The following is a 112059-nucleotide window of genomic DNA, read 5'->3' on the forward strand; positions in this document are numbered from 1 at the left end:
TGCTTACAGCGGGCTCCCGGGAAGTCCGCGACATGCCGACCGTACCCGGTTGTTGAACCGAGCCGCGGTACGGCTATTGTTGTGTCCGCTGCCGCGGGAAACCGCGGCGGTAGCCCAGGCGGGTTGCCCGAGCGGCCAATGGGAGCGGACTGTAAATCCGTCGCGAAAGCTACAGAGGTTCGAATCCTCTACCCGCCACAGGCTAGGAAAACGGCCCCGGTACCAGCGGAAACGCTGAACCGGGGCCGTTCTCGTCGGTCCCACTGAGTCCAACTCAAAGCCGTTCGATCTCAGTCGTCACGGCAAATGCGCGGCAAAGTTTGGTCAAGATCCTTCGGGGTCGTCGGCCACCTGCTCCTCGTCCTTCAAAGCGTTCTCGATCCGCCTCTTTGCTGCCTCCTGCTGGCCGTCGATGCACTTCGCGTAGACCTTCATCAGGACGTGCACGCTGTGCCCGGCCCACTCGGCGACCTGGGGTGCCGAGACTCCGGCGTTCAACCAGAGGGATACGGCCGCGTGTCGGAGGTCGTACGGTCGGCGGGCCAGCGGGGATCGCTGCTGTGCGGGCGTGAGCGTCTTCTCTCGGGCCTTCCGCCATGCCGTCCCGTAGGCGTTGTTCGTCAGTGGCTTGCCGGCCGTGGGTCGGTACTTCCCGCCGGGGCCGCGCCGGGTGACGAACATCCGGCCGTTCACTCCGGCGGGGTACTCGGCGAGGTGCCGATCGAGCAGAGCGCAGAGCGCCGGGGCCGCGGGGACATCGCGTGTCGCGTTGCGTCCCCGGTGCTTGAGCGCCCGGTGTTCGATCGTGCCGTCCATATCCCCCCATCCGTTGCCTACTGCCACCGTTGCCCCGGTGAGGTGCAGCCATCCCCATCCGCCCTTGCGCTTCGGCCTCTCGTACTCGTCCTCCCGCAGGTGCAAGACCTCTTCGGGGCGCAGGGCGGCGTAGTACATGCAGCCGAAGAACGCGGTCAGCTCTGGCATGGTCGCGTCGACTGCGGCGAGCAGGGCGCGAGCCTGCTTCGGGTTGGCGACCACTTGCCGGTCGATCTCGTCCGTGTTCTTCGGCGCGGTCCAGCTCACCTTTTCCATCGGGTGCGAGTCGAGGTGGCCCAGCTCGACGGCGTACCGCAGAGCACCGCTGAACACGGCCCGCTTGCGGGCGACCGTGCTCGCCGAGGCGGCACCGCCCTTCAACAGGACGGCGAGGCCGTCGAGAACCTTGCGGATCAGCGCCGCGTCGGCCAGGGCCGACAACTTGACCGTGTTGCGCTCCGCCCACGCGACGGCGGCGGCCAGGTCTTCCGGCGGCGGCCCCTCGTCCCGCCGGGACTTGTTGAACACATAGGTGTGCAGCGCCCGCCTGATCACGTTGTCCGGGGGCGCGCCTCGGTCGGTGGCGAATAGGGTCATCGTTGCTCCGGTCAAGCTCTCGGCGATGCCCTTGCGGTGCTTCGCCGAAGCTCGCGGCCACTTGACATCGACGTAGGCCACAGCGTGCTCGTACCACGAGCGGCTGTTCAGCTCCCGGGCCATCGGCTCGGGCAGGCCGCTCGCCACGTCGAACGCGATGCCTTCACGTTGCGCCGTGACCAGCTTCGACCGGAAGCTCTCGGCGAGTGCCCTGGTCTGGAAGGTCTGGCCGAAGTCCTGGCCGGCGACCACCCACCGCACCCGGTAAGTACTGCGCGGCTTGCCGGTCTTGCGGTCCTTGCCCACGTGTTCGCGGATGGCCCAGAGACGCACGTCGTAGGTGGTGTTCATGCGGGTTGCGGCTCCTCACGGCTCGACAGCCAGGCGTCGAAGTCGGTGCGGCGGATGCGGAGCTGCCCGTTCGGCAGCTTGTAGGTACGGGGTGCCTGGCCGAGGGCCTTCCAGCGGAAGAAGGTCGACTTGGGCACGTCCAGCTCGGTCAGAAAGTCAGCCAGGGTTAGGAAGTTGCGCGCCATCGGGGTCCGGCCTCCCTTGGCAGGGCAGGGTCTTGCGGGCTGAGCGGGGTGACGACCGCCGTTCGACGGCCGAGGGTCTGACGTGGAGGGGTCGCTAGCCGTCAGTCGGAGAACGGCGGAGAGCGGCCCGCTGTAGGCCACGCTGAGCCATGATTTGAGTTGCACCGGTATGAATGGATACATCCGGAAGCCTCGGAGGCTCTCAGCGGGGCGGTTGTCCGGCGCCCTCGCCGAGGCGCCGGTGCGAGTCGGGCCGATGTGGCCCTGCCAGAACTGCCACAACTGCCAGAACCTCTGGCGGTAGGGGGTTGTGGCGGTTGTGGCAGTTCTGGCAGGGGCATCACGCGGCCCTCCGGGTGTCGAGCGGGTGCACGGTGGCGGCCGGTCGGTGCACGTCCGGATGGACAAGGTAGGTCGGTGACGGCGGTCGGCCGCCGGTGCGCTTCGGCGCCGGGATGTCGAGCTGGCGGAGGTAGCCGTGGGCTTCGAGCACGCCGAGCGGCGGGTCGAAGTCGCCGGCGGTCGGGAGCTGGGAGGACTTGAGTGCCCGGAACACCTCGCGCTTGGTGAAGGTGGTGACGGCGCCGCGTTCGACCCACGTCAGGATGGTGCGGGCGTTGCGGGTGTGCTGGTCGGCGCCCATGTCGTCGAACGCCGCGAGGGCGTGAGCGGCGTAGTACTCGCCGATCGCGTCAGCCCGCTGCACGGTCTCGACCTCGACGGGCTTGCCCCATCCGTCGCGGAGATGCTCGGCGAGGTGGAGCAGGCCAGCGATGCGGACGACGGCGCCGGTGTATTTGCTGCCCCAGTCCACGATGTGCGCCCACGCGCCGCCCGGGCCGAGCTGCGGCTCGACAGTTCGCTCGATCTCCAGCACGTACTCGTTGGCCTCGGGGGTGAGCGGCAGGACGGCGGGGTCGGTCCACTCGGCGAGGGTGAGCACCAGGGCGTGCAGGTTGGCCGCGTAGCAGGTGGCGACCTTCTCGGGCACGGGGTCAGCGCCGACCTTGCGGCGGCCGACGGTGTTCTCCGGGACGGCGAACAGGATCCGGGCGAGCAGGCCCTTGCCCCGGAACCCCGGCATCTGGGCGATGTCGCGCAAGATCTCCGGCTGTACGGCCAGACCCATGGTTAGGGCGGGATTCTCGACGTGTTCGGCGTCGCGGGAGCGCCGGTCGACGCGGAGCATGTCCCCGGCGTGACCTTTCAAGAACACTTCCAGGTTGGGGGTGCCGGAGTAGCGGCCGGCGATGGTCGCGAAGATCCCGCCCTCCGGCGACAGCACGGCGAGCCGGCCGCCCTGGTCGGCGAGGATCGACTGAGCCTTTTCGCTGGTCACGTCGTCCGCGACGAGTTGCGGCTTGGCCGGCACGGCGACCGCTTCGGCGTTCATCGCGGCGGCGGTGGCCTCGGCGATCAGGGTGTCGCGCTGGGCGCCCTCGGCAGAGGCTGCGGCCAGGGCGGCGCGTTCGGCGGCCTTGCCGGTGACCTTGGCGGTCAGTTCGGCCTCGATGATGACCGGCATGACCTTCTCGATCAGGGTCTTTTCGGCGGCCATGATCGGCGGGATCATCGCGGCGAACACCGCGCTCTTGCGAGAGCCAGGCGGGAGCACGACGACGATGTAGAGGTTGGTCGGTTCCCGCCACGACCCACGCACCTCGACCTCAGCCCGGCCACCGGCAGCGGTGGACAGGCACGCGAGGGCGAGACTTCCGGCGAGGTCGATCGGGGTTTGGGTGAACTCGGCGACGGCGCGCACGTGGTCGCCGAGCCACGCCGGGAGCAGGTCGGCGGGAAACACCGGGAGGTGGCGGCCCTTGCCGAGCGGGATCAGGGGCGACCAGCCGGTGCCGGTGTCGGCGTCGTCGAGCAGGGCGCGGCCGGTCGCCACGATCTCGGCGGGGTCGGCGCCGGAGGTGGCGAGCTGGGCGAGCTGGTTACCGAGGTCGGCGACCTTGCGGCGTTTCGCGTGTCCGGCCACGATGCCCGCGTAGTGACCGGCGTTCGCCGCAGTCGGGACCTGGGAGACGAGGGTGTGCAGATAGGGGGCGCCGCCCACCTTGCCGAGGTCTCCGGTCTCGGCAAGGTGGGCGGTCACGGTGATCGGGTCGGTCGGGATCTGGGCGGCGTGCATGGCGCACATCGCTTCCCACAGCACCGCATGTGCCGGGCGGCCGAAGTCCGACGGGGCCAGGGTGACGGCGAGGTCGGTCATCAAGTTTGGTGCGAGCAGGGCGGCGCCGATGAGGGCCTGCTCGGCGGCCAGGTCGTACGCGGCGTGCTGGGTCACGGTCGGCTCCTTCCAGGTCAGAACGGGTAGGTCAGGCGGCCAGGGGTGCGGCGAGGTCGGGTTGCACGTGTGCCGGGGCGACCGGTTCGGTCAGCAGCAGCCGCACCGCGAGGTCGGCGGCCTGCGGGACCACGCCGTTGCCGAGCACCCGCAACGCGTCGGTGCGCTTGTCGAGTACGTCGGTGACCCACCCGGCGGGCAGGCCCATCAGCCACTCGACGAACCGGGGCGAGAGCTGCCGGCGGTTGCGCCCGGCGATGGTCGGTTCCGGTGCCGGTCGGCCGATCACCTGCTCCCACCGGGCGATGGCCGGCGCGTAGGCGCCCCAACGGTCGGGCTGCACGGCGGCCGGCAGCGCGAGGTCCCCGGCGCTGCCGCGCTGGTTCGGCCCGCCTTTGACGCCGTCGGTGGCGCGCGGGGTGGGTAGGAGCCGGTTGACCTGGTCGAACACGACCTGTGACAGCGGCGGCCGGAAGCCCTCGCCGGCCCGCCGACCTTCGGTGCCGGTGTCGGTCGCTTTCGGTGTGGGCAGCAGCGCTATCGCGTCGTCCAGGCCGAACGTCCGATCGGGATCGTGCAGCCGGGCGGCAGCCGTCGCTGGCGACGGGAACCCGGAGCCCCGGCCGAGGGTGGAGACCGGCGTGGGGAGCAGGTGCTCGACGGCTGACAGGCCGGGCGACTTGCGGGCCTGCTCGCCCGGCGATCCGTTGCGCCGGGCGTCGCTGGCCTTCGGGGTGGGCAGCAGCGGCAGGCCGGTCACAGGTCCAGCAGGGTCGGTTCCTCGCAGCCGCGGAGCGGCTTCCTCTTGCGGCCACGCGACGGCGAAGAGCCTTTCGCGCTGGTGGGCCGCTCCGGTGTCGGAAGCGCGTACGCAGCGCCAGCGTCCCACGTACCCGATGGCGGCCAGCGAAGCGGTGACGACGTCGAAGCCGAGGCCCAGATGCCCGCGGACGTTCTCCAGGACGACGAGACGGGGTCGAAGTGCGCGAATGGCTGCCCAGACGTCGGGCCAGCGGTTGCGTGGGTCATCGAGTCCTCCCCGGGGGCCGGCGTAGCTGAACGGCTGACACGGGTAACCGGCCAGCAGCACATCGATCGGGCCGAGCCCGGCCCACCCGCCGGCGGCGGTGACGGCGGCGATGTCGCCGAGGTTCGGCACGCCCGGCCAGCGGGCGGCGAGCACGGCCGAGGGCGCGGAGTCGAACTCGCCGTGCCAGACCGGCTCGATCGGGCCGAGGGCCACCGCGGCGCCCAGCTCCAGCCCGCCGTAACCGGAGCAGAGCGAACCCGCACGCAGCGCCGTCATCAGGCCACCCCGGCGAGCGGGGCCGGACGGGTCATGTCGTGTTCGTCGGTCGGGCAGCCGTGCAGGCAGGCACAGCAGGACACGTCCATGCAGTGCTCGCCCTGCTCATCGGCCCGGCAGATGTCGGGGTCGCAGACGCAGTCCGGGCAGCCGCCGGGCCGGCGGGGGTCAATGGTGAACTCGGCGTCGAGGTAGATGCGCATCTGCTCGGGCTCACGCCGGTTGGCATACGGCCGGGACACCTTGGTGATACGCAGCTCGGGGGCGTTCTCCAGCGCGGCGACCATGGCGGCGACCTGATCGCCGTCGCCCATCAGGCGGATCTTCACGCCGTCACCTCCGGCCGGTCGACGCGGACGCTGCCGGTGTAGCTGGTCAGCGCGTAGTGCTCAGCCATCACGGCTTCGGTGATGTAGGTGGCCTCGTAGACGGCCGAACCGAACCGACGGCGGGCGTAGAAGTGACCACGGCCGTTGTCGGTGACCTCCACACCGAGGGCGCGGGCGATCTCGGCCAGTCGGGCGAGGGCGGCCTGCTCGGTCGCGGCGAAGACGCTGTAGTGGACCGCGGCGCCGCCGTTGGTGGGTGCCTCGGGGTGCTCGGCGAGGAAGTCGGCCAGGGCGTGCAGGTCGGCGGCAAGGGCCTGCCGGCCGGCGTCGACCGCGGTGTGGGTGGTGGTCATGCTGCGTCCTCCTGTTCGGCGATGAGGTCGGCGGCGCGGCCGGGCTCGGTAAGGTGCAGTTCAGAGGCGTCGCGGAACACGAGCGGGTACAGCGGTTCGCCGTCCACGTCGTGGTCGACAGGGTCGGCACCGTCGACGCAGACGTCCCACTCGTCGGGGCCGCACTGGCCGACGATGTAGCCGGTGACCCACGGCCAGACCGTGCGGCCTGCGTCTACCTGGCGGTCGGTGAGCGGGTACCGCACCTTGACGTCGGCGTCGTCGGGGAACCGGCCGTCGTTGTCGTCGTAAAGGTTCACGGCGTGTCCTCCCGCTCGTCATCGGCCTGGCGGGGAGTCCATCGGGCGGCGTCGCCGGAGATCCATTCGTCCGGTTCCATGTCGCGCGCCGACAGGGAGGCGTCCGCGCGGCGAGGTGCGTCGGATCCCCGGGCCTCGGCGTGGGCGGTGTGCCAGCACTCTTCGTTGAGGTATTCGGCGGCGCGCTGGTGGGCGTCCTCGGAGGTGGAGCCGGTGATCAGGCGGGTGATCGGGGAGCGGTCGAGGGTGTCGGCGATCCGGCCGTAGTGGGTGCCGAGCAAGTCGGCGCAGGCGGCGAGGTCGCGCGGGTCGGTGTAGCCGCTCATCCGTTCCTCGATCAGGCGGATCGCGTTCTGATGCCCCTCGATGGCGCGACAGTTCGGATCGAGCCGGGCGGCGAGGTCGCGGAGGTTCATGCGACCCTCCCCGAACCGATCCCCCGGCGTGCCGGGCGGCCGGCGAGGGTGCCGGGCCGCAGCGCGACGACGGCGGCGAAAAGGCTGCGCAGGTGGTGCAGGATCGTGGTGACCTGCTCGCCAGCGACGCGTTCGCTGCGGTGAAGCGGCACCCGCAGAGTGATCTCGGCGTAGTCGCGGTCACCGGCACGAACGCGGGTGACGACGGCCCGGCCGCCGATGTCCGGGGCGATGGTGATCGGGCGGCCGCGGTGGGTGTCGAGACCGCAGGTGTGGTCGCGAACGCACCAGTCGGTGTGGTCGGTGGCTGCCCGGTGGATGCGGGCCATGGTCCGGATGCTCATCGGTTGCCTGCCTCTCGCTCGCCGCGCAGGTACTCGTAGACGCGGCGGCCGATGCGGACGCGTTTGCCGGTGCCTTCGCAGCGGCGGCATTCGCGGAAGACCTTGCGGTTGACGCGGGAGTAGACGCGTCCGCCGTCGCAGCGCCGTCGCCGGCAGCGGCCGAACGGGAAGATCGCGCAGTTGATGCTGTAGAACGCTGTGTAACCGAGGGCGGTGAGGATAGCTAGCAGCACGATGGTGGTCACGGAAGTGCCTCCAGAGCCGTTTTCAGGGTGTGCGGGGTCGGCGCCGCTAGGGGCTAGGGCGCTGATCAGGGGTTCTTTGTGGCGCTAGCGGTGCCGCTAGGTCTAGCGGGGGTAGCCGCTAGACCTAGCGGCGAATCTCGGGCTACTTGGTCTTGCCGTTGCCGTTGCCGCGGTCACGCTTGGTGATGGCAGCGATGATGTCGGCGCGGTGGAAGCCCTTGCGGTTACCGGTCTCGCCGGTGTCGGTGTCCTCGCCCCAACACTGTTTCGTGGTCAGGCCGTGGACCTTGAGGGCTTCCCGGAGTTGGTCGGCGGTGAAGCCGGTGTAGACGTCGGGCCGCAGCGCGGTGAGCCGCTTGACGATCACGGTGGACCACAGCTTCGGCTCGGCCTCGGCCATGACCGCGGCGACGTCTTCCAGGATCGTGTCCCGGCGTACCGCCGTGGTGTCGAGCACGACCCCGGCGGCGTGGCCGGTGATGTTGCCGTACCGCTCCCGCGCGGCGCGGGCACGGGCCACGATGACCTCGGCCGCCGGGCCATCGATCTCGAACGTCTTGACGATGACCGGCTCGTCACCCTCACCGGCGAGGAAGCCGATCCCCTTGTCGCGGCGGGAGAACATGGTGGCGCGGATACCGTTCTTGTACATCGACGTACCGAGCACCATGTCGTTCTCGGTCTGGCCCATGACCTTGAGACACAACCGCAGCACGGCGTTCGCGCTGATCCCGGTGGGCAGGCTCTTGGCGTCCGGACGCTGGGTGGCGAGCTTGAGCATGATCCCGAGCGCCGGGCCGCGGCGGGTCAGGTCCTCGCAGATGCTCTCAATCTCGGCGCCGTACTTCGGGTGCTCGAAACCGCGCTGGCACTCGTCGATGGCGATCGCGATCGGGTGCAGGCCGAGCTTGCGGTTGCTGGCCAGTTCGTCGGTGACCTTGTTCTCCGGGCACAGGTCGCGCGGCAGTTCGCGGATCACCTTGGTCCGGCGCCGCATCTCGGCGTGGACCTCCCGTAGCGAGGTGACCAGGTACTCGATGTCCTCGTCATCGTCGCCGGCCCGGTAGGCGTGACAAACCGGCTCCAACGGGCTGAGGTCGCCGGTGCCCTTGAGGTCGAACGCCAGGATCCACGACCGCACATCTAGACAGGCGATCAGCAGCGCCAGACGCAGCGCGAACGTCTTGCCGAACCGCGGCAGCGCACCGATGATCATCGAGGCGAACATGAGCGTGATGGTGACCAGCGCGCCGCGCGGGTCGGTGCCGAACGGCTGCGGCTTGAACAGGTTCACCGTGCCGGACTTGAGCAGCGGGAACGGCCGCCGCTTGGCGCTGGACATGTCCTTGTCTGCGACGAACAGTTCCAGCCGGCCGGGGTGTACGTCGGCGTTGACCGAGGGCCACACACACCCGAGCGGCCGGGTCAGGGCGGCGGCCAGTTCCTCGCGCTTCTCGACCACGGCCGAGGCGACCACGCCGCGCGGCAGCTCGACCGAGCAGTGCCAGCCCACGCCGTTCTCCCGCCCGATGGGCGCGGGGAACCACGACTTGCCGTTGTCCCCGCGGCGGATCGCGGCGTTGATGCCCGCGATGCCCAGCGATGCCAGGGCGGTGAACACCTCGATCGAGGTCAGCGGCGCGGCATCGTGGCGCACCACAGCCGTGCCGATCAGCGGCTTGTCCGCCGGGCTGCCGAGGTAGCCGAACACCGCCAGCAGCGCGGCGAGGGCCGAGTACTGAGCCGTGGCCGGTGCGAGCAGCAGCGCGCCCACGGCCGACGCGAGCACGACCGCCAGAAAGAGGGTGATCATGCCGCGCCAGCGGACCCGCCGGTCGCGCTTGTTGGACAGCCGGTCGTACATCTTGGCCTCTTCCGGCTTGGCGATCGCAGCCCGGACGACGGACTGACGCACCGGCTCACCTTCGAGGTCCCATAGCCACCGGCTGTAGCCCTTGCAAACCCGGCCGAACCCACGCGGCGCCCGCACGGTCAGCTTCACCGCGTACACCGGCAGCCGGAACGCGTGGAACCCGAGCGCGTGCACGCCGAACCCGGCAGCCCACGCGGCGTTGCGGCCGAACTCGGCGCCGGAGCGCAACCACGACGGGATGATGGCCACCCGCTCGGCGTCGCGGAACGCCGTCAGCGAGAACCGCGGCCGACGCTGTGCCGCGAGGCTGTCGACGGGAACCGGGCCGTCCTCGGCGTCGTCGAGGTCGTCCGGCTCGACGAGGCCGCCGGTGTCGGGGGTGTTTCCGGCCCGGCGGGTACGGGCCTGCTCCAGGTCGACGACCTCGGCACCGGTCGTGTCGGCGTCGGCGGTGGTCGGGTCGAATTCGTCGGGGTCGAGGTGCGGCGTGGTGCTCACGGGCGGGCCTCCGATCCGCTGATCAGCCCCGGGGCTACGGGCCGGGTGGGCAGCTCGAATACGTGCACCTCGGGGTAGTGGAGGGCCTCGGCGACCGCATCGGCGGTCGCGCCGGGGTCGGCCAGCAGCGCACGACCCTGGTCGGTGCTGGGAATGGGTGGTGTGGACATGTGGTGCGTTCTCCTTGCGTCGTGGTGTGGGGCGGGGAGGGCCGGCGGCGCGGTACGGGTTTGCGAGGCCATGGGCCGCGCCGCCGGGCGGATCTAGAACTCGTCGGTGTCGCTGTCGGTGCGCTCGGGGTGCGGGGTGCTGACCTGCTCGGCGGTGGTGCCGCCGAGCTGCCAGAGCGGCACCTGATCGATACCCTCGATCGTCTCGGCGACGTAGGTGAACCGGCCGGTCGCCTCGATCTCGGCGGCCTTGACCTGCGCCGGGTGCGTCCCGGCCTCCCACGCCACGCGTTCGGTCTCGGTGCCGTACATGCCGGACTGGGCGGTGCGCTCGGCCAGCGGTCGGCCGTCTACCAGGTAGCCGCCCATCTCGGCGGCCTTCGCGACCCGCTCGGCCTGCGTCCGCCGGGCCGGGTCCATCCGGACCGTCGGGTCGTCGCCGGCCTCGGCGCGCAGCTCGGCGGCGTACTCACGGGCGGCCTGCGCAGCGGCGTGCTGCTTGGCTGCCCACTGCTGCGGGTCGATCTGGTCGCCGCCGCAGCGGCCGGCCAGCACCTCGGCGGCGTTGTCGGCCTCGTGCTCCAGTTCGCGGGCGCCGGCCTCGCAGCGCCGGGCCAGGGCCTCGAAGGTGTCGGTGTGCTCTCGCATGGGCCAGGCTCCTCAGAACTCGTCGGTGTCGTGGTCTCTGCGCGGCCGGTCGGGGCAGTGCTGTGCGGCGGGCGCGTCGTTGTGCTCGGCCTGTGCGGCGGCCTGGATCTCGTTGTGTTCGAGCTGGGCGGTGACGGCGGCGAGCTGGGCGTACAGGCCGGTGGTGAGGGTGAGCGTCTCGATGCGCTGCAGGTCGACCTTGGCCTGGGCTTGGTGGCTGGGCGTATCGGGCCGGTTGTAGTACCGGGTGACGTCGGCGCCGAACATCTGGTCCCGGCAGGGGTCGCGGAGCATTTCCAGTTCGGCGAGCTGGTCGAGGGCGATCTGGGTGAGGGTCCGGGCGGCCATGCGCTCGGGCTGCGGGTTGGGCTGGTTCACCGGAGGGGTTCCTTTCGGATCGGTCAGGTCAGGCGGTGGTTCGGGCGGCCCGCCGAAGCCGGGCGAGGCCGGGCCGGCGGACGGTGCGGGGGTGCGATGTCTCGCGGTTGGCGCGGCGCACGTCGCGGCGTTTCCAGGCGATCGGGGTGTGCACGAGCACGACCCGCATCCCGTGCCGGATCAACAGGGCCTGGAAGTTCGGCAGGCCGGCGAGCATCGCCGGGGGCATGACCGGCACCCGGCGGGTGGTGGTCGAGGTGACCCGGCCGGACGCGTCGCGGGTGGCGGTGACCTCTTCCCGCTCGCCAGCGAGGTCGCCGAACGCCCGCAGGTCGTCGGCGTCCTTGCAGCCGCCGAACACCAGCACCGCGGCCGCACTGTTCAGGATCATCGACGCGCCGTCGTCGGCCCACCGGGCGCGAAGCTGCCCGAGTCCCTGGCACGCGGCGTGGATGGTGATCGAGCGTTTGCGCAGCTCGGCCATCCACTTGTCGAGCGGGGTCGGGCAGACGAGCGCGACCTCGTCGAGGACCAGCGTCAGGCCGGGATCGAGCCGGCCGCCGGGCCGGGCCGCGGCGGTGTGCCGGGCCTGGTAGGTGACCTCGGCGACCAGGGCGGCGACCAGCGGGCCGACGGTGCCGTCGTCGTCGCCGAGCAGGTACAGCGCCCCGCGCCGGTCGGTGAGTTCGTCGACCGTGAACCAGGTCGCGGCCGGGTCGGGATCCCCCACCGCCGCGGCGTCCGGCAGCGTCGTCCACGCCAGAGCCGGGGCCATGGCCAGCATCACGCCGTCGCGGGTACGGACGCTCATGTCGATGCTCTGGGCGGCGGCCTGCATCATCGCCGCGGCCCGCGGCGAGGTCTTGAGCGCGGTCAGGATCGTCTCGCGGGCGGTGTCCGGGTCAGCTACCCACGCGGCGAGGTCGGTCATCCGGTGGTAGCCGAGCGCGGCGGCGTGCAGCCACACCGCCAGCACGCGCCGGGCCTGGATCGCCCACCGCTCGCCCTCGCTGCCGGGCTGCGAGGGTCCCATCAGGTCCGCGGCCCGCCGGTGAGCGGTCGCCGGGTCCTCGCAGCCGAACAGCGGCGACCAGCGCAGCGACGAGGCGATCCCGCCGAGGCCTCCGGGGTTGAACACCCGCACCGGGCCACGGTCGGCCCGCAGCGGCGCGGTCAGTTCGTACAGGTCGGCGGCGGTCGAGGTGACCACCACCCCGCCCGGGGCGTCGATCACCCGGCAGGCCATCTCCGCGGACTTGCCGGTGCCCGGCCGGCCGATCCGCAGGGTTGACTCCTCACCGGTGGTCCAGACCGTCTGGCCGCCGGTGCGGGCCAGCGGGACGGCGTACGAGCGCAGCGGCACCCGCCACCGCTCCCACCAGCGCATCCCGGCCAGCGACGGACGGATCACGGCAGCCTTACGGCGCATCGCCCACCCGGACGACGTGCGGAACACGTCCCACCGCGAGGCGGTACCGGCGTTACGGCGGGCGTGCCGGTCCCACCGGCCGATCGCCCCGGCCGAACCCTTGCCGCCCGACCGCAGCCGCCACCACAGCGGGCCGAAGGTCAGGCCGAGTCCGGCGAGGATCAGGCCGGCACCGGTGAGCAGGTGCGATGTGTGCCGGGCCAGCAGCCATCCCAGCGAGGTCAGCAGCAGTCCGGCGCCCGCGGCGCGGACCAGCATCTTCGTGGTGAGGTTCATCGGTCGCCCCCTCTCTCAGAACTCGTCGATGTCGTCGTAGGGTCGCCTCGGCATCGGGCCGCCGAACGCGAGAACCCCGCAGGCGGTCGACAGGTGCTCGGCGATGTACTGCCGGTCGGTGTTCTCGTTGTCGAGCACCCGATCCGCCCAGTTGTGCAGCGCGGCCAGCTCGGCCCGCAGGTTTTGCAGCTCGGCGTAGGCCGCGTTGATCTCGATCTCTTCCTCGCTCATCAGGGCGTTACCTCCGGTCACATCTCGTCGGGGTCAGTGGCCTGCCGGGTGGCGGTCGGCGCGGCTGCGGATTCAGGCGTGCGGGCGGCCTGGTAAGCGACCGCCGCGGGGTAGCCAGCCCGAGGATCGGTGTAGGGCAGCGACTCGGAAGCGACCGCGGCGAGCATCGCCGTAACCTCCGAGTGCTGGTCGTTGTGTCGGCGCCGCATGACCGGGGGCCGTCACATCTCGTCGGCGGCGTCGCGGGCGGCCTGCCGGGCGGTGGTGCGCTCGCGGCGCTGGTCGGCCTGGCGCTGGGCCTCGGCCATCGTGGCGAGCCGCTGCTCACGGTTGCGGCCGACGACCTCGGCGTGCTGCGTGCGCAGTTGGCGATCGGACATACTGGTGACCTCCGGAAGGTCTGGTGACTGGATGGGGAGGCCGGCGGCGCGGCACGGGTTTGCGAGGCCATGGGCCGTGTCGCCGGGCGGAGCTACTTGGTCTTGTGCATCAGGTGCGCGAGAGCGGCGCCCATGCCGAGCACGGCGACCGGGATGCAGGCAACGGCGGCGGTGATCGGCCACGGGGCCGTGGTCCACTCGGCGGCGGCCATCAGGTGATAGGCGATCTGGCCTAGCGCACCCAGCAGCAGCGAGCCGAGCGCCGACCACTTCGAGAACGTGAGCGCCGGACCGGTGACCGTGCCGGACAGCCAGACATAGAGCGCGTACGCCGCGTAGGTCTCGACGCCGATGGGCAGCGTGATCGCCGAGTTGATCTGAAAGTCCGAGATCCCGGGCAGCAGCGTGACCATGCCGAAGCCGGTCAGCTCACCCATCTCCACCCAGCCGCCCCAGATCGCGACGAACGCGGGCAGGCACAGGATCAGGACCGGCCAGGTCACCGGCCGGCGGCGCGGCTTCTCGTCCGGCACGGCGGCCTCGTTCACCACCGGTGCCTCGGCGGGCCGGTGGGAGTCGAGCAGCCGGAACGCCTCGTCCTCGATCGCGACGGCAGGCAGCATCGCCGGTCCGGCGCCGACCTCGGCCGTGTCTTCGGGGCCGATGGCGTGAGGTAGCGCCACCTGCTCCTCGGCCGCGGGCACGGCGTCGTCTGCGAACGGGGGGAGCGGCGTCGTGGTCAGGTGCGCCAGCAGCGCGTTCGCCTTGTCACGACCGACGCGGAAGGTCTTCATCAGCATGTTCCGGCTCGGCGTCTCGCCGAGCTTCTCGGCCAGGTCGCGGGCATGCGGGAGGAGATCCTCCACCGCACGCGGGTAAGCGCTGCGGGTCGTGGTCGCGGCGGTCATCACGCCACCGCCTTACGGCCAGCGGGCGCAACCGGAGTTGTCACGGTGCGCGCCAGCTCGGCGGCGACACGGACCACCTGGGATTCGGCCCGACGCAGGCGCTTCCAGTCCATCGGCGACGGTCCGCCGCGCTCGGCAGCGATGGCCCAGGCGATCTCCGCGGCCACCAGGAGCATCTCCGCCTCGATCAACGGCCATTCGGCCTCGATCGCGGCCAGATCCTCCGACGACGGTTCGGCTTGCAGACGACTCGCTTTCACGGGGACTGACTCCTTTGAGACGTAGGTACGACGGTCGAAGACATCGACCGTCCACCCCCCTTGACTGTGTCGTTGAGGGGCCTACATCGAGGTAACACCACCGCCCACCCCGCCGTCAAGCCCCCTAAACAACGATGGTTCAGCCCGGTACGCAGAATCGACGTTGATAGCCCCTCTGAACTGGGCTGCGCTAGGATTAGCCCCCTTGACAGGGATGGGAGAGCCCAGCGTTGAAGGACCTAGCGGACGTCGAAGCCCTTGCCGATGCGCGCGAGCGTGCGCTCACCGCCCACAAGCTGATCGATGAACACCAAGCAGCGATCGCAGAGCTGTCCCGCGTACGCCGCGGAGCGCTCGAAGAGCTGCTCGCCGGCAACATGACTCAGTCCCAGCTCGCCGACATGCTCGACATGTCCCGCTCTCGGGTGTCGCAGCTACTTTCGGCCGGCACCCGCCCGGAGCGGGCCTTCCTGGGTACAGGCAAGGTCACGCTGGCGATCGGCGGCAAGTTCGAGATCGGCCGAAGCGACCCCGGCGCCGTCCTGTCCGCTGAGGCGTTTGGCGCGTACGAGATCCTTGCCGAACTTGCACGCACCGTCGGACTAGATGCCGCCTATGAGGTCGTCCCGCCACCCGGCCACGTTCACCTCAACCGCCCGAACCTCATCGTGTTGACGAACCCCCGCCTGCTCCCGTTCTTGAGTCAGGTTATGGAGGCCGACCCACATCTTCGCTACGTCGAAGACGACAGGGGATGGTTCATTAGGGAGCCGGACACCGGGAAGGAGTATCGGTCACCTCGCGACGAAGGCGAGCGCGCCGATTACGGCTACCTTGGCCGCCTACCGCGGCCTGACGGTAAAGGATCGTTCCTGTACATCGCGGGAACGCACGCGCAAGGAACTCTCGGGACAGCTCGGTATGTAGCCGAGAATCTTCCGGAGCTGTACAGGGAACTCAAGTCTCGCAGGTTCTCGACAGTTATTCTGTGTCGATTCGACGCGAAGGATCACCGGAAAATCACGTCTACCGAGCGAGTGACACCACTCTTCAAACACGAGGGCTGACGGCTCATGCGCACTGCGGTTGCCTCGCTTGCATCAGGTTCGGACGGCGACAACGAGGACTGGTACTCCGCGTCACCGCACCTTTTTGTCGTGCTGGACGGTGCAACCGCCCGAACCGGCACAGGCTGTAGCCATGGCATCGCATGGTACGCAGCTCACCTCGGCGCGGCGTTGTCGGAAGGTGCAAGCGATTCGACCCTGCCTCTTCAACAAGTCTTATCGGCAGGGATCGAGCGGGTTGCAGGTCTACATTCTTGGTGCGACCTCTCGCACTCCGGCACCCCCTCAGCAGCTGTCGCTATGGTGCGCATTCAGGATGACGGGTGGACCGAATATCTTGTCTTAGGTGATGTCTCAGTCGTTCTAGATTCGACTTACGGAATCAAGACGGTTTCTGATGATCGGGTTAGCCAAACAGCAACAGCCGAGCGCAGAGCTGCCGATGAATATCCCATTGGTACAGCATTAAAGAACGAAGCCATGATCCGGATGAAGCACGCAGAGTTGGCCATGAGAAATCGGCCGGGCGGGTACTGGATTGCTGCCGCTGATCCAGCGGCAGCGGACCAGGCGACCGTAGGCCGAGTCGCAACCGGCGATGTTCGGCGTTTTGCCGTGCTGACCGACGGCGCAGCTCGCATCGTGGTTCCGTTCGGCGAGATGACGTGGGACGAGCTTCTCGACCTTGCTGAAAAGCACGGCCCGGAAGCGGTCCTCCGCAAGGTGCGAGCTGCGGAAGCTAGCGACCCGCTCGGCCAGCGCTGGCCGCGAAACAAGCGCAGCGATGACGCAACCCTCGCCCTCGCCGTCAACGAAAGCGGCGAGTAGAAGCCGCGAGAGCCACTCGCGCCATCGGCATGCCATCTGGGATGCCCAGGCAGAGCCGTAGTCCTTCACGCCCTGGTGGTCAAGGTCGTTCATACATCGTGTGTTCCACCTTGACGACCAGGGCGTGAAGGACTAACACGGTGTGTGATCGATGGCCGACGGGATAGCGAGCTGGCTCAGCAGCCGGCGGCGGAACGCTGCCCACGGCCACAGGTTCGTTTCTCGTGGAAGTGAGACTTCACCAGTGCTCCAGAGCCAGCAGATCCTCACCTACGCACGCCGCTTGGCCGACGACCTCGGCAAAGACATGGAGCTAGCAGAGGCCTACGGGGGCGGCGTCAACTACTGGACCGCCGTTGACCATGAAGCCGGGAGTCGGATTCAAGCGCGATCAATCGCCGCGTTGGATTTCCTGAAGACGTACGCAGTCCATGACAGCGCCTGGACAGAGCGTGCCACTGAGGCATATCAGGCCCAAGGTCAAACTGATGCGCAAAAGGCGCGGGATCTCGGTGACATCCTGCGTATGTGGGCTGACCAGGTCGAAGCGGGGATAGCCGAAATCGCGGGTGCACGCGCCCGAGCCGAGGTGGGCATCGTTAGTACAGACGTCATGGGACAAGTGCGGGCGCTCTTGGAGGACCGCAGCGTTCATCCAGCAGCACCAATCGTTCTGTGTGGAGCTGCCCTGGAAATCGCCTTGCGCGCGGTTGCGGATGGACGCAACGTCTCGATTCCGGCCCAGCCAACGATGAACCGGCTTATCGGAGCGGTCCGCGGGGCAGGAATTCTCTCCGTCCAGGACGTGAAGGACTTGGAAGCAGCCGCCGGTCTCCGCAACCAGGCCGCCCACGGTCATTTTGATGCCCTCAGCCACGAGCGAGCTGGGCTGATGGAGCAGCAGACGAACATCCTTCTTCGGCGACTTGCCGAGCTGATGCCTGAGTAAGCAACTCTGCATGCCCGTGCCGATCGAACAGTCAGCACGGGCATAGAGTGCGGGCGGACGCGCAGCACCTAATCAGGCGCAGAGCCCGTAGCAGCCCGGTCGTCCCTGTTCCTGCCGCCATCCAGTTCGCCCTAACGCCTACGGGGCAAGCTGATGTCATACTCAGCGTCTATCTTGCCGCCATGGCGCTAAGCGACGTTGAAACACCCGCAGCCTTGAAGGCGATCGACGAATATCGTGATCCCCTGGTCCTCATCGCTCCCAGCTACGGCAACCCGGCAACCCGGCGCCGCTTCCACGACACCCTTGCCCAGCCGATCGACTTCACCGTGCCACGCCTGTTCGGTTTGCTCTCCACCACGGATACCGAGGCTCTACTCGCCCGGCACCCCGACGGTTCGGCACGATTTTGGGGAGCCTTGGAGCACCACAACTCGGTCATCGACCGTCTTCGGGACGGCGACGTCGTCGTCTTCACCGGAGACAACCGCGTCCAAGCTGTTGGAATTATGGGCTACCGGTTCCGCAACCCACAGCTGGCGGACACCCTGTGGCCGCCGAAAACTGGTGACACTGGATGGCTCAACGTCTATACGCTGACCGCCTTCCAGCGCATAGGTGACGTCCGGTATCCCGAGCTGCGTGCGTGGGTCGCCTCGGCAGAGAAGGACATCTTCCAGTCGGCTCGCCTGCTCGATTCGGCCAAATCAGCCGCCGTAATCGCCGGACTTGGGGTAACCACCGAGGCCGACCTCGCGGCTGAGGACCGTCTAGCCGAGATCGACCTCCTCGCCGCGTTGGGTGCCGATGAGGTGGTCGATGCCGAACAGGTCCACGTCGACTCCACCAGTTACGAACGAACTGCGGGCACGGTCCTTGTCCGCCGGGCCGAAGCCCGACTCGTCGCCCGCTACCGAGAAAGCCTCGGTAGCACTGGCAACCATCGACTCAAGTCAGCGGTTGGCTTCACCGACCTCTACCTAAACGATGACAGCGACATCATCGAGGCAAAGCGCAGCGCCGAGCACCGATACATCCGCGAAGCCCTCGGCCAGTTGCTCGACTACGCCGTCAACACGACAGTCGCTGTGCATCGACTCACCGCATTGTTCCCCTCGCGGCCGGCTTCCCCTGACATTCGATTGCTACACACCTACGGCATCGACTGCCTGTACTGGAACGGCGGGAACGACTTCGTCCGCCTCGAAGCATCGGACGCCGCCCGCATGCTGATGCGCCCGCTATGGGGTACCAATGTCCGGTCGTAGAGATGTGAAGATCCGATCAGGTCTCGGCAAGGTGTCTGGCGACCGCCACGGCAAATACCCGGCAACGGCCGCTTGCGAGTGGGTGTTTCAGCACGTCAGAGGCAGTGACCGGTTCGGTCTGTAAATCCGTCGCGAAAGCTACAGAGGTTCGAATCCTCTACCCGCCACAGGCTAGGGAAACGGCCCCGGTACCAGCGGAAACGCTGACCGGGGCCGTTCTCGTTGTGATCTAGCGAGTCCGGCAAGATCCGGCCGTCTACGACCCTCCACGGGAACATGACGGGAACACGCGGAGATCCTTAGAGGCCATTCCTGCCCCTCTCCTGACCGCCCGCCGAGACGATCCGCGCACCGGCGGCCGACCGTCATCGAACACCTCACAGACATAGGACGGGTACGGCGGCAGGCTGGCCCAGCCTCATGGACGCAAGCCCGATCGCCAACGCCGGGACCGGCCCCGCGGGGAGTCACTCGAACGGGACCACCCTGACCTACCCGAGACCCCTGTGTACCTCGATCTTGACCAGGCACAACTCCCTCCCGAAGCCTGCGGCCGGTTGAACCGAAACCGAGTGAGGCCGGTACAGGAGAACAACGCCGGTCGCATCGATGGCGGTTACGGGTCTCAACTTGCCTAACCAAGTTGGTAGCCCTCGGATCCAGGTAGTCACCGGAGAGGACGGCTGTGGACAATCCGAGACTTGATATGCAGCGCAGCGCCGGCAAGCTGGCGATCTTCCTTGCCGGGATCTATCTGCTGGTGCTGTTCGGCGTCGTGGTCTCCACCGCCTCGGGCAGCCCCATTCCGCTCATCGGCTGGCCGATCCTGCTCCTACCTGCGGCCGCGTTCACCTACTCGATCATCGACGCGGTCAACCTGCACCGGGTCAGCGACATCGCCGAGACCACGCGGCTCTGGCGGCGAAGCCTGCTCCTCGCGGTCGCCGGAACGGGCCTGATGGTCCTGGCGGTCGTCATCACGAACAGGATCACGCCGCTATGACCTTCCGAGTTGATCCCTTCCAGGTGCGGAGTACGCGCGCAAGCTCGGCGACGTGGAACGCGTCGCCGAAGAGGCCGACCGGTACGTCTCGGCCCACGGCAGCTTCACGATCCTCGACCAAGGGCTGATCGGCTTCGTCGCTCCCGGCCATCGGCAGCTGATGGGCCAGCTACATGACCTCTTCGCCCGGCTCGGGGATCTCGGCGCCGGTTCGCAGTCAGCCCTGCGGGCTGCCGCCGACACCTACGTGAACACCGACGAGCGCTCGGCGGCCGAGCTGGACGCGTCTTGTCCACCGGTACACCGTTACCCGCTGTTCCGCGGCTGATCGCCGATGAGAGGACAGGAAGATGAGTGATCCGGGCGCCAACCTCGTCCCGCCTGGTTTGCCGGACGAGAGCTTGAGCAATGGGTTCCTGAACCCGATCGACCTCTTGAACTACGCCAGCCCGACGGCATGGATCAACAAGGGCATCGAAGCAGCAACCGGCTTCGACGTCATCGGCTCATTCATGGAAGCCGTCAGCGGGGACTGGGAAGCGGTCTGGAAGTTCGGTGAGGCGATGGGCCACCTCGCAGACTGCATGGCCGAGCTAGGCATCAATGTTCAGCAGGGGATGCTCCAGGTCGACGACAGCTGGGACGGCAACGCCGCCGATGCCGCATATCTCTACTTCTCCAACCTCGCCGCCGGTATCAGTGGGTCCCAGCACGACTTCCGCCAGATCGAGGATGACTACCAGAAGGCGGCACTCGGTGCGTGGCAGTTGGCCAGCCAGCTCGGCAACATCCTCCAGGCGATCGTCGATGCCTGGCTGATCGGCCTTGCCGCTGCGGGCGCCGGGGCCGCTCTATCAGCTACCGGGGCCGGAGCAGTCGCGGGCTACGCCGTCGCCGGCGTACAGGCGGTTCGGATAGCCAAGCTCATCAACGATGCCTCGCTCAAAATCAACGCTGGCGGAACCGCCATCATGGCCATCTTCGCTGTCCCCATGACCATCGCCTACCGCGGCGGCGACCTGTCCGACATCAAGCTTCCCGCCGCTGCGTACACCACTCCGGGGGCATGAGTTGAGTGACGATCCCGTCGACCAGGAACTTGAACGGATGGCCGGAAGCCGCGAGGCCGCGGAGGAGGTGAAGCGGACTCTGGTCACGCTGCGGGACGGCGGCGCAGGCCCCGAACTGGCTGAGATGGCCCGGGATGTACTCGAAGGGCGGATCAGCTTCCGGGACGTCGCCCGCAGCTCCGCCTACGCGGAACCACTGATGAAGGCCCAGGAAGCTCTTCTGCGATGGCGGGCGCAGGCCGACGAGGAGGAGCAAGCCCGGCTCGTGGCGGAGACACAGAAACGCCTCTACGGCGACCAGGACCTCTGAGCCGACACCCTTCCGGGCGGAGCTGCTCGCCCCTACCCGTTCGGCGAGTCCGACCACGGTGACCACCTGATGCGAGGGCAAGCCGCGAAGCGGTGCGGCAGCGATCGCCGGAAGCAACGACAGCGGCTGACCGCGACAGCGATCGTCACGGCCTGGAGCAGAGTCCAGAATCGGCCGGTGCGCCGGCCGATGCCGGGCGGAGCCCGCCAGCAGGCCGAGCGCGTCCGGCCAGCGCCGCGCTTGCGCGGCGCCTTGATCCAGAAAGGATCAATTCGGCGGTACACCCCAACGACGGCTTGTCCGGTTGCATCGGTGGCCCCGTATCAAGCGTGAAAGGGCCCTGGAAGCAACCGTGTTGGGCCGCCTGCGCCTGAAACGCTCGCGGGCATCGCGAAGCTATTCGGAACGACCGTCGAAAATGTTGAGGCGATGATCGCGGCGGACTGGTACCACGTGTATCCGGATAGCAAGATCTCAGCTCGCGCGCTACAACTCAGCTCGGCGCTTGATCAGCTCGACGAAGAAGATGTGGAGATCATCGAGATGTTGGCCCGGCGACTCGCTAAGGAATAGCCGTCTGAAACCTACGCGCTAAGACCTGACGAATACCGAACTTCCCAACCAGCCTACGTTCTAGACCCGTGCCGCTTGGGCGACTGCCATCCACGCATCTAAGCGTGCTGGGCTGACTTGAGCCAACTTGGCGATGTACGGCCGGATCTCGGCATAGGAATACACCGCGCTGATACGGATGGCGATTACTGCGGTGTCATAGGTGTGCTCGCCCTGCGGCATTCGGGTGGCATGGTCACCGCCCCGGATCTCCTCCTACCTCACGCCAGCGTGCAGCTTTCCGGGGACGCCGTGCTGCTTGAGTTGCCGTACCGTGGACGGAAGCATCTTTTATGAGCCGCTGCTGGAGGTGACGTCGTCGATGAGCGTGGGAGTGGTTGACCACGTCGGTCCATGGACTGAGGACGAGTATTTTGCGCTCGGCGAGACGACGGACCGGATCGAGCTCATCGATGGGAGCCTGGTGGTGAGCCCCGCGCCGAGCATGAGCCATCAGCGCCTCTCCCGCCGCCTGGCGAACGCGCTGGAGGAAGGCGCCGAGCCGGCCGGGCTCTTCGTATACGAGGCGATCAACATCCGGTTGCACACCGGCCGCATCGTCATTCCGGACCTGGTTGTGGTGGACCAGGACGAGGAGGGCGTCACGGCGGATGCTTCCCGAGTACTTCTGATCGGTGAGATCGTGTCGCCGAGCAACGCCGCCATGGACCGCGTGCTCAAGATGCAGCTCTATGCTGCTGCCGGCATCGGGTGGTACCTCCTGGTCGAGCACGAGGCGCCGGATTCGCTGACGCTGCGATTCAACCGTCTCGATGGCCAGCACTACGTCGAGGAGACCGTCGTGAAGACCGGCGCGAGCCTGACCGCCGAGCAGCCGTTCCGGTTTGAACTCGACACCCGGTCTCTCGTCCGTCGCTGACAGGGAAAGCTCCCCGACACCACCTACTGCGAAGCGGCGAGGCAGCAACGTCTCCAGCCGCTTACACGGCCTGTTGTCGCATCCGTGTCGGTGCGTCGACTATCAGGACTGTTCCGGCTGGTCAGAGGCAGATGATCGGCACACTGTAAATCCGTCGCGAAAGCTACAGAGGTTCGAATCCTCTACCCGCCACAGGCTTGAGAAACGGCCCCGGTAACAGCGAAAACGCTGACCGGGGCCGTTCTCGTTGTGATCTAGCAAGCTTCCCGCCGCCGCGTACACCGCTCGGGGGGCATGAGTTGAGTGACGATCCCGTCGACCAGGAACTTGAACGGATGGCCGGAAGCCGCGAGGCCGCGGAGGAGGTGAAGCGGACTCTGGCCACGCCGCGGGACGGCGGCGCAGGCCCCGAACTGGCTGAGATGGCCCGGGATGTACTCGAAGGGCGGATCAGCTTCCGGGACGTCGCCCGCAGCTCCGCCTACGCGGAACCGCTGATGAAAGCCCAAGAGACCTCTCTGCGATGGCGGGCGCAGGCCGACGAGGAGGAGCAAGCCCGGCTCGTGGCGGAGACGCAGAAACGCCTTTACGGCGACCGGAACCTCTAAGCGAACGGCCGGGCGCCGCGAATGCGCGGCGCCCGGCCGTTCCGACTTCTTGGGTTCGTCAGGAGGGTGCGGGGGTCAGGCGCTTTTCGATCTCGGCTCGGAGATCGGGGGGTAGGGCTTCGGCTACCAGGAGGCGGGACAGGTTTTCCGGGGTGTGCATGTAGATGTCGAAGGCCTCGGCGAGGGTCAGGCCGTGGGTGGGGCGGTGGATCACCTCGATGGGGGCGCCCGGATGGATGTCGCCCTCCTGGAGGATGCGGAGGTAGGCGCCGGTGCGGTTGGAGTCGGCGAAGCGCTTGATCCAGCGGGGCTCGGCCATGCGGTGCTGGAAAGTGGAGCACGGGATGCGGCCGAAGGTGGTCTCCAGGATCACCGTGTCGCCTACCCGCCACTGTTCGCCCAGTACGGCGTTGTAGAGGTCCAGGCCCTGGGTGGTCAGGTTCTCGCCGAACAGGCCGGGGGGCAGGTCGCGGGACAGCTCTGCGGACCACCAGGCGTAGTCCTCGACGGCGTACGCGTACACCGCCTGGTCGTCGCCGCCGTGATGTTGGGTGTCGCCGATGAAGTCGCCTACCACGCCGCTGTGCAGGCCGCTGGTCTTCGGGCCGGGGCGGCGGACCGCTACCGGGTGGTCCACCGGGCGCTTGCCTATGCCGGTCCGGCCGGAGTCCTTCTTCGCCGGGTTGGGTTCGGAGCCGCCGACGTTCAGGGAGAGGACGATGCCACTGGTCATGAGGAGAATTCCACCACCGCTCGGTCTTCTGTCGGCCGGTAGCCCAGCCTGGGGTAGAGGGCGTTGCTCACAGGGTTCGCCGTGGCGGCGAAGGTCTCCACGTCGGAGGTCAGGTGCCAGGTCATCCGGCGACCGGGCCCCATGCCTTGGCGATCCGGGCCAGGCTGTCGACGCGGGTGGCCGGGTCGTGGACCGCTCCGGCCAGGATGAGTTCGTCGGCGCCGGTCCGGGCGACCAGCGTGTCGAGGCTGGAGACGACCTCCTCGACGGTGCCCGCGTACTGGGTGCCGGGCAGCGATTCGAGCACGGCGCGGTCCAGGTCGGACAGTTCGCGTTCGGCCGCCGCTTCGGGGGAGATCATCGGGCCGAGCCGGCCGGTGCGCAGGCTGAGGGCCATCACCCGGCTGGGACCGGCCAGGAAGCGGGCCTCCTCGGCTGTCTCGGCCGCCAGCACGGAGGCGCTGACCATCGCCCAGGGCCGGGGACAGCGCGGGGACGGCTGGAACCCGTTGCGGTAGAGGCGGAGGGCGCCGTCGACGTCCGAGCTCGCGGCGAAGTGGTACGCGTAGCAGAACGGCAGCCCGAGCGCGGCCGCCACCTGGGCCCCGTAGGTCGACGAGCCGAGCATCCACACCTCGGGGAAGCTTTCCGCGGCGGGTGTGGCGGTGAGCCGCTCGGTCGGCATCCGCTCGTCGCCGAGCAGGCCCAGCAGGGTGCGCAGATGCTCCGGGAACTGCTCCACGGTCAGGTAGGGCGAGACCCCGCGCAGGGCCGCCGCGGTCGCCTGGTCGGTGCCGGGGGCGCGTCCGATGCCCAGGTCGACCCGGCCCGGGTAGAGCGCCTCCAGCAGGGCGAACTGCTCGGCCACCACGAACGGCATGTGGTTGGGCAGCATCACGCCGCCGGAGCCGACCCGGATCTGCCGGGTGTGCGCGGCCACGGCGCCGATCAGCACCGGCGGCGAGGTGGAGGCGACGGCCGGCATGTTGTGGTGCTCGGCGACCCAGAACCGGCGGTAGCCGAGTTCGTCGGCGGCCTTGGCGATCTCGATGGTGCCGCGCAGCGCGTCGGCGCTGCCGTGCCCTTCGCGGACCGTGGCCAGGTCGAGCACGGAGAGCGGAACGCGGGTCGGTGCGGTCATGCGGGACTCAGTCTCCCCGTTTCTGATTGCGGATCACTTGCACTCCGGCGGTCACCGCACCGAGCGCTACGCCCGGAACCAGCAGCCAGATCGGCCACGGGTAGACGAACTCGGTGATGGAGACCGCGACCAGGGCGTAGATCACCACGTTGACCGCGGCGAGCGCACCCCAGATGGTCCAGAGAACGAGCAGAGCGGTCGGCAGGCGACGGGCGGCCTTCCGCGCCTGGGCGCGCACCTCGGCGGCGCTGACGCCGGGGCGGGGCAGATCCTTGACGATCACGAGCAATTCCGCGTACGTGCGGGCGGCGTAGGCGGCGCCGATGCGCTCGTCGTACTCGTGCAGGGAGAGGCGGCCCTCGTCGAGCGCGGCCTTCAGCTGGTCGGCGATCTGCTGGCGGTCCGAATCCGCCGCGCGCATGCTCTCGACCTCTTTGGACACAGCCGCCCCCCTCGTCACACCAAGCCTGTCGCCAGGCTATCGCGCGACGCTCACACCGGTTCGGCGGCGAGTCGCTCGGTGGCGTGCCGGTCGGCGCGGGCCATCGACCCCTCGGGGATCGCGGCGACGCCGGCGGCGAGCAGCAGAACCACCGCGGCGAACACGAACGACCAGGGCAGACCGCCCGGCTGGTCGACGATCGCACCGGCCACGGCGCCGCCGGCCGCGCTGCCGCTGACCGAGACGGTGATCATCCAGGTGTACGCCTCGTTCATCATCCCGGCCGGGGCGATCCGGCCGACCAGGCTGTTCTCCACGGTCAGGGCGGGCGCGACGGTGGCGCCGCCGAACACCAGTGCCGTGCCCAGCCAGAGCGGGCTCGGCATGAACGCCAGCAGCAGGAAACTCATCGACACCGCGGCCAGCAGCCAGGCGAACTGGCGGGACAGGGTCATCGCCGGGCGGCGGGTGCCGAACCAGATGCCGCCGATCGCGCTGCCGATGCCCCAGACGCCGAGCAGCACCCCGCCGAGGGACGCGCCGCCGCCGTGCTGTGCGGCGTACGCCGGGACGATCACGCCGGCCGCGCCGAACGCGACGCCGAGCGCGCCGACACACAGCAGCAGCGCCGGGAAACCGCCGGACCGCAGCGGGCCAAGGCCCTTCGCGGCGGCCGCCGGGTCGTGGCCGCCGCGGTGCCGCATCACCGGGAGGCGGGCTATCCACGCCGTACCGGCGAGGGTGGCGACGGCCGCGCTGATCAGCGCCGACTCGGGCTGCCCGGAGATCACCATGAGGACCGCCACCAGCATCGGGCCGAGCACGAAGACCAGCTCGAACAGCGAGGTCTCGGCGGCGATGGCGGCCGAGCGCAGTTGGTGCCGGCCGGTGCCGGGGGACGTCATGTCGGTCCAGGCGCGACGGATCGCCGCGGTCAACGGCGGGTAGGTGGCGCCAGCTGCCGCCGACGCCACGAAGATCCACTCCAGGGCGTCGGCGCCGCCCCGGCTCGCCAGCAGCAGGGCGGCCAGCGCCAGCGGGTGCAGGATCGCGGTGGCCAGCAGGATCGGGGCCGGGCCGATCCGGTCGGCGAGGCGGCCGGCGAACGGGCTGACCGCGGCGCCGGCCAGCGCGTAGACGCCACCGGCGAGACCGGCTGCCGCGTACCGTCCGGTGGCCTGCTCGACGAGCAGGAGCAGGGCCAGCGGGGTCATCCCGATACCGAGGCGGGCCAGGATGCCGACCACCAGAAGGACCTTCGCGCCCGGTAGGTGCCATACGCCAAGATACTGACGCAATGCGGTCACGAGCTGGCCTCCGACTGCCGACGGTAACGAGCGAAACGAGTTTCGAGGCTAACGTCGGCGGTCGGTTCACAAACTTGAAAGATCGGCCGTTGTCGCGCGCGTCACCAACGACGGGTCAGCGCGGCCTGCTCCCGCATTCTCCGGAGATCAGTGCTCGCAGCCGGCCCGTGCGGTCGTCGCGCTGTCCACGCAGGTGTCGCCGCGCCCGCCGTTGGCGCCACCGTCGAGACGGTCGGCGCCGGAGTTGCCGTACAGGACGTCGTTGCCGGTGTAGCCGCCGAGCGAGTCGTCTCCGGCTCCGCCCTTGAGCACGTCGCTGCCGGTGCCGCCACCGACCCCGTCGTTGCCCGCGCCGCCGTAGAGGGTGTCGGCCCCGCTCCCGCCGACCACCTGGTCGTTGCCCCCGCGACCGCTGATCACGTCCTTGCCGCTGTTGCCGGCGAGGTAGTCACCGTTCGAGCCACCGGTGATCCGGTCGTTGCCGGTGCCGCCCTCGACGAACAGCCGGGCGGCGCTCTTGTTGACGAACCGGTCGCTCCGGTCACCGAGGTCGGCGACGAAGAGGTCCCAGTCCGCGCGCACGGTGCAGCGCACCTTCGTGGCGTCGCCACGGACTTTGGAACAGCCCTTGCCGGCCTTCAATGCCACCCGGTCGTCGACCGTCACGGTCCGGCCCGAGTGGGTCACGACGACGTCATTGGCCGCGCCCCGGGCCGCGGTGAAGATGACATCGATGCCGGCGGTCGTGCTGACGGTCCCGCCCGCGGCGGCATAGGCGGGCGCCGACGCGAGCGCCACGACCGCGGCGGCCACACCGGCGACGGTGATCGATTTCCTGAACAGCGACATTGTTCTCCCCGCGATCTACAGAGGTTAGACCGTATTCGATCATCCGCTGTCAAGGAGATCAGAGAACGCCGAAGAGAATCTGCGGGGAGAAGCCGAGGATGACGGCCACGATCGTGGTGGCGACCAGGACGGCGGCCACCGGGCGGCTCACCGTGCGGTGTTCGGTGTCCTCGGCGGGGGCGGTGTAGAGCAGGGCGCCGACCCGGACGTAGTAGGCCAGGGCGATCACCGCGTTGATCACGACCACCGCGGCCAGCCAGATCCAGTCCTCGGCCACCAGGGCCTCGACCACGGACACCTTGGCGAACAGGCCGGCCAGACCCGGCGGGAGACCGGCCAGACCGGCCAGCGCCAGCACGAGAGCCGCGCCCGGCCACGGGTGCCGGCGGGCCGCGCCACGGAAGTCGTCGAGGGTGCCGCCGTCCGCTGCGGCCGGGCGCAGGGCCACCACCACACCGAAGGCGATCAGCTCCAGGACCATGAAGAACACGGCGTACGCCAGGGCCGCCGGAACACCGGGGGCGCCGAGAGCCAGGGCGGCCAGGATGTAGCCGGCCTGGGCCATCGACGACCAGGCGAGCAGCCGCACCATGCGGGTCTGGCGGAGCGCCACCAGGTTGCCGACGGTCATGGTCAGCACGGCCAGGACCGCGACCACGGCGCTGGTGTCCAGCCGGGCGGCCACCGCGGCCAGGGCCAGCACACCACCCAGCTTCGAGGCGGTCGACAGGTACGCGGCGATCGGCACCGGGGCGCCGTCGTAGGTGGCCGGCGCCCAGGCGTGCAGCGGCACGGCGGCCACCTTGAAGGCCAGGCCGATCACCAGCAGCGCGGCGCCGACCCCGGCCAGGGCGGCGAACGGGGCCGGGGCGGGACCCAGCATGCCCAGGTGCACGGCTCCGGTGGCGGCGTAGTTGAGGGCGATCCCGAGCAGGGCGATCGCCGTCGAGATGACGCTGATCAGGAAGAACGTGACCGAGGCGGACGCCGCGTCGGTGGTGGTCCGCTCGCCGGGGGCGAACCTGCGGAGGCCGACCAGCACGTACAGCGGGAGGGTGAGGGTCTCCAGACCGACGATCAGGGTGAGCAGGTCACCCGCGTAGGCGACGGTGACGCCGCCGGTCATCGAGCAGGCCAGCAGGAAGCAGAACTCACCGGCCGGGGCGGCGCCGAGGCGCAGCGCGGGAACCGAGAGGGCGAGGACCCCGGCGGTCAGGCCGGCGAACAGCGCGGCGGTCACCGCGGCCGGCCAGGACGGCACCCAGGAGCAGCCGCCCGGGACACAGAAGGTGGCGGCCCACGGGCCCACGGCCAGGGCGGTCACCCCGGTGGCGAGGGTGCCGAGCAGGGTGGCCGTGATCGTCACCGCGCGCTTCCCGGCGAACAGGTCGGCGAGCAGGGCCAGGATCGCGGTGCCGGCCGCGGCGTACAGCGGCAGCAGCGCGACGTGGTCGACGGCCTGGCTGGTCACAGCTTCACTCCCAGCAGGTTGGCGAGCGGCACGACGGTGTCGTTGAGGACCAGGGCCGGGACCACCCCGACGGCCAGCGTCAGCAGGATCAGCGGGGTCCAGGCCAGCCACTCGATCCGGGTGACGGCCGGGCTCGCCGCGGCCACCGCCGGGGTGGCCGGGCCGTGCGTCACCCGGCGCAGCAGGCGCAGGAAGTAGGCGGCGGTCAGGGCGCCGCCGACCGCGGCGACGGCCGCCAGGGTGAGCCAGAACGGGCCGCCGCGCTTGACCGCGGCGATCACCGCGAACGCCTCGCCCCAGAACCCGGCCAGGCCGGGCAGGCCGAGCGAGGCGATGGCGGCGAAGCCGAGCAGCCCGGCCAGGCGCGGGGCGGTCTCCCGGAGGCCACCGATCAGGTCGAGGGAGCCCGTCCCGGTACGGTCCTTGATCGTCCCGGCGAGGAAGAACAGCAGGCCGGTGATCAGGCCGTGGGCGACGTTGCCGACCAGGGCGGCCTGGACGCCGGTGATCGACATGGTGGCGATGCCGAGCAGCACGAACCCCATGTGGCCGACGCTGGAGTAGGCGATCAGGCGTTTCAGCTCGGTCTGGCGCAGGCAGATCAGCGCGCCGGCGACGATCGCGACCACGGCCAGGGCGCCGAGGGCCGGCGAGGCCCAGGCCGCGCCCTCCGGGGCCGCGCCGACGCCGACCCGGATCATGCCGTACGTGCCCATCTTGAGCAGCACGCCGGCCAGGATCACCGACCCGACCGTGGGGGCCTCGGTGTGCGCGTCGGGCAGCCAGGTGTGCAGCGGCCAGAGCGGGGCCTTCACCGCGAACGCGAGAGCCAGCAGGACGAAGGCCACGCGCTGGGTGTCCTTGCTGAGCTCGGCGGCGCCGGTCAGGGTGACCAGGTCGCCGGTGCCGGCCGACGTCACCACGAGCAGCACGCCGAGCAGCAGCAGGACCGAGCCGGCCAGCGTGTAGAGGACGAACTTGCGGGCCGCCGCCCGGCGGTTCGGTCCGCCCCAGCCGGCGATCACCGCGTACATCGGCAGGAGGACGACCTCGAAGAACAGGAAGAACAGGATCAGGTCCAGGGCCAGGAAGGTGCCGAGGACGCCGACCTCCAGAACCAGCAGGAGCGCGGCCAGGGCGCGGCCCTTCCGGTTGTACGCGCAGCAGAGCAGGGTCAGCAGCCCGGTCAGGACGATCAGGGGGTACGAGATCCCGTCCACGCCGAGGTGGAACTCCAGCCCGAGGGCGGGCACCCAGGGCAGGTGGACCTCGGCCCACGGCACCATCGGCGGGCCGTCGCCGGGCTGGTAGGCGAACCAGGTGTACTCGTTCGGGCGGGCCAGGATCGGCAGCACCGAGAGCACGAACGTGACGGCGGCGAAGCCGGTGGAGACGAGCCGGGCCCGCCGGTCGGGCAGCAACGCGACGACGACGGCCCCCAGCGCGGGCACCACGAGCAGCGCGATCAGCAGGTTGTTCATGCCACGGCCCCCCACCAGGCGACGGCCCCCAGCACCAGGGCGGCGGCGCAGACCGCGACCGCGGCGGCCGGCAGCGGTCGCCGGTGCGCCTGTTTCAGCAGTTCACCGGCGCTCCGGGTGCCGGTTCCGGTGGCCATGACGACGGCGTCCACGTCGTTCGTGTCGAACGCGGTCACCACGCGGGCGAGCGCCTTGACCGGGCGGACCACGAAGCGGTTCTGGACCTCGTCGAGGCGGAACCCGGCGGCCAGGAACGGCTCGGCACGGCCGAGGACGAGAGCCGGGTCGGCACCGGGCGCCGCCCGCCAGAGCCACCACGCGGTCCCGGCGCCGGCCGCGAGCAGCAGCATCGGCAGGGCCACGGTCACGCCGAGGTGCGGATCCTCCAGCTCCAATGCGGTCCGGAAGCCGGGGGCGAAGGCGGCCAGCCCGAGCAGCGCGGCCGGGATCGCGAGCAGGATCAGCGGCCAGCGCATCAGTGCGGGCGGATCGTGCGGGACGGCCGGGGCCCGGTAGCCGCCGTCGCCGAAGCCGATCTCCCAGTCCGGGCCGTCCGGACCGTACGCCCGGGAGACACCGAAGAACGTGCGCAGCAGGAGGCGGGTCGCGTACCACGCGGTGATCCCGACCGAGAGCAGCGCGGCCAGCCAGACCACCCACGCGGCCCAGGCGGGCGCCGTCTCGCCGCCCTCGGTGGCGTGGGCGGCGGCGGTCAGCACGTTCTCCTTCGACCAGAAGCCGGAGAGCGGCGGCACGCTGGCGAGCGCGCCCAGGCCGATCACGAACGACCAGAAGGTGACCGGCATGTGGGTGCGCAGGCCGCCCATCCGGGACATCAGGTTGGTGCCGACCGCGTGGATCACCGCGCCCGCCGCGAGGAACAGCAGTGCCTTGAACGCGGCGTGGGTGAGCAGGTGGAACAGGGCGGCGGCGGGCGAGCCGACGGCCAGGGCGCCGGTCATGTACCCGATCTGCGACACGGTCGACCAGGCCAGCACCCGTTTCAGGTCGTCCTGGGCCATCGCCGAGAGCGCCCCGATGAGGATGGTGATCGCGGCCATCACGGCGAGGGTGGCCAGTGCGGCCGGGGACTGCCGGTAGAGCGGGTAGAGCCGGAACACCACGTAGACGCCGGCCGCGACCATGGTGGCGGCGTGGATCAGCGCGGAGATCGGGGTCGGGCCGGCCATCGCGTCCGGGAGCCAGGTGTGCAGCGGGAACTGGGCGCTCTTGCCGGCCACCCCGGCGAGGATCAGCAGCAGGGCGGCGGTCAGCGTGACGGCCGAATAGTCGTGGGTGAGCACGTCGCCGAGGTAGGTGCTGTCGGCGTCGGCGATCAGGACGGCGATGCCGAGCAGGAAGCCGACGTCACCGACCCGGGTGACCAGGAAGGCCTTCACCGCGGCGGCCGGCGCCTCCGGCAACCGCCGGTCGTGGCCGATCAGCAGGTAGGAGCAGGCGCCCATCACCTCCCAGCCGAACAGCATGAGGATCAGGTCGCTGCTCGTGACGACCAGCAGCATCGCGCCGGTGAAGAGGCTGATCTGTGCGGCGTAGGGCGCGTACCGGCGGTCGTCGTGCAGGTAGGCGATCGAGTAGATCTGGACGAACAGGGCGACCACCGTGACGGCCACCGCGACATAGGCGGCCGCGGCGTCCACCAGAGTGCTGAACCGCACCTCCAGGTAACCGAAATCGGCCAGGGGGAAGCCGGTGTCCCACGGATCGGAGAACGGGTCCGTCGACGGCTGCGCCGGATCCAGGACCAGGCGGAACGCGAGCAGGCAGGCCACCGCGGCGCCGGCCACACCGAGTCCGGCGGCGAGACGCCGGCGGGCCCGGCCACCGTCGCCCGGCGGCAGGACGAGACCGATCAAACCCACGATCAGGGGTACGAGGGGAAGCAGCGGCCCGGCAACGTCGATGCTCACCCGGCCACCCGCTCCTCGTCGCCGTCCAGCCGCACGTCGTCGACCACGACCGCCTTACGCATCCGGTAGAACTGGAGGACGATCGCCAGCCCGACGCCCACCTCGGCGGCGGCCAGCACGATCACGAACAGGGCCAGGACGCCGCCGGTGCCGGGCACGGCCGCGCCCGGGCGGGCCCAGGACTCGACCGCCACACCGGTGAGCGCGGAACGCAGCGAGACGTCCGCGGTGACCAGGATCAGGTTGACCGCGTTGAGCATCAGCTCGACGGCCATCAGCACCAGGATCGCGTTGCGTCTGCGGAGCACGCCGTAGACGCCCAGGCCGAACAGCAGGGCGGCCACCACGTACGGGATGACGACGTGCATCAGGCCTCCGGGGTGGGTCGGGCGCCGACGTCCGGCCGGGACAGGACGATCGCGCCGACCAGGGCGGACAGCAGCAGGATCGAGATCACCTCGAAGGGCAGCACCCAGGCGCCGAAGATCTGCTCGCCGACCCGCTCGGCGGTGCCCGGATCCGCCTCCGGGTAGCGGACCCAGCGGAACGCGTCGGCGAACAGCACCGCCAGGCCGGCGCCGAGGCCACCGCCGATCAGGACGGCCGGGAGGGCGGGCCGGTCCAGGTCGGGTGACGGGCCGATCGGGGCGCGGGTCAGCATCACCGCGAACAGCAGCAGCACCACGACCGCGCCGACGTAGACCAGGACCTGCACCCAGGCCACCAGCTCGGCGCCGAGGACCAGGTAGAGGCCGGCGATCGCGCCCAGGCTCACCACCAGGTAGAGGCCGGAGCGGACCAGGTGGGCGCTGGTGACGACGAGTGCGCCGGAGCCGACGGCGACCGTGCCGAGGGCCAGCAGCAGCACGTCGGCGACGGTCACTTCCCGGCCTCCGGAGTTTCGGCGCGCGGTGGGCGTACCGTCGCTGGTCTTGCGGTCTTGGCGGCAGTGGCCGCGCCCGGGCCCGCGGCCTTGCGCGCCGCCGTGGCCTCCTCCTTGGACGGCTCGCCGAGCACGTCGTGGGCCGGCGGCGGAGGCACCGTGCGCATCCACTCCCCCAGCCGGGTCTTGTCGTGCAGCAGGGAGAGGACGTCGGTCTCCGCGTACTCGAACTCGGGGGTCCAGTGCAGCGCGTCGAACGGGCAGACCTCGATGCAGATGCCGCAGTACATGCAGAGGGAGAAGTCGATGTCGAACCGGTCCAGCACGTTGCGCTGGCGGGCGCGCGCGGCGCCCGGGACGACGACCTCCTCCTTGTGCGAGTCGATGTAGATGCACCAGTCGGGGCACTCACGGGCGCAGAGCATGCAAACCGTGCAGTTCTCCTCGGACAGCGCGATCACGCCGCGGGAGCGCGGTGGCAGATCGGGTTGCACGTCCGGGTACTGCTGGGTGCCGGATCGCCGTGTCAGGGTCTTCAGCGTTACGGCGAGCCCGTCGAGCAGGCCCTTGCCGGGCACGTTGCGGTCGCCGTTCTCACTCACAAGGGAACATCCTGCCCGCTCGGCCTTTCCGGCGCGACCTTGCCCCGGCGTTTCAGATCCTTTTAAAGCAGGGACTTCACCGCGACGGTCAGGACGAGCTGGGCGAGCGAGACCGGGACCAGGATCAGCCAGCAGAGGCGCTGCAACTGGTCCTCGCGCAGGCGGGGGTAGGTGACCCGGAACCAGATGATCACGAAGGAGAGGGCGGCGACCTTCAGCAGCGTCCACAGCCAGCCCAGCTGCTCCGCGAACGGCCCGTGCCAGCCGCCCAGGAACAGGACCGTGGTCAGACCGGCGATCACGACGATGCCGACGTACTCGGCCAGCAGGAAGAACGCGAAACGCAGCCCGGTGTACTCGGTCATGTAGCCGAAGACCAGCTCGGAGTCGGCGATCGGCATGTCGAAGGGAGGGCGCCGGATCTCGGCCAGCCCGGCGATGAAGAACACCAGCGCGGCCGGCGCCTGCCAGATCAGCCACCAGGGCCGCCACGCCTCGACGATGCCGGGCAGGCTCAGCGTGCCGGCCGCCATCGCGACGCTCGCCGCGGCCAGGACCAGCGGCAGCTCGTAGCCGAGCAGCTGGGCGGCGCCGCGGACGCCGCCGAGCAGGCTGTACTTGTTCGCCGAGGCCCACGCGGACATCAGCACGGCCACCACGCCGATCCCGAGCACGGCCAGGACCAGGAACAACCCGATGTCCAAGCTCTGCGCGACCAGGTTCGGGCCGAGCGGCAAAGTCAAGATCACGATGAGGTACGGGAAGAGCGCCACGATCGGGGCCAGCCGGAACACGGTCCGATCCGCCTCGCGTGGAGTGATGTCCTCCTTCTGGACGAACTTCACCCCGTCGGCGACCAGCTGTGCCCAGCCGTGGAAGGCGCCGGCGTACATCGGGCCGACCCGTCCCTGCATGTGGGCCATCACCTTGTGCTCGGCCTGGCCGATGACCAGCGGCAGAACCAGGAAGGCGGCCATCACGGCGCCGACCCGGAGGAGGAGCTCCATCACGGCTTCTCCTCCTTCTCGCTCTTCTGCGGACCCCACTCGTTCGGTGCGGGGACGCCGGGTGGGCGCATCGGGGCGCGCTTGGCCGTGCCGCCCTCCGACTCACCCGGCTCCTTGGCGCCCGGCCACGGCTTGGCCACCCGGGCGGCCAGCACGAAGTCCTTGCGCAGCGGGTGCCCCTCGAACTCCGGGGGCAGCAGCAGCGGGCGCAGGCCGGGATGCCGGGCGAAGGAGATGCCGAACATCTCGTACGTCTCCCGCTCGTGCCACTCGGCGCCCGGGTAGAGGTCCACCAGAGACTCCACCTCCGGATGCTCCCGTGGCACCCGGGTGCGCAGCAGCAGCCCGTGCCGGCGGCGGGTGGACCACAGGTGGGCCAGCACCGAGAAGCCGCCGTCCACCTCGTCCACGGCCGACAGCCAGTCGAAGAAGTCGCAGCCCAGAGCCCCGGGATCACGGGCCACCTCGGCCGCGAACCACCAGCGGCCGGCCGGCACGTCCACCACCGCACGGGCGTGGCCCGGTCCGCCGCCGGAGATCTCGGCCGTCACCGGGCCCGTCTCCGGATCGTCCGTCGCCAGCAGGGCGACCAGGCGCTCACCGACCTCTTCGGGCGTCATGCCGCTCATCCTATGATCCGGGCGGCTTCCGCAACCTTCCGCCGGGCACGCGCGTGTAGTCGCCGTGACAGCCATCGCCGACCAACGATCGGAGACGCCGGCCGCCGTGCACCACGATCCACCGACGTTCGATGAGGTCTACGCCGCGCACTACACACGGCTGACCGTGCAGCTGTACGCGTACTTCGGTGACCGCCAGGAGGCCCAGGACGTCGTACAGGAGGCGTTCTGCCGGGCCCTGCCCCGGTGGTCCACGATCTCCCGGTACGACGATCCGGCCGCCTGGGTCCGCCGTACCGCCTGGAACCTGGCGGTGAGCCGGTGGCGCCGGGCCGGTACCGCCCTGAACTTCCTGCGTAAGCAGCGCACCGACGAGCCGCAGCTGCCCGGGCCGACCGGTGAGTGGGTGGCGCTGGTCGCCGCCCTGGCCGAACTGCCGGCCGCCCAGCGGCGCGCCATGGTGCTGCACTACCTGGGCGACCTGACGATCGCGGAGATCGCCGAGCGGGAAGGTGTGGCCCAGGGGACGGTCAAGTCCTGGCTGCACCGGGCGCGCGGCACGCTCGCCGGGTTGCTCGGCGCCGATGCGGAGGGGGTGACCCATGTCTGACCAGCTCGAGGAGATCTTCGCGCGGACCCGCCCGACGGCGATCCAGGCGATCCGCCCGCCGGGCGCCGAGGCGGCCCGCCGCACGGTACGGATCCGCCGCCGCCGACGGGCCGTCGGTCTCGCCGCCGTCGTGGTGCTCGCGGTCGTCGGTGGGGTGTTCGTCCGGAAACCGGCGCCCCCGCCGTTGCCTCCCGCCGACCCGGTGCAGCTGACGCAGACCGCCAAGGTCGCGCTCGGCACGTCCACGATGCCGACGGCCGTCGAGAAGGCCGCCGAGGTGACGCCGAACTGGTCGGCGTCGAGCGCCGTCTACTTCGGCGTGCTGACCCTGCACGCCGCCTGCGCCGGGACCGGGAAGATCACACTCGCCGTCATGGGCAATCCGGGCAGCGAGAGCCAACTGACCGAGCCCATCGAGCTGGCCCGGCTCAAGGTGCCCTGCTCGGAACGGCCGGAGCCGGTGCGGACCGACTTCGAGATGGGGGGCGTCATCGGCATCGACTACAAGATCGTGGAAAACGCGACCGCTCCCCGTTCCGCCGGGTTCGCCTTCCGGCTCACCAGCGACACCGGTGAGCCGCTGACCGTGACGGACAGCCGGGCGAACGCGAGGAACGCATTGAACCTTACGTCCGACAAGGGCTTCGGGGTTGGTGGCGGCAAAACCGCGGGCCCGCGTGGCTGGAAGGACGACCTGCCCAGCCACGTCGGCACCGACTTCCGGATCCTCGCCGCCTGCACCGGGCACGGCACGCTCGTGGTCGAGATCTTGAAGAAGTCCGGGAAGGCGGTCGACACCGTGCGGGTGCCGTGCCACTGGCCGCCGAAGCGGTACGACTTCGAATCGACCCGGGGCAGCGGCGATCTCTACTACCGGATCTCCTACGACCACACCGCGGGGTCCTCGACCGACTTGGCCGTCCAGTTCGTCCCCAAGTAGCGGGTCACCGGCGTTTCGTTGCTCACAGGCCGGGGAGGCGGCCGTTGCGGAACACGTCGACGAAGTCCTGGTGGTCCTCGCGGGCCTGGTCACCGTACCGGTGCGCGAATTCCACCAGGTGCCGGACGAACCCGGCCTCATCCTTGTCGACGACCGCGACGATCGCCTCCTCGGTGGAGAAGTCGACCAGGTCGTGGCTGGACTCGTCGTCGGCGACCGAGTGCATCCGGGCCACCGCGCGGCCCAGGTCGGCGATCACCCCGGTCAGTTCCTCCGGCTCGCTCACCTCGGACCAGTCGAGATCCGCGGCGTACGGGGAGACCTCGGCGACCAGCTGCCCCACCCCGTCCAGCTCGGTGAAGCCCAGCCACGGGTCGGCGTGCGCCTGGAGGGCCCGCTGCGACTCACTCGTCCGGTGGCCCTGGTGCTTGAAGTAGCCGCGCACCCGCTCGTCGTCGATCCACCGGGCGACGGCCGGGACCTGCGCCTGCTTCATGTAGATGATCACGTCGTTCTCGAGGGCCTCGGTGTGCCCTTCGAGCAGCAGGTTGTACGACGGCAGCCCGGCCGAGCCGATCCCGACGCCCTTGCGGAGCTTGATGTCCTTGATGTGCATCGCCACCGGCCGGGTGCCCTGCGGCAGGGTGCCCAGATAGCGGTCGAACGCCTCCCGGACCTTGGCGTGGGTGACCGTGTCCACCTCGTAGACGCCGTCGCCCATCGAGAACCGGCGGTCGAAGTCGTCGATCGTGGTCTGCTCGCCGAGCAGGTCGACCCGGGTGTTGAGCCGTGCCTGCTGGAGCACCCGCCGCAGCACACCGGTCGCGTTCTCCAGGGTGATCGAGCCGATCGCGTCGTCACCCCCTTGGGCGATGGCCCGCAACTCGATCAGGTACGCCCGCGCGAACGTTGTCACCAGCGCCGTGATGTCGTCGTCGGACAGCGCCTTCGAATACCCGATCAGCGCGACACTCGCCGCGAAGCGCTTCAGATCCCAGCTGTACGGGCCGACGTACGCCTCGTCGAAGTCGTTGACGTTGAAGACCAGGCGCCCGGACGAGTTCATGTAGGTGCCGAAGTTCTCGGCGTGCAGGTCACCGTGGATCCAGACCCGGCTGGTCCGCTCGTCGAGGAAGCTGTCGTCCCGGTGGTCACCGGTCAGGTCGGCGTAGAACAGCGAGGCACTGCCGCGGTAGAACGCGAACGGCGAGGCCGCCATCTTCCGGAACTTGCGGCGGAACGCGGGCGGATCGAGCGCCATCGGCTCACCGAACTCGCGGATGAGGACATCGATGATGAAGTCTGCTCGCGACTGAGAACCCATGCGGGTCACGCTACTCACCGATCCACCGTCAGCCGCTACCCTTTCCGCTATGCCCGCATCACGCCTGCTGCGTATCGGCACCCGATCCTCACCGATGGCCCTCGCTCAGGTCGAGCGCGTCCGCCGGATGCTCGCCGAGCGGCGACCAGAGGTGACCGTCGAGGTGGTGCCCCTCACCACCAGCGGCGACCGATGGCAGGGGGCGCTCTCCGAACTCGGCGGCAAGGGCGCCTTCACCAAGGAGGTCGACCAGGCGCTGCTGGACGGGCGGGCCGACCTGGCCGTGCACTGCGTCAAGGACGTCCCGGGCGACCGGCCGGCGCCCGCGGGCACCGTGTTCGCCGCCTACCTGAGCCGGGACGACGTACGGGACTGCCTGGTCCACCCCGGAGGGCTGAGCATCGACGAACTGCCGGCCGGGGCGCGCATCGGCACGTCGGCCGTCCGCCGCATCGCCCAGCTCGCCCTGCACTGGCCGCACCTGACCCCGGTGCCGATCCGCGGGAACGCCAACTCCCGCCTGGCCCGGCTCGACGCGGGAGAGTACGACGCGCTGCTCCTCGCGGTCTCCGGCCTGCACCGGATCGACATGCCTTCACGTGTCGGGCACACGATCGACGTCGACACGTTCGTGCCCGCCGTCGGCAGCGGGACTCTCGTGCTGCAGTGCCGGCAGGACGACGAGGCGGCGCTGGAGATCGCGGAGCTTCTCGCCGACCTGCGGACCGGGCGGGAGACCGAGGCCGAGCGGACCATGCTGCACATCCTCCAGGGCAGCTGCCATTCGCCGATCGGTGGCTACGCGCGCACCGAGCCGGACGGGCGGATCAGCCTGCGGGCCCGGGTGATCAGCCTGGACGGCAAGACCGTGCTGGACGCGCACGAGTGGGCCACCGACCCGGTGGTGCTCGGGACCTCGGTGGCCGCCTCGCTGCTGCGCCAGGGCGCGCGGGAGATCCTCGGCTAGTTCTTCATCGGGGCGAAGTTCCGGATCACCTCGCGGGTGGCGGCCGTGCCCAGTTGGTCGCCGAGGACGGTGGCGCCGCGGTAGTGCACACCCGCCCAGATCCGGGCCAGCTGCACCTCAGCCTGTGCCTTCGCGAAACTGTCGAAGTGGCGGGTGGTGCCGGAGGCCGGGCTGTAGGCGTGGAACGGCAGCCGGTCCCGGCCGAAGAAGGCCCGGAAACTGACCATCGTGGCCGAGGTGTAGCAGGTGTGCCCGGACGGCCACTCCGGCGACGGCGCGGTCACCCGCAGCGGCTGCCACGCCGGGTCGGCGGTCGTGGCCGGGTTGCCGTCGGTGTCGGCCAGCGGGATCGCGGTCACCGGGCGCCACAGGTTCCAGTGGCGTTTCTGCTGGTAGCAGGAGATCAGGGCATCGACGGTGGCGATATCGGTCTGGGCGAACAGACGGGCCGTCGCCAGGTTGCCGAGCCGCTGATCGGTGGCCAGCACCCGCCGCATCTCCCACTCGACCATGTGGAAGTCGTCCCACCAGATCGCCGCCTCGGTCTGGTCCGGCGTGCGGGACGTGCTGGTGGCCGAACCGAGGGACTTCACCTCGTTCAACTGGCGGGCGTAGCCGGCGCTCGCCAACGGGGGCGGACCGGAGACCCGGTAGCGGGTAGGGTCGCGGACCACGAACGGCTTGAGGAAGGCGTACCAGGCGCCGGACTGCACGAAGCCCGGCGGCGTGAGCCGGTATTCGCCCGGGACCTCGCTGACCGGCCAGGTCACGCTGGTGTCGAAGGCGCCGTCGCCGGTGCGGTCGGCGATCATCGCAGCCGCCGTGGCCTCGCCGACGGCTGTTCCACTGCGCTTCGCGCGACCGTCCGGGATCTTGGCCAGCTCTTCGTCGTACCGCGCGCGCAACGCGTCGGCCTGGGCCGGGAAGAGCGAGACCAGCACCCGGTACGCCGAGGCGGCGACCGCCGCGGGAACCGAATCGCCGCGCCGGCTCCGGGGTGACATCAGATACGGCTGGTAGGGGGCGCCGGCGATCGCGTTGACCGCGTCGAAGACGGCACCCTGCACCATCGCGAAACTTCGGGCCGCCGCGTTCGGCGTCTGCCGGCCGACGTCGTAGATGGCGGTCTGGGCGTGGATGTGCCAGGTGACGACGGCATTGGGTGTCGCGGCACCCCGCGCCGCGGCCGGTGTGGCCCAGTTGGGTGAGGTCAGCGCCAGCGCGGTCGCGATTATCGCGCCCAGCGTGCTGCGGAGAACGCGTGCCATGGAACCCCCGATCGGTGCTTCCACACGAACGGGGTTCAGCCTGCCAGCCCGAGCCCGACCAACCGCAAGGCATTGACGGACATCTTGCTAAGGGATTTACAGCCGCGGCCTCACCGCGCGTCTTGCGGCGGGCGGACGACCGGGGCGGTCAGCGCCAGCGGATCGGGCCGGTGGACGCCGCCCGGGCCGGACCGCTCGGCGGCGATCTTCTCCTGGAGGCGCAGGATGCCGTGCAACAGCGCCTCCGGCCGGGGCGGGCAGCCGGGCACGTAGACGTCGACCGGGATGATCTGGTCGACGCCCTTGGTGACCGAATACGAATCCCAATACGGCCCACCGCAGTTCGAGCAGGAGCCGAAGGAGATCACATACTTCGGCTCGGGCATCTGGTCGTAGAGCCGCTTGATGGCCGGCGCCATCTTGTCGGTGACCGTGCCGGAGACCACCATGAGGTCGGCCTGGCGCGGCCCGTGCGCGAACGGGATCACCCCGAGCCGCATAAAGTCGTGCCGCGCCATGCTCGACGCGATGAACTCGATCGCACAGCAGGCCAGCCCGAAGTTGAACACCCAGAGCGAATAGCGGCGCCCCCAGTTCAGCACGAACCGGATGGGTTCTCCGAGCACTCCAGGAAGGGCCACGGCGTCAACCTACTGCATCCGGGTACGGCTCGCTGAGCGTCATCGGCGTGCGCGCCACCTCGAGCACCCGCTCCGGGGGGTCCGGTCCTTCGGTGTAGTAGCGCGCCCGGGTCCGGCCGACCGGCACCAGCAGACCAGCGGCGGCCAGGTCCCGAAGATCGCGTTGCGCCTGCTGGAGGGTCAGTCCTTCGGCGTGCTCGTAGCGCGCCCGGCGGATGCGGCCGACCACCGCGACGTCGTGCAGTGCGGAGACCATCCGCTCGTCCAGGCCTCCCGACTCGACGAACGACGCATCCCCTCGATACCGGCCAGGACCTCCTGGTCGGCAGCGCTCAGGGCGGGCGTAGGAAACAGCATCACTTCAGCCTACTTGACGCAATGTATGCGTCATTGCGTCATTGGCCGCTGGAGGAAGCTCAAAAAGCCGGTAAGCAGAGCTTCCCGGAGTGCGGGAGACGCGGCGTTGAGGATGGAATTCACCATGGCCATCTGGGTGAAGTCGCCGCCGGCCAGGCCCAGGCCCTCGGCCAGGGAGGCGATCAGCTCCGGGGTGATCATCTCGGGGGTGAGCGAGGGCAGCTCGGGCAGCTCGATCGGACCCCGGGCCCTGGCCGCCTCGACCGCCGCGGTCAGGTCGGGGGCGAAGTCGGCGGCGGTCGCGCGGACGGCCGCGGTCACCGTGAGGTGGATGGTCGGCGGGAGGTCGGCATAGGCCATCTGGGGCTGGGTGTGCCAACCTCGGACCGCCAACTCGTCGGCCAGCACGAACAGATCGACGCCGTCGGCGGCCAGGCAGACCACGCTGGTCTCGGGTGGGGCGTAGAGGCGGACGCCGTCGGTCGCCTCGACCGCGGCGGCCAGCATCGCGACCGCCTCGCGGGTGCGGGTGGCCAGCTCCAGGTAGCCGGTGTCGCCGATGGAACGCAGCGTGGCGAAGGCCGCGGCGATCGGGCCGCCCGAGCGGGTGGACGAGATCACCGGGTTGATCATGGTGTAGCCGGGCCAGTCGGCGTAGGCGAAATACTGCGGGCGGCGCAGCGCCTCGTCCCGGTGCAGCAGGATCGAGACGCCCTTCGGAGCATACGCGTATTTGTGCAGGTCGACCGAGATGCTCGTGACGCCGGGCACGGAGAGGTCGAAATCGGGCAGGTCGGCGCCGAGCCGCCGCAGATAGGGCAGGATCCAGCCGCCGAAGCACGCGTCCACGTGGAATCGCACCCCACGCTCGGCGGCGATGGCCGCCAGCTCGGGGATCGGATCGACCACGCCGTGCGCGTAGCTCGGAGCGGAGGCCGCGACCAGCACGGTCTCCGGGGTGATCGCGGCGGCCATCGCCACCGGGTCGGCCCGCAGGTCCTTCACCGGCACGGTGTCGAGCTCCACCCGCAGGTAGTGCGCGGCCTTCGCGAAAGCCGCGTGTGCCGTGGCCGGGACGACCAGGCGTGGTCCGGCGATCTCGGGATGGGCGTCGCGGGCCGCCTTGACCGCCAGGATCAGCGACTCCGTCCCGCCGCTGGTCACGCTGCCGACCGTCGCCGGGCCGCCGTGGAGCACCGTGGCGGCCGCGGCGACCAGGGCGTTCTCCGTCGCCAGCAGGGAGGGGAAGGCGGTCGGGTCGAGGCCGTTGACGTGCGCGGACGTGGCGTGGGCGACCCGGGCCAGGTCGTCCACGCCGTCCAGAGCGGGGTCGTAGACATAGGCGAAGAGGCGGCCGCCGTGTGTCGGCAGGTCACCACCGCGCAGCTCACGCAACTCGGCGAGGATCTGCTCGCTCGGCACGCCCTTCTCCGGCAGCGCATTGATCATGCCCGCGACGCTACCCCTCCCGGGGCGCCTACTTCTCGGTTGTCCACACCGGCGAGTTGTCCACAGGCCCACCGGCCGCGCCGGTCCGGTCGTCGTAGCGTCGCAGCAACAGCACGGCCGCGCCGACCAGCAGGGCCGGGACGACCGTGAAACCCAGCAGCACGCCGAGCCGCGCCGTGTCGCTCTGCACGGCCGACTCGCCGGTGGCCGACGAGACGTAGCCGAAGATCTGGAGGATCAATGCGTAGATACCGGGGCCGAGCGCCAGCCCGAGGGTCTCCCCCGCGGTCCACAGACCGGTGAAGACGCCGGCCTGGCGGCGGCCGGTGCGCTCGGTGTCGTAGGCGATGCAGTCCGGCAGCATCGCCATCGCGAACACCTGCTGACCCGCGTAGCCGGCGCCGACCAGCGCGACGATGAGATAGACCGCGACGCCGGGCAGAGCCGGGGCGGCGAGCAGGACCAGGGCGCCGGCGGCGAAGAGCAGCGACGCGGCGACGAGCGAGCGGAGTTTGCCGTGCCGCTTCCCGATCGCCGTCCAGAGCGGCATGACCAGCAGGGCCGGGCCGACGAAGGCGGCGAAGAGGAAGGTCGCTCCGGCCTCCTGGACGATCACGTGGTCGGCGAAGTACTTGACGCCGGCCAGCATGGTGCCGATACCGGCCGCCTGCACGACCCAGCAGACCAGCAGAGCGAGGAAGGGGGCGTTGCCGGCCGCCACGCGCAGTTGGGCGCGGAGACTCGGCTCGGCGGCGGTGGCCGTGTGGGTGAGTGCTCCACGCGTACCGAAGAAGGTGGCGAGCGTGCCCGCGACGATGAGTGAGCCGATGAACGCGCCGGACCACCGGTGGCCCTCACGGCCGCCGCCGGTCAGGTCGACCACCAGTGGCGCGAGTGCGCCGGAGACCAGGATGGTCAGCGCCAGGACGGCGACCCGCCAGGTCATCAGCCGGGTGCGCTCGGCGTAGCCGTCGGTCAGCTCGGCCGGCATCGCCACGTAGGGCACCTGGAAGAAGGCGAAGGCGGTGGCGGCCGCGAGGAAGGCGAAGGCGACGTAGACGCCGGAGACGCCCCCGCCGGGGAACGGCGCCGCGAAGATCGCCGCGAAGAGGAGGCCCAGCAGCAGGCCGGCCACGAGCATGAACGGCCGGCGGGCGCCGGTGCGGTCGGAGATCCGGCCGGCCACCGGGTTCACGATGACGTCCCAAGCCTTCGGAAGGAGGACCAGCAATCCGGCGACACCCGCGGCAACACCGAGCGTGTCGGTCAGATAAGGCAGAAGAAGCAAACCGGGCACCGTGCCGAAGGCGCCCGTCACCACCGATCCGAGTGCATACCCAGCCAAAACGCCGCGGGGAAGAACACTCGTCCGGGTTACCTCGGGAGGGGGACCACTGGCCGTCATCGACGCGCATCGTAACCAAGATCGGGCGGTTTCTCCTACGCTCGCCGCATGAAAAGCGTTGCGGCCGGCGTCGCCGCCAGTCACCCGGCGACCGCACGCACGGGAGTCCGGATTCTGCAGGCCGGAGGGTCGGCCGCCGACGCGGCGGTGGGTGCCGTCCTGGCCTGTTGTGTCGCCGAAACGGTCTACACGGGGCTCGGCGGCGGTGGTTTCGCCACCTATTTCGAGGCGAGCACCGGCGCGGTCACCTGCCTCGATTTCTTCGTGGCGGTGCCCGGCCTGGACGGCGACCGGAAGCCGGAGGCGATGGTGGCGGTCGACGTGTTCTTCGGTGGGCTGCCACAGACCTACTCGATCGGCGGGGCGAGCGTGGCGGTCCCCGGGATTCCGGCCGGGCTGGGCGAGGTGCACCGGCGCTGGGGCCGGTTGCCGTGGCCGGAGGTGGTGGCGCCGGCCGCGGGGCTGGCGCGGACCGGGGTGCTGCTGCCCGCCGCGCACGCACGCACGCTGGAGTCGTGTGCGCCGGCGCTGGCGTACGGCGAGGGGGCGGAGCTCTACCAGCCGGGTGGACGGCTGCTCCAGGGCGACGAACTGCTCTTCCACCCGGGGCTGGCAACCGCGATGGACGCCCTCGCCGGTGACGGGCCGGAGGTGTTCTACACCGGGACGTACGCCGACGTGCTGGTGGAGACGGTCCGGGCGGCCGGCGGCACGATCGGGCCGGCCGACCTGGCCGAGTACCGGGTGTACGAGACGCCGGTGGACCACGCCACGATGGCCGGGTACCGGGTGCACGCCCGGCACGACCTGAACCGGACGGTCGACACGATCGGGGCGTTGCCGGACGACCTGTCCCGCCCCGGACGGGCTCCGGGGGTGGCGTCCGCGCTGCTCAACCGGGGTAAGCAGCGGCTCGGTGACACCACCAACGTGTCGGTGGTGGACCCCGAGGGGAACGCCTGCGTCATCACCACGACGCTGGGCCTCGGCGCCGGGGTGTGGCTGCCCGGCCTCGGCATCAACCTGAATTCGATGCTCGGGGAGGGTGAACTGCTCACCGACGATCTGGTGCCGGGGCGGCGGATGTCGTCGTACATGTGCCCGCTCGCGGTGATCGCCCCGGACGGTGGGCTGGCCGTGGCGGCGGGGTCGGCGGGGGCGTCGCGGATCCGTACCGCACTGGTCGACACGCTGCTCGGGGTGCTGGTCGACGGGCTGAGTGTGCCGGAGGCGATCGCGCGGCCGCGATTCCACGTCGTCGAGGACACCGTGCACGCCGAAGCCGGCTGCCCGCCCGCGGAACTCGCGGCGCTGGCGGACGCCGGCTGGCAGATCGTCGAGTGGCCGGAGATCAACCACTACTTCGGCGGAGTGACGGCGGTGGGCCGGGCCGGGGCGGCCGGCGATCCACGCCGCGGTGGAGTGGGCCTGCTGCTCTGACCGGGCACCGCGGTGGAGTGGGCCTACTGCTCTGACCGGGCACCGCGGCGACCGGGGCTGCGGCAACCCGCCCCGGTCGCGGGCGGCGGTAGCGCGGCCGCGCGGGACCGGCGGTGGGGTGGCGTTGAGCTGCCGTGGTCACATGCGGCGGGCGGCGATGGCTTCGGCGTCGGCGGCGGTTTCGCGGAGGGCCACCTCGATCGGGGTGGCGGTCAGGCCGAAGGTGCGCTCGGTGAGGGACGAGTCGAGGATGAACGGCGCATAGAACTGGTAGTCCATCTCGGCCAGCTCGCGGGCGATCGGGACGGCCAGGCCGGCGGTCCGCATCACGAAGCGCGGCAGCTTGCGGATTTTGATCTTGGGCTGGCCGGTCATCACGGCGTAGCGGTCGGCCAGTTCGCGGATGGTGATCGCGGCCGGGGACGGCACGTGCCACGCCCTGCCCCACGCCCGCTCGTCGGCGGCCAGCTCGACCAGGGCGCGGGCCATGTCGCCGGTGTAGGTGAAGGTGTGCGGCACGTCGACGTCGGCCGGCGCCCAGGCGGTGCGGCCCGCGTTCATGGCCGGGAGCAGGACGGCGGAGAAGATGCCCGCCGCGCCCGCGCCCAGGTAGTCGGAGCCGCGGGCCTCGACGGTGCGGACCCCGGAAGCCAGCGCGTCCTGCCACATCCGGCTGCGGATCCGGCCCTTGCGACCGGTCGCGGCCGGCGGGGTGCTCTCGGTCATCAGGCCGCCGGGCTGCGGGCCGTAGCCATACAGATTCCCGGTGATGGCGTAGACCGCGCCGGCCGACTCGGCCGCGGCGATCATCGCGTTGTTCATCGGGAACCACTTGGTGGCCCACTCGGTGTACTTCGGGTTCGCGCAGTTGTAGACGACCGCGGCGCCGGCGGCCAGCTCAGTGAGGCGGTGCGCGTCCGACGCGTCGGCGGCGACCCGCTCGATCAGCGGATGCTCCGGGCCGCCGCCGCTGCGGGTGACGATCCGGACGGTCTCGCCACGCTCGGCCAGCAGGCGGGCGACCGAGGAGCCGATGGGGCCGGAACCGACGACGAGGTGCATGGCGTTCTCCTTTGCGAGCAGTGCTCTCTGTCGAGAACAACAGTCGCATGAGATTCGATGAAAGGCAAGAGCACTGCTCTCGTTGTGGCACACTGGTCCGCATGAGCGCCGCCAACCTGCGGGCCCGGGTCCGGGCCGAGATGACCGAAGAGATCAAGTCGGTGGCCCGCCGCCACCTGGCCACCGACGGGGCCAACCTGTCGTTGCGTGCGGTCGCCCGCGACCTCGGCATGGCCTCGTCGGCCGTCTATCGGTACTTCGCGAGCCGGGACGACCTGCTCACGGCACTGATCATCGACGCGTACGACGCGGTCGGCGAGGCGGCCGAGCAGGCGGCGGCCGGCGCGGACAGTCCGCTGGAGCGGTGGCTGGCCGCCGGGCACGCGGCACGGGAGTGGGCGGTCGCCAACCCGCACGAATGGGCGCTGATCTACGGCAGTCCGGTCCCGGGATACGCCGCCCCCACGGACACCGTCGTGCCGGCGACCCGGGTGCTGCTACTTCTCGGCCGGACGATCGCGGAGGCGTACGAGAGCGGGGTGATTGTCGAGCGACCACCGCTGACCGGGCGTTTCACCGAAGAGCTCGAGCCGATCGCAGCCGCCTACCATCCCGGGGTGCCGCCGCGCGTCATCGCCGACACCATCGCCGCGTTCTTCCAGATCTGCGGCGCCATCAGCTTCGAGCTGTTCGGCCAGCTCAAGAACTCGGTCGAGGAGGACCGGCGGGGCTTCTTCGACTACCAGCTGCGCGCCGCGGCGACCCTGGCCGGGTTCACGCTGTGAGACGCGCGGATCGGGCCGGCCGGGCATCCGCGGCGACGCTATGAGGCGTGCAAGCCATGCCCGCCGGGCGTCCCCGGCGACGCTATGGGGCGCGCAAGCCGTGGCCACCGGGCGTCCCCGGCGACGCTATGGGGCGCGCAAGCCGTGGCCACCGGGCGTCCCCGGCCACGCTATGAGGCGTGCAGGACGTGGCCACCGGGCGTCTCCGGCGGCACGTCCGGGCGGCCGAAATAGCGCGCCGCCAGCGCTGCCGGGCCCAGGTCCTCGATCCGCGTGAAACCGCGCCCGCGCAGGTCGGCGGCGATCTCCTCGGGCTCGAAGTAGTTGAGCCACGGCTCGCCCAGCCGCGCGACCCGTTCGGCGCGTGCCTCCAGATGGGCGCGCCGTTCACCGACCATCCGATCGGGTGACTGCGCGTAGTCGAAGACCACCTCGTGCCCGGCCGTGACGTCCAGCGTCGCGGCGAACCCCTCGGCGGTCAGGTAGGGCACCACGCCCAGCCAGAGGAAGAAGGCCGGACCGTCCAGCGGCAGCCGGCCGGCCAGTGACTCCTTCTCGAAGTCGACACCGATGTGACGCACCGTGTCCGGCACGGCGATGCCCGCCGCGGCCAGCCGTTCCCGCTTCCACTCCCGCGTATCCGGATGATCCACTTCGATCACCGCCAGACCCGGGTGCGGGTTGCGGTAGGCGAACGTGTCCAGGCCCGCGCCCAGCACCACCACCTGCCGCACGCCACGATCCACGGCAGCGGCCAGCGCGTCCTCCGCGAACCGGTGCCGGGCCGCGATGAACAACCGCATGCCGCGGCGTGGGGCGTCGGCCAGGAGATCCGCCTCCGCTTCACCCAGCATCGGTACGGCCAGAGCGTCCGCGAAGATCGAACCGCCTTCGAGCAGCTGATGGGCGGCGCGATAGCGGGCCGCGCTCCACGCTGTACGGCTCGGCGAACCCGCTTTCACCGCACACCTCGCCGCACCCGCGCACCCGGCGCGGACCGGCCCGTCACCAGGGCATCCAGCCGGCGTCGGCCATCAGCACCCGGTCGCCGCGCATCGGCACGCCCTCGGCCGTCAGCAGCGCCCTGGCCCGCGCCTCATGACCGGGTGGGAGCCGGCCGCCACCGCCGCACACCCGGTGCCACGGGACACCGCCGCCGTGCAGCGCCATGATCCGGCCGACCTGGCGGGGAGAGTTGCGGCCGGACCGGTCGGCCAGGGCCTCGGCGATCGCGCCGTACGACATGACCCGTCCCTCGGGGATGCTCTCCACCAGGGTCAGGACCTCTTCGACGTACTCCTGCGGTGTCATCACCCGCCACGATATGGGATCTGACAACGATCGACACCGGCCTGCCGAGCACAATGGGCCGGGTGCGGGAAGTGGTGACCGGTGCGCGCCGGATAGTGGTGAAGGTGGGGTCGTCCTCGCTGACCACCGCGACGGGCGGCATCGACGAGCAACGGGTCGACGCCCTGGTCGACGTGCTGGGCGCGCTGGCGACCGGCGGGCGTGAGGTGGTGCTGGTGTCCAGCGGCGCGATCGCCGCCGGGCTGGCCCCGCTGCAACTGCGCCGCCGACCGCGTGACCTGGCCACCCAGCAGGCCGCCGCATCGGTCGGCCAGGGTCTGCTGATCGGGCGGTATGCGGCGGGGTTCGCCCGGCACGGGCTGACCGTCGGGCAGGTGCTGCTCACCGTCGACGACGTGACCCGGCGGGCGCACTATCGCAACGCGTACCGGACGTTGCGCAAGCTGCTCGACCTGGGTGCTCTGCCGATCGTCAACGAGAACGACACGGTCGCCACCGAGGAGATCCGGTTCGGCGACAACGACCGGCTCGCCGCCCTGGTCGCCGCGCTCGCCCACGCCGACCTGCTGGTGCTGCTCTCCGACGTGGACGCGCTCTACACCGGCAACCCGTCGGACCCCGCGTCCCGGAAGATCTCGCTGGTCCGCGACGACAACGATCTCGAGGGCATCGCGATCGGCTCGGCCGGGAGATCCGGGGTCGGCACCGGCGGCATGGTGACCAAGGTGGAGGCCGCCCGGATCGCCACCGGGTTCGGCATCCCGGTGGTGCTGACCGCCGCCCCGCTGGCCGGGGCGGCGCTGGCGGGCGAGGACGTCGGCACCCTCTTCCAGGCTTCCGCCTCCCGTCCGGCGGCCCGGCTGTTCTGGCTGGCCCACGCCACCGCGCCGCGCGGCCGCCTGCACCTCGACGAGGGCGCGGTCGCGGCCGTGGTGGCCCGCCGCAAGTCGCTGCTCCCGGCCGGGATCACCGCGGTCGACGGGTCCTTCGCGGCCGGCGACCCGGTGGATCTGGTGGACGCCGGGTCCGGGACACCGGTGGCGCGCGGCCTGGTCAACTACGACGCCATCGAGCTTCCGGCGCTGCTCGGACGGTCCACACCCGAGTTGGCCGCGGAGCTCGGACCGGGATATGAACGAGAAGTCGTGCACCGGGACGATCTGGTGCTGCTTTAGCCGTACCCCTCATCGGGTCTGATCTTTGAAAGGTTTGCCATGAGCGTGCTGGAGCAGGCCTCCGCGGCCCGGATCGCCTCATTCGACCTGGCCGCGGCCACCCGTGCGGAGAAGGACCGGGCTCTGCTGCTGATGGCCGACCGGCTGGTCGAGCGGACCGGCGACATCGTGCACGCCAACGGTGTCGACGTGGCGACCGCGCGGGAGAACGGCACCTCCGAGGCGATGATCGACAGGCTGGTGCTGACGCCGGAGCGGATCGCCGCGATGGCCGACGGCCTGCGCCAGCTCGCTGCCCTGCCGGACCCGATCGGTGACGTGGTGCGCGGCTCGACCCTGGCGAACGGTCTGGAGTTGCGGCAGGTCCGGGTGCCGTTCGGCGTGGTCGGCATGATCTACGAGGGCCGGCCGAACGTGACGGCCGATGCCGCCGGCATCTGCCTCAAGTCCGGCAACGCGGCCCTGCTGCGCGGCTCCGGCTCGGCCTTCTCGTCGAACGCGGCGATCGTCTCGGTGCTGCGCAAGGCGGTCGCCGACGCGGGCCTGCCGGCCGACACCATTCAGCTGCTCGACGCCACCACCCGCGACTCGGTGAAGGAGCTGATGCGGGCCCGCGGCCTGGTCGACGTGCTGATCCCGCGCGGCGGCGCCTCGCTGATCAAGACCGTGGTGGAGCAGTCGACGGTGCCGGTGATCGAGACCGGGGTGGGCAACTGCCATGTGTACGTGGACGCCGCCGCCGACCTGGAGAAGGCCCTCGCCATCGTGCTCAACTCGAAGGTGCACCGCTGCTCGGTGTGCAACTCGGCGGAGTCGCTGCTGGTGAACGCGGAGATCGCCGACTCGTTCCTGCCCCTGGTCCTGGACGAGCTGGCCGCCGCCGGCGTCACCGTGCACGGCGACCCGCGGGTGGCCGGCTACAGCGACGCGGTGGTCCCGGCCACCGAGGAGGACTGGGGTACGGAGTTCCTGTCCCTGGACATGTCGGTCGCCGTGGTCGACACGCTGGAGGACGCGCTCGACCACATCCGCCGGTACGGCACCGGACACACCGAGGCCATCGTCAGCGAGTCGGTCGCCGCGACCAGGCGGTTCGTGGCCGGTGTCGACGCGGCCGCGGTGATGGTGAACGCGTCGACCCGGTTCACCGACGGCGGCGAGTTCGGCTTCGGCGCGGAGATCGGCATCAGCACGCAGAAGCTGCACGCCCGTGGCCCGATGGGTCTGCCAGAGCTGACCTCGACGAAGTACATCGTGACCGGCAACGGCCACATCCGGAGCTGAGCCCGGTAAAGCTAACGCTCTGCTATCAGGGCGAAACTACTCTCCGCTGTCATGGTCTGCTCAGCTCGACGTCGGCAGTGATCATGCCGACGGGGTTCAGCGGCAGGCGCGCAGGGCGGTCAGGGTGACGTTGACGTCGAAGATCGGGCCCTCGTTGCTGTCCCAGCCGCCGTCCGACCGCTGGGTCTCCCCCAGGCGCTTGCGCGCGTTCCGCAGCAGCCAGTCGTCGCCGAGGTTGACCCGGCGCAGAGCGGCCGCCATCGCGGCGACGTCGGCCGGGGCCATGTCGGGCAGCCGCTCGCCGAGGACGATCTGCACCCGGGACGACTCGTAGAAATACTGCTGCTGGTGGAGCAGCGCGGCGGCGTGCCAGCCGGCCGCCAGGAACGACGGCCAGGAGCCGTCCGGCCGCAACTGGGAGGCGACGAAGCCGGCCGCGCGGGCGAGCACATCGTTGTAGCGCCCGCGCGTCTGGTAGGGGTCGGTCTCGACAGCCGCCGCGGTCAGCCAGAAGCCGACCACCGAGGTCAGGTAGAGGGTGGCCTCCGGATCGCCGGGCATCGCCCAGGCCGGGGCCTCGCCGGCCAGCGACTCGTGCTCCTGCCAGGTGCCGTCGGGGCGCTGGGCACCGGCGAGCCAGTGCAACGCGCGCTCCGCGACCGGGCCGGCCCGCAGGCCACCGAGGTCGTCGAGCTCGCTGAGACGGAAGCAACTGGCGTCGACCGAGGGGACCTGGCCGTCGGCCGACGCGGGCCAGCCACCCTCCACCATCTGCCCGCCGGACAGCCGGTCGATGATCTCCGGAGTAGCCGGCTGACCGGTCCGCAGATATGACAGGCGCGCGCGCTCGACCGGGTCACCATGGGCCATGACGTAACCGATCGCGGCATCGATATCGACCACGGTCACGAAACTACCCGCCGAATCTGTGATTCGCTGACACGTTCGACCATCTGTCGCAATGGTCCGGTTCTGTCACCCCAGCCTCACACTGAGGAGCCAAGATCATGACTCCTCAGTGTGAAGGATGTCCGCTCAGTACGACGGCAGCGACGGGTCGATCGTGTTGACCCAGGAGACGATGCCGCCCTGGACGTGCACGGCGTCCTTGAAGCCGGCCGCCTTGAGCGCGGCGAGGGCCTCGGCCGAGCGCACGCCCGACTTGCAGTGCAGGACGATCTGCTTGTCCTGCGGAAACTTCGCCAGCGACTCGCCGGAGAGGATCTCGCCCTTCGGGATCAGCACCGCGCCGGGGATGCGGTTGATCTCCCACTCGGCCGGCTCGCGGACGTCGACCAGGAAGATGTCCTTGCCGCTGTCCTGCCAGTCCTTGAGCTCGCGGACGCTGATCGTGGAGCCGGTGATCGCCTCCACCGCCTCCTCGGAGACCGCGCCGCAGAAGTCCTCGTAGTCCTCGAGCAGGTCGGTGACCGTCGGGTTCTCACCGCAGAGCGCGCAGTTCGGGTCCTTCCGAACCTTGATCTTGCGGTAGGACATCTCGAGGGCGTCGTAGACCATCAGCCGGCCGACGAGCGGCTCACCGATGCCCGTGATCAGCTTGATCGCCTCGTTGACCTGGATCGAGCCGATCGACGCGCACAGCACGCCGAGGACGCCGCCCTCGGCGCAGCTCGGCACCATGCCGGGCGGCGGGGGCTCCGGGTAGAGGCAGCGGTAGCAGGGACCGTGCTCCTCCCAGAACACCGACGCCTGACCGTCGAAGCGGTAGATCGAACCCCAGACGTACGGCTTACCGAGCAGCACCGCGGCGTCGTTGACCATGTAACGGGTCGCGAAGTTGTCGGTGCCGTCGACGATCAGGTCGTACTGGGAGAAGATCTCCTTGACGTTGTCGCGGTCCAGCGCGGTGTTGTGAATGATCACGTTCACCAGCGGGTTGACCTCGGCGATGCTGCGGGCCGCGGACTCGGCCTTGGGCGTGCCGACGTCGGAGACGCCGTGGATGATCTGGCGCTGGAGGTTGGACTCGTCGACGGTGTCGAAGTCGATGATGCCGAGAGTGCCCACACCGGCCGCGGCCAGGTAGAGCAACGTCGGCGAGCCGAGGCCGCCCGCGCCCACGGCGAGGACCTTGGCGTTCTTGAGCCGCTTCTGCCCGTCCATCCCGACATCGGGGATGATCAGGTGACGCGAATAGCGGCGGATCTCGTCGACGCTCAGCTCGGCGGCCGGCTCGACGAGCGGGGGCAGAGCCACAATTCACTCCCCGGGTTCGGTGGTAAGGATCGCCGCCCATTGTTGCTCGATTCGCGGGCGCTGATCCATGACGTTGGACACGGGCCCGACATGCGGGATCGCGGAATATCTCAGGCTACCGGCTCACCGGCGTACCGCTCGCCGTCCAGGTAGGGCCAGGAGTTCGGGGTGCAGCCCTTCAAACCGAAGGTCTGCTGCATCATCACCGGGGCCTTCTCGCCCTCACCGGGGCACTTCTCGTGCCCGTGCCCGAGCTCGTGGCCGACCTCATGGTTGATCGTGTACTCCCGGTACTGCTCCAGCCGGCCCTCGAAGTCGGGTGTCGCGTCGGCCCACCGGTCCGCGTTAATGATCACCTGACCGGGGATCCGGCACGAGGTGTACCCCTCGGTGGCCAGGCCGCCTGCCGCGCACATCTCCTCCGAGGTGGCCCCCGACGCCAGGAAGATCGTGAAGTCCACGTCGTCACCGCCGTTCGCCACCCGCCGCAGCCGCAGCCGGCCGTCGTTGACCCAGCTCCGGTCATCGCCCAGCGTCCCGTCGACGGCCTCGGCGAACTCCCTGGCCGACGTGTCATCGACGATCTTCTCGACCGCCACCCGGAAGCGGTACAACTCGCCGTCGGTGCCCAGCATCGGGCCGCGGCCACGCGCGTACCGGAAATCGCCCGCCTTCGCCTTCGGCTCGTCGTCCTCCCCGATGGCCTGCTCGGCCTCCCCCGTGGCCGGCGCGGCCGGTTCGACCGGCTCGGCCCTGGTCTCCGGCGGCACCGGACCGAGCGCCGGGCCGACACCCGCGGGTTCGGCCGCGCGCTGCGCGGCCTCCTGCCCGGGAACGAGTGGTTCGTCCCGGTCGCGAAGCTGATGGCCGGCGATCAACACCACGACGACGATCAAGAGGTACGCGACGAGCACGGCCCTCCGGCGGCGCAGGATCCGGCGCAGGGGTGTCGCATGCCGGGCCGGAGCGTCGTCGTCCCGGGAGTGCACGGGCACGTGTCCGGTGTCGTCGCCGCCCCGCGCCAGCACGGACGGCAGGAAGCCGGGTTCGCGTTCCTCGTCCCGGAGCGTCTCGGCCGTGGGCCGGCGCCGCTCGTCCGGGGACGGCTCCTCCGCCCGCGGGGGCACCAGCACCGGCACGTGGAGATTCCCGGCGAGGCTCGGGTCCATCAAGGCGGACGGGGGCCACAGGTTGTCCGGCAGCTCAGCGGGCAGGCGGACACTGGGCGGCAGCCCGGGGCGGTTCCGCGTCCGCGGATACCGGAGGTTCGACTCGGCGTTGGGCTCCACACCGGCGAGGCCGGCATGCGGTTCCAGGCCGGTGCCGGGCAGGTCGGGGAGAGTCTCGGCCCGGTGGGCGCCGGGACGCTCGACGGTCGCGGGTTCGTCCTGAGGCTCGGGTCGTGCCGGGGCGCCGGGCGTCTCGAGCCGACCGTCCTCGCCGGACAGGCCCGGCTGCGGGCGGACGGCTTCCGGCGGGCCGGTCGGTGGGCGGGACGCCGGCGGTGGCCGGTTGCCCGTGCCGGGCCGGGTGCCGCCGGGGACGGCACGGATGCCGGAACCGGTCGACCGGCTCGATCGGCGGGTTCCGGCCGTCCGCGAATTCGCGTGGACACCGGGCGCCGCCATCGGGTCGTCGGTGGCGGGGGTGACCGGCTCCGGCTCCGGCTCCGGGTCGCGGGCCGCCTGCGAGGCGGCGAGGCGTTCGGCCGCGAGCTCGACGATGCCGCGGGTCATGGCCGGAGGTTCCGCCGGATCCGGCGCTCCCGCTTCCGCCGGATCCGGCATGGCGGGCAGCGGCGGGGTGCGGCGGGGCCTGGCGGGCCGGTCCGCGGTGGGCTTGGCCGTGGCGGCCACGGAGCGTGTCCGGCGGGCCGGGGTGGCGGCGGGCATGGCCGGGGGCGCCGTGGGATCCGCCTCGGCGCGGGAACGCTCGGCCCGGCCACGCCGACCGGTGCCAGCGTCCGGATCATTGGGGCCATTTGTCGCGTTTGCCATAGCAAGCGCCAGCCTGCCACGACTCACCGTCTGTCACAGGACTTTCGGATTTCCGTACCGGAACAGCGTCAGAGCGACGGGCCGGTCAGGTCCTCGTCGTTGCGGCGTGGCCACGAGTACGGCTTGCAGCCACGAAGCGTGAGGGTCTGCTGGACCATCACCGGGGCCGGGCCGCCCGCCTTGGGACAGCCCTCGTGCCGGTGGCCCAGCTCGTGCCCGACCTCATGGTTGATCACGTACTGCCGGTACGCGGCCAGGTCGGCGCCGGACTCCAGGTAGGGGCGGGCCGACTCACGCCAGCGGTCCAGGTTGAGGATGACCTTCCCGGTGGCCCGGCACGACGTGAACGGCACCCCGCCGATCCGGATGTTGGTGCCACCCCGTTCGCACATCAGCTCCGCGGTCTCCCGGGTGGCGAGGTAGACCGTGAAATCCGCCTTCTCGGCGCCGTCGACCATCTGCATCCGCAGCCTGCCGGAACCGGTCCAGCCGCGCTCGTCGGAGAGGGTGGCGACCACCTGCGCGGCGAAGGCGGGCACGTCCTCGCCACTGCCCTTCTCCACGGCCACCTTGAAGCGGCGCACCGGGCCCCGCGTTCCGTAGACGGGGCTGTGACCGCCCGCGTACTGGAAGTCGCCGGACCCCTCGGCCGGGACCGGGCCGTCGATCCGCATCACGCCGCCGGCCGGGAACACCGGCGTCTCGGCAGCGGTGGAATCGGCCGGGACGGCCGGGGGCGGGCTGCCCGGCGCGATCGACGGAACCTCGGACGGTACGGGAACGACCAACTCGGCGGGAGAGGCCGCCGCCACCGGGTGGCCGGCCGGGGTGGTGCCGGCGAAGAGCTGCCGGCCGATCGCGACGGCCCCGAACAGCACCGCGGTGGCGAGCAGGACGATCAACCAGGACTGCCGCCAACGGTCCGCGCCGGAAGGGGTCCGCGACTCACGGGGCGGGGCGGCAGGCGAAATCATCGGAGGGGGGCTCAGCGGGCCGGGAGGGTCATCGGGTGTCGTCGAGCAGGCCGACGATCCCTCGGGCGACCAGACGCGGGACCTCCATCTGGGCGACGTGACCGACGCCGGGCAGGATCAGCAGGCGACCGTCCGGAACGACCTTGGCGACCTGGGCGGGCACGCGGGGATCGACCAGGCGGTCGTTGAGGCCGCCGATGACCAGGGTGGGCGCCTGGATGCGGGCGGCGAGGCGCCACTGCGAGTCGGCTCCCGGGAGGTACGCCCGGAGGAAGCTGCTCACCAGGCCACGCAGCGTGCCCAGATAGGCCTTCGGGTAGTGGGCGACCGTGTAGCGGAGCTGGATCTCCTCCAGCGCCTCGGCGCGGCGCTGCGGATGCACCTTCGTGGTGTCGCCGAAGCAGGCGGCCAGGACCTGCTCGGCCATCTGCTCGGCGGTGACCCGGGTGAGCGCCCAGGCCATCAGGCGCTCGGCGGCGGGCATCGCGAGCAGCGGCAGCACCGGGCCCTGCGCGGTCCGTCGTGGGTCCAGGAACGGCATGGCCGGGGAGATCAACGTGAGCGTGCGCACCAGGTCCGGCCGCAGGGCCGCGACCCGCACCGAGATGGAGCCGCCGAGCGAATTGCCGATCAGGTGGACCGGGCCGCGACCGGCGTGCTCCAGGTAGTCGATCACGGTGGCCGCGAAGGCCGCGATGGAGTAGCGCGGGCTCGGGTCGCTGTAACCGAAACCGGGCAGGTCGAGCGCCTGGCCGTCGAGCCGGTCGGCGAGCAGCCCGGCGAGATCGGTGAAGTTCTGTGCGGAGCCGCCGAGCCCGTGCACGTAGACGGCGGGCTCGGCGCCGGGGCTCTGGGCCGGCGTGTCGCGGACATGCAGCATCGCGCCGCCGACCGTGACCCGGCGCGCGGGCCACGGAGGCGGAACCACATCCGCCGGCAACAGCGCACTGTCGTCGGCCAGCACCGCACCCTTCATCAAGCCAAGAGTGCCTCAAGACGCCGATTGACCGCCGCCAGTGTGGCGCGGACCATGGCGTGCCGGTCGTCGCCGGTCACCACGGCGGAACCGGCCAGTTGCTCGACCCAGCCGCCGCCGCAGGACAGCAGCAGCACCACCACGGCGACCTGCATCGGGCCGAACGCGACGGCGGAGGCGTGCTCGACGAAGCAGCGGGCCGGGCCGTCCCGGTGCTGGGAGGTGGAGAGCAGGTCGTCGACAGCGCCGGCGGTGGCCGTGGCGCAGAGACGCAGCAGGTAGCCGTCGACGGCCGGGCCGGTCGCCACGCCGGAGGCGGTCCGCCCGCCGGCGCGCAGCCGCACCTCGACGGTGGCATCCGCACCGAACGTGTTGACGTGCACGTTCTCGATGATCACGCGGGGGCCCGGGTTGTCGCCCGGGTCCAGCGGGCGTGGCTTGGAGGCGTCGGCGGGCACCAGCGAGGCGCCCGCGTTCACCACCCGCGGCCGGGGCTCCTCGACCGGGATCCGCGGCATGGCGGACACCGGCGCGACCGGGGCCACCGGCGCGACCGGTATCGGCACAGGTGCGGGCGCGGGCATCGACGACACCGGGGCGGCGGCCCGGCCCGGCCGGGTCGGCTGGGTGGGCAGCAGCGGGGTCCGGGACGGGTTCGACGGCGGGCGCAGGGCGGCCGGCGGGTCACCGGGCATGGCCGCGTCGAGGCCCATCCGGTCCTGGAGGAGGCGGGCCACCTGGCGGCTCACCTCGGCCGGGTCGGCGCCGTCGGACAGGTCCAGCCGGAGGCTGTGCGCCCCCGCCGGGGTGGCCCGCAGCGAGGCGTCACGCACGCCGTCGACCTCGCGGACCGCGGCGAGGATGTCCTGGACGTCGAAGCCCTCCTGACGCTCCTGTGCCGGCACGACGTCACCGCGGCGCAGGTGCGTCGCGATGCGCGCCAGGGCGGGCGCTTCGGCCGATGGCTCCACGGAGGGCGGCTCCGGAACTCTCGGGACGTCCGGCTGGGCCGGGACGCGCTGGGGCAGTGTCCCGCTCGGCTCACCCTCGGCGCCGGCCGTGGAGGCCGGCTCCGGGAGACCCGGGAACGCGGGGGGCGGTGCATAGGACGGGTGGTGCGGGAAGCTCGACGCATCGTACGCCGAACGGGCCGTCGCCGGGTCCCCGTCGGTCGCCGGGGCGTCGAACTGGGGCAGTCCCTGGGCGAGCGTGTCGGTGACCAGGGCGTGCCGGGAGCGGGGCGGCTCGGAGGAGACCGGCGCCGGCGAGTCGGGAGCCCAGTCGGGCCGGGTCAGCGGCGCGGAGCTGCGCTGCGGTCCCGGATCGCGGTACGAGTCGTCGAGATCGCCCTCGTACGGAAACGGGGGCGCGCTGCTCGGGCCGGGCGCTCCGGACGACGGCGCGGGGGGCCGCCGGTGGCCGAGGATGTCAGCAAGGCGGTTGCGGTCCGGCCACGGAGCGGTGTCCCCTGGCGGGGGAATCTCGGGACCCGGCTGGGGCGCCGGAACGGCCGACGACGGCGCGGCCCCGAAGGGCCGTTCCGGCGGGAACTGCTGCCGGCCGAAGGTTCGCCCATCCGACGGACGCCGCCATGGTGGCGTGTCCACTCCCTGCTCCAATGCGGCTCCATTGTTGGCCCACGGACTGTCGGTGCTCGCCCAGCCGTTCACCCGGTTGCGGTCATGCGAGTCGGCGCCGTTGCCACCCGTTGAGGCTCCGGCTTCTCCGGAATGCCCTGATTCATCCACCGCGTGCTCCTCGCTCGCCCCCGCTGAGGCTACCGTGTCGTTGCAGTGGCGATAAGTTGCAGCGTCGCGACAATTGCCCGCACGACCGCGACATGAGCCGATCCGGGCAATCCAGGAAGCCAAACCGCGGGGACCGACCCCCTGGAGGTTCACAGAAATGACCGCTGCGTCCGGCGGGCAACAGACCGCACGACCCACCCGCCTGCCCCGATCGGCGCGACGCAAGCAGTTGCTCGCCGCCGCGCAGCAGATCTTCGTCGCGCACGGCTACCACGCCGCCGCGATGGACGACATCGCGGAGCGGGCGGGCGTCTCGAAGCCCGTTCTCTACCAACACTTCCCCGGCAAGCTGGAGCTCTACCTGGCCCTGCTGGACACGCACTGCGACGCGATAATCGCCAAGGTGCGCGGGGCCATGCTGGCGTCCCCCGACAACAAGGACCGGGTGAAGGGCGCCGTCCGGGCGTACTTCGACTTCATGGATCACGAGAGCGAGGCGTTCCGGCTCGTCTTCGAGTCGGACCTGCGCAACGACCCCCAGGTCCGCCAGCGGGTGGAGCGGGTCGAGCAGGGCTGCATCGCGGCCGTGACCGACACCATCATCTCGGACACCGGGCTCCGGCCGGACCAGGCCGAACTGCTCGCCTCCGGCCTCGCCGGGGCGGCCGGACAGGCCGCGCAGTTCTGGCTCGCGAACGGCCGGCGTACGCCCAAAGCTGAAGCCGAAGCGCTCGTAGCAGCGCTGATCTGGCGTGGGATCGCCAGCTTCCCGCTGCAGGGTGGTTCAACGGCCGGTACTCCTGCGGAAATCGGATAGCCTTTCGATCGGGTAGACGGATTTCTTGAGGAGGGGCTCCGTGGAGGTCAAGATCGGCGTGCAACAGTCGCCGCGTGAGCTTGTGCTGGAGAGCGCTCAGACTCCGGCGGAGGTCGAGCAGGCCGTAACGGAGGCTCTGGCCAAGGACGGCGTCCTGACACTCACCGACGAGAAGGGCCGCAAGGTGATCATCCCGATCACCAAGGTGGCCTACGTGGAGATCGCCGAGGCGTCACACCGCCCGTTCGGCTTCACCACTCGCTGAGTTTCATCACGGGAGGGCACCCTGGTCTCAGGGTGCCCTCCCGTAACTCTCTCTTGGATGCGTCTGCTAGCAGGTCGGGTAGAGTGGCCTGAGTCGCCGTCGATCTGTCGAGTCGACGGCCAGCGTGTGGCCCGCTTTCGAGCGTGCGGCCCGCGCCTATACGAGACCGCGCCCCAGAGCTTTTCGACGGGCGCACCACGAGAGGGCACCCGTAAAACTTCATGACCGACAATGAGCAAGCTCTAGTCCCCGTCACCACCCGCGCGCCGGTCCGTCCCGACAGCCCCACCTTCGCTGAGCTGGGCGTTCGCGCCGAAACAGTGGAGGCCCTGGCCAAGGCGGGCATCACTCACGCGTTCGCGATCCAGGAGTACGCACTTCCGATCGCGCTGCGCGGCACCGACCTGATCGGCCAGGCTCCCACCGGCACCGGCAAGACCCTCGGCTTCGGTCTACCACTGCTGGAGCGGGTCACCGCCCCTTCCGAGGGCGCCACCGGGCAGCCCCAGGCCCTGATCGTCGTCCCCACCCGTGAGCTGGGTCTCCAGGTGGCCCGCGACCTCGCCGCGGCGGGCAGCACCCGGGGTGTCCGGGTTCTGCCGATCTACGGCGGGGTGGCGTACGAGCCTCAGGTCGAGGCGCTCAAGAAGGGCGTCGAGATCCTGGTCGGCACCCCCGGCCGCCTGCTCGACCTGTGCAAGCAGAAGCAGCTGAAGCTGAGCTCGATCCAGGCCCTGGTGCTCGACGAGGCCGACCGGATGCTCGACCTGGGCTTCCTGGAGGACGTCGAGAAGATCCTGGCGATGATCCCGGAGCAGCGGCAGACCATGCTGTTCTCGGCCACCATGCCGGACCCGATCGTCGCCCTGTCCCGGCGGTTCCTGCGCAACCCGGTCACCATCCACGCCGGGCACACCACCGAGAGCGGCCCGTCGCCGCTCACCAAGCAGGTCGTCTACCGCACCCACCCGCTGAACAAGCTGGAGATGGTGGCGCGCATCCTCCAGGCGCGCGAGCGGTCCCTCACGATGATCTTCACGCGTACCAAGCGGGCCGCCGACCGGGTGGCCGAGGACCTCGACTTCCGCGGGTTCGCGGTCGCCGCCGTCCACGGTGACCTGGGTCAGGGCGCGCGCGAGCGGGCTCTGCGGGCGTTCCGCAGCGGCAAGATCGACGTGCTGGTGGCGACCGACGTGGCGGCCCGCGGGCTGGACGTCTCGGGCGTCACCCACGTGATCAACTACGACTGCCCGGAGGACCCGGAGACCTACACGCACCGCATCGGCCGCACCGGCCGGGCGGGCGCCACCGGTGTCGCGGTCACCTTCGTGGACTGGGAGGACATGCCGCGCTGGGTGCTGATCGACAAGTCGCTCGGCCTCAGCATGCCGGAGCCGCCGGAGACGTACCACACGTCGCCCGCGCTCTACGCCGACCTGGAGATCCCGACCGACGTCTCGGGCACGCTGCCGACCGCCGAGCGCAGCCGGGCCGGGCTGTCGGCCGAGGTCGAGGAGGATCTCGGCGGCGGTGGGCGGCGCGGTAACGGCCGCGGCCGTGACCGTGACCGTGACCGTGACCGCGGTCGTGGGCGCTCACGCGGTGGCGACTCCGGGCCGTCGCCCGAGAGCGCCGGTGCGGCTTCGCCGTCCGGTGACGGTGGCGAGCGGCCCCAGCGGCAGCGTCGCCGGCGGCGGGTGGGCGAGGATTCCGAGCCCCTTCCCGGTACGCCGTCCGGCGCTTCCGGTACGCCCGCCAGCACTCCCGAAGCGCCCTCCGCCGTTTCCGAGGCGCCCTCCGCCGTTTCCGAGGCGCCCTCCGCCGTTTCCGAGGCGCCCTCCGCCGTTTCCGAGGCGCCCTCCGCCGTTTCCGAGGCGCAGGGCACGGTCACCGGCTCGGAAGAGGCCGCTCCTCGTGCCCGGACGCGTCGCCGCCGGACGACCGCCACCTCGGTGATCTTCTCCGAGGGTGACGCGGCCGCTCCGGCGACGGAGTCCGCTCCGGCTCCCGAGGCCGCCGCAGCGGACTCGCCGGACGAGGGCGACGCTCCTCGGCGGCGCCGTCGCCGTACCACCCGCACCACCGCGTCCTCGGACGCCGCCTCGGAGGCCTGACCCTTCCTGGCCGGATCTTGGACGATTGACCACCGGATGCGGTGGCCGGTCGTTCAAGATCCACCGTCAGGTCCAGCTCTCCCACAGCTCGGCCAGCAGGTCGATGTTCAGGCGGAACGCGGCGGACACCTCGTTGACGAAGGCGTCCTGTTCGGCTCGGCTCCACGGGACGGCATTGAGCCGCTCCCGGTAGCGGGCCCGGAACAGCGGCGGGTCGACGCCCTCGAACACGAAGAACCGGTATCCGTGACGGCGGAACCCGTACGCCCCGACGACCGCCTGCCCCAGCCACTGCCCGCCGGAGAGGTCGCCCAGGTAGCGGGTGCAGTGATGGGCCACATACCCGGTGGCCCGGTCGAACGCGGCACTGCGGATCCGGGTGCAGTAGGTGGTCGTGGCCGGGAGCGCGGCGATCCGGCTCTGCCAGCGCGGCCCGAAAAGGAACCGCAGGTCGGACTCGAGCGACGGCATCCGGTACAGCTCCGGGTAGACGAACCGCCGGGCCACCGGGTCGTCGGCCATCGCGCCGGCGGCCAGCTCCAGTGACTCGTAGACGAACCAGTACTGGGCCAGCAGTTCGGCGTACGCGGCCATCGGCAGGCGCCCGGAGGCTATCCCATCGATGAACGGGCTGTGCCGCGCCGCGGCGTGCTCCTGTCTGGTGGCCTCCCGCAGACGGGCGGTGAGCAGCGTGGGCGCGGAGGAATCGGCGAGGAACGACATGTGGGGGCACCTCGTCTTCTTCTTCTACATCGATCAACCTAACCGCGCCGCGCGAGATCCACAGCCCCGCGGGGACATCCCGGGCGCCGGGCAGAATGGATTCCATGCCAGAACCGCTCGAAACAGTCCTCGCCGAGGTGCGGGAGCTCCTGCTCGCACCGGGCCTCACCCGGGCCGTCGCGGCCGGCCGGCGCCGCGGGCACGTACCCTCGGTGACCCGGGCCCAGGTGCGGCCGGTAACTCTCAAGCACGGGCGGAAACTACAGATCGTCACTGATGACGGCGCTCGGCCGTTCACGCGGAACGTCGCGCCCGGCCCGGAGGCCGCCGCCGCGGTCGACGAGCTACTGGCCGAGCCGTTCGGCAACTGGCACGTGGAGACCGATTCGGCCACCGTGCAGGTGCGGATCACCAAGAAGGGCGACGCGCAGGTGCACCGGGCCGGAGCCGTCGCCACGCCGCGTGCCGCCGAGGGCCACGATCGGGCCAAGCAGTGGCTGCTCGATCCGGGCGACCCGCTGTTCTCGGTGGTCGGCGGCACCGCGGCGAAGCGCCGCCAGATCGACGCCTTCCTGCGCGCGCTCGCCGCGACCCTGCCCGACGAGCTGCCGAGCCCGCTGCGCGTCGTCGACCTCGGCTGCGGCAACGCCTACCTCACCTTCGCGGCCTATCGATATCTGTCCGGCCGGGGCGCGCACGTCCAGGTCGTGGGGGTCGATGTCCGGGAGGACCAGAGGGTCCGCAACAGCGCGGTCGCCGCCGAACTCGGCTGCGCGGCGGACGTGACGTTCGTGGCCGGGACGATCGAGGAGGCCGAGCTGCCGTTCCAGCCGGACCTGGTGCTCGCCCTGCACGCCTGCGACACGGCCACCGACCAGGCGCTGGCCCGGGCGGTCGGCTGGGAGGCCCGGTGGGTGCTGGCCGCCCCGTGCTGCCACCACGACATCGCGGCGCAGATCAAAGGCAGTGCAACCCCTTCGCCGTACGGGGAGATGACCCGCCACGCGATCCTGCGGGAGAGGTTCGCCGACGTGCTGACCGACTCGCTGCGGGCCGCCCTGCTGCGGTTGCGCGGCTATCGGGTGGACGTGGTCGAGTTCATCGACTCGGCGCACACCCCGCGCAACCTCATGCTGCGGGCCCGGCGGACCGGCGCGGCGCCCACCGACGAGCAGCGGGCCGAGTACGACTCGCTGACCGGCCAGTGGGGCGTGACGCCGGCGCTCTCCCGGATGCTCAGCTGACCACCACGGTCCAGGCCGCCGTGGAAACCTTCCCGGCGACCTGGAAGTCGAAGAACATCCGGTAGGTGCCGGGGCTCGGGGCGGCCAGCCAGAACTTGACCTTGCCGTCGACCAGTCGCGTCTCCGGATGCACGTGGACGTAGCCGAGGTCACCCTGGCGCAGCACCACCAGGTGACCGAAGGCGCCCAGGTACGGCTCGACCGTCACCGGCCGGCCGGCCGCGTCGGTGACGGTCATCAGCAGCGGCTGGGTGGACTCGGTGACGGGCGTGCCCTCGTACCCCACCTGGTGGCCGTCGGCGGTCGTGGCCCGCGCCGGATCGGGCAGGGTGACCGGCGTGTAGCTCCCGGCGACCGTCAGGTCGCTGCCCAGCGTGGACACCAGCCGCTCACCGCCGACCACCGCGGTGAAGTCGGCGATCATGCGGTAGACGCCGGGTTCGGCGAGGGTGAGGTCGACACTCCACGTGCCGTCGGCCGCCATCACCGGGTGTAGATGCTGGAAGCCGGTCAGGTCACGGCGGATCACGATGAGGTGCAGCGGCTTGTCGTGCACGACGGCGTACGTGGTGACCGGCGCGCCGCCCGGGCCGTTGATCGTGAAGTCCAGCCGCTGCGGACGGCCGCCCTGGAAGGTGGTGACCAGCGGGGTCAGGGTGAGGCCGTTGCCGCTGAGCGAGAGGCCACCGACGGCGGCGCCCTGCCCGGTCGCGCCGATCGGTGCGGTGGTGCCGTGGGTGTGCGGTCGGCTCTCGTCGAAGGCGGACGCCGTCGGGGTGGGTTGCGTGGTGGCCGGGGTCGCCGTCGTGCCGGTGGTGCCGCCGTTGAGCCGGCCCAGCCCGTAGCCCGCGAAGAGCACGACGATCAGCAGCGCACCGATGGCCGCGAACCGGAATCCGGGCGTCGCGGAAGAGCCGTCTCCCCCACCCACCAGGCCGAGACGCGGCGCGCCGGTGTCCACCCGCCCGTTCCGGTCCTCGTCGGCCGGTGGGGCGTTCCGGTCCTCGTCGGCCGGTGGGGCGGCGCTCGGCGGCGTGCTGGGGTCGGGGCGTGGCTCTCGCGTACCCTCGATTTCCGATTTTTCGGCTTTTATGGGCATTGATTCTGATGGGTGACGCTGCTCGGCCGGCTTGCGCCCGACCGGGGTGGCCTGCGTCTCGTCAGGCATCCGCGAGCTCGTAGCCGGCCTCGTCGACCGCCTCCCGCACCGCCTGCTCGGCGAGCGGGGTCTCGCTGGCGACCGTGACCCCGCCGGAGGCGAGATCGACCTGCACGCCGGTGACGCCTGGCAGTGCGGACAGCTCCTGGGTCACCGACTGCACGCAGTGCGAACAGGTCATGCCTTTCACGGTGTAGGTGCTGGTGACCGCCATGATGGGACCCCTTCCGCCTGTCGCCGAAACCCCGCCGGCTCCCCCGTGAGCCTACCGTCCACCGATTCCGCGCCCCGGAGATGTCACACCCCGCCGTTAGCGTGCGCGCGTGAGCCGATACGAGATCCATCTGACGGTCGTGGCCGAGGCCGACGACGAGCAGCTTCGATCCTGGGCTGCGGCTAGGGGCGTGCGATACACCCGCATCCTGCTCGATCGCGGCGACCACACCAGCCAGCCGATGCTGAGCTGGCTGTCCGACGGCACACCGGTCTCGGCGGAGGCGGACGCCCGCCGGGTCGCGGCCACCCTGCGGGCGGCCGGCCTCCCGGTCACCCGGCTCAAGGTCGAGGCCGCCGCGTCCGGCGGCGAGGCGCCCCTCACCGCGGCCGACGCACGGCCCGACCTCTACTTCGAGCATCACGTCAAGGTGCTGCTGCCCGCCGGAGCCCCGCTGGAGCCGGTTCGTGAGCTGGCCGTCCGGCACGGCGCCCACCTGTCGCGCAATGCCCGGCGGACACGGCCCGATGGCGTGCAGGAGAGGTTCGTCACTCAGCGGTGCTACCGGGCCGGCCGGCCGGAGGCGGCCACGGCGCTGGCCGGGTTACTCGCCGCCATCGCTCGCGCGGGCGTAGAGGTGGCCGAGGTCGAGGAGGAGTACGTGCTGGTAGACGACAACCCGGGCCTCGACGGTGGCTGGTTCGCCGACCCGTCGGGCACCCCGGCATGACCGCGCACCGGGCCGCTCTCGATCACATCCTCGGGGTGGTCGCCGAGCAGCCGTGGGCGGAGTGTCTGGTGCTGCGCGGCAGCATGACCATGCCGTCGTGGGTGGGCGACGCGGCCCGCCCACCGGGCGACATCGACTGGGTGGTGTGGCCGCCCGACGCGGTGCCCGTGGACTACCTGGATCCGTACCCGGTGCTGGATCGCGTCGATGTCCCCCACCACTGGCCGGCGGCCGCCCGTCACCTGCCCTGGACGTTCCAGGAGTTCGACACCGACGGCCCGCAGTCCGCGTCGTCTCCGGATCATGCGAGCTGGGTGGCCGGGGCCCAACCGGACGAGGCCCCCGATCCGGTCCACGACCGCCTCGAAAAGCTGCTGGCCGCACACCCCCGGGCGTCCGGCGGGGTGGTCCTCGACGCGAGCCGGATCGCGCACGAGGCGACCTGGGACTACACCGTCTCGTGGTCGGAGTATTCGAACATTCGCATGGTCGCCGGCAGCCGTGCCCGCATGGTGATCCCGTGGACGGCGCCGGGCGGCGAGATCGGGAGCGCCCGGATCGACCTGGCCTACGACGAGGTGATGGCGGATGCGGTGGTCCGCACACCCATCCGGCGTGCCGACGGGCTGCCGCCGACCATGGCGTGGACGGCGAGCCGCGAGCTCTCCCTCGCCTGGAAGCTGCACTGGCTGACCGTCGACCAGGGCACCGAGGGCGTCTCCGCGATGAAGGACGTCTACGACGCCGTGCTCCTGGCCGAACTGGACGGGATGTGCCTGTCCCGCCGCCTGCGCCGCCTGGTGCTCAGCGCCGAGGGCGCGGCCCGTCTGCCGGCCCCCTCCGAGATCCCGAACTGGGTGCTCGACGCACCGCCACCCGGCGGCGGCAGCCCCGGACGCTGGCTGGCCCGTCTGGCCGCCGCGGTCGATCGACTGGTCCTCGCTTTCGGTCGGCCTTCCCCGGTGGACGACACCCGGCTCGGCGGATCGGCTCATCAACCGCTGTGACACCATGCGACCGGCCCCTTGCGGAACCGTAACGAAGGAGGAGTTGATGGAGGATCTGATTCACGGCGGATATGTACTGACCGCCGACCCGAAACGGGTCGACTTCACCCGGGTGCACCGTTGGCTCGCCGAGGAGTCCTACTGGGCGGTCGGCCGCTCCTACGATCTGGTGGCCCGCTCCATCGACGGCTCCCTACCGTATGCGATCTTCGCCGGCGCCGAGCAGGTGGGCTTCGCCCGGGCCGTCACCGACGGCGCCACCTTCGCCTGGATCTGCGATGTCTTCATCGACGGCACTCACCGAGGTCGCGGCCTGGGCAAATGGCTGATCGACTCGATTCTGGCCGACCTCTCCGAGCGGGGTGTCCAACGTTTCCTCCTGGCCACTAGGGACGCTCAAGAGGTCTACCGCCGCTCCGGCTTCGCCGAACTCGAAGGCGCACACCGTTTCATGGAGATCGACCGCCGCCCCACCGGAAACCCGATCCTCGGCAGAGCCTGACGCCCCGCCGTCCCACCGGCTGCATCGCGGGCCCGTTTACTCGCTGGGGCCGCGGACCGCCTGCTTGCCGGAGCAGAGCGACCCGCGGCAGTACCAGCACACGGCCTGAATGCCCTGGGCAGCACGCCTATGCCGCCGCCCACCGGACCGACCGGCGTGCACACCCGCTACGGCCGGCCTATGAGGTGCGGCCCGGTCAACCCGCCACGGCCGGGCCCATGCGGTGCGGCCCGGTCAACCCGCTACCGCCGGGCCCATGCGGTGCGGCCCGGTCAACCCGCTACCGCCGGGCCCATGCGGCGCGGCCCGGTCAACCCGCTACGGCCAGGGCCAAGGGCAGGATGCCTGGGGCGCCCGCCTTCCGGAGAGCCCGGCCGGCGAGAGCCATCGTCCAGCCGGAATCGACCAGGTCGTCGACCAGCAGGACGGGGCCGGACAGGGCGGCCAGGTCGGCGGCGATCTCTGGTGGGACGGTGAAAGCGTCGTGCAGTGCGCGGACCCGCTGAGCGCTGTTGCCGCGGTGACCGCTGGCGTCCGGGGACGTCGTCGACTCCAGCATGCCGAGCATCGGCAGGCGGCCGACGGTGGCGATGTGCTCGGCGAGGCTGTGGATAAGTTGTGGATGACGCTGTGAATAAACGGAGACGACGGCGGCCGGGCGCTGCTGCCAGGCGTCATCCCCCCTGGCCCAGGCCTTGAGAACCTCGACCACGGCACCGGCCAGGTCCGCGGTGATCGGCGCGTCCGGCGACTCGGGTGAGACCGCGGCCCGCAGCCGGCCGCCCCAGCCGAGGTCCGACAGGCGGCCGACGGCACGGCCCGGCTCGATCTGCTCAGCGGGACCGATCCGGCCTTTGAGGTTGACGCCGACGGCGGCCAGGCCGGTGGGCCACATCTTCTTCGGCGCGATCTCGGTGCCGGGGCGACCCAGGAAGGCCTCCGCCGCGGCGAGCGATGGCGCGGACACCTCGGCATCGAACAACGGCCCGGCACAGTTGTCGCACCGGCCGCATGCCGCCGCCCCGGGATCGTCCAGGCAGCGGCGGAGGAACTCCATGCGGCAGGTGGGCGTCACCGCGTACTCGATCATGGTCTTCTGCTCGGCCTCGCGTGCCTCGGCGACCCTTCGGAGCCTGGCCTCGTCGTAGGTCCACGGCTCTCCGGTGGTGAGCCAGCCCCCGCGCGTGCGGCGCACCGCGCCGTCCACGTCGAGGACCTTGAGCATCAGCTCCAGTCTGGTGCGGCGGAGGTCGACCAGCGGCTCCAGCGCCTGTGTGGACATCGGCTGGTCCGGCGAGAGGCGGGCCAGGACCGCTCGCACCTGGTCCTCCGGCGGGAACGCCAGCGAGGCGAAATAGCGCCAGATCGCCGAGTCCTCCTGGCCGGGCAGCAGCACCACCTCGGCGTGCTCGACCGCGCGGCCGGCCCGGCCGACCTGCTGGTAGTAGGCGATCGGCGAGGGCGGCGCGCCGAGGTGGACGACGAACCCGAGGTCGGGTTTGTCGAAGCCCATCCCGAGGGCCGAGGTCGCGACCAGCGCCTTGATCTTGTTGGTCAGCAGGTCCTGCTCGGCGGCCCGGCGCTCGGCGTCCTCCACCTGGCCGGTGTAGGACGCCACCTCGAAGCCGCGGGACCGCAGGAAGTCGGCGGTCTCGGTGGCCGCGGCGACCGTCAGCGTGTAGACGATGCCGGAGCCGGGCAGCCGCTCCAGGTGATCGGCGAGCCAGGCCAGGCGGTGTGCCGGGTTCTCCAGGCGCAGCACGGCGAGCCTCAGCGAGTCTCGCTCCAGCGGGCCGCGCAGCACCAGCGCGTCACCGAGCTGGTCGGCGACGTCGGCGGTGACCCGCGCATTGGCGGTGGCCGTGGTGGCCAACACCGGCGTCCGCGTCGGCAGGCCGGCCAGGAAGGTGCGGAGCCGCCGGTAGTCGGGGCGGAAGTCGTGGCCCCAGTCGGAGACGCAGTGTGCCTCGTCGACCACCAGGAGACCGGTGCTCCCCGCCAGGCCGGGCAGGACGTTGTCGCGGAAGTCCGGGTTGTTGAGCCGCTCCGGGCTGATCAACAACACATCCACCTCACCGGCACGGATCTCGTGCTCGATCAGGCTCCACTCGTCGAGGTTCGCCGAGTTGATGGTGCGCGCCCGGATCCCGGCGCGGGCGGCCGAGTCGACCTGGTTGCGCATCAGGGCGAGCAGCGGGGAGACGATGACCGTCGGCCCGGCTGGGCTGTCTCCCGACCGGAGCAGGGCGGTGGCCACGAAGTAGACCGCCGATTTGCCCCACCCGGTGCGCTGCACGCACAGGACCCGCCGTCGGTCCACGGTGAGCGCCTCGATGGCCCGCCACTGGTCCTCCCGCAGCACCGCATGCTCCCCGGCGAGCCGGCGGAGCACCTCCTCGGCGCGCTCTCGCACGACCGCCCGCTCGGCCTCGCCAGCCGCCATCCGCGTCGTCTCAGTCACCCGGCATGTCTATCAGCCCGCCGTGGCCCTTCCCGAGTTATCCACAGTACGGAGTTGTCCACAGGCCGAGGACACGATTCGAGCGGCGCCTCGCCGATCCGGGCCATGCTCCTGGTCGTTCAAGCGGATCGATCGGGGGTCGCCATGCGGATGTCATGGGGGAGGTCTCAGCGGGCCGTCCCGGCACGGAGCGGGGTCCGCCCGGCGGAGGCGGGGCCCCGGCCACCACCAGGCCGGGCCGGCTGCGGCCGGCCCGGCCCGCCGAACGGCTGGACGAGCCGCGGCCGGCCCGGCGTGAGCCGGGCGGCCGCGGCCGACGGATTCCTACCCCTGGTCACGCCCGTGGGGGTGGTTCGGAGAAGACGCCGACCGCTCGCCGTACTGATGAAAGTCTCGATGACATGTCCAAAACGATCGCCGAGAAACTGCTGATAAAGCCGCATTCGACCGTCTGGCTCAACGAACCGGCCCGGCTTCCGCTGCTCACCCCCATGCCGGAGGGTGTGCGCGAGGCCGGCACGCTGGCGACGGCGAGCACGGCCGTGCTGTTCGTGGCGGATGCCGAGGCCGTCCGGGAGCAGCTGGACCAGAACCGCGCCGACCTGGACAAGCCGGCCGCATTCTGGATCGCCTATTTGAAGGGCAACAAGGCCGACATCAACCGGGACTCGCTCTGGCCCGTCGTCGCCGATTTCGACATGCGCCCGTGCGGGCAGGTGGCGATCGACGAGCGCTGGTCGGCGCTGCGGTTCCGGGCCAATCGTCCCGGCGAGGGCCGCTTCACCGGCGGTGCGGCGTGAGCGGCCCACCGCCGTCCGCTACCGCCCCAGGACGGTGCCTCCGTTGACGTTGATGATCTGGCCGGTGACGAACCCACCACCCGGGCCGACCAGCCAGCGGACCGTCTCGGCGATGTCGTCCGGGACACCGGCCCGCTTCACCAGGGAGGCGTCGACGCGCATCTGATGTCCTTCCGGGGTCATCCGGCCGTCGAAGAACTCACTGTCGGTTATGTAGCCCGGCGAGATGACGTTCGCCGTGATGCCTTCGGCACCGAGGGAGGTGGCCAGATCCAGCCCGTAGCCGTGCAGTGCGGCCTTGGCCGCGGAGTAGGGCCCGCCGCCGCCCCGCTGGGCGGCGATCGAACTGGTGAGGATGATCTTGCCGCCCGGCCGGCGGAGACGCGGAAGGAGCGCGGTGGTCGTGAGGACCGCGGAGAGCACGTTCGAGTCGAGGTTGGCGCGCCAGCGGGCCGCCACGCCGTCGAGGGTGTCCTCGTCACCGGAGATGTACGCTCCCGCGTTGTTGACCAGCACGTCCACTGTCCGCCCGGCCACCGCCTCGACCACCGCGGGCACCTGGGCCGGGTCCGAGACATCCGCGGTCACGGCGGTGGCCTGCGGTCCGATCCACTTCACCGCATCGGTGAGCACCTCGGCCCGGCGCCCGACGATGATCACGTCGAATCCCTCACCGGCGAGCATCCCGGCTGTCGCCTTGCCGATCCCGGTTCCGCCACCGGTGACCACTGCGAGTCTTGTCATGACCTCGACCCTATCGACGGAGCGTCAGCGGAGCGGCGAACCGTCACAGCGCCAGCGAGAAGCCGGTGGCGCGCTTGGCGGCCGGTGCCGGAGCGGCGCCGGTTCCCGGTCGAGGCGCTCCGCCGCGCCGGGACGGGACGCGTTTGCGTTGCTGGCTGGTCTTCGGCTCGGGCGCGCGTTCCTCTATCGTCGTCGTGTTGACCGATTCGCTCCCGGGTGGGGCCGGCCCGGTCAAGCCCGTGACCTCGGCGCGGCACGGTTGCCCGTTCAGCGCGAAGGAGAGCGGCAGCGGGTTCCGCTGCCGGTAACCGCCGTGCAGGGTGACCACCCGGCTTCGGCCGCGGCCGGTCAGCACCACGCGACGGCCCTGCTGGGTCACCGCCCGAGGTGTGGCGGCGAGCCGCTGGCCGCCGGGGTAGGAGAACTCGACCCGCCAGCCGGACGTCTCGGTGGTGATCACGCTCAGTCTCGCCTCGAAGTAGCCGCCGGAGTCACGCCGTACCTGGTAGCGGACGGTGCAACGGACCCGGCTAGGCCGGTCGACCGCGGGGACGCCGGTGCCGGTGGCGGTGGTGCTCGTCCGGTCGGGCTCGGCCACCTCCCGCCGCGCGGACCAGTTGAGCAGTCCGGAGGCGAGCAGGACCACGGTGGCCAGGGCGGCGATCGCCGATCGGCGGTCCCGCAGGCGTTCCGGGGGCGTCAGGGCACGGCTCCGGCGGCCGCCGACGAAGAGACCGCCGCCAAGAGGGCGTACCGAGCCGAGCCGGAGGACGGTCCGCAGGCGCAGGCCGGCCCGGAGCCGCAAGGTGGCGGGCGACCTGAGGTAGGCGCGGACCCCACGGCGTATCCCGGATCGGTCACGGGCCAACGGCACGGCCACCACCGCCCGGACCGCCGGCCGCTCGCCGGGGCGCAGCGGCGGAATGATCGGGCGCAGGCCGACGGTCGCGGCCAGCCCTCGGGCCACCTCGGCGGCGGCAGGGCGATCGGCGGGGCTCTTGGCCAGACAGCGCAGGCACAGTTCGGCGATGACGGGCGGCATCCCAGGAAGGTCCGGGATCGGCTCGGGATCGGCGTAGAGGTGGGCGCGCAGGGCCTCGGTGGTGCTCTCTGCGGGCCACGGCATCCGGCCGGTGAGCCCGCGGTAGAGCAGCAGACCGAGGGCGTAGACGTCGGTGGCCGGGGACACCGAGGAGCCACCGAGGCGTTCCGGGGCGAGGTAGGCCGGAGTTCCGAGCAGGCTGCCGTCCGGGGCCGCGTCCCGCTGGCCCACCACCGCGGAGATCCCGAAGTCGACGATCTTCGCGCCAGCCCCGGTGAGCATCACGTTCGCCGGGGTGACGTCCCGGTGCACGACACCGCGGGCGTGGGCGGTGGCCAGCGCGGAGGCCACCTCGGTGACGATCATGACGGCTTCCCGCCATTCCAGCGCACCCTGCCGGCCGAGCCGGGAGCCGAAGGACTCGCCGTCGTTGAGCTCCATGACGACGTAGGGGACGGTCAGCCGGTCCGAGATCGGGGCCTCGCCGAAGTCGTGGATGCCGGTGATGTGCGGGTGACAGAGCCGGGCCGCGGCCAGGGCCTCCTGGCGCAGTCGGTCACGGAAGGTGCGATCCTCGGCCAGCCCGGGTTCGAGAACCTTCACGGCGACGTCGCGGCCGAGGATCTCGTCGTAGCCGCGCCAGACCACCGACATTCCACCGGTGCCGAGCTTCTCGATCAGGCGGTACCGGCCCGCGAGACGGGGCGATCCATCATGACCGTTTCGCTCCGTACGCCCCATGCGCCGATTCTCGCCCGAGTGACCGGCGGACCGGTGCCGCACACCGAAACCCACTCGGAAACCCTCGCCGACCGATTCCGGGAGGCGGGCGGGTCAGCCGGCGAGGAGTTGGTCGACCGGAGCGTAGTCGTCGGTGAGGATACGGGCGTCGCCGACGAAGCCGGCCAGCTCGGCGCCGGCCAGCAGGGCGGGCGGCGCGCCGAGCCGGGCGAGCGGAGCCCTGAGCGCGTCGATTGGCAGCGGGTCGTGGGAGGCCAGAATGACGAAGTTGTCGCCGCGCCTGCCGGCGATGGCGTCCGGTGGGGCGATCAGGGCGACGTGCGGGAAGGCGGCCGCCACGGTGGCCACCTCGGCGCGGATGAAGCGGTTCGGCGGGTAGTCGATCACGTTCTGGGCGTAGACGCCGCCGGGGCGCAGGACCCGGGCGATGTCGTCGGCCATCTCCCGGGTGGCCAGGTGCCACGGCACCACCAGGTGCCCGAAGGCGTCCCCGACCACCAGGTCGTAGGCGGCGTCCGGTCGCTCGGCGAGCCCGACACGGGCGTCACCGACCCGGACCCGCAGATCAGAGCCGGTGGTCAGGCCGAGTTCCCGCTCGTCCAGACCGACCAGCCCGCCGTCGAGCTCCAGGACGAGCTGATCGCTGCCTGGTCGGGTGGCGTGGAGATAGTTCGGGACGGTGAACCCGCCACCGCCCAGGTGCAGAGCGTCGATCGGGGCGCCGGGCGGTTCCAGCACGTCGGTGACGGCGCCGATCCACTGCACGTAGTCGAACTCGAGGTGCGTGGGGTCGGTCAGGTCGACGTACGAGTGCCGGGCCGAATTGAGGATCAGGGTCCGGCCTCCCTCGCGCGCCGGATCCTGGACCACGCTCGCGCAGTGGTAGGCCGTCTCCACATCGCAGGGCGTGGGCGAGACCGCGCCGAGCCCGGCTCCGGCGAGCCCCACCGCGGCGAGCGATGCCCGGATCCGGGAATTGCCGGGCAGGTCGCGGCGCAGCCACCAGCCGAGCGCCACACCGCTGACCGCGAGCAGCACCGCCAGGCTGAGGATGATCACGCTGCTCGGCATGGCCGCGACGAAGACGAAACCGGTCACCAACGTCGCGGTGATCGCGCCGAGGGTGCCGATGCTGGACAGCCGGCCCACCACCGAACCGGCCCGCCGCAGATCGCCGAGTTGCAGCTTCACCACCATGGGGGCGATCGCGGAGAGCACCAGGGCGGGCGGGAAGACGGCCAGTGTGGCGAGCATCAGCACGGCCGGGGCGGCGCCGCCACGCAACAGCTCGCCACCCCAGCGGACCATCGGCAGGGTGAGCGCCGTCCCGATCGCGCCGAGGATCAGCGCCGGGGCGAGCAGGGTCCGCGGGTCGAACCTGTCGGCGAGGCGGCCGCCCACCCAGGCGCCGTAGGCGATGGCGGCCAGCGCGACGCCGATCACCGAGCTGCTGACCTGGAGGGTCACACCGACGTACGGCCCGACCAGGCGGAGGGCGACGATCTCCAGGACCAGAACGGCTCCGCTCGCGCCGAAAGCGAGGGCGGTGGCCAGGGCCGAGGGCAGGGCTCGCGGCTGCTTCTCCACCGCCGCGATGCTACCGGGGCCTCAGAGCATGGAGAGGTGTACGTGGTTGGTGTGTACCGCCGCGGGGCCACCACTCGCGCTGTAGGCACGCCAGCCGGTGCTCGGCATCCAGATCTGGCGGTACCAGATCACGTACATGACGCCGAGCTCGTCCGCGTTCTTCACGTAGAACGCCGCGAGCCGGTCGCCGTACGACTTGTCGCCACCGGTGGCCGCCACGTTCTCGAAACCGCCCGAGGCTGCCGAATGGTCGCAGGCCCTGCCCTTGGGGTGCTCACCCGACGACCGCTCGCTGAAGCACACCGTGTAGCGCTTGAACCCGGCCACCTGTGCCTGCTTGTAGGCGTGCAGCGTCCGCGGCGTGATGCAGCCGCCGGAGGTCGGGTCGTCGACCGTGCACGACTCCTTCGGCCAGGAGCCGTCGGAGTTGCGCGGCGCCGGTTCGGCCGCCGGGGAGTTCGGGTCGACGAAACCGCCGGCCGCCCCACCGCCGACCTCGGCCAGCGCGACCTCGGCATCCCGCTTCCTCTTGGCCATCACGTTGACCTGGCGCTGCTGCTCCTTGATCTCGGATTCGAGGGCGATCTTGGCCCGTTTCGAGTTCTCGATCTCGGTCCGGTAGCCGGCCAGGGTGCCGCCGTCCATCTGGGCGAGCATGTCGAGGCTCTGCACCCGCTCGATGAAGCTGCCCGAATCGGAGCTGTTGAGCAGAAGGGTGACCGTGTTGATCCGGCCCATCTGGTAGGCGCGGTTGGCGACCGCGTTGACCTGGCCGGTGAGGGCCTTCGCGTTCTCCTCGGAGCGCTTCAGCGCCTCGGTCAGCTGCTTCTGCCGCTTCTTGGAGCCGGCCAGCTTCGTCTTCGCCTGGTCGTAGCCCTTGGCCGCGGCCTCTAGCGTGGCGCGCAGCTTCTTGGTGCCGCCCTCGGGGTCGGCCGACGCCGGGGGCGCCGGCAGCGCGATGACCACCGCGAACGCGGCGGCGAGGATCGCGAGCAGGGCGGTACACCGGCGCGGGAGACTGACCGCCACAGGAACCTCCAAGTCGTAAGCGCCGGTACTTTACCGTGTCGGAGCAGACGAAAGGGAGATCGATCAGGTAGCCGAGTATCCACCGTCGACGAAGAGCGTCTGACCGGTTACCGCCTGACCGGACTCACTCGCCAGGAATACGACACACCCGGCGAAATCTTCCGGAACTCCGTTGCGACCGATCATCGTACGGCGGGCGTGTGCCGCCACTTTCGTGGGATCGGCGAAAACGACGTCGGTCAGTGGCGTGTGGACCACTCCGGGGGCGATCGCGTTGCAGCAGACGCCGTGTTGCGACCACGCCTCGGCCTGCGAACGGGTGAGGCCGACGAGCCCCGCCTTCGCCGCTCCGTAGGCGCCGCTGTTGCCGTACGCCCGGAAGGCCTGCTGGGAGACGACATTTATGATCCGGCCCCAGCCTCTCCGGGCCATCGCCGGGCCGAACGCCTGGCCCAGGAGGAACGGAGCGGTCAGGTTGGCGGCGAGAGTGACGTCCCAGACGTCGTCGGTGAGCTCGCCGAGCGGCGGCCGCAGGTTGATCCCAGCCGAATTGACCAGGATGTCGGGCTCGCCGTACCCCTCAATGATCTTGCTGATGACGGCCTTGACGGCAGCCCGGTCGGCGAGGTCCGCGGAGACCGCGTGGGCGTCGGCGCCGTGGCCGCGCAACTCGGCGACCACCTCGGCCATCGGCGCTTCGCGCCGGGCCACCAGCACGATCCGCGCGCCGGCACGGCCCAGGGCGAGCGCCATCGCGCGCCCGATCCCGGAGCTGCCGCCGGTCACCACCGCGGTCCGCCCGCCCAGGCCGAAAAGCTCATCGAGGTACGAGGACATGCCCGCACCCTAGATCCCCGGACCCGCCCACGGGCTCCCGCCGGCTGTGACCGTCCCCTCACCCGAAAGAGGTCCCGTACCGCCGAATGAGCGACCCGCCGAACGAGACACCCGCAAATGGCGCGGCGACGCGGAAACGGCCGGCCACGCACAAGCCGTCAGGTGGGGTCGGTCGGTGGGGGTCCGTCCGGGAAGAGGGTGCCGTGGACGGTCTGCCAGATGTCCTCGTTGCCGGCGACCAGCAGGCCGCGCCGGCGGTCGATGGGGCGGTAGTCGGCGCCGTCCAGGTGGCGGGTCACACCGCCGGCCTCGCGGACGATCAGGGTGCCGGGCACGTGATCCCACGGGAGGATCCGCCAGAACATCGCGAACTGCTGTTCGTCGGTGGCGACGGCCGGGTACTCGTACCCGGCGCAGTGCCGGCCGGAGGTGTGACCGCCGAGGGCCACGGCGTTGGCACGGACCCGGTCCCGCAGGTGGTCCGGCAGGTACTTGTGGGAGATCACGCCCCGCAACGCGGCCGCGCCCGGGTCGTCGGCGCGGGTCTTCACGCGTACGCCGTCCCGGTAGGCGCCGGAACCCGCCTCGGCCACCGTCAGGTGATCACCGATCACGTCGAGGATCCACGCCGCGCAGGTCTCCCCGCCCCGCAGCAGGGCGACCATCACGCAGAACGGCGTCTTCCCGGCGGCGAAGTTGTTGGTTCCGTCGACCGGATCGACGATCCACACGGCGCCGCTGCCGCCGAGCCGGTCCCGGACCGTGGGGTCGGCCGCCACGGCCTCCTCGCCGACCACCACCGAGCCGGGCAGCAGGGCGGTGAGCCCGCGGGTCAGTGCCCGCTCGGACTCCTGGTCGGCGATGGTGACAAGGTCACCGGGCGCCTTCTGCTGCACCTCGTCGTCGGCCAGGCGCCGGAAGCGCGGCAGGACGACGGTGTGCGCGACCTCACGAACCAGCTCAGCGACCTGATCGAGAACCTGATCAGGCACGCGGCGGCAACTTCACGACGCTGACGAAGAACTCGTCGATCTGCCGGATCACCGCGATGAACCGCTCGAAGTCGACCGGCTTGGTGACGTACGCGTTCGCGTGGAGCTGGTAGCTGCGCAGGATGTCCTCGTCCGCCGAGGAGGTGGTGAGCACGACGACCGGGATGCGGCCCAGATCGTCGTCCTTCTTGATCTCGGCGAGCACCTCACGGCCGTCCCGCTTCGGCAGGTTGAGGTCGAGAAGGATGAGGTCGGGCCGCACCGCGTCGGCGAACGGGCCCTCCTGCCGCAGGTAGGCGAGCGCCTCGGCGCCGTCGGAGACCACGGTCAGCCGGTTGCGGACCTTGTGCTCCTCGAACGCCTCCTGTGTCATCAGCACGTCACCGGGGTCGTCCTCGACGAGCAACACCTCGATCGGTGTGCCCGGTTCTCTCTCCGTGCTCATGTCGCCACCTCCGCTTAGCTCCGCCGATGCCACGAGCCCGGGCGATGCCACGAGCGCGGCATTGAGCTCATGTGGTCCCCACGTCTTGCGCGCTCTCGAGCGCCTCGGCGCCTGGCAGTGCCGGGAGCGTGAAGTTGATCGACGCACCCTCGGCGACGTCGACGTCCAGCCAGACCCGCCCGCCATGGTATTCGACGATCTTCTTGACGATCGCCAATCCGATGCCGGTCCCCTCGTACGCGTCCCGGGCGTGCAGCCGCTGGAAGATCACGAACACCTTGTCGGCGAACTCGGCCTCGATGCCGATGCCGTTGTCCCGCACGTTGACATGCCACTCACGGCCCTGGGGCTGGGCGGTGATCCGCACGACCGGCGGCACGTCGGGCCGGCGGAACTTGAGCGAGTTGCCGATCAGGTTGACGAAGAGGGTGGTGAGCAACGGCTCCTCACCCTCCACCATGGGCAGTCCGCTCCAACTGATCTCCGCGCCCTCACCGGCCCGCGGCTCGAGCTGCGACTTCACCTCGGCGAGCACCTTGTTCAGGTCGACGTCGGTGAACCCGGTGGTGAGCCGGCCGATCCGGGAGAAGGCGAGCAGGTCGTTGATGAGCCGCTGCATGCGCTGCGCCCCGTCGACCGCGAAGGCGATGTACTGGTCGGCGCGCTCGTCCATCTGTCCCGCGTACCGCCGCTGGAGGAGCTGGCAGAAGCTGGCCACCTTGCGCAGCGGCTCCTGGAGGTCGTGCGAGGCCACGTAGGCGAACTGCTCCAGGTCGCGATTGGACCGGGTCAGTTCCTCGGCCTGCGACTGCAACTGCTGGTTGATCCATTCGACCTGCTGGCGCGCCTCCCGGACCTCGCTCAGCTCGCTGGCGATCTGCTGCCGCATCCGGTCGACGTCGTCGGCGAGGCCGGCCAGGTCGGGTGAGCTGTAGCGGCTCTCGATGTGCCGGTCGTAGTCACCGGCCGCGACCTGTCGCACCTGGCCGGCGAGGTCCAGGATCGGCCGGCTGACCAGGCGGTCCAGCAGGAGCAGCAGGCAGGCGCCGGTGAACAGGATGATCACCGCGGCGGCGATCTGAATGGCGACCAGCGCCTGGCTGGAGTCGCGGGCGGCGTCCGCCGAACGGGCCCGCAGTTCCTGGATGTGGTCCTGCATCACCTGGACGGCCGCGCGGACCTCGTCGAATTCGCGGGTGTCCGACGCCTCGACCCGTTCCTGGGCCGCTTCGGTGCCGGAGTTCTGGACGGTCCGGATGAGCGGTTCGGCCACCTCGGCCCGCCAGGCCGCGGCGCGTTCCTCGACCACTTCGAGAGCGGCGCGGATCTCGCCGTCCTCCGGATTCAGGTAGCTCTCGATCCGGCTGATCTGGAGGTTCTCCTGCGCCAGCCCGTTCCGGTACGGCTCGAGGTTGTGTTCCTGCCCGGTGATGGCGTAGCCCCGGACGCCGGTCTCCTGGTCGACGAGCGCGGTGTTCAGCGTCTCGCCGGCGGCCCGCATCGGGCTGGCCCGGTCGAGGATGTCGTCGACCTGCCGGCTGTTGGCGGCCGCCGTGACAGCGGCGACCACACCGAGCCCGCCGAGCAGCAGCCCGGCGGCGCCGCAGAGCGCCACGATCCGGATCCGCAGGGGCCAGGCGCGCATCCTGGTCCTCATCTGCCGGCGCCCCGGGAGATGAGCAGCATCGCGACGTCGTCGGTGAGCGGGCCGCCGTTGTCGCGGTCGGCCCGGGCCACCAGCCATTCGGGCAGCTCGGGCAGCGGTTTGGCACGCGCCTCCGGCTCGGCCAGCAGCTGGCACAGGCCGTCGACGTCGAGCCGCTCGTCGCTACCTCCGGTACGCCCCTCGATCAGGCCGTCGGTGTACATCAGCAGGGACCAGTCATGGCTGTCGAACTCCAGCTCGGTCGCGGGGGTGGGAGTGGGACGTACCCCGAGCACGATCCCGGTACGCACGGCGACCGGCGCGGCCCGCCCTCCGGAGAGCACGACGGGCGGCGGGTGGCCGGCCACCCGTACCGTCGCTCTGTTTCTTGGAAGGTCGATGACCGCCGACGCGACCGTGGCGAACACCTCCCGGGCCCGCCGCTCGGACATCAGCACCTGTTCGAGTGAGGGCAGCACCTGCTCTTCCGGCACTCCGGCGAGCACCAGGGCCCGCCAGGCGACCCGCAGTTCGACGCCGAGCGCCGCCTCGTCCACGCCGTGCCCACAGACGTCGCCGACGATCACGTGCAGCCGGTCGTCGCCGACCTGCACCACGTCGTAGAAGTCGCCACCGAGCAGGCCCATGGCCCGGCCGGACCGGTAGAACGGCTCGACCCCGAGGCCGAAGTCGTCCCGCTTGAGTGGCTTGGGCAGCAGACCGCGTTCCAGACGGGCCGACTCGGCTTCGCGCAGTTCGGCCTCGCGCAGCCGCCGGGCGTTCTCGTCGGCGCGTTTCCGCTCCACCGCGTAGCGCAGCGACCGGATCAGCAACACGCCGTCGACCTGGCCTTTGACCAGGTAGTCCTGGGCGCCCTCGGCGACCGCCTGCACCCCGAGGTGCTCGTCGGAGCGGCCGGTGAGCACGCAGACCGCGGCGCCTCCGGCGACGGCGAGCAGCTTGCGCAGGCCGTCGATGCCCTCGGCGTCGGGAAGGCCCAGGTCGAGGAGGACGCACTCGACTCCGGTCAGCCGCTCGCGGGCCTCGCGCAGGCTGCTGGCGACGGTCAGTTCGAACGGGGCCTCGGCTTCGGCGAGCAGCTCACGGACCAGGAAGGCATCGCCCTCGTCGTCCTCGACGAGCAGGATCCGTAGCCGTTCCAGCTGGTCCGCCGCGTACCTGCGGGACGCGAGCGACCGCTCCGTCATTCCGATTCCCCACTCGACGCATAGGTGACCCGCAAATCGTGTACCAACCGGCCCCGCGGCACAACTTCGGTCATCGGTGCGGGTCGCCGGAGGAGGGCGAGGGAGACGGGCCGGAGTCGGCGGCGACCCGCCTGGCGTGTTCGGCGATCACCTGACCGAGGATGCCGTGCAGTTGTCCGCAGTCCCGGCAGTGCAGGTTCTCGTCCAGGTGGAGTCCTCCGCATTTGGCACAATTTCCCCGGTCCTCGGGGTCCCGATAGGACTCCAGGGCCCGGCACATCGCCCGGATCACGTGGTCACTGACGGTAAAGACATCCTCACCGAAGGCTGTGCGCACACCGAGAACGGCGACGGGGTCAGCGTCCGGCGTCGGATTGTAGGGCGACACCCGGTCGATGAACTCCGCGATGACGGCGGCTGGGTCAAGCGGCGTAGTCACCCGGAACACGCTATTGCACGCGCCAATGGATCTTCGGGGTACCCGTCAGGCGTACCCGGATGGTCAGATGTCCCCATGAGTGACACAGCTCTCGCCCGGCCGATGCGTCGCGGCCTCGCCGCCGCCGCCGTCCTGGCCGTTCTCGGGCTGGCCGGCCTGGCCGCGGTTCGTTCCGTTCAACCGCCCGCGGAGCGGGCGACATCGGCGCCGGCAAGCGACTTCAGCGCGGCGAGGGCCTTCGAGGACGTACGCGCGATCGCGTCCACACCGCACCCGGCCGGCAGTGCCGCCAACGACCGGGTACGCGAGTACCTGATCGACAGGCTGCGTGGTCTGGGCCTGGCGCCCGAGGTGCAGGACGTGGTGTCGGTGCAGGGCGCCGGCCTCTCCTCCTCGGCGGGCGGGACCGGCCTGGCCCGGGTGCGGAACGTGGTCACGCTGATCCCCGGGTCCGCCTCGACCGGGCGGATCTTCCTGATCGCGCACTACGACTCGGCGCAGATCGCCCCGGGCGCGAACGACGACGGCGCGGGCACCGCCACGATCCTGGAGACGGCACGGGCGCTGACCAGCGGGGAGAAGCCGCGCAACGACGTGGTGCTGGTGCTCACCGACGCCGAGGAGGCATGTCTCTGCGGGGCCAAGGCGTTCGTCGACCAGCACCCGCTGGCCCGGGACGGCGGGGTGGCGCTGAACCTGGAGGCGCGGGGCAGCAGCGGCCCGGCGATCATGTTCGAGACGTCGGCGGGCAACGCGCGGCTCGTGGAGACGTACGCCCGGGTGCCGTACCCGGTCGGCACGTCCTTCGCCGTGGAGATCTACCGGCTGCTGCCGAACGACACCGACTTCACGCCGTTCCGCGAGTCGGACTTCCTGGGCCTCAACACCGCCTACATCGACGGCGCCGCGGTCTACCACGCGCCGACCGACAAGCCGTCGGCGATGAACCGGGACAGCCTCCAGCATCACGGGGACAACGCGCTGGCTCTGGTACGGGAGTTCGGCGCCCAGGATCTGACCACGTTGAGCAACACCGGGGACGCCACCTACTTCCCGGTGCCGGGCCTGCTGATCCGCTACCCGGGCGGGCTGGTGTGGCCGATGGCCGCGGCGGCCCTGATCGCGGTGGTCGCGCTGGGCTGGTTCGTCCGCCGCCGGGTGCTCGTCGCGATTCCGCTCGCCGTGCTGCCGATCATCGTGGCGCCGCTGCTGGCCCAGGGCCTGTGGGCGCTGCTGAAGACGATCCGGCCGGAGTACGGCGGCCTGCCGATCGACCCGTACCGTCCGATGTGGTACCGCCTCGCGGTGATCGCCCTGGCCGCCGCCACCGTCCTGATCTGGTACGCCCTGCTGCGCCGCCGTGTCGGTCCGGCGGCACTGGCCGTCGGTGGCCTGACCTGGCTCGCCGTCCTCGGGATGGTGCTGGCCGCGTTCACCCCGGGCGGCTCCTACCTGGCCGCGCTCCCGGCACTGGCCGTCGCGGTCTCCGCCCTGCTCGCGATGCGCGCCCGCCCGTGGCTCGCCGTCGCCGTCCTGATCGTCGGCGCGCTGGTCCCGGTCGTCATCCTGCTGCCGACCGTGCTGATGCTGTTCCCGGCGCTCGGCATGCCGATGGCCGGGGTGGGCGCGTTCCTGACCGTGCTGCTGGGCCTGGCCCTGCTGCCGGTGCTGGACCTGCTGCACCCGGTGGAGTCGGGCGCCCGCGGACTGGACGCGCTGAAGGCCCGCCGGCTCGGCGCCGTACCGTCACTGATCGCGGTCGTGGCGGTGATCGGCTGCACGGCGACCGGTCTGGCGGTGGACCGCTTCGACGAGGAGCACCCGTCGCTCACCCATCTGATGTACGCCCTGGACGCCGACACCGGCACCGCCCGATGGCTCAGCGAGGAGGCCGAGCCGCAGGAGTGGACGTCCCAGTACGTGACCGGTGAGCCCGCCGAGGTGTCCGCCACCCTGCCGGCTTTCGGCGACGAGAAGCTACGCGGCGGACCGGCTCCCGCGGCGACCCTGCCGGCGCCGGCGCTCACGCTGCTCTCGGAGAGCACCTCGGGCGGCCTGCGCACCATGCGACTGCTGCTCGATCCGCAGCGGGCGGTCCGGTTCGCCACCCTGCACGTGGTCGGCGCCGAGGTCACCGCGATCACGGTGGGTGGCCGGCCGATCGACCCCACGCCGGGCTTCGTCTTCCACGCGCCGCCGGAGAACGGGGTCGAGGTCAGCCTGACCGTACGGGCGAGTGGCCCGGTCGGGTTCCGGGTGATGGACGCCAGCGACGACCTCGCCACGATGCCCGGCTTCCGGCCGCGGCCGGCGGATGTCGGCGTGCTCGGCTCGCACAGCAGCGAGATGGTCGCCGTGGCGAAGACCTACACCCTCTAGCGGCCCCGGCCCCTGCGGCCGGTGGGGGCGTCGAATCGGAAGTGCACGAAGAGACGCCCCCAGTTGTCGCCGTCCTTCTCGACCCGGTGATAGAGCTGCTTGATCTCTTTCTGGTCGAGGAAGCGGATGACCTTCTTCTTCAGGGCGCCGCTGCCCTTGCCCGGGATGATCTCGACGAGGGTGGCCTTCTTCTGGATGGCCTCGTCGATGATCCCCCGCAGCGCGCGGTCGATCTCGTGCCCCTTGTTGAAGATGTCGTGCAGGTCCAGCTTCAGCTTCACGATCGAGACCCTACGCCGCGCTGTTCTTGCCGAGCCAGGTCTCGACCCGGCGCAGCGCCTCCTGGTAGTCGGTCTGTGTCTTCATGGCGGAGGCCAGCCGCAGGTGCGGTAACGCCTCACGAAAACGGCCGGCCCGCTCCAGGGTCCGGCCGAGCACGTGGTGCGCGTAGTGGTCGGAGGGATCATGCTCGATCAGCACCCGTAGCTGCGCCTCCGCCCCGTTCAGCTGGGCCGAGTTGAAGTAGGCCCGGGCCAGCAGCAGCCGGACCGCGGTGTTGTGCGGCTCGGCCTCGACGATCGGTTCGAGCAGCCGGGCGGCGCCGAGCGGATCGCCGGACTCGAAGAAGAAGGTGGCCCTGCGGTAGTCCTCGAGAAGATCCACGTGAACGCTCCCCACACTCGCGCCGCCGCTTTGACCCACGCTCGCACAACATCGCGCCAACATCGAGTGTTCCCCGGGCTACCGCTCCCTGACAACCGGGAATGCCCAGGTGGGGGACCGAGGATTGATCAACGCCGGAGCAGCAGCAGGGCGAGGCCGCCGGTGAGCAGATAGCCGCCGAGCGCGGCGAGCAGCATCGGGCTGACTCCCCCACCGGGCAGTTCGGGCACCGAGCCGGTGGTCTCCGGGCGGCGCTGCTCGGGCAGCTCGGCACGGGCTGACGGCGCGAGGCAGAGGAGCAGGAAGAGGATCGCGGAGAACGCGGCCGCTATCCGACCAACTAGTCCCATTAGTCCATTATGTGACTTTTGTACGCCACTTCGATCACGCCACTCCGCTCGCCAGGATCCTCATGGACCCGAACCCTCATGCCGAACACCATGACGTCACGTGGCAGAGGCACAGGCGCTTCACAGGGAACCAAAAGGCGGCACCGAGCGTGGGGCACCACAGTAGGGGCATGACGATGGCGAACGCAGAACCCGGCACCGAGCTTCGGCGGCCCGACGGGACCCCGGTCCGGGTGCTCGTGGTGGACGACGAACCGACGCTGGCCGAGCTGCTCTCGATGGCGTTGCGCTACGAGGGCTGGGATGTGCGCAGCGCGGGCGACGGCATGACGGCCGTCCGCACCGCGCGCGACTTCCGCCCGGACGCCGTCGTGCTGGACATGATGCTCCCCGACATCGACGGGCTCGAGGTGCTGCGCCGGCTGCGCGGCGAGACACCCGAGGTGCCGGTGCTGTTCCTCACCGCCAAGGATTCGGTCGAGGACCGGATCACCGGCCTCACCGCGGGCGGCGACGACTACGTCACCAAGCCGTTCAGCCTGGAGGAGGTGGTGGCCCGGCTGCGCGGTCTGATGCGACGGATGGGACACGCCCCGATGCGTACGGAGTCGCAGCTGGTCGTCGGTGACCTGACCCTCGACGAGGACTCGCACGAGGTCCGCCGGGGCGGCGACCTGGTCACGCTCACCGCCACCGAGTTCGAGCTGCTCCGCTACCTCATGCGCAACCCGCGGCGGGTGCTGAGCAAGCCGCAGATCCTGGACCGGGTCTGGAACTACGACTTCGGTGGACAGGCGAACGTGGTCGAGCTCTACATCTCGTACCTGCGGAAGAAGATCGACGCCGGTCGCGCGCCGATGATCCACACCATGCGCGGCGCAGGTTACGTGCTCAAGCCGGCCGACTGATCCATGAGCACCGCCGCCTCGACCCCCTCCCGGCCGTCCCGCCGGCGCGGTCCCGCGGGCTGGTCGCTGCGCACCCGCATCGTCGCCATCATGATCGCGCTGCTCTCGGTGCTGGGGCTGGTCGTCGGCGGCACCGCCGAGCTCTATCTCCACAAGTCCCTGCACGACCAGCTCGACGACGATCTGGGCGAGCTGGGGAAACGGATCAGTGGTCCGGGACCGGGACAGGGGATGCCCGGCTCCGGGAGGTTCAAGACGCTCAGCCAGGCCATCGTCGACGGACCGACCGGGGCGATGGGGACCGATTCCATCGTCGTGGTGATCCCGGACGGCGGTGAAGCGGTCGGTGGCCTGGTCCAGCCGAAGGACAGCGCGACCGAGTCGGACCGGCCGGGTGACAACAAGTTCGCCCGGCTCTCCGCGCAGATGGTCGCCACCCTCCAGCGCGAGGTTCCGGAAGGGCAGACGGCCGACGTCGATCTCGGCGGCTACCTGCCCGAATACCGGGTGATGGCCAAGGAGATCGACGGGGAGATCGTCTACCTCGGCATCTCGCTGGAGGACGTCAACAACACGCTCGTCACCGTCGCGATCTTCACCGGCTGTGTCATCGTGGGTTCGCTGCTGATCGCGGGCTGGGGTGGGGCGCTCATCGTCCGCCGTACCCTCAAGCCTCTCGATCGAGTGGCAGCGACCGCGACCCGCGTCTCCGAGCTCAAGCTCGACGCCGGCGAGGTGCGGCTCGCGCAGCGAGTGCCCGAGCCGGACACCGACCCGCGCACCGAGGTCGGCCAGGTCGGCGCCGCACTGAACCGCATGCTCGACCACGTCGGCAACGCTCTGGAGGCGCGGCACGCCTCCGAGATGCAGGTCCGGCAGTTCGTCGCGGACGCCAGCCATGAGCTGCGCACCCCGCTCGCCGCGATCCGCGGCTACGCCGAACTGTCCCGCCGCAGCCGGCAGGTCGTGCCGGACGAGATCGCGCACGTGCTGAACCGGGTGGAGTCGGAGGCCAAGCGGATGACCGCCCTGGTCGAGGACCTGCTGCTGCTGGCCCGTCTGGACGCCGGCCGCCCGCTCGCCCAGGATCCGGTGGACCTCACCATGCTGGCCGTCGACGCCACGAGCGACGCGCACGCCGCCGGTCCCGGCCACTACTGGCAGCTCGACCTGCCGGACGAGCCGGTCACCGTGGTCGGCGACGGCGCCCGCCTGCATCAGGTGGTCGCGAACCTGCTGGCCAACGCCCGGACCCACACGCCGGAGGGCGCGACCGTGACGGTCAAGGTGGGCTCGGTGCGGGACGCCGCGGTGATCCAGGTCATCGACAACGGCCCGGGCATCCAGCCGGACGTGGTTCCGCGCATCTTCGAACGGTTCGCCCGGGGCGACAGCTCGCGGTCCCGCGCGGCCGGCAGCACCGGTCTCGGCCTGTCGATCGTGCACGCCGTGGTCACGTCGCACCGGGGCAAGGTGGGTGTGCAGAGCCGTCCCGGCCAGACCGTCTTCACGGTGATGCTGCCGCTCGGCCCACCTCCTGTCGTCCCAACAGCTGAACAGAGACCGGAGATGCTGCAACCGGCGCGCTGAGGTGGCTATGCTGGCGGGCATGTCTCGGATGTGGTCGTTCTATTGGTTTACGAGGCCGGCTCAAGCCGGTGCCTCGGCCATGACCGCATGACCTGAGACACCCGCCAGAGCCGGCAAGGCAGCGACGATGTCGCTGCCTTTTTGTTTGCCCCGAGCAAACCGGCTCTGACCAGGGCCGGTCGAAGGAGAGAGATCACCATGACCGCCCCAGAGGTGCAGCGGGTCCGAGACCAGCGGATCGAGAAGGTCGTCCCGCTGATGAGCCCGGCGCTGCTCCACCACGAGCTGCCGCTGACGTCCGAGTTGCACGACACCGTGCTGGCCGGCCGCAAGCAGGTGGAGGACGTGCTCAACGGCCGAGATCAGCGCCTGATCGTGGTCGTCGGCCCGTGTTCGGTGCACGACCCGGTCGCCGCCGGCGAATACGCTTCCCTTCTGCGGAAAGAGGCGGAGCGGCTCAGCGAGGACCTGCTGATCGTGATGCGGGTGTACTTCGAGAAGCCGCGTTCCACGGTCGGCTGGAAGGGCCTGATCATGGACCCGGGCCTGGACGGCTCGGGTGACGTCGGCACCGGCCTGCAAATCGCCCGCAAGCTGCTGCTCGAGGTCGTGCGGCGAGGGCTGCCGGTGGCCGTCGAGTTCCTCGACCCGATCACCCCGCAGTACATCGCGGACACCGTGGCATGGGGTGCGATCGGCGCCCGGACCGTCGAGTCGCAGGTGCACCGGCAGCTGTCGTCCGGCCTGTCGATGCCGATCGGCATGAAGAACCGCCCCGACGGCAGCGTCTCCACGGCGGTCGACGCGATCCAGGCCGCCGAGGCGTCGCACGTCTTCCCGGGCATCGACTACTCGGGCACCCCGGCGATCCTGCATACCACCGGCAACCCGGACTGCCATCTGGTGCTGCGCGGCGGTGGCGGCAAGCCGAACTACAGCGCCGAGGACGTCGAGTCGTCGCTCGCGCTGCTGCGCAAGGCGGGCCTGCCGGAGCGCCTGGTGATCGACTGCTCGCACGGCAACAGCAACAAGGACCACAAGCGGCAGCCGATCGTGGCCGAGGACATCGCGCGGCAGATGGAGTCCGGCCAGCGCGCGATCAGCGGCGTGATGCTGGAGAGCTTCCTGGAGCCGGGCCGGCAGGACCTGGGCGGCGAGCTGACCTACGGCCAGTCGGTGACCGACGCCTGCATGGGCTGGGACGCCACGGTGGCGGTCCTGGAGCGGCTGGCCACCGCGTCGGCCAAGCGCCGCGCGCTCTGAACAGGTGGCCGCCGATCATTCCGGTGTGGAAGGTCGGCGGCGCCATTGAATTACGATCATGAACGTCAATGTGAAAGCGGCATTATCGGGCCTCTCGCGTCGTCGTACGATTAAGCCTCGCCGACCGCGAATGAGGGCCGTGACGTGCTTGATCGGCAATTCACCCTGGACGACCGGCAACGACTGCTCGACGCTCTGCTCGACATTCCGAGCATGCGTGATCCGGGTGAGCGGAATCGCTACGTCGCGGAGCTGGAAGCACGGCTCGGCCGCCCGTTGCAGGCGTCCCGTTACCCCGACGCGCGGCACGACGTGTGGTCCCTGCTCGGCGCCATGCTGGCCCGCTCCGGCGGCCTGCGCACCTTCGTCCGGGTGGTCTACGACATGCTGGGCGAGGGTCCCGCGGTCCGCGAGCTGGAGCGTCTGACCGAGGAGCTGGAGCGGGAGGTCCTGCTCGCGCCGGCCGACCGCGAGTCGCTGCTGAACCTGCTCGCCGGGGTGGGCTCGCAGCACCTGGCCACGGCGGCCGGGGTGGCCGGCCGCCGGGAGCGGGAGATCGCCGCGCTGACCGGCGATCCGGCGGTCCTGGTGCGCCGGCTGGAGACCGCACCGGCCCGGACCGGTGGGGCGCCGCTGCTGTTGACGTACGTGGACCGCCTGGCCCACCTGGTCGAACCGGCCCAGGCCCTGGACCTGCACCGCTGGATCGATCTGGTGGCGGGCGGGATCGGGCTCAGCCAGGCCACGGTCCGCGGGCTGTGCATCGCGAGCCGTCGCGAGCAGGAGGCCGCCGCGCTCGCGCCGGAGCCGGTCGAGCCGCCGCCCGTGGTCGTGCCCGAGCCGGAGCCGAACCGGGCGATCCTGCCGCCGCCCCCGGACGACGCCGACGACGACCCGCCGGACCGCCGGCCCATCTGGGGCAGTGTGCCCGCGCAGAACCCGGACTTCACCGGCCGTGAGGCGATGCTGCGCGCCCTCAACGAGGCGCTGGTGACGAAGTCGAAGATCTCGGTGCTCCCGCAGGCGCTGCACGGGCTCGGCGGTGTCGGCAAGACCCAGCTCGCGGTGGAGTACGTCTACCGTTACATCAGCGGCTACGACCTGATCTGGTGGATTCCCGCCGAGCAGCCGACCACGGTGCTGTCCTCCCTGGCCGAGCTGAGCAAACGGCTGCGGCTGCCGGAGAGCGACAGCCTCCAGCAGACCGCGGCCACCGTTCTCGACACGCTTGCCTCCACGCCGCTGCGCTGGCTGCTGGTCTACGACAACGCCGACCAGCCGGACGAGCTGGCCCGCTTCGTCCCGGTGACCGGCGGGCACGTCATCGTCACGTCACGCAACCAGGAGTGGACCCGGCTCGGCGACGCCGTCGAGGTGGACGTCTTCGAACGCCCGGAGAGCATCGAGCTGATCCGGAAACGGGCGAAGGACATCTCGGCCGAGGAGGCGGACCGTCTCGCCGAGAAGCTCGGTGACCTGCCGCTCGCCCTGGAACAGGCGGCGACGTGGCACGCCGAGACCAGCATGCCCGTCTCCGAATACCTCGAACTGTTCGACGCGCACGTCCGGGAGCTGCTCTCCGAGGGCAAGCCGACGTACTACCCGACCACGGTGGCCGCGTTCCTGGCGCTGGCCGTGGAGCGGTTGCGGGAGTCCAGCCCCGGCACGGCGCAACTGTTCGAGCTGTTCGCGTTCCTCGGCGCCGAGCCGCTCTCCCAGGAGCTGCTGCGCACCGGCCGGGAGGCGCCGCTGTCCGAGCCGCTGCGCACCACCCTGCGCGAGCCGATCGAGATGGGCCGGGCGATCCGGGCGGTCCGGCGGCTCGGCCTCGCCCGGGTGGACCTGGACAAGAAGATCCAGGTGCACCGGCTGATGCAGTTGGTGCTGAGGGAGAGCCTCGACGAGGAGCAGCGCGAGCACAGCCGGCGCAACGTGCAGCTCATCCTGGCGCACGCCAACCCGGGCGACCCGGACGGCCAGCAGGGCTGGGCCACGCACGCCGAGATCGGCCCGCACATCGTCCCGGCGAACCTGGTGGCCGCCGACTTCCCGCAGGCCCGGATGGTGGTGCAGGACCAGATGCGCTACCTCTACCTGGTCGGCGACTACGAGAACAGCCGCCGGCTCGCCGAGATGGCGATCCCGGTGTGGCGGGCCGGCGAGGGCCCGGACATCGGCCCGCAGGGCGCGCTGACCATGCTGGCCACCCGGCACCTGGCGAACGCGCTGCGGTCGCTCGGCGAGAGCTCGCGGGCCCGAGAGCTCACCGAGGAGGTGTACGCCGTACTGCGCGGCAGTCCGGCGTTCGGCGTCGACCACGAGTACACCCTGGTCACGGCGAACAGTGTGGCGCTCGACCTGCGGGTCCTCGGCGACTACCGGGCCGCGCTCGCGGTCGACCGGGAGAACCTGGAACGGCATCGGCGGGTGTTCGGCGAGGACGACCTCTACACGCTGCGGGTGCTCCAGAGCGTGGCGGTGAATCTGCGCATGCTCGGCGACGTGGAGGAGGCGCACCGGATCGACACCGGCCTGGTCCAGCAGTGGAGCCGGACCGGCCCGAACCGCTACCAGACCCTGCACTGCCGGGCCAACGTGGCGCGCGACCTGCTGGCGATGGGCCGGCATCAGGAGGCGCTGGACCTGGTCAGCCAGGTGGTGCCGGACCTGCGGGCGGAGTTCGGTCCCCGGCACACGTACGTGCTGCTCGCCTCCCGTACCCAGGCCATCGCCATGATCCGGCTGGGCCGGTTCGCGGAGGCCGTGATCAGCGCGCGGAACTGCTACGAGGGCACCCGGTCCCGGCTCGGGCCGAGGCACGAGCACAGCCTCGCCGCGGCGATGACCCTGGCCAACGCGATGCGTACGGTCGGCGAGATCGGCCAGGCGCACGATCTCGCGACCGGGGCGCTGGAGGCGTACCGGCGGGACTTCGGCGCCCGGCACCCGTTCACGCTGGCCGCCGAGGTGAACATGGCGCTGCTGCTGCGTGCCCTGGGCGACTTCGAGGCGGCGCAGGTGCTGGACGAGGGCGCCGCCACCGGGTTCCGGGAGGTGTTCGGGCCGCACCACACGTACACGCTGCGGACGATCAGCAACCTCTCCAACGACTTGGCGCTGCGGGGCAACGCGCCCGGCGCCCGGGAGCTGTCCGAGAGCACCCTGGCCGACCTCACCGGCCAGCGGGGCGAGGAGCATCCGCACACCCTGGCGTGCGCGGGAAACGTGGCGTTCGACCGGATGGCCACCGGCGACGAGGAGTCCGGCCGGCGGCTGCTGGAACGCACCATCAGCCTGATGGCCGCGGTTCTCGGGCCGGATCACCCGGACACTCTGGACCGGGCCCGGGGCCGGCGGGCCGAGTGCGACCTGGAGCCGTCACCGACGTAGCGTCTCCGCGTTCCGCAGCCGCCAGGCCTCGTGGTTGCCCCGCACGGCCTGCTCGGCGCGGCCTACCGCCCGGTCCGGCAGCCTTCGGGTGTCCAGGGTCTCCAGGGCGGCCCGCATGCCGGCGGTGAACCGCGCCCCGGCCGGCAGCAGCGCGCCCACCTCCAGGCCGCGCAGTCCCCAGCGCACCTGCTCGCGGACCAGGGCCAGCTCGTCCGCGGCCCGGCCGGCGAACTCCGGCACGCCGAGCAGCCGCTCCCAGAACTGGCCGATGCCGAGGAAGGCGTACACCCCCTGGAGCAGGCCGCCGACCGGCCGGGGATCGGTCCGCCACGGCGCGAAGTGCAGGTCGGCCGAGGTGGCGTCGGTGAGCGGCTGGATGTCCAGGACACCGGAGAGTTTGGAGTGCTGGAACTCGTGGACCAGCATGACCGCGAAGTCGGCCGGCGTGGCCGGGCGGGTCAGCCCGAACGCGCCGAAGGCGTCCCGGATGGTGGCGCTGCGGGCCGAGTGGCCGTCGAGGATCGCCAGCGGCACCAGGGTCCGCAGTCCGGCGGTCAGCTCACCGGCCCGCACCGGGTCGTACCGGGCGATCAGCGTCCACCCGGCCACGAAGGTGTCCTGCCAGCGCCGCAGCTCCGCGTCGTCCAGCCGGTCGGCGGGCGGAGCGTGGTGCCCACCCCGGTACGCCCCCAGGTCGTCCAGGGCCACGCGCAGTCCGCCCCGCTCCGCCGAGCCGGTCAGGGTCCGCAGGGTCTGCCAGCCGGCCTGCCCCTGGACGGTCACCCGGCCCCGCCGGACGGTCGCGGCGAGCGGGGTGTGCTCCGGTGCGGTGGTCAGCGCCCGCCCGAGGCCGGGCAGTGTGACGCCACCACCGGAGACGTGCACCACCAGGTCGGCGTCCACCCCGATGGCCGCGGCCGCGGCGGCGGCCACCGCGGACAGGTGGTTGCAGTCGACGCCGAGCGGCACCTCGGACCGGACCGCGCCACGCAGCCGCCGGGTGGTCCCGGCCGCCCAGGCCCCGATCAGCGGATCGGTGAGCAGGTGGGCGAACCGCTCCGGGCCGGCGGCCTGCGCCCGGGTGAGGGTCTCGACGGCCCGGTCCCGGTACGCCCGGTCGCCGCTCCATGCGGTCGCGATGAACTTGATCAGCAGTAGGTGCTTGCTGAGCTGGGCGTGGGCCAGTGCGGCGACCGGGCCGGCCCCGCCGTATCCCCCGGCCAGCCCGGCGAACTGGGCGGACGTGAGCTGATGCCACCTGGTCGTCACTGCGGTGCCCCGGTGAGCCGGGCCAGGTCGGCGGCGACCCGGCGGTGGACGTGGGTGATGAGCCGGGTCAGATCGGCGCAGTACACCGACGGGTTCCGGAAACCGTCGCCGCGGCGGTACCGGTGCGCGTAGTGGCCGGCGCCGCAGACCCGGCGCAGCTCACACGGCCGGCAGGCGTCGGCGAGCGCCCGTTCCCCGATCTGCCGGGCGACGATCCCGGGGTGGGTGAGGGCCGCGTCCAGCTCGTGGGTGAGCACGTTGGCGCCGGTGGAGCACGCCCCGTCGTACGCCGATTTGAGGGAGTCCTCCTGCTCGACGGCCCCGTCCGACTCGATGACCGCGACCGCCACCGGGCTGAGTCCCACCTGTTCGCTGCGGCTGCCGCCGCCCAGAAGCAGGTTGATCACCGCTTCGAACAGGCGGATCCGGGTGGCCTGGCGCTCGGCGCCGTACCACTCGTCGAAGATCGTGACGAGCCAGTCGGCGTACCGGGTGTCGTTCTCCGTGACGCGCCGGGGCGGCTGCTCCCAGTTGGCGTGCGGGAACAGGAGGTCGATCGCCGGCGGGTGGTAGCCCAGCAGGGTGCGGTAGCACTCCAGCGGATCGGTGTCCGGGTCGATGGTGCACAACAGACCCGCGTACGCGGACCGGTTCCCCGGCCGGTCCAGCAGGGTGAGCGCCCGGTGCACCGCGGCGTAGCTGCCCCGGCCGTCGGCCCGGCGCCGGTGCCGGTCGTTGTCGGCGGGCGGCCCGTCCAGGCTGACCCCGATCGCGACGCCGAGCGATCGCAGCTCACCGAGCATCGCCTCGTCGAGCAGGACACCGTTGGTCTGCAATCCGAAGTCGACGGCGCACGTCCCGGCGAGCGCCGAGCGCAGCGTGCCGACGATCGATCGCAGCCCCTCCCGGCCGGCCAGGAGGGGCTCGCCGCCGTGCAGGATGAGGCGCACGCCGTCCAGCCTGTGCGCCCGGGCGTGCTCACGGATCCGGCCGGCGGCCGCCCGCACCACTTCGGGTGGCATGACCGCGGGGCGGGTCCGCCAGCTCTGGTCGGACATCGTGTACATGTAGCAGTAGTCGCAGGCCAGATTGCAGCGCTGGTGGACCTTTATCACGTAATCCCGAAATGGGCGCGGTGACCAGCCCTCCGCGATCAGTCGCGGGACGTCCAGAGCCCGGTGCGGCCAATCCGGGAGCGGCGCCTCAGAAGGGGCTCGGTTCATCGGGCGCGAAATTCGAGAAGGCGGCTAGGATCTCCCGATTTCCGCTCATCTCCGCGACCAGTGCGGACAGCGAATTCGCCAGCACCGAATCGGTCGAGGGAAGCAGCTGATCCAGTGGTATGCCGGTGACGTCGACCAGTGCCATGGGCAGCGCGTCGCCACTCCCGGCCACCCCGGGATCTGCGGCCATCCTCGCCTCCTCGCCCGCCACCGCGATCAGGTCGGCGGCGGCTCGATGTCACACTCCGCGCGCACCCCGAGTGCAGCATTGACCGTGCTCGGATGGTGTGGTCCGAGAACCCGGCGGAGGCTGCCAAGTGTAGTGTCAAGCAGCACTTGAGCGCTCCCCAACGCGCCTGACTGTTTCAACTCCAAGGCCAGATTCACGGCGCAGGCGAGCGTATCCGGGTGATCATTTCCGCGCACCCGCTGAGACACTTCGAGGGTACGACGAAGCAGGTCACGAGAGTCGTCGAATTGTTGATCAAGAGACAGATCCGTGGCGAAATCAACCGCCGCACAAAGGGTGTACGGGTGTTCATCCCCCAATCGCTCCTGTAACTCGGTCAGGGTCATCCGGTCCATCTCGAGAGCCCGCTGATCGCCCAGCGCCCGCAGGATGATCGCGTGGTTGACCTCGGCCGCGAGGGTGACCGGGTTGAACCGCCCGAACACCCGCCGGTACCGCGTGACGGCCAGCTCGGCGAGCTCCAGGGCGTCGTCCGGCGGCCGGTGCTCGGCGACCGCCAGAGTGCAGCCGGCGTTGGCGAGGCTCATCATGGCGGCCAGCGTGTGCTCGTGGTCGGTGCCCAGCTGGGTGAGGCTGACCTCGTAGTTCTCCCGGGCCAGGCGCAGGGCCTCGGCGTGCCGGCCGAGTTTGCGCAGCGCCACCACGACCGTACGGACGCTCATCAGCACCTGCTGGTGCCGGGTGCCCATCCGGGCGCGGAACACCGGCAGCACCTCCTGCTGGAGGTCGTACGCCTGCTGGTAGTGCCCCAGGCCGAGATGGTCGCGGGCCAGGTTGCCGATCGACAGCAGCGTCCGGGCGTCCCGGTCACCGAACATCTCCCGCCGTCGGCGCAGCACCTCCTCGTCGATCGTGAAGGCGCTCCGGTGGTCGCCCAGCAGGCGCCGGTTCACCGCGACGTTGTGCATCTGGTGCAGGATGCGTTCCTCGTCCTCCGGGTCGGCGGCCCGGCAGTGCGCCAGCGTCTCCTCGTCGACCTCCAGCGCCTTCCGGTAGGCGCCGTTGATCCGGTGGTGCGCCGCGACGGTACGGGCGGCACGCAGCGTGAAGTGGTGCCGGGCGCCGTACTCGGTGCTCTCCCGGAGCCGGTTCCAGGAGACGATGCTCAGCTCGCGGGACTCGTCGTAGCGGCCCAGCGCGCGCAACGTCTCGGCCCGCTCGAAGGTGGCCCGCATGGCCAGTTCCTCGACCGGCCCGTCCGCGCCGTTCGCGTCGGCCGGGGTCCAGGCCGCGATGGCCAGGTCGGCGAGACGCAGGCTGCCCGCGTAGTCACCGGCCCGGTTCTGATAGCGGATCTGGTCGACGACGAGACGGCGGGCCGGCAGATGGGCGGAGCCGATCAGCCCGGCCGGGATCACGTGCGGGGAGATCTCCGCGTACAGGTCCCAGGCCCGCATGTCCTCCGGGGCGCCCGGGTTCGCGGCGGCCAGCAACAGCTCGGCATTGGCCCGGCCCCGCTCGCGGGCGGTCGCGTCGAGCGCCTCCCGAAGCGCCACCTGAACCAGGCGGTGCACGGTGATCCGCCGGGTCTGCTGCTCGACGGTGGCCAGACCGTACCGTCGCAGGGCCCGGATGGTGCGGGCCATCTGGATCGGATCGCTGAGGGCCCGGGCCAGCGGCGCGGTGACCGGGGCGTCCTGCCCGCTGCGCAGCAGGGTGACCGAGACCGGCTCGGTGCCCAGGTAGGCGAAGAGCTCCAGCAGCTGGGCGGCGCTCGGCGCCTCGGTGCGCAGGCCGTCGACCGCGATCCGGACGAAGGCCACCACCGTGTCGGTGTAGTGCTGCGGCCGGCCGGTGCCCAGCAGCTCCTGCATGTGCTCGTCGAAGAGCTGCATCAGCTCGGCGACCGGCATCTGGGTGGCGGCCTGCACCGCGGCCACCTGTTCCAGGGCCAGCGGCAGGTCGCCGAGCCGGTCGGCGAGGCGGTCCGCGTCGGCGCCGTCGATCTCCCGGCCGCGGCGGCGCAAAAACTGGATGCTCTCGGCCCGGTCGAACGGCCGGACCTCGATGGCGGTGCCGACGTTCGCCCAGTTCGGGTCGCGGGAGGTGATCAGCACCTGGCCGCGAGCCGAGGACGGCAGCAGCGCCAGCAGCGCGTCGGAGAGCTCCGCGTTGTCGAAGACCAGGTGCCAGGAGACCCGGCCGCGCTCCAGTTCGCTGATCACCGACCGGACGGTCTGCTCCAGGTCCCGGTTCGCCGGCAGGTTGAGCCGCTTGCCCAGGTCGGCCAGGGCCTTGCGGGCCGGTATCGGGTCGTGCGCCGGCACCCACCAGACCAGGCCGTTCTCCGGGACCGCCCAGCGGTACAGGTACTCCACCGCCACCTGGGTCTTTCCGGCGCCGCCCAGGCCGTACAGGATGACCGGCAGCGACCGGCCCTCGCGCAACCGGCGCCGGACCTCGTCGAGGATCAGGTCCCGGCCGGTGAAGTCCCGGTTGCGTTCCGGGAGGACGCGCGGCCGGACGGTCTCGGGAGGCTCCTCGCCGCCGGGCTCCCCGGCCGGCGCCTCGACCAGGAGGACCGGCGCCTCCACCGCCCGGCGGGCCGGGTCGGAGTCGTCCGAGGCCCGCAGCCACAGCTGCAGGAAGCCGCGAACCACCTCCTGCGCATCACGGCGGTCCACCGAGCGGGCGGCCAGCACCCGGACGACGCAGTCCAGCTTCACCCACTTGGGGAGCCCGTCGCCGCGGAGCATGGCGCTCACCGTTTCGTGGCTGACGGTGTCGGCGAGGTCCCCACGGATTCTGACATCGTTGCTGATCATTCGGACGCCCGGTTTTCCGGCACTGCGATACAGCTCGTGCAGGGCGAGAACCAGATCCCGGAGTGGACCCGGGAGTAATTGATCTGGCCCGGGCATCTGAACCGCCACGAGTCACGCTCCGACGCTGCCAATAATCGTCAAGTTGTGTCAGACAGGATTTCACGAGAAACGGGCGTACGCCAACCGTCAACTTGTGGCGATGAATGCCAGGATCCGTTCTCGCGCATTCCGGAGGATCGAGGATTGGTTCAGGCGGAAAGATCGTCGAGGAGGGTCGGCAAATGCGTGATCACCAAAGGCCCGGCGCGGACCGGGTCGCGAACGAACTGGCCTTCGTGGCGGTCGTGGTGACGGTCCTGATCCTGTTTCTGACCGGGGAGCTCAGCGGCGAATCGACCTTGCAGGCGATCGCCTGTCTGGCCGCCACCTCCGGTTCGGTGCGCCGGGCGACGGAGGAGACCGAGGCTATCGCTCGGAGGCGGCGCTCGCGGCGTCCGGTGGATCGCCGGCGAAGTTGTCGAAGGCGGAAAGAACTTCCCGCGCACCGTCGAATTCGATCAACAAGCGCCGGATGGCGTTGGCGAGCACGGAATCGCCGTCCGCGATAAGGCGGTCCACCGGGAGATCCGTGACGTCGATCAAGCCCGGCACGTCCGGATCACTTCGGCCGGCGCCGCCCATGCCGCCCTCCACCTGACAAGGGCCGGGTTGCCCCGGCCCAAACACGATCACGATAGCCAACCATAAGGTCATCCGCCGCCGTACGTCGCGGTTTGCCCTGGACCGGCCGTCATCCCCGGGACCGCGGGACGTTGTACCCGATGCGGCAAGAGTCCGGTTGGTCCCACTGTCCGGAGCGGACCGGGACCAAAATTCGGCACACGCAGACGTATCACAGAGGCAACTCAGAGGTAACAATGGGCTCTGATCGGGATCGCCCCATCTCGATCCATGCTTCACCGGCTCGGCGGACCGGAAGGTAGCGGACATGCTCAGCAAAGAGGACAGTCGGCGGCTGGCGCAGCTGGAACGCCAGCTCCGACGGGATGATCCCGACTTCTGTGCCCGAATGGGCGGCGGAAACTTCAGCGTGTCACCGACCGGCTTCCCTCCGCTACCACTGTTCATCCTGTCCGCCCTCGTCACCACCGTCGCCATCGTGCTGGCCGTGGTGGGCTGGTGGATCGTCGCGTCCATCGCGACCGTCTGGGCGGCGGTCACCACCGGCGCCGCGGCCCACCGGCTGCGCAGGCGGCGGGAGGTCAGGAGCTGGCAGCGGCCTGCCCCTCGAAGCGACGGATGATCTCAGCCAGTGCCCGGACCTGGCGCAGAACGCTCTCCGGCTCGGTGGACCGGTGCACCTGGCGACCGATGTCGACGATCGCGTCCGCCCGCACCCCCACCATGTTGAGCGGGCGCCGGTAGAGCGGCTCCTGAGCGGTCGCCCACTTGACGAAGGCCCGCGACGCTTCCGGCAGGTAGACGATCCACGCGGTGGCGAGCTCGCCGCTGTCCGGCTTGCGGTAGTCGAAGACCACGAACTCGAGGTCGTCGTGAACGCCGCGCAGGACCGCGTACGCCGGCTGGTCCTCGCCGAAGTCGGGGGTGTCGCTCCAGTCCGCCAGCAGGTCGGGGTCGACGTCGAGGAAGCGCCAGCCCTCGCGGCGGGCCAGCTCGATCCGGTCGCCCACCCCGGTGGCCGGGCTGACCGACCGGTCCGCGAAGAAGGTGAGGTAGACCCCGGCCGCACCCACCAGGACGCCGAGGCCGATGGTGAGCATCCCGGCGAGCCGGCCGACCGAGTGCTCCAGCGGGCGCGCCAGACCGGTCTCATCACCCACAGTGACACATTGGTTGCCGACGCGTGTTTCGGCCGGCCCGCACCCGGCCGTGCCGTTCATCAGGAGGACGACGCCGAGAGCCAGAATCACCAGCCCCACGGCAAGAACGATCCACGAGTGCCGACTCGTTCGGACGCTCATCCGACCCTCCCATTTCGCCGGTGATCAAAATACCGGCTACCTGACGTGATACGGCTGGCGCCTGGGCGCCAGCCGAATCCGTAGCGGAAGAGTTATCCGGCGAGGAGGGCCCGGGCGTTGCGGATGGTGTTCGCGGCCACGTCCTTACCGAGTTCGATGCCGATCTCATCGGCCGAGCGGGTGTGGATACCGGACCAGACGCGGGCGTCCACGTTCTCCAGGCTCGGCACCCTCCAGTCGGTGTAGGTGCGGGTCACACCGGGCGCCGACGGGCTCGGGACGGTGTACGCGCTGCGCGCCTTCGGACCGAACAGCACGGTCAGGATCTGCTCGGCCGAGCCGGAGTACGTGTTGTGCCCACTCGGGTAGTCCGGGTGCGCCGGGGTGGCGTGCAGCGGCAGCCACTCCGCGTCGCCGCCGGCCCGGATCGCGGTGACCGGGCGCCACAGCCGGTACGCGTACTTGGCGTCGGACGTGGCGATCTGGGTGTCGACCGAGGCGACGTGGAACAGGGCGACGAGCCGGGTGCGCTCGGCGACCGGGCCACGGGACTGCTCGACGGCGGCCCGCAGGATCGGGGTGTAGAGCACGTACGACGAGCCGAGCCAGAAGGTGGCGGTGTCGGTCTGCGCCTGGGTGCGGGCCGTGCTGTCCGCCGCGCCGTACGCCTTCACCTCGGCGATGTCCCGCCGGTACCGGGCCGAGCCGAGCGCCGGGGGCGGGGCCGGACGGAACTGGCCGGCGCCGCGCAGGGCGAACGGGCGGGCCACCCGGTTGCCGTACTGGGTGGCCGGGGCGTAGGCCGGCGGGGTGGGCTGCCAGATCCCGGGCGCGGCGGCCGGCACCGGGTACGTCGTGTTCACCGAGGCCGGGTCGAGCCCGTCCCCGGCCCGCTCGGCGATCAGGTCGGCGGCCTCGTCCCGTCCGGCGGCGAGTCCCCGGTCCTTGTCCGGCCCGTCCGGGATGGTGGCGAGATCGGCGGCGAGCACGGTGTCGGCCGCGGCGGCCTGGGTGGGGGTCAGCGTGATCAGGGTCTGGTGGACCGCTCCGGCCAGGGCCGCGCGCTGGTAGGCGTTCGCGTGGGAGCCGTTCTGCGCCCGGGCCGCGGCGAGCCAGCCGATCGCCCAGGTACGGCCGTTGGTCACCTGGGTGGCGGCTCCACCGGCGGTGATCGCCGCCGCGGTGGCGTCGTACCAGGTCAGCACGGAATCGGTGGCCGGCGTGGCGGCCGCGGGCACGGCAGTGCCGATGGCGGTCACGGTGACAGCGCCGAGCAGCACCGCACCGGCTCTCTTGATGAGCATGACTTAACCCCTAAGTTCTATCGGAGATATAGTTAACTCTCGCGATCCCGGATCGGTTACGTCAACGAACATCAATGGTTTGTATTGATTGGAATAAACGCGAAAAGGCCCCCGCCACTCGGCGGGGGCCTTTCCTCAGGTCGTGCTACCTGGTGATGCGAGCGGTGTGGACGCGGACCTTCGAGTCGTTGCCGACCCTGTCCTCAGCCCAGTAGCTGATCACCAGCTTGCCCTTGCCGACGCCGGTGAGCGCGATGCTCCAGTCGCCCTTGGCGTCCGGGACGGCGCTGACCACCGCGGCCCTCGCCTGGGCGTCCCGCTCCGAGGTCGCCCGGGTCCACGTGCCGGCGGCGTAGTAGTACCACTTACCGGACCGCTCCTGGACCAGCTTGGCGTTCGCGGTCGCGACACCGGTGCCCAGGTCGTACGCCGAGCCGGTGAGGGTCTGCCAGGACGAGATCCGCTCCTCGTTGCGCGGCTCGTTCAGGCGGATCTCCGGGGCGAAGAAGTCCTGGGCGACCAGGATCCTGCCGACGGTCACCGTGGTGCCGTTGCCCGCCGGGTTGACCGGCGTGGCCTTGACCGTGAACAGACCGGCCCTGGTGTACGCGTGCGACACGGTCGCGTTGTTCACCGAGGAGCGAGTGGTGGTGCCGTCACCCCAGTCGACCGAGATCTCGGTGGCGCCGGTGACGCCGCTGAGGCCCAGGGTGGCCGACTGCGACGCCCAGATCGCCTTCGGGTCCAGCGTGTACCGGCCGGCCTGCGCCGCCACGGTGACGAGGGACGCGCCGGTGAAGGTCGCCGGGCCGCTGTTGCCCACCTCGTCGGTGAGGGTCACGGTCACCTGGTAGCCGCCGGCCGCGGCGTACCGGTGGGTCGCCGTGGTCGTGCCGGCGGCCAGGGTCTCGGCCGCGCTGCCGTCGCCCCAGTTCACCACCCGGGTGATCTTCGCGTTGTCGCTGACGTCGTCGTCCAGCGCGGTCTCGGTCAGCGTCACCGCCTGACCGGGCCAGAGCGCCGCCGTGTTCAGGGCGTAGGCGCCCGTCGGGGCGGTGGCGTCCAGGACGCCCGCCGTGCTGCGCGGCGTGGTGTCCGCGGTGATCGGCGTGTGCGCGGCGAAGTAGTTGACCAGCATGGTGAGGTCGTTGTCGCCGGTCGTCACCTTGTTCATGCCCTTGCCGAGGGTGGTGAAGTTGTCACCGCCGGTGGCGAGGAACGAGTTCGACGTGACCCGGTAGGTGCCGTTCGGGTCGAGGGTGACCCCGTTCAGCTTGAGCGTCGACGCGATGATCTTCGAGCCGCGCGCCTGGTTCACGTCGTAGGAGTAGGTGAGCCCCTTCGACGAGCCGAGGTGCAGCACCGGACGGGAGGCCCCGGCGGGCTGCCACTGCTCCTCCAGCACCTGCTTGATCTGGGCGCCGGTGAGGGTCTGGGTCACCACGTCGTTGGCGAACGGCTGAACCGCGAACGCCTGCGAGTAGGTGATCGTGCCGTCGGTGCCGTACAGCAGGTCGGCCCGCAGGCCACCCGGGTTCATGAAGGCGATCTGTGCGCCGCCACGGCCGGCGTCCCTGGTCTGGTCCAGCTGGACGTCGGCGATCAGGTTGCCGAGCACCGACTCGGCGCCACGGTCCTCGGCGCCCGCGGCGGTGTAGGCCCGCTTGATGTCGCCGGAGATCTTGCCGAGCTGCTGCTTGCCCAGCTCGGTGGCGTTCGTCTTGGCCGCGGCGACGATGCCCGCGACCGCGGTGTTGGACGGGTAGCCGGTCACCGTGATCAGCTCGGAGGTGGAGGCGGTGACCTCATCGGTGGCCGGGTCGTAGGTCAGGACGACCTTACCCAGCTTTTCGCCGTAGTCCTCGGCCTGGACGACCGGACGGGTCTTGCCGGGCACGCCCGGAACCGGGATCTGGAAGGCGTACGGCTGGTGGGTGTGACCGCTGAAGATGGCGTCGATCTCGGCGCTCACCCGGGTGAACGGGCCGAACACCGGGTCCGCCGCCAGGTCCTCGGCCGAGCCGATGTGCTCGGTCGGCGCGCCCTCGTGGGCGAGCAGGACGAGCACGTCGGCCTCGCCGTTGGCCTCGTCGCCGTCGGAGAGCTGCGCGGCGAGGGCGTTCGCCTCGGCGACCGGGTCGTGGAACTCGACGCCGGCGATGCCGGCCGGGCTGACCAGCGAGGCGGTCTGCTCGGTGACGACACCGATGTAGCCGACCTTCACCCCGCCCAGGTTCTGCACGTCGTAGGCCTGCAGGACGCGCTTGCCGTCCTTGTACACGTTCGCGCCGAGCAGCGGGAAGTCCGCCCGGTCGCTGACCCGGCCGACCAGGTCGGCGAGGCCCTTGTCGAACTCGTGGTTGCCGACCGTGGAGACGGCCAGGCCACCGGCGTTCAGGGCGTCGATGGTCGGGTTGTCGTTGTCGATCGCGGAGATGAAGGTCGACGCGCCGATGTTGTCACCGTTGGAGATCCACGCGGTGTTCGGGTTCGCGGCCCGCAGCTGGTCGACCAGCCCGACCAGCTGAGCGGCGCCACCGACGGCCTGGCCGTTGACGGTGGACGGCGACTCGAGCCGGCCGTGGAAGTCGTTGATGCTCAGCAGCTGGAGGTCGACTGGGCCGGTCAGGCCGGTCTCCACGCCGACGACCACCGGGTCGTGGTCGCTGGAGCGGTACGCGTTCTCCGCGTAGAACGGCGCGTAGCCGTCGTACTCGAAGGCGAACGACTCGACGGAGTTGATGTTCCAGATGTCGACGCCGGTGACGCGGCTCTTCAGCGAGTCGGTGACCAGGGCGTGGTCGAGCGAGCCGGACTCACCGCCGAAGACGTAGGAGAACTTGTCCGCGGGGTGCGCGTCGGTGAAGCCCTTGTCGTACAGGACCTGGAGCGGATCCTCCTGGCCGTACGAGTTGAAGTCACCGAGCAGGATCACCTTGTCGGTGCCGAGGCCCTCGACGAAGGTGGCCAGCGCCTGCGCCTGCCGCTTCCGGTCGCCGTTGTAGGCGCCCTGCCCGTCGCCGGTGTCGACGTTGTCACCGGTCGGGGTGACCGAGGCGCTCTTCGACTTGAAGTGGTTCGCGACCACGGTGAAGTCGATGGCGCCCGAGGTGAAGGTCTGCGCGATCGGCTCGCGGGCGTTGCCCCACACCGTCTCGTCGTTGACCGACCGGGAGGCGCCCTTCGGCGTCACCGAACCGGGCTTGAAGATGATCGCGCTGGTGATGTAGTCCTGCTGGGCCGCGCCCGGCAGCTCGGCCGGCGACCGGACGTAGTCCCAGGTGCCCGCGCCGTCGGCCTCGTTCAGGGCGGCGACCAGGGTCTTCAGCGCCAGTTGGGTCTCGGTCGCCTCGAAGCGGACCGAGTTCTCGATCTCCATGAGGGCGACCACGTCGGCGTCCAGGGCGGTGATCGCCTTGACGATCTTCGCTTCCTGCTTGGCGAACGCCGCCGCGTCGGTCGCGCCACGCGCCTCGCCACCGAAGTGGACGAAGTAGTTCAGCACGTTGAAGCTGGCGACCTTGATGTCACCGCCGACGTTCGCCGGGGCGGCGGTCCGCGGGTTGGTGGCCTTGAACGAGGTGCGGGCGGCCGCCGGGGTGCTCGCGTCGACCGGGGTGGCCGGCTGGAAACGCCACTCGCTGAAGCCGTAGCTCAGCACGCTCGCGCCGAACTTCTCCACGGTGTCGCCGACCCGCAGCGGCTCGGTGGCCGAGATGTACGGCGGGGCCACGCCGGCCGTGGACAGGTTGGTGGTCCGGCCGTCGTCGAGCAGCACGCGGCCGGCCTTGTTGGCGGCCTTGAGCTGGGCCGCGGCGTCGCTGCCGGGCCGGGCCGCGTCGGTCGGGATGCGGGCCGGGGCGCCACCGGCCGCGAGGACGATCTCGCCGTACCGGTTGGTGTTGTAGACGTCCGAGACCGAGTAGGTGCCGACCGGGGCGACCAGCATGCCCTCGGCGGACTCGCGGGCGGCGTCGTCCAGCGGCAGGGCCAGCGGAACCGGGGTGGGCAGGGTCGCGCCGGTGGCGCAGACCTGCACGTCGGCCTTCGCGGCGATGCTGATCTGGGTCAGCCCGTTGTACTCGCTGACCGTGCCGGTGACCCGGATCCGGTCGCCGACGGCCACCGACGGGTGGTTCGCGGTGGTCGAGGTCAGGTAGACGAAGATGCCGTCGGACGCGGTGCCCGCGGCGACCGGACGGTCCCCGCCGCTGCCGGCCGTCTGCACGTAGACGCCGTTGTAGCCGCCGGTCCGGTGGTCGGCCGTGACGACGCCCTCGACGGTGACGGTCGAGCCGGCCAGGCCGGTGGCGGCGCCGGTGCCCTGCACCTCGGCGATCGTGTGGGTGACCGGGACGGCACAGCCGGTCCCGGGTTCCTCCGGCTCTTCCGGCTCCTCGGGGGTGGCCGTGTTGCGGGTGCCGAAGGTGCTGGTGGCCGAAACCTTCCAGACGCCGTCGATCTTCTGCAGCGACTGCCCGGCGGGCTCGGTGCCCGGCTCGGACACTCCGATGTCGACGCTGGCCTGGCCGGCGGCCGGACCGTTGGTGGCGGTGAGGACACCCTCGTAGCTGAGGAACTCGGCGACCGTGCCGTCCGGCTTGACCAGCGCGATGCCGTCCGGGGCGCCGTTCTGGAGGCCGGCGATGGCGATGGTCTGCACACCGGAGGCCGCGACGACTCCACTGAGCGTGGTCGTCGGTGAGTAGGTGGCGCCGTCGCTGCCGTTGTAGAGGTAGAGCTTCCAGCCACTCAGGTCGAATCCGACCGGGGCTTCGATCTCAACGGCCTCGCCGCTGTCGGCGCCCGCGTTGTCGTAGTGGATCTCGCTGATGAACGGCGCGTCCGTCGCGGCGGAGACGGGGCCGGTAAGGCTGAGACCGAGCGTGGTCGCCAGGACGGCGGCACCCAGCGCACGGAACCCCGCAGGGGTTCTCGGTACTGGGAGATGCCGTCCGGCGTCACCCACGCTGCGTATGTAGGAACGCATCGAGGTTGACCCTCCGAAGGAAGTTGATCCGCCGCAGCGTAGGTACCGCTGGTGACGAAAGATTCTCAGGAAGGTAACGGTAGGGCATGGCAAGGTGGCCCTGGAGGAGGATTTTCGAGCTGTTCATTGTTCGCTTTTGTACGGTCGCGAAAATGTGGGTCCACTGTCACGCAACAGCAAAGAGAACGTGCAGGCCGTCACCATAAGGGTTCGCAAAGCTACCGTGAGTGACCCGGGAACTTCACCGCGAGAGATGGAACGCTACGTCCTTTTCTTGACTCGTTCCAGAAAAGCAGGGCAGACTCGTCGCGACCCACCGCTCGCTACCCGGAGGATTTCGTGGCAGACGAACTCGCCGCCCAGGAACGACTCGAGAGCAAGGCCACCCAGGGAGGCTGCCCGGTCGCGCACGGCGGCTCCGGCTCCCACGGCGGCCGGGCGAACCGCGACTGGTGGCCCAACCAGCTCGACCTGAGCGCCCTGCACCACAACCCGCCGGCGCACAACCCGCTGGGTGGTGACTTCGACTACGCCGCGGCGTTCAAGAGCCTCGACCTGGCGGCTCTGAAGGCGGACATCGCCGCGATCATGACCGAGTCGCAGGACTGGTGGCCGGCCGACTTCGGTCACTACGGCCCGCTCATGATCCGGATGGCCTGGCACAGCGCCGGCACCTACCGGACCTTCGACGGCCGCGGCGGCGCGGGCGGCGGCGAGCAGCGCTTCGCCCCGCTCAACAGCTGGCCGGACAACGGCAACCTGGACAAGGCCCGCCTGCTGCTCTGGCCGGTCAAGAAGAAGTACGGCAAGAACATCTCGTGGGCCGACCTGATGATCCTGGCCGGCAACGTGGCCCTGGAGAGGATGGGCTTCGAGACCTTCGGCTTCGGCGGCGGCCGCGCGGACGTCTGGGAGCCCGAGGACATCAACTGGGGTTCCGAGGACACCTGGCTGGGCGACAACCGGTACAGCGGCGACCGTGATCTGGCCAAGCCGTTCGGCGCCGTACAGATGGGCCTGATCTACGTCAACCCGGAGGGCCCGAACGGCAACCCGGACCCGCTGGCCTCGGCCCGCGACATCCGCGACACGTTCGGCCGGATGGGCATGAACGACGAGGAGACCGTGGCGCTCATCGCCGGCGGCCACACCTTCGGCAAGACCCACGGCGCCGGCCCGGCCGAGCACGTCGGGCCGGAGCCGGAGGCCGCCCCGATCGAGGCGCAGGGCACGGGCTGGAAGAGCAGCTACGGCACCGGCGTGGGCGCCGACGCGATCACCAGTGGTCTGGAGGTCACCTGGACCTACCACCCGACCCGCTGGGACAACGAGTTCTTCCACATCCTCTTCGCGTACGAGTGGGAGCTCACCCAGTCGCCGGCCGGCGCGCACCAGTGGCGCCCGAAGAACGGCGCCGGCTCCGACCTGGTGCCGCACGCGTTCGACCCGGCGAAGCGGCAGGAGCCGCGGATGCTGACCTCGGACCTGGCGCTCCGCTTCGACCCGGTCTACGGCCCGATCTCGAAGCGGTTCCACGACGACCCGGAGGAGTTCGGCCGGGCCTTCGCCAAGGCCTGGTTCAAGCTGACCCACCGTGACATGGGCCCGATCGCCCGCTACCTCGGCCCGGAGGTCCCCTCCGAGCCGCTGATCTGGCAGGACCCGCTGCCGGCCGTGGACCACGAGCTGGTCGGCGCGGCGGAGGTCGCCTCGCTGAAGGCCGCCGTCCTCGCCTCCAGCCTGTCGGTCTCCGAGCTGGTCGCGACCGCGTGGGCGTCGGCGTCGACGTTCCGTGGCACCGACAAGCGCGGTGGCGCGAACGGCGCGCGGATCCGCCTGGCCCCGCAGAACCAGTGGGAGGCCAACGACCCGGCCCAGCTCAGCAAGGTGCTGGGCGTGCTCGAGGGCATCCGGGCCGAGTTCAACGCGGCCGGTGGCGCCACGAGGATCTCGCTGGCCGACCTGATCGTGCTGGCCGGCACGGCCGCCGTGGAGAAGGCCGCCAAGGACGGCGGTTTCGACATCGAGGTGCCGTTCACCCCGGGTCGTACCGACGCGACCGAGGAGCAGACCGACGCCGAGTCGTTCGCGGTGCTGGAGCCCACCCACGACGGATTCCGCAACTACCTCGCGAAGGGCCACCGCCGCCCGACCGAGGCGCTGCTGGTCGACAAGGCGCAGCTGCTCACGCTGACCGCGCCGGAGCTGACCGTGCTGGTCGGCGGCCTGCGGGTGCTCGGCGCGAACACCGGTGGCTCGCAGCACGGCGTCTTCACCGCGACGCCGGGCGTGCTGACCAACGACTTCTTCGCCAACCTGCTCGACTTCGGCCTCACCTGGTCGGCCACCGACTCCGAGGGCGAGACCTTCGAGGGTCGCGACCGCCGGACCGGCGAGGTCAGGTGGACCGCCACCCGGGCTGACCTGATCTTCGGCTCGAACTCGATCCTGCGGGCGCAGGCCGAGGTCTACGGCAGCGACGACGCCAAGGAGAAGCTGGTCACCGACTTCGTCGAGGCGTGGGTCAAGGTCATGAACCTGGACCGGTTCGACCTGGCCTGAGGCCGGTTGCAGTCCCTCCGGGGCCCGGGTCGGCCGCGCCGACCCGGGCCCCGCCTGCTGGTACCCTCAGGGCGTCGGGCTCGTAGCTCAGTGGATAGAGCAACCGCCTCCTAAGCGGTAGGTCGCGCGTTCAAATCGCGCCGGGCCCACTTTCAGACCTTCAAGCGCTGCCCCACCCGCAGCCGGTGCGGGCTGTCCAGGACCCCCGCGTTGGCCCGGTAGAGGGCCTGCCACCCGCCTGGCACGTCGTTCCGGGCCGCGATCCGAGTCAGTGTGTCGCCGCGGCGTACCACGTAGGTGCCGGTGGTCGAGGACCGGAGAGAGAGGGACCGGACGACCCGGGTCTTGCGGGACGCGGCCGGCCGGAAGCCGTGCCGGGGCCCGCAGTGCGGCCAGGCCCTGATGCCCTGGCCCCGGAGCACCCGCTCGGCGACGCGGATCTGCTCGGATTTACTGGCCCCGTTCGCGGTGTTCGCGTACCGGCCACCGCCGTAGGCGCGCCAGGTGCTGCGGCTGAACTGCAGACCGCCGTAGTACCCGTTTCCGGTGTTGATGCGCCAGTTACCGCCGGATTCGCAATTGGCGATGGCCTCCCAGTTGATCGAGGCCTGTGCGGGGGCGGCCGGCCCGGCGAGGGCCACCCCACCGGCCAGGCTCGCGGCGACGAGGCCGACTGCCCGCTGGAACTGTTTCCTGGTCTGAACCATGAGCTTGTCCTCCACGCCTACGAGGTCAGCTGTCGGGTTCGGGCAGAGGTGCCCGGCCGCCGGTGTGGCGGCTTCACCCCGAGGCGCGTCAGCGCCGAGGAACTCTTGGGTCCCCCGCTCCTTGCCGTTCGATGTCGTCTGGACCGTGACCAGCGGCAGGACTCGGCGTTCCGGCCACGGTGCCCGCATGGCGGGCTGCGTATCCGCCGCGCCCGGCGGGCATGGCCGAGCAGCGGCGATGGAGTTGTTCCAGGTCACAAATTAGCGTCTTTGATCATTTTTGTATGTATAACGGGTTGATCTCGGCGCGCCGACCGCGCGAACACACGAACGGCTCGCGTGTACTGCACGGAGGGTGCACAATCTGCGGCCATGAACGATCCACAACGCGAACTGGACGTCATCGTCTACGGCGCCACCGGTTTCGTCGGCGTGCTGACCGCGCGCCACCTGGCCGAACACGCGCCCGCCGGCACCCGGATCGCGCTGGCCGGCCGCTCGCGCGCGAAACTGGAGAAGGTCGCGGGTGAACTCGGCGTCGACTGGCCGATCGTGGTCGCCGACGCCGACGACGAACCGGCGCTGACCACGATGGCCGGGCGCGCCCGGGTGGTGCTGACGACCGTCGGCCCCTACGCGAAATACGGCCGGCCGCTCGCCCGCGCGTGCGCCGTCACCGGCACCGACTACGTGGACCTCACCGGTGAGGTGCTGTTCGCCCGGGACAGCATCGACGAGAACCATGCGACGGCGCAGCGCACCGGCGCACGGATCGTGCACTCCTGCGGCTTCGACTCGATCCCGTCCGACATCGGGGTGCACGTCCTGCATGCCGCGGTACGCGCGGACGACGCCGGGGAACTGACCGACACCACGCTCGTCGTGACGCGGCTGCGCGGCGGATTCAGCGGCGGCACCATCGACTCGATGCGGCACCAGGTCGACGTCATGAAGAAGGACCGCCGTCTGCGCCGGGTGGGTGCGAGCCCGTACTCGCTGAGCCCGGACCGGGAGGCCGAACCCGATCTCGGGCGCCAGCCGGACATGGTGACGCTGCGAGGCTCCGACGTGGACGCGAGCGTGCGCGGTCACCTCGCGCCGTTCGTGATGGCGTCCTACAACACCCGGGTGGTCCGGCGCAGCAACGCGCTGCGCGGCTGGGCGTACGGCCCCCGCTTCCGCTACCGCGAGGCGATGCGGGTGAGCGGCCCGGCCGCCGCACTGGCCGTCAAGGGCGCGCTGAACGGCCTGGTGATCGGCTTCGCGCTGCCGCCGGTCCGGTTCCTGCTGGACCGGATCCTGCCGGCGCCGGGCACCGGGCCGGACGAGAACGCCCGGCGCAACGGTCACTTCACCATGGACATCTTCACCACGACCTCGTCGGGGGCGCGCTATCGCGCACGGGTCAAGGCCAAAGGCGATCCGGGGTACGCGGCGACCGCCGTGATGCTCGGTGAGTCCGCCCTGGCGCTGGCCCTCGACCGGGACCGTCTGCCGGAGTCACCCGGCGGCGTGCTCACCCCCGCGACCGGGATCGGTGACGCACTGGTCGACCGCCTCCGCACGGCCGGTCTGGAGATCACCACCGAGCGGCTGTAGCGCGATCACCATGCGCCCATCCTCCTCAAGAGCGGTATCGGTGATCCGACCGGTGGACGGTAAGGAACTGTTCAGGGGCCTCCTTTCGATCGCCACTAGCCGCAAAGGCGTTCTTAACGGCACGATTCAGGGGTGACCGTCAGCCCGTTGCCGTACCCGCTCAGGCTGGCGGGTAGCGGTGTCGTGCTGCGCGAATGGAGCCCCGACGACCTCGACGACCTGGTCGCTCTGCTGGACGAACCGGACATCGCCCGCTGGACGCTGATGCCGTCGCCGTTCGATGTGGAGTCCGGTCTCGCGTACCTGCGGCGGGCCCGTCAGGGCCGGGTCGGCGGCAGCCGGATCCAGCTCGCGATCACCACCGACGGCGGGCCGCCACTCGGTGAGGTGCTGCTGTTCAACGTGCGGTCCGAGCCGCACGAGGCGGAGCTGGGCTATCTGGTCGGGCGGCCGTACCGGCGGCGGGGCCTGGCGTCGGCCGCGCTCTCGCTGCTCACCGGGTACGCGTTCGACACCCTGGGGCTACGGCGGCTGCTGTTGCGG

109 protein-coding genes, 2 tRNA genes and 1 riboswitch (1 of these 112 running past the window's edge) are annotated in these 112059 nt (G+C 70.8%); of the genes, 37 read left to right on the top strand and 74 right to left on the bottom strand.

Going from position 1 to position 112059, the window contains the following annotated elements; genetic code table 11:
• Positions 1-117: 117 nt before the first annotated feature.
• Positions 118-198: transfer RNA gene (locus KZ829_RS02970), tRNA-Tyr, on the top strand.
• A 126-nt stretch (positions 199-324) separates the two neighbouring features.
• Here KZ829_RS02970 and KZ829_RS02975 read toward each other — a convergent pair.
• From KZ829_RS02975 to KZ829_RS03075, 20 genes are all read right to left on the bottom strand, one after another.
• Positions 325-1764, bottom strand: coding sequence for a tyrosine-type recombinase/integrase (locus KZ829_RS02975; protein ID WP_220142269.1), 1440 nt, complete (start codon positions 1762-1764; stop codon positions 325-327).
• The gene (locus tag KZ829_RS02980) at positions 1761-1949 is read right to left on the bottom strand and encodes a helix-turn-helix transcriptional regulator (RefSeq protein ID WP_220142270.1); all 189 of its coding nucleotides are present in this window, start codon (positions 1947-1949) and stop codon (positions 1761-1763) included. Before KZ829_RS02980 ends, KZ829_RS02975 begins: the two co-directional genes overlap by 4 nt.
• Before the next feature lie 340 nt (positions 1950-2289).
• Entirely contained in the window at positions 2290-4242 is a 1953-nt protein-coding gene (locus KZ829_RS02985; protein WP_220142271.1) for a DUF3987 domain-containing protein, read from the bottom strand.
• A 31-nt stretch (positions 4243-4273) separates the two neighbouring features.
• Positions 4274-5548, bottom strand: a complete 1275-nt coding sequence (locus tag KZ829_RS42615; protein ID WP_246634910.1) for a DNA cytosine methyltransferase — start codon at positions 5546-5548, stop codon at positions 4274-4276.
• Positions 5548-5877: a hypothetical protein gene (locus tag KZ829_RS03000; RefSeq protein WP_220142272.1), complete on the bottom strand. Its 330-nt coding sequence runs from the start codon at positions 5875-5877 to the stop codon at positions 5548-5550. Before KZ829_RS03000 ends, KZ829_RS42615 begins: the two co-directional genes overlap by 1 nt.
• Positions 5874-6230 carry a hypothetical protein gene (locus tag KZ829_RS03005; RefSeq protein WP_220142273.1) on the bottom strand — a complete coding sequence of 119 codons (357 nt, stop codon included), beginning with the start codon at positions 6228-6230 and terminating at the stop codon, positions 5874-5876. The genes KZ829_RS03000 and KZ829_RS03005 overlap by 4 nt, the downstream gene beginning before the upstream one ends.
• Positions 6227-6529, bottom strand: a complete 303-nt coding sequence (locus tag KZ829_RS03010) for a hypothetical protein (RefSeq protein WP_220142274.1) — start codon at positions 6527-6529, stop codon at positions 6227-6229. Before KZ829_RS03010 ends, KZ829_RS03005 begins: the two co-directional genes overlap by 4 nt.
• Entirely contained in the window at positions 6526-6945 is a 420-nt protein-coding gene (locus KZ829_RS03015) for a hypothetical protein (RefSeq protein ID WP_220142275.1), read from the bottom strand. The genes KZ829_RS03010 and KZ829_RS03015 overlap by 4 nt, the downstream gene beginning before the upstream one ends.
• Positions 6942-7289, bottom strand: a complete 348-nt coding sequence (locus KZ829_RS03020) for a hypothetical protein (protein ID WP_220142276.1) — start codon at positions 7287-7289, stop codon at positions 6942-6944. The genes KZ829_RS03015 and KZ829_RS03020 overlap by 4 nt, the downstream gene beginning before the upstream one ends.
• The gene (locus KZ829_RS03025) at positions 7286-7534 is read right to left on the bottom strand and encodes a hypothetical protein (RefSeq protein ID WP_220142277.1); all 249 of its coding nucleotides are present in this window, start codon (positions 7532-7534) and stop codon (positions 7286-7288) included. The genes KZ829_RS03020 and KZ829_RS03025 overlap by 4 nt, the downstream gene beginning before the upstream one ends.
• Positions 7535-7676: 142 nt before the next feature.
• Positions 7677-9905, bottom strand: a complete 2229-nt coding sequence (locus KZ829_RS03030; protein WP_220142278.1) for a cell division protein FtsK — start codon at positions 9903-9905, stop codon at positions 7677-7679.
• Positions 9902-10075, bottom strand: coding sequence for a hypothetical protein (locus KZ829_RS03035; protein ID WP_220142279.1), 174 nt, complete (start codon positions 10073-10075; stop codon positions 9902-9904). Before KZ829_RS03035 ends, KZ829_RS03030 begins: the two co-directional genes overlap by 4 nt.
• A gap of 93 nt (positions 10076-10168) precedes the next feature.
• Entirely contained in the window at positions 10169-10723 is a 555-nt protein-coding gene (locus tag KZ829_RS03040) for a hypothetical protein (protein WP_220142280.1), read from the bottom strand.
• A gap of 12 nt (positions 10724-10735) precedes the next feature.
• Positions 10736-11101: a hypothetical protein gene (locus KZ829_RS03045; RefSeq protein ID WP_220142281.1), complete on the bottom strand. Its 366-nt coding sequence runs from the start codon at positions 11099-11101 to the stop codon at positions 10736-10738.
• A gap of 28 nt (positions 11102-11129) precedes the next feature.
• Complete coding sequence (locus KZ829_RS03050; protein ID WP_220142282.1) at positions 11130-12806, bottom strand: type IV secretory system conjugative DNA transfer family protein; 1677 nt, start codon at positions 12804-12806, stop codon at positions 11130-11132.
• A 15-nt stretch (positions 12807-12821) separates the two neighbouring features.
• Positions 12822-13037: a hypothetical protein gene (locus tag KZ829_RS03055; protein ID WP_220142283.1), complete on the bottom strand. Its 216-nt coding sequence runs from the start codon at positions 13035-13037 to the stop codon at positions 12822-12824.
• A 17-nt stretch (positions 13038-13054) separates the two neighbouring features.
• Entirely contained in the window at positions 13055-13204 is a 150-nt protein-coding gene (locus tag KZ829_RS03060; protein ID WP_220142284.1) for a hypothetical protein, read from the bottom strand.
• A 54-nt stretch (positions 13205-13258) separates the two neighbouring features.
• Entirely contained in the window at positions 13259-13417 is a 159-nt protein-coding gene (locus KZ829_RS03065; RefSeq protein WP_220142285.1) for a hypothetical protein, read from the bottom strand.
• 92 nt (positions 13418-13509) lie between these two features.
• Positions 13510-14325 carry an ABC transporter permease gene (locus KZ829_RS03070; protein WP_220142286.1) on the bottom strand — a complete coding sequence of 272 codons (816 nt, stop codon included), beginning with the start codon at positions 14323-14325 and terminating at the stop codon, positions 13510-13512.
• The gene (locus KZ829_RS03075) at positions 14325-14585 is read right to left on the bottom strand and encodes a DUF6284 family protein (RefSeq protein ID WP_220142287.1); all 261 of its coding nucleotides are present in this window, start codon (positions 14583-14585) and stop codon (positions 14325-14327) included. The genes KZ829_RS03070 and KZ829_RS03075 overlap by 1 nt, the downstream gene beginning before the upstream one ends.
• A gap of 230 nt (positions 14586-14815) precedes the next feature.
• On the opposite strand from KZ829_RS03075, the gene KZ829_RS03080 reads away from it, so the two are divergent.
• From KZ829_RS03080 to KZ829_RS03130, 11 genes are all read left to right on the top strand, one after another.
• Positions 14816-15652, top strand: coding sequence for a helix-turn-helix domain-containing protein (locus tag KZ829_RS03080; protein WP_246634911.1), 837 nt, complete (start codon positions 14816-14818; stop codon positions 15650-15652).
• Positions 15653-15658: 6 nt separating this feature from the next.
• Positions 15659-16480 (top strand): protein phosphatase 2C domain-containing protein, encoded by an 822-nt coding sequence (locus KZ829_RS03085; protein ID WP_220142288.1) that lies wholly within the window; start codon positions 15659-15661, stop codon positions 16478-16480.
• A 244-nt stretch (positions 16481-16724) separates the two neighbouring features.
• On the top strand, positions 16725-17429 hold the full coding sequence (locus tag KZ829_RS03090; protein ID WP_220142289.1) for a hypothetical protein: 705 nt from the start codon (positions 16725-16727) through the stop codon (positions 17427-17429).
• A gap of 182 nt (positions 17430-17611) precedes the next feature.
• Positions 17612-18697, top strand: coding sequence for a hypothetical protein (locus KZ829_RS03095; RefSeq protein ID WP_220142290.1), 1086 nt, complete (start codon positions 17612-17614; stop codon positions 18695-18697).
• A gap of 685 nt (positions 18698-19382) precedes the next feature.
• Entirely contained in the window at positions 19383-19700 is a 318-nt protein-coding gene (locus KZ829_RS03100) for a hypothetical protein (RefSeq protein ID WP_220142291.1), read from the top strand.
• A gap of 52 nt (positions 19701-19752) precedes the next feature.
• Positions 19753-20028, top strand: a complete 276-nt coding sequence (locus KZ829_RS03105; RefSeq protein ID WP_220142292.1) for a hypothetical protein — start codon at positions 19753-19755, stop codon at positions 20026-20028.
• A 22-nt stretch (positions 20029-20050) separates the two neighbouring features.
• A complete protein-coding gene (locus tag KZ829_RS03110; protein WP_220142293.1) occupies positions 20051-20770 on the top strand; it encodes a hypothetical protein in 720 nt (239 codons plus the stop codon).
• Between the two features lies 1 nt (position 20771).
• Positions 20772-21080 (top strand): hypothetical protein, encoded by a 309-nt coding sequence (locus KZ829_RS03115; protein WP_220142294.1) that lies wholly within the window; start codon positions 20772-20774, stop codon positions 21078-21080.
• 429 nt (positions 21081-21509) lie between these two features.
• Entirely contained in the window at positions 21510-21653 is a 144-nt protein-coding gene (locus KZ829_RS03120) for a hypothetical protein (protein ID WP_220142295.1), read from the top strand.
• A 361-nt stretch (positions 21654-22014) separates the two neighbouring features.
• Positions 22015-22572 (top strand): Uma2 family endonuclease, encoded by a 558-nt coding sequence (locus tag KZ829_RS03125; protein ID WP_220142434.1) that lies wholly within the window; start codon positions 22015-22017, stop codon positions 22570-22572.
• A gap of 299 nt (positions 22573-22871) precedes the next feature.
• Complete coding sequence (locus KZ829_RS03130) at positions 22872-23180, top strand: hypothetical protein (protein WP_220142296.1); 309 nt, start codon at positions 22872-22874, stop codon at positions 23178-23180.
• A 58-nt stretch (positions 23181-23238) separates the two neighbouring features.
• On the opposite strand, the gene KZ829_RS03135 is transcribed toward KZ829_RS03130, so the two are convergent.
• From KZ829_RS03135 to KZ829_RS03195, 13 genes are all read right to left on the bottom strand, one after another.
• On the bottom strand, positions 23239-23913 hold the full coding sequence (locus KZ829_RS03135; protein ID WP_220142297.1) for an MOSC domain-containing protein: 675 nt from the start codon (positions 23911-23913) through the stop codon (positions 23239-23241).
• Between the two features lie 121 nt (positions 23914-24034).
• A complete protein-coding gene (locus KZ829_RS03140; RefSeq protein ID WP_220142298.1) occupies positions 24035-25054 on the bottom strand; it encodes an LLM class flavin-dependent oxidoreductase in 1020 nt (339 codons plus the stop codon).
• A gap of 7 nt (positions 25055-25061) precedes the next feature.
• On the bottom strand, positions 25062-25496 hold the full coding sequence (locus KZ829_RS03145; protein ID WP_308285316.1) for a DUF1707 SHOCT-like domain-containing protein: 435 nt from the start codon (positions 25494-25496) through the stop codon (positions 25062-25064).
• Between the two features lie 50 nt (positions 25497-25546).
• A complete protein-coding gene (locus KZ829_RS03150; RefSeq protein ID WP_220142299.1) occupies positions 25547-26803 on the bottom strand; it encodes an MFS transporter in 1257 nt (418 codons plus the stop codon).
• 147 nt (positions 26804-26950) lie between these two features.
• Positions 26951-27652: a calcium-binding protein gene (locus tag KZ829_RS03155; RefSeq protein ID WP_220142300.1), complete on the bottom strand. Its 702-nt coding sequence runs from the start codon at positions 27650-27652 to the stop codon at positions 26951-26953.
• Between the two features lie 58 nt (positions 27653-27710).
• Positions 27711-29123 (bottom strand): NADH-quinone oxidoreductase subunit N, encoded by a 1413-nt coding sequence (locus KZ829_RS03160; protein WP_220142301.1) that lies wholly within the window; start codon positions 29121-29123, stop codon positions 27711-27713.
• Positions 29120-30604 carry a complex I subunit 4 family protein gene (locus KZ829_RS03165; RefSeq protein ID WP_220142302.1) on the bottom strand — a complete coding sequence of 495 codons (1485 nt, stop codon included), beginning with the start codon at positions 30602-30604 and terminating at the stop codon, positions 29120-29122. The genes KZ829_RS03160 and KZ829_RS03165 overlap by 4 nt, the downstream gene beginning before the upstream one ends.
• Positions 30601-32535, bottom strand: a complete 1935-nt coding sequence (locus tag KZ829_RS03170) for an NADH-quinone oxidoreductase subunit 5 family protein (protein ID WP_220142303.1) — start codon at positions 32533-32535, stop codon at positions 30601-30603. Before KZ829_RS03170 ends, KZ829_RS03165 begins: the two co-directional genes overlap by 4 nt.
• Entirely contained in the window at positions 32532-32903 is a 372-nt protein-coding gene (gene nuoK / locus KZ829_RS03175) for an NADH-quinone oxidoreductase subunit NuoK (protein ID WP_183222796.1), read from the bottom strand. Before nuoK ends, KZ829_RS03170 begins: the two co-directional genes overlap by 4 nt.
• Positions 32903-33418 carry an NADH-quinone oxidoreductase subunit J family protein gene (locus KZ829_RS03180; RefSeq protein WP_220142304.1) on the bottom strand — a complete coding sequence of 172 codons (516 nt, stop codon included), beginning with the start codon at positions 33416-33418 and terminating at the stop codon, positions 32903-32905. Before KZ829_RS03180 ends, nuoK begins: the two co-directional genes overlap by 1 nt.
• Entirely contained in the window at positions 33415-34020 is a 606-nt protein-coding gene (locus KZ829_RS03185) for a NuoI/complex I 23 kDa subunit family protein (protein WP_220142305.1), read from the bottom strand. Before KZ829_RS03185 ends, KZ829_RS03180 begins: the two co-directional genes overlap by 4 nt.
• Before the next feature lie 62 nt (positions 34021-34082).
• The gene (nuoH, locus tag KZ829_RS03190; RefSeq protein WP_220142306.1) at positions 34083-35027 is read right to left on the bottom strand and encodes an NADH-quinone oxidoreductase subunit NuoH; all 945 of its coding nucleotides are present in this window, start codon (positions 35025-35027) and stop codon (positions 34083-34085) included.
• On the bottom strand, positions 35027-35647 hold the full coding sequence (locus KZ829_RS03195; RefSeq protein WP_220142307.1) for an NADH-quinone oxidoreductase subunit C: 621 nt from the start codon (positions 35645-35647) through the stop codon (positions 35027-35029). Before KZ829_RS03195 ends, nuoH begins: the two co-directional genes overlap by 1 nt.
• A gap of 73 nt (positions 35648-35720) precedes the next feature.
• Between KZ829_RS03195 and KZ829_RS03200 the strand changes: the two genes are divergently transcribed.
• Both KZ829_RS03200 and KZ829_RS03205 read left to right on the top strand, forming a co-directional pair.
• Entirely contained in the window at positions 35721-36257 is a 537-nt protein-coding gene (locus KZ829_RS03200) for an RNA polymerase sigma factor (protein ID WP_308285320.1), read from the top strand.
• Positions 36250-37197: a hypothetical protein gene (locus KZ829_RS03205; RefSeq protein ID WP_220142308.1), complete on the top strand. Its 948-nt coding sequence runs from the start codon at positions 36250-36252 to the stop codon at positions 37195-37197. The genes KZ829_RS03200 and KZ829_RS03205 overlap by 8 nt, the downstream gene beginning before the upstream one ends.
• 22 nt (positions 37198-37219) lie before the next feature.
• Here the strand turns inward: KZ829_RS03205 and KZ829_RS03210 are convergent, their stop codons facing one another.
• Complete coding sequence (locus KZ829_RS03210; protein WP_220142309.1) at positions 37220-38521, bottom strand: DUF2252 domain-containing protein; 1302 nt, start codon at positions 38519-38521, stop codon at positions 37220-37222.
• A gap of 49 nt (positions 38522-38570) precedes the next feature.
• On the opposite strand from KZ829_RS03210, the gene hemC reads away from it, so the two are divergent.
• Positions 38571-39488 carry a hydroxymethylbilane synthase gene (gene hemC, locus KZ829_RS03215; protein WP_220142310.1) on the top strand — a complete coding sequence of 306 codons (918 nt, stop codon included), beginning with the start codon at positions 38571-38573 and terminating at the stop codon, positions 39486-39488.
• Here the strand turns inward: hemC and KZ829_RS03220 are convergent.
• The 5 genes from KZ829_RS03220 to KZ829_RS03240 form a co-directional block, all read right to left on the bottom strand.
• Entirely contained in the window at positions 39485-40756 is a 1272-nt protein-coding gene (locus tag KZ829_RS03220; protein ID WP_220142311.1) for a vanadium-dependent haloperoxidase, read from the bottom strand. The two genes, hemC and KZ829_RS03220, sit on opposite strands and share 4 nt — an antisense overlap.
• Before the next feature lie 110 nt (positions 40757-40866).
• Positions 40867-41397: an NADH-quinone oxidoreductase subunit B gene (locus tag KZ829_RS03225; RefSeq protein WP_220142312.1), complete on the bottom strand. Its 531-nt coding sequence runs from the start codon at positions 41395-41397 to the stop codon at positions 40867-40869.
• Between the two features lie 4 nt (positions 41398-41401).
• Positions 41402-41653 (bottom strand): hypothetical protein, encoded by a 252-nt coding sequence (locus KZ829_RS03230; protein WP_246634912.1) that lies wholly within the window; start codon positions 41651-41653, stop codon positions 41402-41404.
• A gap of 131 nt (positions 41654-41784) precedes the next feature.
• Positions 41785-43203, bottom strand: coding sequence for a pyridoxal phosphate-dependent decarboxylase family protein (locus tag KZ829_RS03235; RefSeq protein WP_220142313.1), 1419 nt, complete (start codon positions 43201-43203; stop codon positions 41785-41787).
• A gap of 28 nt (positions 43204-43231) precedes the next feature.
• Positions 43232-44608, bottom strand: a complete 1377-nt coding sequence (locus tag KZ829_RS03240; protein ID WP_220142314.1) for an MFS transporter — start codon at positions 44606-44608, stop codon at positions 43232-43234.
• A 48-nt stretch (positions 44609-44656) separates the two neighbouring features.
• On the opposite strand from KZ829_RS03240, the gene KZ829_RS03245 reads away from it, so the two are divergent.
• A complete protein-coding gene (locus KZ829_RS03245) occupies positions 44657-46048 on the top strand; it encodes a gamma-glutamyltransferase (RefSeq protein ID WP_220142315.1) in 1392 nt (463 codons plus the stop codon).
• A gap of 138 nt (positions 46049-46186) precedes the next feature.
• Here the strand turns inward: KZ829_RS03245 and KZ829_RS03250 are convergent, their stop codons facing one another.
• Positions 46187-47110 carry an NAD-dependent epimerase/dehydratase family protein gene (locus KZ829_RS03250; protein ID WP_220142316.1) on the bottom strand — a complete coding sequence of 308 codons (924 nt, stop codon included), beginning with the start codon at positions 47108-47110 and terminating at the stop codon, positions 46187-46189.
• Between the two features lie 101 nt (positions 47111-47211).
• On the opposite strand from KZ829_RS03250, the gene KZ829_RS03255 reads away from it, so the two are divergent.
• Positions 47212-47895, top strand: coding sequence for a TetR/AcrR family transcriptional regulator (locus KZ829_RS03255; protein ID WP_220142317.1), 684 nt, complete (start codon positions 47212-47214; stop codon positions 47893-47895).
• Between the two features lie 170 nt (positions 47896-48065).
• Here KZ829_RS03255 and KZ829_RS03260 read toward each other — a convergent pair whose 3' ends face one another.
• Both KZ829_RS03260 and KZ829_RS03265 read right to left on the bottom strand, forming a co-directional pair.
• Positions 48066-48857, bottom strand: coding sequence for a class I SAM-dependent methyltransferase (locus KZ829_RS03260; protein ID WP_220142318.1), 792 nt, complete (start codon positions 48855-48857; stop codon positions 48066-48068).
• Positions 48858-48900: 43 nt separating this feature from the next.
• A complete protein-coding gene (locus KZ829_RS03265) occupies positions 48901-49206 on the bottom strand; it encodes an MGMT family protein (protein ID WP_220142319.1) in 306 nt (101 codons plus the stop codon).
• A gap of 62 nt (positions 49207-49268) precedes the next feature.
• Here KZ829_RS03265 and proB point away from each other — a divergent pair, with 62 nt between their 5' ends.
• Positions 49269-50381 carry a glutamate 5-kinase gene (proB, locus tag KZ829_RS03270; protein WP_220142320.1) on the top strand — a complete coding sequence of 371 codons (1113 nt, stop codon included), beginning with the start codon at positions 49269-49271 and terminating at the stop codon, positions 50379-50381.
• A 39-nt stretch (positions 50382-50420) separates the two neighbouring features.
• Positions 50421-51665 (top strand): glutamate-5-semialdehyde dehydrogenase, encoded by a 1245-nt coding sequence (locus KZ829_RS03275; protein ID WP_220142321.1) that lies wholly within the window; start codon positions 50421-50423, stop codon positions 51663-51665.
• Positions 51666-51761: 96 nt separating this feature from the next.
• On the opposite strand, the gene KZ829_RS03280 is transcribed toward KZ829_RS03275, so the two are convergent.
• The 6 genes from KZ829_RS03280 to KZ829_RS03305 form a co-directional block, all read right to left on the bottom strand.
• Entirely contained in the window at positions 51762-52568 is an 807-nt protein-coding gene (locus tag KZ829_RS03280; RefSeq protein ID WP_220142322.1) for a prenyltransferase/squalene oxidase repeat-containing protein, read from the bottom strand.
• A gap of 132 nt (positions 52569-52700) precedes the next feature.
• The gene (moeZ, locus tag KZ829_RS03285) at positions 52701-53882 is read right to left on the bottom strand and encodes an adenylyltransferase/sulfurtransferase MoeZ (RefSeq protein ID WP_183226912.1); all 1182 of its coding nucleotides are present in this window, start codon (positions 53880-53882) and stop codon (positions 52701-52703) included.
• A 110-nt stretch (positions 53883-53992) separates the two neighbouring features.
• Positions 53993-55618, bottom strand: a complete 1626-nt coding sequence (locus tag KZ829_RS03290; protein ID WP_246634913.1) for a DUF3152 domain-containing protein — start codon at positions 55616-55618, stop codon at positions 53993-53995.
• Between the two features lie 329 nt (positions 55619-55947).
• Entirely contained in the window at positions 55948-56853 is a 906-nt protein-coding gene (locus KZ829_RS03295) for a DUF3152 domain-containing protein (protein WP_220142323.1), read from the bottom strand.
• 28 nt (positions 56854-56881) lie between these two features.
• Positions 56882-57829, bottom strand: a complete 948-nt coding sequence (locus KZ829_RS03300; protein ID WP_220142324.1) for an alpha/beta fold hydrolase — start codon at positions 57827-57829, stop codon at positions 56882-56884.
• Entirely contained in the window at positions 57829-59448 is a 1620-nt protein-coding gene (locus KZ829_RS03305) for a Daple (RefSeq protein ID WP_246634914.1), read from the bottom strand. Before KZ829_RS03305 ends, KZ829_RS03300 begins: the two co-directional genes overlap by 1 nt.
• A gap of 286 nt (positions 59449-59734) precedes the next feature.
• Between KZ829_RS03305 and KZ829_RS03310 the strand changes: the two genes are divergently transcribed.
• The 3 genes from KZ829_RS03310 (at position 59735) to KZ829_RS03320 (ending at position 62773) form a co-directional block, all read left to right on the top strand.
• Complete coding sequence (locus KZ829_RS03310) at positions 59735-60394, top strand: TetR/AcrR family transcriptional regulator (protein WP_183226922.1); 660 nt, start codon at positions 59735-59737, stop codon at positions 60392-60394.
• A gap of 40 nt (positions 60395-60434) precedes the next feature.
• On the top strand, positions 60435-60659 hold the full coding sequence (locus KZ829_RS03315; RefSeq protein ID WP_188120892.1) for a DUF3107 domain-containing protein: 225 nt from the start codon (positions 60435-60437) through the stop codon (positions 60657-60659).
• Between the two features lie 221 nt (positions 60660-60880).
• Entirely contained in the window at positions 60881-62773 is a 1893-nt protein-coding gene (locus tag KZ829_RS03320; protein WP_220142326.1) for a DEAD/DEAH box helicase, read from the top strand.
• Positions 62774-62839: 66 nt separating this feature from the next.
• Here the strand turns inward: KZ829_RS03320 and KZ829_RS03325 are convergent, their stop codons facing one another.
• Complete coding sequence (locus tag KZ829_RS03325; protein WP_220142327.1) at positions 62840-63496, bottom strand: biliverdin-producing heme oxygenase; 657 nt, start codon at positions 63494-63496, stop codon at positions 62840-62842.
• A gap of 104 nt (positions 63497-63600) precedes the next feature.
• On the opposite strand from KZ829_RS03325, the gene KZ829_RS03330 reads away from it, so the two are divergent.
• The gene (locus KZ829_RS03330) at positions 63601-64740 is read left to right on the top strand and encodes a class I SAM-dependent methyltransferase (protein ID WP_220142328.1); all 1140 of its coding nucleotides are present in this window, start codon (positions 63601-63603) and stop codon (positions 64738-64740) included.
• Here KZ829_RS03330 and KZ829_RS03335 read toward each other — a convergent pair.
• Together KZ829_RS03335 and KZ829_RS03340 are read right to left on the bottom strand one after the other, a co-directional pair.
• Positions 64733-65908, bottom strand: a complete 1176-nt coding sequence (locus tag KZ829_RS03335; RefSeq protein ID WP_246634915.1) for a DUF8832 domain-containing protein — start codon at positions 65906-65908, stop codon at positions 64733-64735. The two genes, KZ829_RS03330 and KZ829_RS03335, sit on opposite strands and share 8 nt — an antisense overlap.
• A complete protein-coding gene (locus KZ829_RS03340) occupies positions 65901-66113 on the bottom strand; it encodes a heavy-metal-associated domain-containing protein (RefSeq protein WP_183226930.1) in 213 nt (70 codons plus the stop codon). The genes KZ829_RS03335 and KZ829_RS03340 overlap by 8 nt, the downstream gene beginning before the upstream one ends.
• Positions 66114-66222: 109 nt before the next feature.
• Between KZ829_RS03340 and KZ829_RS03345 the strand changes: the two genes are divergently transcribed.
• Genes KZ829_RS03345 through KZ829_RS03355 form a run of 3 tightly spaced genes read left to right on the top strand, consistent with a single transcriptional unit; the run spans position 66223 to position 68352 of the window.
• Positions 66223-66843, top strand: a complete 621-nt coding sequence (locus tag KZ829_RS03345; RefSeq protein ID WP_220142329.1) for a hypothetical protein — start codon at positions 66223-66225, stop codon at positions 66841-66843.
• A complete protein-coding gene (locus KZ829_RS03350) occupies positions 66840-67850 on the top strand; it encodes a nucleotidyl transferase AbiEii/AbiGii toxin family protein (protein ID WP_220142330.1) in 1011 nt (336 codons plus the stop codon). The genes KZ829_RS03345 and KZ829_RS03350 overlap by 4 nt, the downstream gene beginning before the upstream one ends.
• A gap of 46 nt (positions 67851-67896) precedes the next feature.
• Entirely contained in the window at positions 67897-68352 is a 456-nt protein-coding gene (locus KZ829_RS03355) for a GNAT family N-acetyltransferase (RefSeq protein ID WP_220142331.1), read from the top strand.
• Between the two features lie 310 nt (positions 68353-68662).
• On the opposite strand, the gene KZ829_RS03360 is transcribed toward KZ829_RS03355, so the two are convergent.
• The gene (locus KZ829_RS03360; protein ID WP_220142439.1) at positions 68663-70795 is read right to left on the bottom strand and encodes a RecQ family ATP-dependent DNA helicase; all 2133 of its coding nucleotides are present in this window, start codon (positions 70793-70795) and stop codon (positions 68663-68665) included.
• Positions 70796-71214: 419 nt separating this feature from the next.
• Between KZ829_RS03360 and KZ829_RS03365 the strand changes: the two genes are divergently transcribed.
• Positions 71215-71613 carry a hypothetical protein gene (locus KZ829_RS03365; protein ID WP_220142332.1) on the top strand — a complete coding sequence of 133 codons (399 nt, stop codon included), beginning with the start codon at positions 71215-71217 and terminating at the stop codon, positions 71611-71613.
• 18 nt (positions 71614-71631) lie between these two features.
• On the opposite strand, the gene KZ829_RS03370 is transcribed toward KZ829_RS03365, so the two are convergent.
• The 10 genes from KZ829_RS03370 to KZ829_RS03415 all read right to left on the bottom strand — a co-directional run bounded on the left by KZ829_RS03370 (position 71632) and on the right by KZ829_RS03415 (position 82322).
• Complete coding sequence (locus tag KZ829_RS03370) at positions 71632-72357, bottom strand: SDR family NAD(P)-dependent oxidoreductase (protein WP_220142333.1); 726 nt, start codon at positions 72355-72357, stop codon at positions 71632-71634.
• Positions 72358-72400: 43 nt separating this feature from the next.
• Positions 72401-74140: a serine/threonine-protein kinase gene (locus KZ829_RS03375; RefSeq protein WP_220142334.1), complete on the bottom strand. Its 1740-nt coding sequence runs from the start codon at positions 74138-74140 to the stop codon at positions 72401-72403.
• 93 nt (positions 74141-74233) lie between these two features.
• Entirely contained in the window at positions 74234-75727 is a 1494-nt protein-coding gene (locus KZ829_RS03380) for a fused MFS/spermidine synthase (RefSeq protein ID WP_220142335.1), read from the bottom strand.
• Between the two features lie 21 nt (positions 75728-75748).
• The gene (locus KZ829_RS03385; RefSeq protein ID WP_220142336.1) at positions 75749-76756 is read right to left on the bottom strand and encodes a coiled-coil domain-containing protein; all 1008 of its coding nucleotides are present in this window, start codon (positions 76754-76756) and stop codon (positions 75749-75751) included.
• Positions 76757-76819: 63 nt separating this feature from the next.
• Entirely contained in the window at positions 76820-77593 is a 774-nt protein-coding gene (locus KZ829_RS03390) for an SDR family NAD(P)-dependent oxidoreductase (RefSeq protein WP_220142337.1), read from the bottom strand.
• A gap of 158 nt (positions 77594-77751) precedes the next feature.
• A complete protein-coding gene (locus KZ829_RS03395) occupies positions 77752-78585 on the bottom strand; it encodes an inositol monophosphatase family protein (protein WP_220142338.1) in 834 nt (277 codons plus the stop codon).
• Positions 78578-79030: a response regulator gene (locus KZ829_RS03400; protein WP_183226943.1), complete on the bottom strand. Its 453-nt coding sequence runs from the start codon at positions 79028-79030 to the stop codon at positions 78578-78580. Before KZ829_RS03400 ends, KZ829_RS03395 begins: the two co-directional genes overlap by 8 nt.
• Before the next feature lie 67 nt (positions 79031-79097).
• Positions 79098-80675: a sensor histidine kinase gene (locus tag KZ829_RS03405; protein ID WP_246634916.1), complete on the bottom strand. Its 1578-nt coding sequence runs from the start codon at positions 80673-80675 to the stop codon at positions 79098-79100.
• A gap of 8 nt (positions 80676-80683) precedes the next feature.
• Positions 80684-81883 (bottom strand): PP2C family protein-serine/threonine phosphatase, encoded by a 1200-nt coding sequence (locus KZ829_RS03410; protein WP_220142340.1) that lies wholly within the window; start codon positions 81881-81883, stop codon positions 80684-80686.
• Positions 81884-81953: 70 nt separating this feature from the next.
• Entirely contained in the window at positions 81954-82322 is a 369-nt protein-coding gene (locus tag KZ829_RS03415) for a hypothetical protein (RefSeq protein WP_220142341.1), read from the bottom strand.
• Positions 82323-82397: 75 nt separating this feature from the next.
• Here KZ829_RS03415 and KZ829_RS03420 point away from each other — a divergent pair, with 75 nt between their 5' ends.
• Positions 82398-84701, top strand: coding sequence for a M28 family peptidase (locus KZ829_RS03420; protein WP_220142342.1), 2304 nt, complete (start codon positions 82398-82400; stop codon positions 84699-84701).
• Here the strand turns inward: KZ829_RS03420 and KZ829_RS03425 are convergent.
• The 3 genes from KZ829_RS03425 to KZ829_RS03435 form a co-directional block, all read right to left on the bottom strand.
• On the bottom strand, positions 84698-84982 hold the full coding sequence (locus KZ829_RS03425) for a Smr/MutS family protein (protein ID WP_183226951.1): 285 nt from the start codon (positions 84980-84982) through the stop codon (positions 84698-84700). The two genes, KZ829_RS03420 and KZ829_RS03425, sit on opposite strands and share 4 nt — an antisense overlap.
• A 10-nt stretch (positions 84983-84992) precedes the next feature.
• A complete protein-coding gene (locus tag KZ829_RS03430; protein WP_220142343.1) occupies positions 84993-85364 on the bottom strand; it encodes a tetratricopeptide repeat protein in 372 nt (123 codons plus the stop codon).
• Between the two features lie 128 nt (positions 85365-85492).
• Entirely contained in the window at positions 85493-85714 is a 222-nt protein-coding gene (locus KZ829_RS03435) for a hypothetical protein (RefSeq protein ID WP_220142344.1), read from the bottom strand.
• A gap of 170 nt (positions 85715-85884) precedes the next feature.
• Here KZ829_RS03435 and KZ829_RS03440 point away from each other — a divergent pair, with 170 nt between their 5' ends.
• The 4 genes from KZ829_RS03440 to fxsT (KZ829_RS03455) all read left to right on the top strand — a co-directional run bounded on the left by KZ829_RS03440 (position 85885) and on the right by fxsT (KZ829_RS03455) (position 92865).
• Positions 85885-86622, top strand: a complete 738-nt coding sequence (locus KZ829_RS03440; protein ID WP_220142345.1) for a response regulator transcription factor — start codon at positions 85885-85887, stop codon at positions 86620-86622.
• A gap of 3 nt (positions 86623-86625) precedes the next feature.
• On the top strand, positions 86626-88212 hold the full coding sequence (locus tag KZ829_RS03445) for a sensor histidine kinase (RefSeq protein ID WP_220142346.1): 1587 nt from the start codon (positions 86626-86628) through the stop codon (positions 88210-88212).
• Between the two features lie 198 nt (positions 88213-88410).
• Positions 88411-89475 carry a 3-deoxy-7-phosphoheptulonate synthase gene (locus KZ829_RS03450; RefSeq protein ID WP_220142347.1) on the top strand — a complete coding sequence of 355 codons (1065 nt, stop codon included), beginning with the start codon at positions 88411-88413 and terminating at the stop codon, positions 89473-89475.
• A 144-nt stretch (positions 89476-89619) separates the two neighbouring features.
• Positions 89620-92865, top strand: a complete 3246-nt coding sequence (gene fxsT / locus KZ829_RS03455; RefSeq protein WP_220142348.1) for an FxSxx-COOH system tetratricopeptide repeat protein — start codon at positions 89620-89622, stop codon at positions 92863-92865.
• On the opposite strand, the gene KZ829_RS44380 is transcribed toward fxsT (KZ829_RS03455), so the two are convergent.
• The 5 genes from KZ829_RS44380 to KZ829_RS03480 form a co-directional block, all read right to left on the bottom strand.
• Entirely contained in the window at positions 92854-94134 is a 1281-nt protein-coding gene (locus KZ829_RS44380; RefSeq protein ID WP_220142349.1) for an aKG-HExxH-type peptide beta-hydroxylase, read from the bottom strand. The genes fxsT (KZ829_RS03455) and KZ829_RS44380 overlap by 12 nt on opposite strands.
• Positions 94131-95249 (bottom strand): FxsB family cyclophane-forming radical SAM/SPASM peptide maturase, encoded by a 1119-nt coding sequence (locus KZ829_RS03465; protein WP_308285317.1) that lies wholly within the window; start codon positions 95247-95249, stop codon positions 94131-94133. Before KZ829_RS03465 ends, KZ829_RS44380 begins: the two co-directional genes overlap by 4 nt.
• 88 nt (positions 95250-95337) lie before the next feature.
• Positions 95338-95547, bottom strand: coding sequence for an FxSxx-COOH-like cyclophane-containing RiPP peptide (locus tag KZ829_RS03470; RefSeq protein ID WP_220142351.1), 210 nt, complete (start codon positions 95545-95547; stop codon positions 95338-95340).
• A 26-nt stretch (positions 95548-95573) separates the two neighbouring features.
• On the bottom strand, positions 95574-98303 hold the full coding sequence (gene fxsT, locus KZ829_RS03475; protein WP_246635050.1) for an FxSxx-COOH system tetratricopeptide repeat protein: 2730 nt from the start codon (positions 98301-98303) through the stop codon (positions 95574-95576).
• A gap of 534 nt (positions 98304-98837) precedes the next feature.
• Positions 98838-99104: an FxSxx-COOH-like cyclophane-containing RiPP peptide gene (locus KZ829_RS03480; protein ID WP_220142353.1), complete on the bottom strand. Its 267-nt coding sequence runs from the start codon at positions 99102-99104 to the stop codon at positions 98838-98840.
• Positions 99105-99360: 256 nt separating this feature from the next.
• Here KZ829_RS03480 and KZ829_RS03485 point away from each other — a divergent pair, with 256 nt between their 5' ends.
• Positions 99361-99675 carry a DUF3040 domain-containing protein gene (locus tag KZ829_RS03485; RefSeq protein ID WP_220142354.1) on the top strand — a complete coding sequence of 105 codons (315 nt, stop codon included), beginning with the start codon at positions 99361-99363 and terminating at the stop codon, positions 99673-99675.
• Here KZ829_RS03485 and KZ829_RS03490 read toward each other — a convergent pair.
• The 3 genes from KZ829_RS03490 to KZ829_RS03500 all read right to left on the bottom strand — a co-directional run bounded on the left by KZ829_RS03490 (position 99635) and on the right by KZ829_RS03500 (position 106648).
• Positions 99635-100213 carry a hypothetical protein gene (locus KZ829_RS03490; RefSeq protein WP_220142355.1) on the bottom strand — a complete coding sequence of 193 codons (579 nt, stop codon included), beginning with the start codon at positions 100211-100213 and terminating at the stop codon, positions 99635-99637. The two genes, KZ829_RS03485 and KZ829_RS03490, sit on opposite strands and share 41 nt — an antisense overlap.
• Before the next feature lie 233 nt (positions 100214-100446).
• On the bottom strand, positions 100447-101658 hold the full coding sequence (locus KZ829_RS03495; RefSeq protein WP_220142356.1) for a vanadium-dependent haloperoxidase: 1212 nt from the start codon (positions 101656-101658) through the stop codon (positions 100447-100449).
• Positions 101659-101803: 145 nt separating this feature from the next.
• Positions 101804-106648, bottom strand: a complete 4845-nt coding sequence (locus KZ829_RS03500) for an ExeM/NucH family extracellular endonuclease (protein ID WP_220142357.1) — start codon at positions 106646-106648, stop codon at positions 101804-101806.
• Positions 106649-106987: 339 nt separating this feature from the next.
• Here KZ829_RS03500 and katG point away from each other — a divergent pair, with 339 nt between their 5' ends.
• Positions 106988-109210 carry a catalase/peroxidase HPI gene (katG, locus tag KZ829_RS03505; RefSeq protein WP_220142358.1) on the top strand — a complete coding sequence of 741 codons (2223 nt, stop codon included), beginning with the start codon at positions 106988-106990 and terminating at the stop codon, positions 109208-109210.
• A gap of 76 nt (positions 109211-109286) precedes the next feature.
• Positions 109287-109359, top strand: a tRNA-Arg gene (locus KZ829_RS03510).
• Positions 109360-109362: 3 nt separating this feature from the next.
• Here KZ829_RS03510 and KZ829_RS03515 read toward each other — a convergent pair.
• Positions 109363-109917, bottom strand: a complete 555-nt coding sequence (locus KZ829_RS03515; protein ID WP_246634918.1) for a LysM peptidoglycan-binding domain-containing protein — start codon at positions 109915-109917, stop codon at positions 109363-109365.
• Positions 109917-110061, bottom strand: a riboswitch (cyclic di-AMP (ydaO/yuaA leader). Its footprint overlaps the gene before it by 1 nt.
• Positions 110062-110289: 228 nt before the next feature.
• Here KZ829_RS03515 and KZ829_RS03520 point away from each other — a divergent pair.
• Positions 110290-111516: a saccharopine dehydrogenase family protein gene (locus KZ829_RS03520; RefSeq protein ID WP_220142360.1), complete on the top strand. Its 1227-nt coding sequence runs from the start codon at positions 110290-110292 to the stop codon at positions 111514-111516.
• Positions 111517-111648: 132 nt separating this feature from the next.
• Positions 111649-112059 carry the 5' portion of a GNAT family N-acetyltransferase gene (locus KZ829_RS03525; protein ID WP_220142361.1) on the top strand. Its footprint extends 195 nt past the window's final position, so 411 of the gene's 606 nt are visible here — the first part of the coding sequence; it begins with the start codon at positions 111649-111651; its stop codon lies off the right edge, out of view.

This window comes from Actinoplanes hulinensis, assembly GCF_019429605.1.
Taxonomy (GTDB): Bacteria; Actinomycetota; Actinomycetes; order Mycobacteriales; family Micromonosporaceae; genus Actinoplanes; species Actinoplanes campanulatus.

What these genes read in the sequence shown, in the direction of transcription:
- KZ829_RS02975 (WP_220142269.1), bottom strand. Translation starts at nt 1,764, where the DNA reads ATGAACACCACCTACGACGTGCGTCTCTGGGCCATCCGCGAACACGTG.
- KZ829_RS02980 (WP_220142270.1), bottom strand. Translation starts at nt 1,949, where the DNA reads ATGGCGCGCAACTTCCTAACCCTGGCTGACTTTCTGACCGAGCTGGAC.
- KZ829_RS42615 (WP_246634910.1), bottom strand. Translation starts at nt 5,548, where the DNA reads ATGACGGCGCTGCGTGCGGGTTCGCTCTGCTCCGGTTACGGCGGGCTG.
- KZ829_RS03005 (WP_220142273.1), bottom strand. Translation starts at nt 6,230, where the DNA reads ATGACCACCACCCACACCGCGGTCGACGCCGGCCGGCAGGCCCTTGCC.
- KZ829_RS03015 (WP_220142275.1), bottom strand. Translation starts at nt 6,945, where the DNA reads ATGAACCTCCGCGACCTCGCCGCCCGGCTCGATCCGAACTGTCGCGCC.
- KZ829_RS03020 (WP_220142276.1), bottom strand. Translation starts at nt 7,289, where the DNA reads ATGAGCATCCGGACCATGGCCCGCATCCACCGGGCAGCCACCGACCAC.
- KZ829_RS03035 (WP_220142279.1), bottom strand. Translation starts at nt 10,075, where the DNA reads ATGTCCACACCACCCATTCCCAGCACCGACCAGGGTCGTGCGCTGCTG.
- KZ829_RS03040 (WP_220142280.1), bottom strand. Translation starts at nt 10,723, where the DNA reads ATGCGAGAGCACACCGACACCTTCGAGGCCCTGGCCCGGCGCTGCGAG.
- KZ829_RS03050 (WP_220142282.1), bottom strand. Translation starts at nt 12,806, where the DNA reads ATGAACCTCACCACGAAGATGCTGGTCCGCGCCGCGGGCGCCGGACTG.
- KZ829_RS03055 (WP_220142283.1), bottom strand. Translation starts at nt 13,037, where the DNA reads ATGAGCGAGGAAGAGATCGAGATCAACGCGGCCTACGCCGAGCTGCAA.
- KZ829_RS03060 (WP_220142284.1), bottom strand. Translation starts at nt 13,204, where the DNA reads ATGCTCGCCGCGGTCGCTTCCGAGTCGCTGCCCTACACCGATCCTCGG.
- KZ829_RS03065 (WP_220142285.1), bottom strand. Translation starts at nt 13,417, where the DNA reads ATGTCCGATCGCCAACTGCGCACGCAGCACGCCGAGGTCGTCGGCCGC.
- KZ829_RS03070 (WP_220142286.1), bottom strand. Translation starts at nt 14,325, where the DNA reads ATGACCGCCGCGACCACGACCCGCAGCGCTTACCCGCGTGCGGTGGAG.
- KZ829_RS03085 (WP_220142288.1), top strand. Translation starts at nt 15,659, where the DNA reads ATGCGCACTGCGGTTGCCTCGCTTGCATCAGGTTCGGACGGCGACAAC.
- KZ829_RS03095 (WP_220142290.1), top strand. Translation starts at nt 17,612, where the DNA reads ATGGCGCTAAGCGACGTTGAAACACCCGCAGCCTTGAAGGCGATCGAC.
- KZ829_RS03110 (WP_220142293.1), top strand. Translation starts at nt 20,051, where the DNA reads ATGAGTGATCCGGGCGCCAACCTCGTCCCGCCTGGTTTGCCGGACGAG.
- KZ829_RS03120 (WP_220142295.1), top strand. Translation starts at nt 21,510, where the DNA reads ATGATCGCGGCGGACTGGTACCACGTGTATCCGGATAGCAAGATCTCA.
- KZ829_RS03125 (WP_220142434.1), top strand. Translation starts at nt 22,015, where the DNA reads ATGAGCGTGGGAGTGGTTGACCACGTCGGTCCATGGACTGAGGACGAG.
- KZ829_RS03135 (WP_220142297.1), bottom strand. Translation starts at nt 23,913, where the DNA reads ATGACCAGTGGCATCGTCCTCTCCCTGAACGTCGGCGGCTCCGAACCC.
- KZ829_RS03140 (WP_220142298.1), bottom strand. Translation starts at nt 25,054, where the DNA reads ATGACCGCACCGACCCGCGTTCCGCTCTCCGTGCTCGACCTGGCCACG.
- KZ829_RS03155 (WP_220142300.1), bottom strand. Translation starts at nt 27,652, where the DNA reads ATGTCGCTGTTCAGGAAATCGATCACCGTCGCCGGTGTGGCCGCCGCG.
- KZ829_RS03165 (WP_220142302.1), bottom strand. Translation starts at nt 30,604, where the DNA reads ATGAACAACCTGCTGATCGCGCTGCTCGTGGTGCCCGCGCTGGGGGCC.
- nuoK (WP_183222796.1), bottom strand. Translation starts at nt 32,903, where the DNA reads ATGCACGTCGTCATCCCGTACGTGGTGGCCGCCCTGCTGTTCGGCCTG.
- nuoH (WP_220142306.1), bottom strand. Translation starts at nt 35,027, where the DNA reads ATGGAGCTCCTCCTCCGGGTCGGCGCCGTGATGGCCGCCTTCCTGGTT.
- KZ829_RS03195 (WP_220142307.1), bottom strand. Translation starts at nt 35,647, where the DNA reads ATGACGCCCGAAGAGGTCGGTGAGCGCCTGGTCGCCCTGCTGGCGACG.
- KZ829_RS03205 (WP_220142308.1), top strand. Translation starts at nt 36,250, where the DNA reads ATGTCTGACCAGCTCGAGGAGATCTTCGCGCGGACCCGCCCGACGGCG.
- KZ829_RS03210 (WP_220142309.1), bottom strand. Translation starts at nt 38,521, where the DNA reads ATGGGTTCTCAGTCGCGAGCAGACTTCATCATCGATGTCCTCATCCGC.
- hemC (WP_220142310.1), top strand. Translation starts at nt 38,571, where the DNA reads ATGCCCGCATCACGCCTGCTGCGTATCGGCACCCGATCCTCACCGATG.
- KZ829_RS03220 (WP_220142311.1), bottom strand. Translation starts at nt 40,756, where the DNA reads ATGGCACGCGTTCTCCGCAGCACGCTGGGCGCGATAATCGCGACCGCG.
- KZ829_RS03230 (WP_246634912.1), bottom strand. Translation starts at nt 41,653, where the DNA reads ATGGTCTCCGCACTGCACGACGTCGCGGTGGTCGGCCGCATCCGCCGG.
- KZ829_RS03235 (WP_220142313.1), bottom strand. Translation starts at nt 43,203, where the DNA reads ATGATCAATGCGCTGCCGGAGAAGGGCGTGCCGAGCGAGCAGATCCTC.
- KZ829_RS03240 (WP_220142314.1), bottom strand. Translation starts at nt 44,608, where the DNA reads ATGACGGCCAGTGGTCCCCCTCCCGAGGTAACCCGGACGAGTGTTCTT.
- KZ829_RS03245 (WP_220142315.1), top strand. Translation starts at nt 44,657, where the DNA reads ATGAAAAGCGTTGCGGCCGGCGTCGCCGCCAGTCACCCGGCGACCGCA.
- KZ829_RS03250 (WP_220142316.1), bottom strand. Translation starts at nt 47,110, where the DNA reads ATGCACCTCGTCGTCGGTTCCGGCCCCATCGGCTCCTCGGTCGCCCGC.
- KZ829_RS03255 (WP_220142317.1), top strand. Translation starts at nt 47,212, where the DNA reads ATGAGCGCCGCCAACCTGCGGGCCCGGGTCCGGGCCGAGATGACCGAA.
- KZ829_RS03265 (WP_220142319.1), bottom strand. Translation starts at nt 49,206, where the DNA reads ATGACACCGCAGGAGTACGTCGAAGAGGTCCTGACCCTGGTGGAGAGC.
- KZ829_RS03275 (WP_220142321.1), top strand. Translation starts at nt 50,421, where the DNA reads ATGAGCGTGCTGGAGCAGGCCTCCGCGGCCCGGATCGCCTCATTCGAC.
- KZ829_RS03290 (WP_246634913.1), bottom strand. Translation starts at nt 55,618, where the DNA reads ATGACCCGCGGCATCGTCGAGCTCGCGGCCGAACGCCTCGCCGCCTCG.
- KZ829_RS03295 (WP_220142323.1), bottom strand. Translation starts at nt 56,853, where the DNA reads ATGATTTCGCCTGCCGCCCCGCCCCGTGAGTCGCGGACCCCTTCCGGC.
- KZ829_RS03300 (WP_220142324.1), bottom strand. Translation starts at nt 57,829, where the DNA reads ATGAAGGGTGCGGTGCTGGCCGACGACAGTGCGCTGTTGCCGGCGGAT.
- KZ829_RS03310 (WP_183226922.1), top strand. Translation starts at nt 59,735, where the DNA reads ATGACCGCTGCGTCCGGCGGGCAACAGACCGCACGACCCACCCGCCTG.
- KZ829_RS03320 (WP_220142326.1), top strand. Translation starts at nt 60,881, where the DNA reads ATGACCGACAATGAGCAAGCTCTAGTCCCCGTCACCACCCGCGCGCCG.
- KZ829_RS03325 (WP_220142327.1), bottom strand. Translation starts at nt 63,496, where the DNA reads ATGTCGTTCCTCGCCGATTCCTCCGCGCCCACGCTGCTCACCGCCCGT.
- KZ829_RS03330 (WP_220142328.1), top strand. Translation starts at nt 63,601, where the DNA reads ATGCCAGAACCGCTCGAAACAGTCCTCGCCGAGGTGCGGGAGCTCCTG.
- KZ829_RS03335 (WP_246634915.1), bottom strand. Translation starts at nt 65,908, where the DNA reads ATGCCTGACGAGACGCAGGCCACCCCGGTCGGGCGCAAGCCGGCCGAG.
- KZ829_RS03340 (WP_183226930.1), bottom strand. Translation starts at nt 66,113, where the DNA reads ATGGCGGTCACCAGCACCTACACCGTGAAAGGCATGACCTGTTCGCAC.
- KZ829_RS03350 (WP_220142330.1), top strand. Translation starts at nt 66,840, where the DNA reads ATGACCGCGCACCGGGCCGCTCTCGATCACATCCTCGGGGTGGTCGCC.
- KZ829_RS03355 (WP_220142331.1), top strand. Translation starts at nt 67,897, where the DNA reads ATGGAGGATCTGATTCACGGCGGATATGTACTGACCGCCGACCCGAAA.
- KZ829_RS03360 (WP_220142439.1), bottom strand. Translation starts at nt 70,795, where the DNA reads ATGGCGGCTGGCGAGGCCGAGCGGGCGGTCGTGCGAGAGCGCGCCGAG.
- KZ829_RS03365 (WP_220142332.1), top strand. Translation starts at nt 71,215, where the DNA reads ATGTCCAAAACGATCGCCGAGAAACTGCTGATAAAGCCGCATTCGACC.
- KZ829_RS03370 (WP_220142333.1), bottom strand. Translation starts at nt 72,357, where the DNA reads ATGACAAGACTCGCAGTGGTCACCGGTGGCGGAACCGGGATCGGCAAG.
- KZ829_RS03375 (WP_220142334.1), bottom strand. Translation starts at nt 74,140, where the DNA reads ATGGGGCGTACGGAGCGAAACGGTCATGATGGATCGCCCCGTCTCGCG.
- KZ829_RS03390 (WP_220142337.1), bottom strand. Translation starts at nt 77,593, where the DNA reads ATGTCCTCGTACCTCGATGAGCTTTTCGGCCTGGGCGGGCGGACCGCG.
- KZ829_RS03400 (WP_183226943.1), bottom strand. Translation starts at nt 79,030, where the DNA reads ATGAGCACGGAGAGAGAACCGGGCACACCGATCGAGGTGTTGCTCGTC.
- KZ829_RS03405 (WP_246634916.1), bottom strand. Translation starts at nt 80,675, where the DNA reads ATGCGCGCCTGGCCCCTGCGGATCCGGATCGTGGCGCTCTGCGGCGCC.
- KZ829_RS03410 (WP_220142340.1), bottom strand. Translation starts at nt 81,883, where the DNA reads ATGACGGAGCGGTCGCTCGCGTCCCGCAGGTACGCGGCGGACCAGCTG.
- KZ829_RS03420 (WP_220142342.1), top strand. Translation starts at nt 82,398, where the DNA reads ATGAGTGACACAGCTCTCGCCCGGCCGATGCGTCGCGGCCTCGCCGCC.
- KZ829_RS03435 (WP_220142344.1), bottom strand. Translation starts at nt 85,714, where the DNA reads ATGGGACTAGTTGGTCGGATAGCGGCCGCGTTCTCCGCGATCCTCTTC.
- KZ829_RS03440 (WP_220142345.1), top strand. Translation starts at nt 85,885, where the DNA reads ATGACGATGGCGAACGCAGAACCCGGCACCGAGCTTCGGCGGCCCGAC.
- KZ829_RS03445 (WP_220142346.1), top strand. Translation starts at nt 86,626, where the DNA reads ATGAGCACCGCCGCCTCGACCCCCTCCCGGCCGTCCCGCCGGCGCGGT.
- KZ829_RS03450 (WP_220142347.1), top strand. Translation starts at nt 88,411, where the DNA reads ATGACCGCCCCAGAGGTGCAGCGGGTCCGAGACCAGCGGATCGAGAAG.
- KZ829_RS03470 (WP_220142351.1), bottom strand. Translation starts at nt 95,547, where the DNA reads ATGGCCGCAGATCCCGGGGTGGCCGGGAGTGGCGACGCGCTGCCCATG.
- fxsT (WP_246635050.1), bottom strand. Translation starts at nt 98,303, where the DNA reads ATGCTCCGCGGCGACGGGCTCCCCAAGTGGGTGAAGCTGGACTGCGTC.
- KZ829_RS03485 (WP_220142354.1), top strand. Translation starts at nt 99,361, where the DNA reads ATGCTCAGCAAAGAGGACAGTCGGCGGCTGGCGCAGCTGGAACGCCAG.
- KZ829_RS03495 (WP_220142356.1), bottom strand. Translation starts at nt 101,658, where the DNA reads ATGCTCATCAAGAGAGCCGGTGCGGTGCTGCTCGGCGCTGTCACCGTG.
- KZ829_RS03500 (WP_220142357.1), bottom strand. Translation starts at nt 106,648, where the DNA reads ATGCGTTCCTACATACGCAGCGTGGGTGACGCCGGACGGCATCTCCCA.
- KZ829_RS03515 (WP_246634918.1), bottom strand. Translation starts at nt 109,917, where the DNA reads ATGGTTCAGACCAGGAAACAGTTCCAGCGGGCAGTCGGCCTCGTCGCC.
- KZ829_RS03520 (WP_220142360.1), top strand. Translation starts at nt 110,290, where the DNA reads ATGAACGATCCACAACGCGAACTGGACGTCATCGTCTACGGCGCCACC.